Source organism: Kurthia sp. 11kri321 (assembly GCF_001534765.1).
GTDB lineage: Bacteria > Bacillota > Bacilli > Bacillales_A > Planococcaceae > Kurthia > Kurthia gibsonii.
The window spans coordinates 1,517,576-1,632,918 of record NZ_CP013217.1 but is presented as its reverse complement, the minus strand read 5'-3'; the positions used below and the strand labels follow the sequence as shown (position 1 = coordinate 1,632,918).

118 protein-coding genes, 1 riboswitch and 1 other annotated feature (2 of these 120 running past the window's edge) are annotated in these 115,343 nt (G+C 37.6%); of the genes, 93 read left to right on the top strand and 25 right to left on the bottom strand.

Going from position 1 to position 115,343, the window contains the following annotated elements:
* The 5 genes from ASO14_RS08405 to msrA form a co-directional block, all read right to left on the bottom strand.
* A protein-coding gene (locus ASO14_RS08405; RefSeq protein ID WP_068453820.1) for a succinyl-CoA:acetate CoA-transferase ScpC crosses the window boundary here: on the bottom strand, positions 1-802 show its 5' portion. It extends 722 nt beyond the left edge of the window; 802 of the gene's 1,524 nt are visible here — the first part of the coding sequence; its start codon is at positions 800-802; the stop codon falls past the left edge of the window.
* A gap of 446 nt (positions 803-1,248) precedes the next feature.
* Complete coding sequence (locus ASO14_RS08400) at positions 1,249-2,310, bottom strand: DHH family phosphoesterase (RefSeq protein WP_068453818.1); 1,062 nt, start codon at positions 2,308-2,310, stop codon at positions 1,249-1,251.
* 510 nt (positions 2,311-2,820) lie between these two features.
* Complete coding sequence (locus ASO14_RS08395) at positions 2,821-3,597, bottom strand: SH3 domain-containing protein (protein ID WP_068453817.1); 777 nt, start codon at positions 3,595-3,597, stop codon at positions 2,821-2,823.
* 151 nt (positions 3,598-3,748) lie between these two features.
* On the bottom strand, positions 3,749-4,654 hold the full coding sequence (locus ASO14_RS08390) for an AEC family transporter (RefSeq protein ID WP_068453814.1): 906 nt from the start codon (positions 4,652-4,654) through the stop codon (positions 3,749-3,751).
* Between the two features lie 64 nt (positions 4,655-4,718).
* Positions 4,719-5,264, bottom strand: coding sequence for a peptide-methionine (S)-S-oxide reductase MsrA (gene msrA / locus ASO14_RS08385; RefSeq protein ID WP_068453812.1), 546 nt, complete (start codon positions 5,262-5,264; stop codon positions 4,719-4,721).
* Between the two features lie 124 nt (positions 5,265-5,388).
* Between msrA and ASO14_RS08380 the strand changes: the two genes are divergently transcribed.
* The 14 genes from ASO14_RS08380 (at position 5,389) to ASO14_RS08315 (ending at position 21,320) form a co-directional block, all read left to right on the top strand.
* On the top strand, positions 5,389-6,333 hold the full coding sequence (locus ASO14_RS08380) for an LCP family protein (RefSeq protein ID WP_068453808.1): 945 nt from the start codon (positions 5,389-5,391) through the stop codon (positions 6,331-6,333).
* Between the two features lie 50 nt (positions 6,334-6,383).
* Entirely contained in the window at positions 6,384-7,607 is a 1,224-nt protein-coding gene (locus tag ASO14_RS08375; RefSeq protein WP_068453806.1) for an AI-2E family transporter, read from the top strand.
* 271 nt (positions 7,608-7,878) lie between these two features.
* The gene (gene argC / locus ASO14_RS08370) at positions 7,879-8,913 is read left to right on the top strand and encodes an N-acetyl-gamma-glutamyl-phosphate reductase (protein ID WP_068453801.1); all 1,035 of its coding nucleotides are present in this window, start codon (positions 7,879-7,881) and stop codon (positions 8,911-8,913) included.
* 14 nt (positions 8,914-8,927) lie between these two features.
* Positions 8,928-10,154, top strand: coding sequence for a bifunctional ornithine acetyltransferase/N-acetylglutamate synthase (argJ, locus tag ASO14_RS08365; RefSeq protein WP_068453799.1), 1,227 nt, complete (start codon positions 8,928-8,930; stop codon positions 10,152-10,154).
* Entirely contained in the window at positions 10,117-10,896 is a 780-nt protein-coding gene (gene argB / locus ASO14_RS08360; RefSeq protein WP_068453797.1) for an acetylglutamate kinase, read from the top strand. Before argJ ends, argB begins: the two co-directional genes overlap by 38 nt.
* Positions 10,893-12,026, top strand: a complete 1,134-nt coding sequence (locus tag ASO14_RS08355) for an acetylornithine transaminase (protein ID WP_068453796.1) — start codon at positions 10,893-10,895, stop codon at positions 12,024-12,026. Before argB ends, ASO14_RS08355 begins: the two co-directional genes overlap by 4 nt.
* 210 nt (positions 12,027-12,236) lie before the next feature.
* Positions 12,237-12,668, top strand: a complete 432-nt coding sequence (locus ASO14_RS08350; RefSeq protein ID WP_156422362.1) for a hypothetical protein — start codon at positions 12,237-12,239, stop codon at positions 12,666-12,668.
* A gap of 13 nt (positions 12,669-12,681) precedes the next feature.
* Positions 12,682-12,993: a hypothetical protein gene (locus ASO14_RS08345; RefSeq protein WP_068453792.1), complete on the top strand. Its 312-nt coding sequence runs from the start codon at positions 12,682-12,684 to the stop codon at positions 12,991-12,993.
* A gap of 171 nt (positions 12,994-13,164) precedes the next feature.
* Positions 13,165-13,422, top strand: coding sequence for a hypothetical protein (locus ASO14_RS08340; protein WP_068453789.1), 258 nt, complete (start codon positions 13,165-13,167; stop codon positions 13,420-13,422).
* Positions 13,423-13,545: 123 nt separating this feature from the next.
* Positions 13,546-15,069 carry a CoA-acylating methylmalonate-semialdehyde dehydrogenase gene (locus tag ASO14_RS08335; protein ID WP_068453787.1) on the top strand — a complete coding sequence of 508 codons (1,524 nt, stop codon included), beginning with the start codon at positions 13,546-13,548 and terminating at the stop codon, positions 15,067-15,069.
* A gap of 123 nt (positions 15,070-15,192) precedes the next feature.
* Positions 15,193-16,752 carry an amidohydrolase gene (locus ASO14_RS08330; RefSeq protein ID WP_068453786.1) on the top strand — a complete coding sequence of 520 codons (1,560 nt, stop codon included), beginning with the start codon at positions 15,193-15,195 and terminating at the stop codon, positions 16,750-16,752.
* Positions 16,753-16,887: 135 nt separating this feature from the next.
* A complete protein-coding gene (locus ASO14_RS08325; RefSeq protein WP_068453785.1) occupies positions 16,888-18,432 on the top strand; it encodes a PucR family transcriptional regulator in 1,545 nt (514 codons plus the stop codon).
* Positions 18,433-18,570: 138 nt separating this feature from the next.
* The gene (locus tag ASO14_RS08320; protein WP_068457410.1) at positions 18,571-19,899 is read left to right on the top strand and encodes an aspartate aminotransferase family protein; all 1,329 of its coding nucleotides are present in this window, start codon (positions 18,571-18,573) and stop codon (positions 19,897-19,899) included.
* 23 nt (positions 19,900-19,922) lie between these two features.
* The gene (locus tag ASO14_RS08315) at positions 19,923-21,320 is read left to right on the top strand and encodes an amino acid permease (protein ID WP_068453783.1); all 1,398 of its coding nucleotides are present in this window, start codon (positions 19,923-19,925) and stop codon (positions 21,318-21,320) included.
* Between the two features lie 47 nt (positions 21,321-21,367).
* On the opposite strand, the gene ASO14_RS08310 is transcribed toward ASO14_RS08315, so the two are convergent.
* Positions 21,368-22,528, bottom strand: coding sequence for an aminotransferase class I/II-fold pyridoxal phosphate-dependent enzyme (locus ASO14_RS08310; RefSeq protein WP_068457406.1), 1,161 nt, complete (start codon positions 22,526-22,528; stop codon positions 21,368-21,370).
* A gap of 163 nt (positions 22,529-22,691) precedes the next feature.
* Positions 22,692-22,804: riboswitch (SAM riboswitch) on the top strand.
* 71 nt (positions 22,805-22,875) lie between these two features.
* Here ASO14_RS08310 and metA point away from each other — a divergent pair.
* From metA to ASO14_RS15280, 3 genes are all read left to right on the top strand, one after another.
* Complete coding sequence (metA, locus tag ASO14_RS08305; RefSeq protein ID WP_068453781.1) at positions 22,876-23,784, top strand: homoserine O-acetyltransferase MetA; 909 nt, start codon at positions 22,876-22,878, stop codon at positions 23,782-23,784.
* A gap of 105 nt (positions 23,785-23,889) precedes the next feature.
* A complete protein-coding gene (locus ASO14_RS08300) occupies positions 23,890-25,815 on the top strand; it encodes an elongation factor G (protein ID WP_068453776.1) in 1,926 nt (641 codons plus the stop codon).
* Positions 25,816-26,077: 262 nt separating this feature from the next.
* The gene (locus ASO14_RS15280; RefSeq protein WP_068453771.1) at positions 26,078-28,960 is read left to right on the top strand and encodes a Cna B-type domain-containing protein; all 2,883 of its coding nucleotides are present in this window, start codon (positions 26,078-26,080) and stop codon (positions 28,958-28,960) included.
* Here ASO14_RS15280 and ASO14_RS08290 read toward each other — a convergent pair.
* The gene (locus tag ASO14_RS08290) at positions 28,957-29,226 is read right to left on the bottom strand and encodes a hypothetical protein (RefSeq protein WP_156422361.1); all 270 of its coding nucleotides are present in this window, start codon (positions 29,224-29,226) and stop codon (positions 28,957-28,959) included. The genes ASO14_RS15280 and ASO14_RS08290 overlap by 4 nt on opposite strands.
* 224 nt (positions 29,227-29,450) lie before the next feature.
* On the bottom strand, positions 29,451-29,582 hold the full coding sequence (locus ASO14_RS15255; protein WP_257720775.1) for a hypothetical protein: 132 nt from the start codon (positions 29,580-29,582) through the stop codon (positions 29,451-29,453).
* 124 nt (positions 29,583-29,706) lie between these two features.
* Between ASO14_RS15255 and ASO14_RS08285 the strand changes: the two genes are divergently transcribed.
* From ASO14_RS08285 to ASO14_RS08265, 5 genes are all read left to right on the top strand, one after another.
* A complete protein-coding gene (locus ASO14_RS08285) occupies positions 29,707-30,105 on the top strand; it encodes a hypothetical protein (RefSeq protein WP_068453767.1) in 399 nt (132 codons plus the stop codon).
* A gap of 235 nt (positions 30,106-30,340) precedes the next feature.
* Positions 30,341-30,895, top strand: a complete 555-nt coding sequence (locus tag ASO14_RS08280; protein ID WP_068453764.1) for a chromate transporter — start codon at positions 30,341-30,343, stop codon at positions 30,893-30,895.
* Positions 30,892-31,419: a chromate transporter gene (locus ASO14_RS08275; protein WP_068453762.1), complete on the top strand. Its 528-nt coding sequence runs from the start codon at positions 30,892-30,894 to the stop codon at positions 31,417-31,419. The genes ASO14_RS08280 and ASO14_RS08275 overlap by 4 nt, the downstream gene beginning before the upstream one ends.
* A gap of 74 nt (positions 31,420-31,493) precedes the next feature.
* Positions 31,494-31,904 (top strand): GNAT family N-acetyltransferase, encoded by a 411-nt coding sequence (locus tag ASO14_RS08270; RefSeq protein ID WP_068453760.1) that lies wholly within the window; start codon positions 31,494-31,496, stop codon positions 31,902-31,904.
* A 115-nt stretch (positions 31,905-32,019) separates the two neighbouring features.
* Complete coding sequence (locus ASO14_RS08265) at positions 32,020-32,463, top strand: DUF5680 domain-containing protein (RefSeq protein ID WP_068453759.1); 444 nt, start codon at positions 32,020-32,022, stop codon at positions 32,461-32,463.
* Here the strand turns inward: ASO14_RS08265 and yeiL are convergent.
* A complete protein-coding gene (gene yeiL, locus ASO14_RS08260) occupies positions 32,452-33,150 on the bottom strand; it encodes a transcriptional regulator YeiL (protein ID WP_068453758.1) in 699 nt (232 codons plus the stop codon). The two genes, ASO14_RS08265 and yeiL, sit on opposite strands and share 12 nt — an antisense overlap.
* 82 nt (positions 33,151-33,232) lie before the next feature.
* Between yeiL and ASO14_RS08255 the strand changes: the two genes are divergently transcribed.
* From ASO14_RS08255 to ASO14_RS08235, 5 genes are all read left to right on the top strand, one after another.
* Positions 33,233-34,390, top strand: coding sequence for an MFS transporter (locus ASO14_RS08255; RefSeq protein ID WP_068453754.1), 1,158 nt, complete (start codon positions 33,233-33,235; stop codon positions 34,388-34,390).
* Positions 34,391-34,402: 12 nt separating this feature from the next.
* Entirely contained in the window at positions 34,403-34,855 is a 453-nt protein-coding gene (locus ASO14_RS08250; RefSeq protein WP_068453753.1) for a membrane lipoprotein lipid attachment site-containing protein, read from the top strand.
* Positions 34,856-34,982: 127 nt separating this feature from the next.
* Positions 34,983-36,050, top strand: coding sequence for a YeeE/YedE family protein (locus ASO14_RS08245; protein WP_068453751.1), 1,068 nt, complete (start codon positions 34,983-34,985; stop codon positions 36,048-36,050).
* Positions 36,051-36,062: 12 nt separating this feature from the next.
* Positions 36,063-36,287, top strand: a complete 225-nt coding sequence (locus ASO14_RS08240) for a sulfurtransferase TusA family protein (RefSeq protein ID WP_068453749.1) — start codon at positions 36,063-36,065, stop codon at positions 36,285-36,287.
* Positions 36,288-36,357: 70 nt separating this feature from the next.
* Positions 36,358-36,651 (top strand): hypothetical protein, encoded by a 294-nt coding sequence (locus tag ASO14_RS08235; RefSeq protein WP_068453745.1) that lies wholly within the window; start codon positions 36,358-36,360, stop codon positions 36,649-36,651.
* A 153-nt stretch (positions 36,652-36,804) separates the two neighbouring features.
* Here ASO14_RS08235 and ASO14_RS08230 read toward each other — a convergent pair whose 3' ends face one another.
* A complete protein-coding gene (locus ASO14_RS08230) occupies positions 36,805-37,278 on the bottom strand; it encodes a YbaK/EbsC family protein (RefSeq protein ID WP_068453743.1) in 474 nt (157 codons plus the stop codon).
* Between the two features lie 103 nt (positions 37,279-37,381).
* On the opposite strand from ASO14_RS08230, the gene ASO14_RS08225 reads away from it, so the two are divergent.
* From ASO14_RS08225 to ASO14_RS08205, 5 genes are all read left to right on the top strand, one after another.
* Positions 37,382-37,582, top strand: coding sequence for a YwbE family protein (locus ASO14_RS08225; protein ID WP_068453740.1), 201 nt, complete (start codon positions 37,382-37,384; stop codon positions 37,580-37,582).
* 106 nt (positions 37,583-37,688) lie between these two features.
* Positions 37,689-38,345 (top strand): hypothetical protein, encoded by a 657-nt coding sequence (locus tag ASO14_RS08220; RefSeq protein WP_068453738.1) that lies wholly within the window; start codon positions 37,689-37,691, stop codon positions 38,343-38,345.
* A gap of 231 nt (positions 38,346-38,576) precedes the next feature.
* On the top strand, positions 38,577-39,026 hold the full coding sequence (locus tag ASO14_RS08215) for a GNAT family N-acetyltransferase (protein WP_068453733.1): 450 nt from the start codon (positions 38,577-38,579) through the stop codon (positions 39,024-39,026).
* 378 nt (positions 39,027-39,404) lie between these two features.
* Positions 39,405-40,058 carry an acetate uptake transporter gene (locus tag ASO14_RS08210; RefSeq protein ID WP_068453731.1) on the top strand — a complete coding sequence of 218 codons (654 nt, stop codon included), beginning with the start codon at positions 39,405-39,407 and terminating at the stop codon, positions 40,056-40,058.
* A gap of 117 nt (positions 40,059-40,175) precedes the next feature.
* On the top strand, positions 40,176-40,790 hold the full coding sequence (locus ASO14_RS08205; protein WP_068453730.1) for an RraA family protein: 615 nt from the start codon (positions 40,176-40,178) through the stop codon (positions 40,788-40,790).
* 106 nt (positions 40,791-40,896) lie between these two features.
* Here ASO14_RS08205 and ASO14_RS08200 read toward each other — a convergent pair whose 3' ends face one another.
* Positions 40,897-41,412, bottom strand: coding sequence for a hypothetical protein (locus ASO14_RS08200; RefSeq protein ID WP_068453726.1), 516 nt, complete (start codon positions 41,410-41,412; stop codon positions 40,897-40,899).
* 130 nt (positions 41,413-41,542) lie between these two features.
* Between ASO14_RS08200 and ASO14_RS08195 the strand changes: the two genes are divergently transcribed.
* The gene (locus ASO14_RS08195; RefSeq protein WP_068453725.1) at positions 41,543-42,097 is read left to right on the top strand and encodes a DJ-1/PfpI family protein; all 555 of its coding nucleotides are present in this window, start codon (positions 41,543-41,545) and stop codon (positions 42,095-42,097) included.
* A 249-nt stretch (positions 42,098-42,346) separates the two neighbouring features.
* On the opposite strand, the gene ASO14_RS08190 is transcribed toward ASO14_RS08195, so the two are convergent.
* From ASO14_RS08190 to ASO14_RS08175, 4 genes are read right to left on the bottom strand one after another with little or no spacing between them, the layout of a single operon-like run.
* A complete protein-coding gene (locus ASO14_RS08190; RefSeq protein WP_068453724.1) occupies positions 42,347-43,111 on the bottom strand; it encodes an ABC transporter permease in 765 nt (254 codons plus the stop codon).
* A complete protein-coding gene (locus ASO14_RS08185) occupies positions 43,108-44,004 on the bottom strand; it encodes an ABC transporter ATP-binding protein (RefSeq protein ID WP_068453722.1) in 897 nt (298 codons plus the stop codon). Before ASO14_RS08185 ends, ASO14_RS08190 begins: the two co-directional genes overlap by 4 nt.
* Complete coding sequence (locus ASO14_RS08180) at positions 43,991-44,203, bottom strand: PLD nuclease N-terminal domain-containing protein (RefSeq protein ID WP_068453720.1); 213 nt, start codon at positions 44,201-44,203, stop codon at positions 43,991-43,993. The genes ASO14_RS08185 and ASO14_RS08180 overlap by 14 nt, the downstream gene beginning before the upstream one ends.
* Entirely contained in the window at positions 44,203-45,312 is a 1,110-nt protein-coding gene (locus tag ASO14_RS08175) for a helix-turn-helix domain-containing protein (protein ID WP_068453717.1), read from the bottom strand. Before ASO14_RS08175 ends, ASO14_RS08180 begins: the two co-directional genes overlap by 1 nt.
* A 121-nt stretch (positions 45,313-45,433) precedes the next feature.
* Here ASO14_RS08175 and ASO14_RS08170 point away from each other — a divergent pair, with 121 nt between their 5' ends.
* The 4 genes from ASO14_RS08170 (at position 45,434) to ASO14_RS08155 (ending at position 48,426) form a co-directional block, all read left to right on the top strand.
* The gene (locus ASO14_RS08170) at positions 45,434-46,405 is read left to right on the top strand and encodes a tetratricopeptide repeat protein (protein WP_068453715.1); all 972 of its coding nucleotides are present in this window, start codon (positions 45,434-45,436) and stop codon (positions 46,403-46,405) included.
* A gap of 5 nt (positions 46,406-46,410) precedes the next feature.
* Positions 46,411-47,100, top strand: coding sequence for a copper homeostasis protein CutC (locus ASO14_RS08165; protein WP_068453714.1), 690 nt, complete (start codon positions 46,411-46,413; stop codon positions 47,098-47,100).
* Positions 47,097-47,849, top strand: coding sequence for an HAD-IIB family hydrolase (locus ASO14_RS08160; protein ID WP_068453713.1), 753 nt, complete (start codon positions 47,097-47,099; stop codon positions 47,847-47,849). Before ASO14_RS08165 ends, ASO14_RS08160 begins: the two co-directional genes overlap by 4 nt.
* A gap of 331 nt (positions 47,850-48,180) precedes the next feature.
* On the top strand, positions 48,181-48,426 hold the full coding sequence (locus ASO14_RS08155) for a hypothetical protein (protein WP_068453711.1): 246 nt from the start codon (positions 48,181-48,183) through the stop codon (positions 48,424-48,426).
* Between the two features lie 99 nt (positions 48,427-48,525).
* Here the strand turns inward: ASO14_RS08155 and ASO14_RS08150 are convergent, their stop codons facing one another.
* Positions 48,526-49,032, bottom strand: coding sequence for a GNAT family N-acetyltransferase (locus ASO14_RS08150; RefSeq protein WP_068453709.1), 507 nt, complete (start codon positions 49,030-49,032; stop codon positions 48,526-48,528).
* A gap of 138 nt (positions 49,033-49,170) precedes the next feature.
* On the opposite strand from ASO14_RS08150, the gene ASO14_RS08145 reads away from it, so the two are divergent.
* The 14 genes from ASO14_RS08145 (at position 49,171) to ASO14_RS08080 (ending at position 64,339) form a co-directional block, all read left to right on the top strand.
* Entirely contained in the window at positions 49,171-50,346 is a 1,176-nt protein-coding gene (locus ASO14_RS08145; protein ID WP_068453707.1) for a pyridoxal-phosphate-dependent aminotransferase family protein, read from the top strand.
* Between the two features lie 131 nt (positions 50,347-50,477).
* Positions 50,478-51,713 (top strand): right-handed parallel beta-helix repeat-containing protein, encoded by a 1,236-nt coding sequence (locus ASO14_RS08140; RefSeq protein ID WP_082701427.1) that lies wholly within the window; start codon positions 50,478-50,480, stop codon positions 51,711-51,713.
* Positions 51,714-51,834: 121 nt separating this feature from the next.
* Positions 51,835-52,443, top strand: coding sequence for a LysE/ArgO family amino acid transporter (locus ASO14_RS08135; protein ID WP_068453706.1), 609 nt, complete (start codon positions 51,835-51,837; stop codon positions 52,441-52,443).
* An 82-nt stretch (positions 52,444-52,525) separates the two neighbouring features.
* Complete coding sequence (locus tag ASO14_RS08130) at positions 52,526-53,998, top strand: class I adenylate-forming enzyme family protein (protein WP_068453705.1); 1,473 nt, start codon at positions 52,526-52,528, stop codon at positions 53,996-53,998.
* 12 nt (positions 53,999-54,010) lie between these two features.
* Entirely contained in the window at positions 54,011-55,192 is a 1,182-nt protein-coding gene (locus tag ASO14_RS08125) for a thiolase family protein (RefSeq protein ID WP_068453704.1), read from the top strand.
* A gap of 115 nt (positions 55,193-55,307) precedes the next feature.
* Positions 55,308-55,610: a hypothetical protein gene (locus ASO14_RS08120; protein WP_068453703.1), complete on the top strand. Its 303-nt coding sequence runs from the start codon at positions 55,308-55,310 to the stop codon at positions 55,608-55,610.
* 107 nt (positions 55,611-55,717) lie between these two features.
* A complete protein-coding gene (locus ASO14_RS08115) occupies positions 55,718-57,013 on the top strand; it encodes an SPFH domain-containing protein (protein ID WP_068453701.1) in 1,296 nt (431 codons plus the stop codon).
* Between the two features lie 12 nt (positions 57,014-57,025).
* Positions 57,026-58,114, top strand: a complete 1,089-nt coding sequence (locus ASO14_RS08110; protein ID WP_068453699.1) for a TFIIB-type zinc ribbon-containing protein — start codon at positions 57,026-57,028, stop codon at positions 58,112-58,114.
* 90 nt (positions 58,115-58,204) lie between these two features.
* Positions 58,205-59,368, top strand: coding sequence for a hypothetical protein (locus ASO14_RS08105; RefSeq protein WP_068453697.1), 1,164 nt, complete (start codon positions 58,205-58,207; stop codon positions 59,366-59,368).
* Between the two features lies 1 nt (position 59,369).
* Entirely contained in the window at positions 59,370-60,494 is a 1,125-nt protein-coding gene (locus ASO14_RS08100) for an AAA family ATPase (RefSeq protein WP_068453695.1), read from the top strand.
* The gene (locus tag ASO14_RS08095; protein WP_068453693.1) at positions 60,495-61,718 is read left to right on the top strand and encodes a VWA domain-containing protein; all 1,224 of its coding nucleotides are present in this window, start codon (positions 60,495-60,497) and stop codon (positions 61,716-61,718) included.
* A gap of 75 nt (positions 61,719-61,793) precedes the next feature.
* A complete protein-coding gene (locus tag ASO14_RS08090) occupies positions 61,794-62,306 on the top strand; it encodes a YusW family protein (protein ID WP_156422360.1) in 513 nt (170 codons plus the stop codon).
* Between the two features lie 156 nt (positions 62,307-62,462).
* A complete protein-coding gene (locus ASO14_RS08085; protein ID WP_068453689.1) occupies positions 62,463-63,287 on the top strand; it encodes a helix-turn-helix transcriptional regulator in 825 nt (274 codons plus the stop codon).
* Between the two features lie 8 nt (positions 63,288-63,295).
* Positions 63,296-64,339, top strand: coding sequence for an NAD(P)/FAD-dependent oxidoreductase (locus ASO14_RS08080; RefSeq protein WP_068453687.1), 1,044 nt, complete (start codon positions 63,296-63,298; stop codon positions 64,337-64,339).
* A 14-nt stretch (positions 64,340-64,353) separates the two neighbouring features.
* On the opposite strand, the gene ASO14_RS08075 is transcribed toward ASO14_RS08080, so the two are convergent.
* Positions 64,354-65,712 (bottom strand): MATE family efflux transporter, encoded by a 1,359-nt coding sequence (locus tag ASO14_RS08075; RefSeq protein ID WP_231726942.1) that lies wholly within the window; start codon positions 65,710-65,712, stop codon positions 64,354-64,356.
* 69 nt (positions 65,713-65,781) lie between these two features.
* Here ASO14_RS08075 and ASO14_RS08070 point away from each other — a divergent pair, with 69 nt between their 5' ends.
* The gene (locus ASO14_RS08070; RefSeq protein ID WP_068453685.1) at positions 65,782-66,606 is read left to right on the top strand and encodes a MerR family transcriptional regulator; all 825 of its coding nucleotides are present in this window, start codon (positions 65,782-65,784) and stop codon (positions 66,604-66,606) included.
* Positions 66,607-66,663: 57 nt separating this feature from the next.
* Positions 66,664-67,389 (top strand): FadR/GntR family transcriptional regulator, encoded by a 726-nt coding sequence (locus ASO14_RS08065; protein WP_068453684.1) that lies wholly within the window; start codon positions 66,664-66,666, stop codon positions 67,387-67,389.
* A 489-nt stretch (positions 67,390-67,878) separates the two neighbouring features.
* On the opposite strand, the gene proC is transcribed toward ASO14_RS08065, so the two are convergent.
* Positions 67,879-68,685 carry a pyrroline-5-carboxylate reductase gene (proC, locus tag ASO14_RS08060; protein ID WP_068453682.1) on the bottom strand — a complete coding sequence of 269 codons (807 nt, stop codon included), beginning with the start codon at positions 68,683-68,685 and terminating at the stop codon, positions 67,879-67,881.
* Positions 68,686-68,742: 57 nt separating this feature from the next.
* Positions 68,743-68,956 (bottom strand) — a binding site (T-box leader).
* Between the two features lie 125 nt (positions 68,957-69,081).
* Between proC and ASO14_RS08055 the strand changes: the two genes are divergently transcribed.
* Genes ASO14_RS08055 through ASO14_RS08045 form a run of 3 tightly spaced genes read left to right on the top strand, consistent with a single transcriptional unit; the run spans position 69,082 to position 71,272 of the window.
* Entirely contained in the window at positions 69,082-70,029 is a 948-nt protein-coding gene (locus tag ASO14_RS08055; protein ID WP_068453680.1) for an MBL fold metallo-hydrolase, read from the top strand.
* Positions 70,016-70,750, top strand: coding sequence for an SDR family NAD(P)-dependent oxidoreductase (locus tag ASO14_RS08050; RefSeq protein WP_068453678.1), 735 nt, complete (start codon positions 70,016-70,018; stop codon positions 70,748-70,750). Before ASO14_RS08055 ends, ASO14_RS08050 begins: the two co-directional genes overlap by 14 nt.
* 54 nt (positions 70,751-70,804) lie before the next feature.
* The gene (locus ASO14_RS08045; RefSeq protein ID WP_068453676.1) at positions 70,805-71,272 is read left to right on the top strand and encodes a putative periplasmic lipoprotein; all 468 of its coding nucleotides are present in this window, start codon (positions 70,805-70,807) and stop codon (positions 71,270-71,272) included.
* Positions 71,273-71,364: 92 nt separating this feature from the next.
* On the opposite strand, the gene ASO14_RS08040 is transcribed toward ASO14_RS08045, so the two are convergent.
* Positions 71,365-72,381: a DUF2332 domain-containing protein gene (locus ASO14_RS08040; protein ID WP_068453674.1), complete on the bottom strand. Its 1,017-nt coding sequence runs from the start codon at positions 72,379-72,381 to the stop codon at positions 71,365-71,367.
* A gap of 109 nt (positions 72,382-72,490) precedes the next feature.
* Here ASO14_RS08040 and ASO14_RS08035 point away from each other — a divergent pair, with 109 nt between their 5' ends.
* The 16 genes from ASO14_RS08035 to ASO14_RS07960 all read left to right on the top strand — a co-directional run bounded on the left by ASO14_RS08035 (position 72,491) and on the right by ASO14_RS07960 (position 89,633).
* Entirely contained in the window at positions 72,491-73,372 is an 882-nt protein-coding gene (locus tag ASO14_RS08035) for a LysR family transcriptional regulator (protein WP_068453673.1), read from the top strand.
* 223 nt (positions 73,373-73,595) lie between these two features.
* Entirely contained in the window at positions 73,596-74,798 is a 1,203-nt protein-coding gene (locus ASO14_RS08030; protein WP_068453671.1) for an argininosuccinate synthase, read from the top strand.
* On the top strand, positions 74,798-76,171 hold the full coding sequence (gene argH / locus ASO14_RS08025; protein ID WP_068453669.1) for an argininosuccinate lyase: 1,374 nt from the start codon (positions 74,798-74,800) through the stop codon (positions 76,169-76,171). The genes ASO14_RS08030 and argH overlap by 1 nt, the downstream gene beginning before the upstream one ends.
* A gap of 255 nt (positions 76,172-76,426) precedes the next feature.
* Complete coding sequence (locus ASO14_RS08020; RefSeq protein WP_068453668.1) at positions 76,427-77,068, top strand: HAD hydrolase-like protein; 642 nt, start codon at positions 76,427-76,429, stop codon at positions 77,066-77,068.
* 69 nt (positions 77,069-77,137) lie between these two features.
* Positions 77,138-77,818 (top strand): nuclease-related domain-containing protein, encoded by a 681-nt coding sequence (locus ASO14_RS08015; RefSeq protein WP_068453667.1) that lies wholly within the window; start codon positions 77,138-77,140, stop codon positions 77,816-77,818.
* Between the two features lie 113 nt (positions 77,819-77,931).
* Positions 77,932-78,642, top strand: coding sequence for a cytochrome c biogenesis CcdA family protein (locus tag ASO14_RS08010; RefSeq protein ID WP_068453666.1), 711 nt, complete (start codon positions 77,932-77,934; stop codon positions 78,640-78,642).
* Between the two features lie 56 nt (positions 78,643-78,698).
* Positions 78,699-79,061: a response regulator gene (locus tag ASO14_RS08005; RefSeq protein WP_087680471.1), complete on the top strand. Its 363-nt coding sequence runs from the start codon at positions 78,699-78,701 to the stop codon at positions 79,059-79,061.
* Positions 79,062-79,084: 23 nt separating this feature from the next.
* Complete coding sequence (locus ASO14_RS08000) at positions 79,085-79,597, top strand: CcdC family protein (protein ID WP_068453664.1); 513 nt, start codon at positions 79,085-79,087, stop codon at positions 79,595-79,597.
* 801 nt (positions 79,598-80,398) lie between these two features.
* Complete coding sequence (locus tag ASO14_RS07995) at positions 80,399-82,273, top strand: helix-turn-helix domain-containing protein (RefSeq protein WP_068453662.1); 1,875 nt, start codon at positions 80,399-80,401, stop codon at positions 82,271-82,273.
* A 352-nt stretch (positions 82,274-82,625) separates the two neighbouring features.
* A complete protein-coding gene (locus tag ASO14_RS07990; RefSeq protein ID WP_068453660.1) occupies positions 82,626-84,800 on the top strand; it encodes an acetate--CoA ligase family protein in 2,175 nt (724 codons plus the stop codon).
* Complete coding sequence (locus tag ASO14_RS07985) at positions 84,790-85,236, top strand: MaoC family dehydratase N-terminal domain-containing protein (RefSeq protein WP_068453658.1); 447 nt, start codon at positions 84,790-84,792, stop codon at positions 85,234-85,236. Before ASO14_RS07990 ends, ASO14_RS07985 begins: the two co-directional genes overlap by 11 nt.
* 12 nt (positions 85,237-85,248) lie before the next feature.
* Positions 85,249-85,671, top strand: a complete 423-nt coding sequence (locus tag ASO14_RS07980) for a MaoC/PaaZ C-terminal domain-containing protein (protein WP_068453656.1) — start codon at positions 85,249-85,251, stop codon at positions 85,669-85,671.
* Positions 85,664-86,827: a thiolase C-terminal domain-containing protein gene (locus ASO14_RS07975; RefSeq protein ID WP_068453651.1), complete on the top strand. Its 1,164-nt coding sequence runs from the start codon at positions 85,664-85,666 to the stop codon at positions 86,825-86,827. The genes ASO14_RS07980 and ASO14_RS07975 overlap by 8 nt, the downstream gene beginning before the upstream one ends.
* Before the next feature lie 13 nt (positions 86,828-86,840).
* The gene (locus ASO14_RS07970; protein ID WP_068453649.1) at positions 86,841-87,278 is read left to right on the top strand and encodes a Zn-ribbon domain-containing OB-fold protein; all 438 of its coding nucleotides are present in this window, start codon (positions 86,841-86,843) and stop codon (positions 87,276-87,278) included.
* Between the two features lie 12 nt (positions 87,279-87,290).
* Positions 87,291-88,487, top strand: a complete 1,197-nt coding sequence (locus tag ASO14_RS07965) for an acyl-CoA dehydrogenase family protein (RefSeq protein WP_068453647.1) — start codon at positions 87,291-87,293, stop codon at positions 88,485-88,487.
* A gap of 12 nt (positions 88,488-88,499) precedes the next feature.
* On the top strand, positions 88,500-89,633 hold the full coding sequence (locus tag ASO14_RS07960; protein WP_068453645.1) for an acyl-CoA dehydrogenase family protein: 1,134 nt from the start codon (positions 88,500-88,502) through the stop codon (positions 89,631-89,633).
* A gap of 211 nt (positions 89,634-89,844) precedes the next feature.
* On the opposite strand, the gene ASO14_RS07955 is transcribed toward ASO14_RS07960, so the two are convergent.
* The gene (locus ASO14_RS07955) at positions 89,845-90,297 is read right to left on the bottom strand and encodes a PH domain-containing protein (protein ID WP_156422359.1); all 453 of its coding nucleotides are present in this window, start codon (positions 90,295-90,297) and stop codon (positions 89,845-89,847) included.
* A 90-nt stretch (positions 90,298-90,387) separates the two neighbouring features.
* On the opposite strand from ASO14_RS07955, the gene ASO14_RS07950 reads away from it, so the two are divergent.
* From ASO14_RS07950 to ASO14_RS07935, 5 genes are all read left to right on the top strand, one after another.
* Positions 90,388-90,594 (top strand): DUF1659 domain-containing protein, encoded by a 207-nt coding sequence (locus tag ASO14_RS07950; RefSeq protein WP_068453643.1) that lies wholly within the window; start codon positions 90,388-90,390, stop codon positions 90,592-90,594.
* Between the two features lie 20 nt (positions 90,595-90,614).
* The gene (locus ASO14_RS07945; RefSeq protein ID WP_068453641.1) at positions 90,615-90,830 is read left to right on the top strand and encodes a DUF2922 domain-containing protein; all 216 of its coding nucleotides are present in this window, start codon (positions 90,615-90,617) and stop codon (positions 90,828-90,830) included.
* 60 nt (positions 90,831-90,890) lie between these two features.
* Positions 90,891-91,025 (top strand): YvrJ family protein, encoded by a 135-nt coding sequence (locus ASO14_RS14865; RefSeq protein ID WP_082701423.1) that lies wholly within the window; start codon positions 90,891-90,893, stop codon positions 91,023-91,025.
* 58 nt (positions 91,026-91,083) lie between these two features.
* Positions 91,084-91,680, top strand: coding sequence for an SCO family protein (locus ASO14_RS07940; protein WP_335339050.1), 597 nt, complete (start codon positions 91,084-91,086; stop codon positions 91,678-91,680).
* 150 nt (positions 91,681-91,830) lie between these two features.
* Entirely contained in the window at positions 91,831-92,370 is a 540-nt protein-coding gene (locus tag ASO14_RS07935; protein WP_068453634.1) for a GNAT family N-acetyltransferase, read from the top strand.
* A 134-nt stretch (positions 92,371-92,504) separates the two neighbouring features.
* Here the strand turns inward: ASO14_RS07935 and ASO14_RS07930 are convergent, their stop codons facing one another.
* From ASO14_RS07930 to ASO14_RS07920, 3 genes are all read right to left on the bottom strand, one after another.
* Entirely contained in the window at positions 92,505-93,041 is a 537-nt protein-coding gene (locus tag ASO14_RS07930; protein ID WP_068453632.1) for an HdeD family acid-resistance protein, read from the bottom strand.
* Positions 93,042-93,055: 14 nt separating this feature from the next.
* Complete coding sequence (locus ASO14_RS07925; protein ID WP_068453631.1) at positions 93,056-94,087, bottom strand: YdcF family protein; 1,032 nt, start codon at positions 94,085-94,087, stop codon at positions 93,056-93,058.
* Positions 94,088-94,505: 418 nt separating this feature from the next.
* The gene (locus ASO14_RS07920; RefSeq protein WP_068453630.1) at positions 94,506-94,835 is read right to left on the bottom strand and encodes a hypothetical protein; all 330 of its coding nucleotides are present in this window, start codon (positions 94,833-94,835) and stop codon (positions 94,506-94,508) included.
* 197 nt (positions 94,836-95,032) lie between these two features.
* On the opposite strand from ASO14_RS07920, the gene ASO14_RS07915 reads away from it, so the two are divergent.
* From ASO14_RS07915 to speB, 6 genes are all read left to right on the top strand, one after another.
* The gene (locus ASO14_RS07915) at positions 95,033-97,168 is read left to right on the top strand and encodes a type IA DNA topoisomerase (RefSeq protein ID WP_068453628.1); all 2,136 of its coding nucleotides are present in this window, start codon (positions 95,033-95,035) and stop codon (positions 97,166-97,168) included.
* Positions 97,169-97,777: 609 nt separating this feature from the next.
* Positions 97,778-98,950 (top strand): methionine adenosyltransferase, encoded by a 1,173-nt coding sequence (gene metK, locus ASO14_RS07910; RefSeq protein WP_231726941.1) that lies wholly within the window; start codon positions 97,778-97,780, stop codon positions 98,948-98,950.
* Positions 98,950-100,437 carry an aminotransferase class I/II-fold pyridoxal phosphate-dependent enzyme gene (locus ASO14_RS07905; protein WP_068453626.1) on the top strand — a complete coding sequence of 496 codons (1,488 nt, stop codon included), beginning with the start codon at positions 98,950-98,952 and terminating at the stop codon, positions 100,435-100,437. Before metK ends, ASO14_RS07905 begins: the two co-directional genes overlap by 1 nt.
* Positions 100,434-100,871 carry an adenosylmethionine decarboxylase gene (gene speD / locus ASO14_RS07900; protein ID WP_087680631.1) on the top strand — a complete coding sequence of 146 codons (438 nt, stop codon included), beginning with the start codon at positions 100,434-100,436 and terminating at the stop codon, positions 100,869-100,871. Before ASO14_RS07905 ends, speD begins: the two co-directional genes overlap by 4 nt.
* Positions 100,871-101,728: a polyamine aminopropyltransferase gene (speE, locus tag ASO14_RS07895; protein ID WP_068453624.1), complete on the top strand. Its 858-nt coding sequence runs from the start codon at positions 100,871-100,873 to the stop codon at positions 101,726-101,728. The genes speD and speE overlap by 1 nt, the downstream gene beginning before the upstream one ends.
* On the top strand, positions 101,718-102,572 hold the full coding sequence (gene speB / locus ASO14_RS07890; protein ID WP_068453622.1) for an agmatinase: 855 nt from the start codon (positions 101,718-101,720) through the stop codon (positions 102,570-102,572). Before speE ends, speB begins: the two co-directional genes overlap by 11 nt.
* Positions 102,573-102,646: 74 nt before the next feature.
* Here the strand turns inward: speB and mscL are convergent, their stop codons facing one another.
* On the bottom strand, positions 102,647-103,036 hold the full coding sequence (gene mscL, locus ASO14_RS07885; protein WP_068453620.1) for a large conductance mechanosensitive channel protein MscL: 390 nt from the start codon (positions 103,034-103,036) through the stop codon (positions 102,647-102,649).
* Positions 103,037-103,232: 196 nt separating this feature from the next.
* Between mscL and ASO14_RS07880 the strand changes: the two genes are divergently transcribed.
* The 3 genes from ASO14_RS07880 to ASO14_RS07870 all read left to right on the top strand — a co-directional run bounded on the left by ASO14_RS07880 (position 103,233) and on the right by ASO14_RS07870 (position 105,736).
* Positions 103,233-104,672 carry a DHA2 family efflux MFS transporter permease subunit gene (locus ASO14_RS07880; protein WP_068453619.1) on the top strand — a complete coding sequence of 480 codons (1,440 nt, stop codon included), beginning with the start codon at positions 103,233-103,235 and terminating at the stop codon, positions 104,670-104,672.
* 70 nt (positions 104,673-104,742) lie between these two features.
* A complete protein-coding gene (locus ASO14_RS07875) occupies positions 104,743-105,147 on the top strand; it encodes a hypothetical protein (RefSeq protein ID WP_068453618.1) in 405 nt (134 codons plus the stop codon).
* Between the two features lie 91 nt (positions 105,148-105,238).
* Positions 105,239-105,736, top strand: a complete 498-nt coding sequence (locus tag ASO14_RS07870) for a hypothetical protein (protein ID WP_087680637.1) — start codon at positions 105,239-105,241, stop codon at positions 105,734-105,736.
* A 54-nt stretch (positions 105,737-105,790) separates the two neighbouring features.
* On the opposite strand, the gene ASO14_RS07865 is transcribed toward ASO14_RS07870, so the two are convergent.
* Positions 105,791-106,345 carry a cysteine hydrolase family protein gene (locus ASO14_RS07865; RefSeq protein ID WP_068453615.1) on the bottom strand — a complete coding sequence of 185 codons (555 nt, stop codon included), beginning with the start codon at positions 106,343-106,345 and terminating at the stop codon, positions 105,791-105,793.
* Positions 106,346-106,735: 390 nt separating this feature from the next.
* Here ASO14_RS07865 and ASO14_RS07860 point away from each other — a divergent pair, with 390 nt between their 5' ends.
* The 7 genes from ASO14_RS07860 to ilvC form a co-directional block, all read left to right on the top strand.
* Positions 106,736-107,905 (top strand): alanine racemase, encoded by a 1,170-nt coding sequence (locus tag ASO14_RS07860; RefSeq protein WP_231726940.1) that lies wholly within the window; start codon positions 106,736-106,738, stop codon positions 107,903-107,905.
* Positions 107,893-109,209 (top strand): D-arabinono-1,4-lactone oxidase, encoded by a 1,317-nt coding sequence (locus ASO14_RS07855; RefSeq protein ID WP_068453611.1) that lies wholly within the window; start codon positions 107,893-107,895, stop codon positions 109,207-109,209. Before ASO14_RS07860 ends, ASO14_RS07855 begins: the two co-directional genes overlap by 13 nt.
* Positions 109,210-109,464: 255 nt before the next feature.
* On the top strand, positions 109,465-110,340 hold the full coding sequence (ilvE, locus tag ASO14_RS07850) for a branched-chain-amino-acid transaminase (protein ID WP_068457391.1): 876 nt from the start codon (positions 109,465-109,467) through the stop codon (positions 110,338-110,340).
* 33 nt (positions 110,341-110,373) lie between these two features.
* On the top strand, positions 110,374-112,041 hold the full coding sequence (gene ilvD, locus ASO14_RS07845) for a dihydroxy-acid dehydratase (RefSeq protein ID WP_068453609.1): 1,668 nt from the start codon (positions 110,374-110,376) through the stop codon (positions 112,039-112,041).
* Between the two features lie 445 nt (positions 112,042-112,486).
* Complete coding sequence (gene ilvB, locus ASO14_RS07840) at positions 112,487-114,175, top strand: biosynthetic-type acetolactate synthase large subunit (RefSeq protein WP_231727001.1); 1,689 nt, start codon at positions 112,487-112,489, stop codon at positions 114,173-114,175.
* Complete coding sequence (gene ilvN, locus ASO14_RS07835; protein ID WP_068453605.1) at positions 114,172-114,687, top strand: acetolactate synthase small subunit; 516 nt, start codon at positions 114,172-114,174, stop codon at positions 114,685-114,687. Before ilvB ends, ilvN begins: the two co-directional genes overlap by 4 nt.
* Before the next feature lie 27 nt (positions 114,688-114,714).
* Positions 114,715-115,343, top strand: partial view of a ketol-acid reductoisomerase gene (gene ilvC, locus ASO14_RS07830; protein WP_068453603.1) — the 5' portion only. Its footprint extends 388 nt past the window's final position; only the first 629 of its 1,017 coding nucleotides appear in the window; it begins with the start codon at positions 114,715-114,717; its stop codon lies off the right edge, out of view.

The following is a 115,343-nucleotide window of genomic DNA, read 5'->3' as shown; positions in this document are numbered from 1 at the left end:
CAACACCTGATTGTAGAGGCATTAATTCATTTGTTAAGCGACCTTCTTTAATTTCGTTACGGAAGAAATCAAGTAGGTAGTTCGCCATTGTTTGTGTTTCTTCATCAGGAGGCACGATTAATGAAGGTGCATCAGGTTCTTCAGAAACAACGATTGCTTTAATTTTTGCTGGATCAACTTTAATTCCTTTTTCACCGATGCGTTGTGTTGCATCTGTCATAGGGATTGCTTCACGCTTACCTTGCTCACCAGGAATATAAATATCATGAATACCGATTAAAGTTTCAGGATGTGTAATATTTAATTCAATGATAATGTTTTCAGCTACTTCACAAATGATTGGTGAGTTACCAACTGAAGTTGTTGGAATGATATAACCATCTTCTGTAACTGCTACGGCTTCAATAATCGCATAGTTTACTTTACCGAAGATATTTTGACGGTATTGTTCAGCGTTGTGCGATAAGTGCATATCTGCATATAATACATCGCCCGAGTTGATTAGTGTACGGATTCCGCGGTCACCAATGAATGGTCCACGTTTACGAATACCACCAGCAGTTGCTAAGTAGTTATCAACTTCAGGACCTAATGAAGCACCTGTGTAAACATCAATTTTGAATGTTTCGTTTTTCGCGCGTTCTACAAGAGCCATTGGTACAACTTTTGCATCTCCAGCACGTGTAAAGCCTGACATACCCACTACGTCGCCATTTGAAATTAATTTTGCAGCCTCTTCAGCAGATACAACTTTACTTGCTAGTTCTTTTAACCCTAAACGTTTTTCGATTGTTGATTCCATTCATAATTCCCCCTAAAAATAATAATCATGTAAATAATTGTTTTGTAAGCGTTTAACAAAATAGGCACATGACGAGTGAAAAAATCGGTCGGTCATATAATTATACTAAATCACATTTCGCTGTACTATTACAGGGAAATGACAGCGCTTTATTATATTCCCATTTGAAATAGAATTTGGTTTCGATTTCTAACTATATTTTTACACGAAGTAGATAAATTAATCTAGTCTTTTCTCTTAAATTTTTTATTTTTTTTATTCTATGGAAATTTAAGGCTTGGAAAATGATAATTTTTTGATTGCAACTTATGCATAGTTTAAACTGAAAAATGAATGAAATCAAATGTTATGTGTTAATGAGGGTAAAAATACACATCAAAAAAGTATTTAATAAAAAAATAAAGACATAACTCGCTTATTCGCGAATTATGTCCAATATGTTCAAGTTATGCTTTTTTTTGTGCCTCGAAAATAGCCGAGATGAAGTCCATACCAAGTGCAGATAAGTCACATCCAGATGCATTTGGATGACCACCACCATTATATTCTTTCGCAATTTTTGATAAATCAAGTTTTTGCCCAATTGAACGTAGTGAGACTTTATCTTTTACTAAAGAGATAATGAAGACACAGTCGATTTCTTCTTCAAACTTCTCAGCTAAATGATTGCCAAGTTCGCTAAAGAATGAATCTGTTTCAACAACACCAATATTAATCGGTTCATCATGTCCTTTTAATGTGTAATTTTCAACGATAATCATTTGTTTTGATTTTTTCTTTAAAATTTTACGTAATTCATCTTTTGAAAAATCAAGATACTGTTGGTCAGCCTCTGTAAATAATGACCCATTTAAAATATAATTCATACGATCTTTTGCGAATTCGTGGCGACGACGTGCGTAGAAAATCGTATTCAAATCGGCAGCTTCCTGAATCGAAAGGGCGTGCCAATCCCATGTATCATATAGACGAACATTTTCAACAAAATGCGTAACACGTGTTAACATCGTGTCTTTTTCTTTTTGTGTATATTCAGGGATGGCGATCGATTCTTCACCATCTTCTTGTTCGATTCGTTGAAGAGGTGTCACTTCAAAACCAGCATCGAATAAATTTTTGAACATTAAAGTAGTCGCACTCATTTTAATGCCATTTTTTTCTGGAATAACTTCTGCCCAGTCATAATCATTTAAATAAAGTGCAGATGCATGGTGGTCAATTAAAATAATATGACGACCATTCGGTTCTTTATTGACAGCAGAAATCGCTTCAGCTGTTTCTTCGTTCACAGATAAATCTGTAATGATTAATAATTCTTGATCTTGCAGCTCAGCAATTTTTTCAATCACAGCTTCATCAATTTTACGCGTCTCTACATAATAAGGAATATGCGGAATACCAAAAGCATCTAATACAATTGAAGGACCGATTCCGTCCAAGTCTGTATGTGTAATTAAATGAATTTGAGCATATTGCGTTAGTTTTTTCGGTAATTTTTTAAAATTCATATCGTCAACGCCTTTCTAAAACATCGAACCTCATTATAGCACTGAGTGGTTTCATAAAAGAAGGGGAAAGCACGAATTTCTACATTTTACTTGGCTGAAAGGGAATCATATTGCGTTGAAAGGGACAAACCCACGCGCGAAAGGGAATCATCGCCATTGAAAGGGACAAACCCACGCGCGAAAGGGAATCATCGCCATTGAAAGGGACAAACTCACGCGCAAAAGGGAATCATCGCCATTGAAAGGGACAAACCCACGCGCGAAAGGGAATTGGTGTCGTTGAAAGGGACAAACTCGCGCGCGAAAGAGAAACGTCGCCATTGAAAGGGACAAACCCATGCGCGAAAGGGAATCATCGCCGTTGAAAGGGACAAACTCACGCGCGAAAGGGAATCATCGCCATTGAAAGGGACAAACCCACGCGCGAAAGGGAATCATCGCTATTGAAAGGGACAAATCCACGTGTTGTAAAAAAACAAGGAAGCCTTAAAGGGCTTCCTTGTTTTGCTTTTATTTTGTTAGTTGGATAAACGTTTTACCTTGATCTTTTGTTTGGATTAGTCCTTTATTCGGTGCGTAGTAGTACGTCATTTTGCCATTTTGTGTCACAACGACATTTTTAAATGTGCCAGCTTTTGTTTTAACAGTTGCTTTTGTTTGCGTAATTTTTGTTTTTTGACCAAGTTCGCCAGACCAGATTAAATTCTTTTTAATTGGGTATTTGATAGAAAGGGATAAATATCCATCTTCTATATCACCTGTATAAAGTCCTTTGCTTGTATCGTATTCTGTAATACCGAATTGTGTTGGTGAAGATTTATAGAACCAGAAGTTTGTAACTGCTGGACTCGGTTTGTACGTTTTTAAGAAAGAAGCGGTAAATGTACGCGCATAAATCGAACCTGCATTCATTGGTACGTCGTAGCGATATTTTTTAGAAATATCTCGCGCGTAATGTGTGCCTGTTTTAGCAGAAACTTTTTTCAACGCAGATGTTTTTACATAGGCATATTGGAATTGATAACGAATTTTTGAGAATCCGTTCTTCGTTTGTCCTGTAACAACGACACCACTATTCTTCGGTAGTTTCACATATTTTTTTGAATTAGCAGAAGGTTTACTGAAAATATGAACGGTTTTATTCGGTTGAACTTCTCTGAATTGTTCAACGGAAGCCGTTTTATAGGTGCTTTTGGCTTGAGAAAAGGTAGGTGTTAACGTCAAAATACTAAATGCGACAGCAGTAATTGTGATGAATGTACCTGTTTTTTTGAATGAATAAGACATGATGAAGACCTCCTCTTTTCCACCTACAAGGATGAAACGTTATGTATAGGTTGGATATTAAGCTACGTATTCCCTAAAAAATCAGAAATAAACGGTTTTTTAATAAAAAAACCTCACGTATCTATTAGACGAAGCGTGAGGGTAAAAAGTTTTAAACTCCTAAGAAAAATAACACAATCGGAATACTGATGATACTCAGTAATGTTGTCACTAATGTTGTGAACGAAACGAGATCAGGCTTTGTATTAAATTGTAGTGCAAGCATTGTCGTATTTGCGGCAGCTGGCATCGCAGCTTGTAAAATTAAAACCGATTTTACAAGTGGAGGTAAAGGCATAAAATAAAGAATAGCTGCTGCAATAAGTGGTGAAGCGATAATACGAATGATTGTTGTTGCACCCATTGCTACATAATTGACACGTTTTCTTGAAATCACAGCTAACTGCATCCCTAAAATAAGCATGACCACAGGAATGGAAGCATCTGCGATTAAGTCAACAGCATTCATGACAGATTGATGTACTGGTACATGAATTAGTTGTAAAACTAAACCGATGACAGCACCCCATAAAACGGGCATTTTCAACGCTTTTTTAAAGGATGCGCTTAAGCTTGGGGAGTCGTCACTACCCACAGAAGCAATAAAGATACCAAGTGTATTCATAAAAAGGGAGTGAATAACCATAATAATGACAGCAATATGAAAGCCTTCGTCACCAAATGCAAATAATGCAACAGGCGCTCCGTAGTTACCACTATTCATGAAGACAGCTCCAAGCATGACAGCAGATGTTTCTGAACGGTCACTATGTAAGAGGCGCGTAACAAGGAATGTTACGATAAACAGTAGAACACACAATAAAATCGCAAACGAAAAAATATACATGTAATCGATATTAATCGGTGTCATATAAAATGTTCGGAACGCTAATACGGGTGACATGACGTAAAGTGTTAAAGTGGAGATGTTTTTAATATTAAAATGGAGAATACGTTGACCAATAAAACCTGTTAAAAATACGAGTAGCACAGGTAATATAACAAGAAATAAATCCATAAAGTCACTTCTTTCTACCAAAAAAACAATGAAATAAAATGAGAACCTTTTTTATACAATAACGTCACATAGACGTATCTTCATCCCAATGTGATGAAATGAATTCATCGCGCCCAGATTGCGCACGGTCTTCTTTATATTCTTTTGGATTCTTTTTATAAAAGTCTTGGTGATAATCCTCTGCGATGTAAAATGTCTCAGCTGGTACAATTGGTGTAACAATCGGCTTTTTAAATTTACCAGACTTAGCCAATGCTTCTTTTGATTGTTCTGCAAGTACACGCTGTTCTTCATTATGATAAAAAATCATTGCACGATAATTTGAACCGCGGTCTTGGAATTGACCTTCGTCGTCAGTTGGATCAATTTGTTGCCAAAACAATTCCAAAAGTTGTTCATAGCGGAATTGTGTAGGGTCATAAATGATTTCAACCACTTCTGTATGACTTGTTTCACCTGTTTTAACTTGTTCATATGTTGGATTTTCAATAGTTCCACCCATATAACCAGATATAACAGATTCGATTCCATCCCACTCGATGAATGGTTTAACCATACACCAGAAACAGCCACCGGCGAATGTTGCTTTTTGTAATGATTGATTGGACATAAAAGACCTCCTAAAAGAAAGATGTAAAATATTTTTTTAATATAATAACTACTCAAAAAACTGTAGAGAGCATGTTACTATTATAAAGAAGAAAACGATGAGACGAAAGGAGAATTTAAACGATATGGCACAAACACGAAAAAGAAGAAAAAAAGGTAAGTTACGCAAAGGAAGAATCTTTTTCACAGCATTATTTTTACTTGCAATCATCGGTGGCGTTTATTTTTATCTACAATATAAATCTGGAGAACAATTAGCTGTTGGAGAAGAAGCGCCTGAAAAAGCAACGTTGGAATTTAATGGTGACCCACAAAGTAATAAGGATATTGAAAATATTTTATTAGTTGGTGTTGATTCGCGTGGTGAAAAACAATCACGTTCCGATACAATGATGTTAGCTTCATGGAATAAAGCAACAAATGACGTCAAATTAGTTTCATTCATGCGCGATATTTATGCGGATATTCCAGGTTATAAAAGTTATAAATTAAATACAGCTTATTATTTAGATGGAGCTGATTTATTGAAAGCGACATTGAAACAAATGTTTGATGTAGAAATTAATCACGTAGCGGTGGTCGATTTTAAAAACTTTGAAAAAGTAGTAGATGTTGCTGCTCCGAATGGGGTAGAAGTAACTGTACCACATGACATGTCAAAAAATATTGGTGTCAAATTGAAAAAAGGAACACAACGTCTAAATGGTAAAGAACTACTTGGATTCGCACGTTTCCGTTATGATGCACAAGGCGACTTTGGACGTGTTGAACGTCAACAACAAGCAATTGAAGCATTGAAAAAAGAAGTTCTTCAAGTTGAAAATGTGAAAAACTATCCAAAATTACTTGGTGTTGTGCAAGGATCTATCCAGTCAGATTTAACGAAGGGTGATCAGTTGAAGATGCTATTAGGTGCTGTAAAAGGCGGCGATGTAAAAATCGAGAAATTAACAATTCCTGTTGAAAATAGTTATACATTTGCGAATGTACCCGGTTCAGGATCAGTCATCCAAATCAATTTAGAACAAAATATCCAAGCACTGGATAAATTCTTACGCTTTAACCAATAAAAGGTGTATACTGAGAACAATAGAGAAATAGAAAGAGTTGGAGGTGTGCTATGGAACCGAATAAAAGAGATTTTTTTAACACACGGTTTATTCAGTTTTTAGGCGGTAAAAATTTGCTTTTTGGATTAGTCACATTAATTTTAATGGGAATTGCTTTGTATCTTTACACAAAGGTCTCATTCATTTTTGAACCAATCATCGTATTCGTCCATACAGTACTGCTACCTGTTGTATTAGCAGTGATTGCCTTCTATTTATTACGACCAGTCTTAAAATTATTAATGAAGTGGCGTATTCATCGCGTATGGGCAATTCTCATCATTTATGTTGCACTCGCAGGGTTGATTACATTGCTTGTGACGCTTGTTGTACCATTTTTACGCGAGCAATTTATGAATCTAATTACAGAATTCCCGCAATATTTTGTTCAGTTCTTAGATACCATTCAAAAATTTGTTGAAAGTTCGAAAGTTGCAGCAATACTTGATAAGTATGACTTGCGACTTGACCAAGCGATTAATAATACAACAAAAGAAATTAGTGATTATGTAAAAGATGGGGCTGGTCAGTTAGGTAAAGGACTTGCGACAAGTATCACAGGTTTTCTAACAACATTAACAGGCATTGTATTAGCGCTTGTAACGGTTCCATTCATTTTATTCTACTTATTAAAAGACGGTGAAAAATTACCACGTGCTTTTATGAAATTATTACCACCATCTTTACGTGGCGGTACAGAGCATGTATTAAAAAATGCGGATCACCAAATTAGTAGCTACATTCAAGGACAAATTATCGTGTCCTTCTGTATAGGTACGATGGTGACAATTGGTTTTTTAATTATCGGACTTGATTATGCTGTACCACTTGGTTTTTTAGCTATGATTACATCTGTTGTACCTTATCTAGGACCAATCATTGCGATTACGCCAGCAGCAATTATTGCAATTGTAACCGCACCTGTCATGCTATTAAAATTAGCAGTAGTTTGGACGATAGTGCAGTTAATTGAAGGGAAGTTCATCTCACCACAAGTAATGGGTAAATCATTACATGTGCATCCGATTACAATCATTTTCGTTCTGTTAACAGCTGGTTCATTATATGGTGTAGCAGGAGTTGTACTCGGTATTCCAGGATATGCAGTCTTAAAAGTAATTGTATCGCATTTATGGAATCTGTTTAAAAAACGCTTTAATAAATTCCATGATGATCACGAACAATATGAAGTGATGGAATGGAAAGAGGAGCAAGACGAACAACCAAAATCATAAATAGAGACATTGAGCGAATAAAGATACATGAAAATGTATATTTTAAATCGCTCAATGTTTTTTTTATACATAGAATAAAAGAAGTATAAGAATAAGGAGGATGTGATATATAAAAGAACATAAGATATGAATTGCGTGAGAATCTCTTTTATAAAAATAAATCGCTTGTTTAAAACGGAATTTTCTAAAATTTTCAAAATAAATAAAAATACATTTGACATTATAAATATACATTTATATAATATGAATATCATATGAAAGAGGTGATTCGATGAAAGTGGGCATCATTGGTGCAACAGGTTATGGAGGGTTAGAACTTGTTCGGCTACTAAGCAGCCATCCAGCAGTCCAAGAGATTCAATTATTTACTTCTTCAGAAGAAGGAATATCATTCTCAGCAAAATACCCGCACTTAACAACATTATATGATCAACCGCTTGAAGCGATTACGAAAGAAGCCATTGCACAATTAGATGTAGTCTTTCTCGGAACACCTTCTGGCATATCGGGTCAATTAATTCCTGAAATCTATAATGAACAAACAGTCTTTATTGATCTATCAGGAGATTTGCGATTAAAGAATATTGAAAATTATGAAAATTGGTATAATAAAAAAGCTGCCCCACAAGATTTAGTCAATCAAAGTGTTTATGGTTTATGTGGTTGGAATGATGCAGCAATTAAAGAAGCTCAAGTGATTGCGAATCCAGGTTGTTACCCAACAGCGACATTACTTTCTATTCTACCTTTATTACAAAAGGGGTTAGTTCAGCATCACAATATCATTATTGATGCGAAAAGTGGTGTATCTGGTTCAGGTAATAAACCATCACAAATGACGCACTTTACAGAAACAACCGAAGCTACAACCATTTATAAAATTAATCAACATCAACACATTCCAGAAATTGAACAAGCAATCGAATTATTTACAGGAAAAGTAGAGCCGATTACATTTTCAACGCATCTTGTTCCAATGATTCGAGGCATTATTACGACGAGCTATTTACAGGTTGAATCAGGTGTAACGGAAGAAATTTTATATGCAGCGTACGAAGAAGCATATGCAAACGATCCGTTTATCCGAATTGTTCGAGACGTACAAAAACTTAGTACAAATCAAGTGCGTGGAACGAATTACTGTGATATTACGATTAATTTAGATGCGCGAACAAATCGCTTAACCGTTGTTGCGGTGATTGATAATTTAGTGAGGGGCGCAGCAGGACAAGCGATTCAAAATATGAATAAAATAATGGGATATGAAGAACAGGCAGGACTAAAACAAGTACCGCTGTTCATCTAAAAGGAGAGCAAAGTATGGCACAAATCGTTGAATCAGTAAAAAAGTTAACAAGTGAAAGTATTATTGCGCCAAAGGGATTTAGTGCAGCAGGTATTCATTGTGGACTAAAGCATAAAAAGAAAGATTTAGGCATGATTGTAAGTGAAGTACCAGCGAGTGTAGCAGGTGTATTCACAACGAATGCGATTAAAGCAGCACCTCTTGTATTAACGAAAGAGACAGTCTATACGAATGAAAAGATGCAGGCAATCATCATTAATTCAGGTAATGCCAATGCATGTACAGGTACACAGGGGATGGCAGATGCATTACAGATGCAGCAACTGACAGCAGAGAAGTTGGGGATTTCACCGCAACTTGTAGGTGTAGCTTCAACAGGTGTTATCGGTGAAATTATGAAGATGGACAAAGTAGTAACAGGCATTGATATGATTCAGCCAGGACATACACTTGAAAATGCGATTGACTTTGCACAATCGATTTTAACAACAGATACGGTGATGAAAAATACAGCGTATGCAGTTGAGATTGACGGACAAGAAGTTATTATTGCCGGTGTTGCAAAAGGTTCAGGTATGATTGAGCCGAATATGGCGACAATGCTTGGTTTTATTACGACAGATGCCAATATCGAACAAAAAGAGTTGCAAGCATTATTAAAGAAAACAACGGATACAACCTTTAATGCGATTACAGTCGACGGTGACACATCAACGAATGATACGGTTCTTGTATTAGCTAACGGTTTAGCTCAAAATAACCCATTAACACCAGAACATCCACAATGGTCGGTTTTTGAAGATGTTTTTGTCAAAGTAGCAGAAGATTTATCAAAAATGATTGCACAGGATGGAGAAGGTGCGACGAAGCTAATCGAGGTAACGGTTGAAGGCGCGATTACGGACGAAGAAGCACGTAAAATTGCGAAAACAGTTGTTGGATCACCACTTGTAAAAACAGCCGTATTCGGTTGTGATGCGAACTGGGGACGTGTCATTTGTGCTATTGGCTATAGCGGCTGCACAATTGATCCGACAAATATTCTAATCAAAATTGGTGATACAACGGTTGTTGAAAAGGGAGAACCGATTCCTTTCTCTGAAACAGAATTAACAGCGTACTTAAAAAATCATGAAGTGAAAATTTATGCGAACTTACATCAAGGAGATGGTGTAGGAAAAGCGTGGGGATGTGACTTAACCTATGACTATGTCCAAATCAATGCCACATACAGATCGTAAAAAAAGAATGGTTATCAAATTAGGTGGAAGTATGTTAGAAGGTTTGAATGAAACATTCTTTCACCACTTAAAAGAAGTGCAACAAACATATGATGTTATTATCGTTCATGGCGGTGGTCCAGCGATTAATGAGGCACTTGCGCAGGCAAATATAGCCACACATAAAATTGACGGTATTCGTGTAACAGATGAACAAGCCATTCATCTCGTAGCAAATACACTCATTGGTGAAGTGAATCCAATGCTAGTTGGTCAACTCAATCAAGCAGGTATCAAAGCGATGGGCTTAAATGGTCAAGATGCGAAGTTATTGCAGTGCCATTATTTAAATAAAGAAGTATTTGGCTATGTAGGGGAGATTGATACAGTCAATATGGCGATATTAGAGCAGTTACAAGCACTGAATATTCTACCTGTCGTTGCATGTATTGGCGCGACAAATACAGGGCAACTTCTTAATATTAATGGAGATACTGTAGCTTGTGATGTAGCACTTGCCAATCAAGCAGATGAACTGTTATTCGTGACAGATGTAGATGGCATTCGTATTGAAGATGTATCGATTCAGCAGACGACTGCACAGCAAATTCAAGGGTGGATTACGACGGGTGCAATCTACGGTGGCATGATTCCAAAAGTCGAAGCGGCGATGACCTGTGTCGATGCAGGAATTCCAGCAGTGAAAATCGTCGGTGCAACGCTGCAAGGAACGACTATTTTAAAAGAGAAGGTGACACAATGAGTGCATTATTTCAAAACTATAATCGAAGACCTGTTCATCTTGTGGAAGGTAAAGGGACGTACGTATGGGATGATCAACAAAAACGTTATTTAGATTTTACTAGCGGTATTGCGGTCTTAACGTTAGGGCATTGTCCTGAGGAATTAGTTCAAGCGATGAAAGCGCAAAGTGAAAAGTTGTGGCATACATCGAATTTATATACAAGTCATGCACAAGAAAAGTTAGCGCATGATCTTGTGAAAGATACACACCTCGCTCACGCTTTCTTCTGTAACTCAGGAACAGAAGCGAATGAAGCCGCAATCAAATTAGTACGTAAACATACGAAAAAACATAAGATGATTACATTTGAACAATCTTTCCATGGTCGTACATTTGCGGCGATGAGCGCAACAGGACAAGCAAAGGTGCATAGTGATTTTGGACCGATTTTAGATACATTTGAATATGTACCATTTAATGATGTGGCAGCACTTGAAGCAGCAGTAGACGATGAAACAGCCGCAATCATGTTAGAAGTCGTACAAGGAGAAGGTGGTGTACACGTTGTCACACCTGAATTTGCCGAAGCGATTCAACATATTTGCGACGAAAAAGGGATCTTGCTCGTAGTCGATGAAGTGCAGACGGGTATTGCGCGTTCAGGAACACGCTATGCTTTTGAACAGACAGCTTTAAAACCACATATTGTCACACTCGCAAAAGGACTTGGTGGTGGGTTCCCAATCGGCGCTATGCTTGGGACAGCGGAATTATTCGATACATTCAATGTGGGGACACATGGTTCGACATTCGGTGGAAATCCGATGGCGATGGCAATTGCACAGACCATTGTAGATGTAACATTCAATGATTCATTCTTAGAAAAAGTGAAAGCATCTTCTAACTATTTTAAAGAACAACTCGCGATTCACTTACCAGAAGTAGAAGTACGTGGTATGGGATTACTACTTGGAATTGAATTAACACAACCGATTCCAGAAGTTGTTGCGGCATGCGAAGAAAAAGGTTTACTCGTTGTTGGAGCAGGTGCGAATACACTAAGGCTCTTACCACCACTAAATGTAAGCCAACAAGAAATTGATGAAGCAGTGCAAATTTTAAAACAAGTAATGCTTGTAAATGTCTAATTAATATACGTGAATTAATGTGTTCAGAGAATCACCATTCACGCTGTATACCTCTTAAATATCTGTGGTTTGTCATAGACGGTGCGGAACAGGGACCAAACCGTCTGTGAAAATCACACCTAATTCACTTCCTAATAAAACTAGGAAGATTTTTTTATGTATATATTTACCTTTTTATATGTTAAAATGGAAGAAAGTGGGGGTGTTAGAGTGACGGTACATACAATCGAGGGGAAAATAGAACAACTTCAGATGGAAAAAACATATATTTACCTACAAACGAAGGATTTTATTATGCATCTACCAATCACAACAGAAGTCATAGACTGGGAAACAGGTGACACTATTTCGCTACATAAAATACCTGCTCAAAGTTATTTTCGCCTCTATCGTTTATATGGACAATATGTATTATTCATTTCTGAAAAATCGACTTTTTATGGACTATATGAAGGAATCTATGATGAGGGGACATCGTGTATTAGCGACGTTTGTATGATTCGTCATAGCGCACAGACGAAAAAATACGGCGCACGTCTAACGGACGGAGCGTATGTCATTGCACTTTGTAAAATCACAACACGCAGTATCCCGCCGCAGTCGGCACCAACTGCCTTATTCGTATTCCGAAAAAACACATAGGAGCGTGAACAACATGAAAGCAAATCGTACGGTTTTAACGATTGTCGGTATCATTGTATTAGCTGTAATAGGTTGGGGCGTTTATATGATGAATGAAGTCGTTGTTGCTGAAGAACGTATTGAACTATCAGACAAGAACATCATTAAAAAAGATAACCATCAATACATTCAAATCGAGAGAAAAGACTATGAACTTACAGACTCACTCGCGAAAAATATCGATTCTACAACAGAACGCGAATACGTAGTAAGCTACCGCTACAACAAGCTATTCAAAAATAGCGGCGAAATGACATCAATTCGTAAATATGGTCTACAGAATTAGAAGGTTAATTTTAGATAGTAGTAAAACATTTTATCTCAATGTAAAAGACGATGATTATACAGTCGTCTTTTTTTAATTGGCAAGATATCTATAGGAAGCATTCATCTTTGATATGTTACACTATCTAAATGAAGTGAACTTCTAAAAACAAATGAAAAGAGTAAGATACTGATGAAACTAAAAGGTTTAATAAATGTCATTATTGTGATGTGGGTTGTCCTCAATTTAAAAGATATGCAGTGGGATAATCCACATATTTTTACAAAGATTGTTGTGATGGTAGCCGTTTTATGGCTATTAGGTCGTGATTTTTTACAATTTGAACAACAGCAAAAACATGAGAAAATCGGGCGTACGGTCTTCCTAGGTGTTCTGATTGGTTACCTTCTCTATGAGCTAGAAGGTTATATATTTACATACTTCCTTTGAACACTTTACACTTTGTCTAATTCTCGCTTTTGAATCATTACGCATCGTGCAATTTTCCTGTATCTGTTATATGGTAAATTATGTGTAAGTAAAAGATTACTAGCAGATGAAGGGGTGTTTTAGATGACAGTAGAACAAAAAGTACAGCAGTTACATCATTATGTGAACGGTGAAAAAGTTGCAGGAAAGAGTGGGAATTATGCATCGGTTTACAATCCGTCTAAAGGCGAAGAAATTGCACGTGTACCGCTGGCGACACGTGAAGAAGTAAGTGAGGCTATTGCGACAGCGAAAGCAGCGTTCAAAGGATGGCGTAATACGTCAGTTGGTAAGCGTGTTGAAATTCTCCATCGTTTCCGTCAATTACTTGTAGAAAATGAACAGGAATTAACAGAATTGATTTGTACGGAGAGCGGGAAAACACGTGAAGATGCAAAGGGTGAAATTACGCGTGGTTTAGAGTCAGTAGATATGGCAATTGCTGCACCGCAAATGTTAAAAGGAGAGTATTCTGTTAATGTGGGCGGACATATTAATGCCTTCTCTCGTAAAGATGCACTCGGTGTTGTTGGAACGATTGCACCCTTCAACTTTCCAGTTATGGTGCCGCTTGCGATTACAAGTATGGCTGTCGCGGTAGGAAATGCGGTCATTTTAAAGCCATCTGAAAAAGTGCCAATGTCGGCATTATTCCTATGTGAACTATGGGGAAAAGCTGGTCTACCAAAAGGTGTATGGACGGTAATTAATGGTGGTAAAGAAGCAGTAGATGAACTACTTGAGAATAAAGACGTACAGGCAATCTCATTCGTTGGCTCAACACCAATCGCAGAGTATATTTATGCGACAGGTACAAAACATGGTAAACGTGTGGCAGCATTCGGTGGCGGTAAAAACTTTATGGTCATCATGCCAGATGCGGATTTAGAACAAACAGCGAATGCGTTCTTAGGTGCTGCATATGGTGCTGCTTCACAGCGTTGTATGGCGATTTCAGGTGCTATTCCAGTCGGAGAAGACACTGCCAATCGCTTCGTCGCAATTTTAAAAGAAAAAATCTCACAACTCAAAGTCGGTGATTACCAAGAAGCAGGCGTTGATTTCGGTCCTGTCATCACACAGCAATCAAAAGATGTTGTCATCGAATCAATCGAGCGTGCCATTTCAGAAGGCGCAGAAGTTGTGGTTGATGGACGCGATTGGGATATTGTAAAAGAATCAAAAGGGTTTTTCGTAGGTCCAACATTACTTGATCATGTACAGCCGGGTATGCATGCATACGAACAAGAAGTCTTCGGTCCTGTTCGAATCGTGACACGCGTCTCAACATTACAAGAGGCAATCGACTTAATTAATGCGCATGAACTAGGAAATGGTGTAACGATTTTCACGAATAATGGCGGCGCAGCTCGTCACTTTGAAGACGAGATTGATGTAGGTATGGTCGGTGTCAACGTGCCGATTCCAATTCCTGTTGGCTATCATAACTTTGGTGGCTTTAAACGCTCGAAATTCGGTGAAGGGCATATGTTTGGTCCAGATCAAGCGCGCTTCTTTACGAAAACAAAAACCATTTCTGAAAAATGGCTAACAGCGGATGAGCATGCGACAACAGCGTTCTCATTCCCAAGTAACCAAGATGCGTAAATAAATGATTGAGAGAAGTAGGTGTTCGTACCTGCTTCTCTTTTTTTCGAACAGAATTACTTTCTTTTTAATCGTTAAAAAGAGATAATAGAGAGAATAAATGGAAAAAGGGGTGGCGTGTACGTGAAAAAAGTTTGGATCAACGGCACAATTTACACAATGGAATCAGAAGGCGATACGGTAGAGGCGGTTTTAACGGAAGATGGGCGCATTATAGCATGCGGTTCTACCGAAGATTTAAAAAAAGAAGCGGATGAAATCATTGATTTACAAGGGGCAGTGATGTATCCAGGCTTCGTTGATAGTCATTTACATATGATTGGCGTAGGATTACAGTTAATGCGACTCGACTTATCGTCCGTCCAATCAAAAGAAGAAATGTTATATTTACTCACGATTGCAAGCCAAAATATACCTGAAGATAGTTGGCTCATTGCGGAAGGTTTCAACGAAAATCAATTTTTAGACCCGACGATTCCGACATTACAAGAACTCGATGCAATTCGTCAGGGACCGATTGCGATTAGTCGTGTATGTCGTCATGTCTATTTAGGAAATACAGCTGCATTACGCGCCGCTAACCTAGAAAATTATATAGATTCAGATAAGGGGTCTGTCGGACGCGATGAACAAGGGAGTTTAACAGGACTTGTCTATGAAGCAGCAGCAGAACAATTGCGTGATGCTCAAATTCAAGAGGGCGAGCAATATGTGAACGAATTGAAAAAAGCTTTGAATGTCGCGATGGATACAATGTTATCAAAAGGATTAACGGCAGGTCATACCGAAGATTTCGCTTATTATGGACCTTACCAAGAACCGTATCGTGCATACCGCGAAGTTTTAGCTGAACGACAAGATTTTCGCTGTCATCTACTCATGCACTACTATGTATTTGAAGAAATGATGGAGGCGAATCTTACGTTTGATGAACCATTTATGGAACGCGGTGCAATGAAAATTTTTGCGGACGGTTCATTTGGCGGTTCAACAGCGGCATTAATTGAAGATTACGCAGATCAATCTGGTTGGAAAGGAACACTCATTCAAACAGATGAGGAGATGGCGAAATTATTCCAACTCGCACGAAAATATGATGCGCCGATTGCGGTTCATGTCATTGGTGACGCTGCAGCAGAGCAAGTTGTGACGATGATGGAGCGCTATCCAGCAGCTGAAGGTGTATGCGATCGACTGATTCATACGTGTTTAGTAAATGAAGGTTTATTAAAACGTATCGCAAAACTCCCTGTTGCAGTCGACGTTCAACCGACGTTTGTGACATCAGATTTTCCTTGGGTAGCCGAGCGACTTGGTGAAGCACGTCTACCATATGCCTATGCATGGAAGTCATTACTTGAACATGGAATCCCATGTGCAGGAAGCAGTGATGGACCGGTAGAGAGAATCGACCCACTACTTGGAATTGAAGCGGCTGTCACACGTAAAAAAGACGGTGTTGTATATGGTGTAGAACAATGTATCAGTCGTTTTGAAGCGATTCAAATGTATACACGTGGCGGCGCAGAGATTATTGGGAAGTCACATGAACGTGGAATGATTAAAGAAGGATTTGTAGCTGATTTTAGTGTGTTTGACCGAGATTTATTTAAAGGAACGATTTCAGAAGCGCAAGCAGTCATGACGGTTGTCGATGGACGCATTGCTTATCAACAAGATTGATTATACAAAAAGTTTAGGTGCATGCGTGCCTAAACTTTTTTATTTGAAAAATCTAAATTTTAAGAAATAAATCAAAAAAGTTATAGAATTCCGATAAAACTACATTATAATAGATAGCATAAAAGAGGTGAAAATGTGCAAAATTTACAATTACAATTAGCAGATATTTTACAATATGATCAATTTCAATCGGCAGAATGTATGGCAGGAAATACCAATCGACTTGTGAAGTGGGTACATATTATTGAAAATTCAGCTGTAGGTCATCTTATGAAAGAACATGAACTCATTTTAACAACAGGAATGGGGATTCATAAAGATGTCGATACATTTGAACGTTTTTTAGATGAACTCATCGCCAAAAACTGTGCAGGGTTATGTATTGAATATGGTCGTTACATTCAGTCAATTCCAACAACCATTCTACAAAAAGCGAAAAAACATCAATTTCCGATTGTTGTTTTTCATGAAGAAGTGTCTTTTAGTGATATTACACAAGAAGTACATCGCCAAATTATCAGTCATCAGTACCAATTAATTGAGAGACTGGAAGCCTATACACATACACTGAGTAAGGCATCGCTCACATCGAATCGACCAGAAGCATTACTTGAAGTATTAGTCGAGGCAATTGGTGGACAGTGTATTTTACAACTAACAGATGAAAAAGCGGTCTATTATCCAAAATGTGACGCAACGAAAAAAGCGCTTCTTGAAAAAGAAGCGCCTTTAATAAAAGAGATTTTGTTATTATCTCAACAATACGGTCAATTGAAATGGTATGGATTACATAGTGGAATTGAGTCTTTGTTTTTAGAGAGAACCGCACTATTTATCGCACAAATTATTTTAAGGAAGCTGTATTCAATTGAGAAAGAAGCGGTAGCACAGCAACTTTGGAAACAGGATTGGCTTGAAGGACGACTATCGAAGTCGGAAATTTTGCAGCATCTTGAAAAAGAACATGATCGTATTCGTATAAAGCAGATGACGGTTTTATATGTGAATGTAGCGAATGGTCAGTTGGAAGGACAAGAAGGCTTTGATGATGTGTACTTTACATTATATGCTCGCAATGTTTTTGAAAAACGCGGCTTTACAATCTGTACAACGAATCATCAAGATCATTATTATATGATTATTTTCAATCAGCGCGATGAAGCTTCGATGATGTCGCGTTTGCGAGAAGCGGTTTTAAAAATCAAAAAGGTTTTTAAAACGGATACTGTTACACGTATTGCGACAGGTAAAACAGTTGAATCAGTGGAAGATGTACCGACTGCATATGAAACTGCCAGAACGACGATGTATATTCGAAAAGTACTGCAAACGACAGATTGTTTTTATGAAGATGTGTTATTGGGGCATATGATATTAAATTTACAACAAACAATGGATGTAAAGCAGGTGATGACGCAATATCTCGGACCATTAATTGCCTATGATGAAAAACATTCATCAGAATTAATCCCAACATTGCGCACTTATTTAGCAACGAATTGCTCCAAACAGGAAACAGCTCAAAAATTATATATTGTGCGTCAAACATTATATCATCGTTTGAAAAAAATAGAAGAATTAATTGGAATGGATTCGAGTGAACCGCATCATCGTATGATGCTTGAGATGATGCTATACGCAAAAGAATTCATAGAAAAATCTTCGAAAATTCATGAATAAGCTAACTTATGTAAAAATATTCTGTTAATTGTTTTACATTATGTAACATACATTTCTTCCTTTCATGTCAGATAATACAAGTAAGAAAGACAACATGAATGAGAAGGAGTGGTTGATGTGTCTAAAACACAAACAGAAATGAACGCAAAAGCAGTAGATGAGCAATATCTTTGGCATGGGATGAAACCGTATAATCCGCAAGCAACAATGATTGTAGAAAAAGCACATGGTGCACGTATTCAAGACTCAGATGGTCATGAATACATCGATGCGATGGCGGGATTATGGTGTGTAAATGTTGGTTATGGTCGTGAAGAAATCGCAAAAGCTGCTTACGATCAAATGATGAAAAATGCTTATGCGCCATTATCGCAATCACATCCACCAGCGATTCAACTCGCAGAGAAAGTAAATGAATTATTAGGTGGTGGCTATGTAGTATTCTTCTCAAATAGTGGTTCGGAAGCAAATGAAGTGGCTTTCAAAATTGCACGCCAATATTATGCGCAACAAGGAAAAGCATCTAAGTATAAAATTGTGTCGCGCTATCGTGCATATCATGGAAATTCGATGGGCTCTTTAGCAGCAACAGGTCAAGCAGAACGCAAATACAAATACGAACCGCTTGCGCCGGGCTTTTTACATGTTGCACCGCCTGATGAGTACCGTCAACCAGAAAAAGCATCTGAACCGACTGCACTTCCTTCTGTTCAAGCAGTCGATCATGTCATGACATGGGAGATGGGTCAGACGATTGCAGCTATGATTATGGAGCCAATTATTACAGGTGGCGGAGTCATTGTACCGAATGAACAGTACATGCGCGGTATAAAAGAAGTATGTGAAAAACATGATGCACTACTCATTGTTGATGAAGTAATTTGTGGTTTTGGACGTACAGGAAAGCCATTCGGTCATCAGCATTACGGTGTAAAACCAGATATTGTAACAATGGCAAAAGGGATTACAAGTGGTTACTTACCGCTATCTGCAACTGCTGTGAAGCGAGAAATCTATGAAGCATTCAATGGTAGTGAGATGTATGACTATTTACGACATGTCAATACATTTGGCGGTGCAACAGCGAGTTGTGCAGCAGCGCTTAAAAACATTGAGCTAATGGAGCAAGAACAACTATTTGAACGCTCAGCTATTAAGGGAGCAGAAATCTTACAAATACTTCAAGAACAGCTTGAAAATCATGCACTTGTTGGCAGTGTACGTGGAAAAGGTTTATTAATTGGTATTGAGTTAGTAGAAAATAAAGAGACAAAACAACCTGTAGCCGTTCAGGTTGTGAATGACATCATCGCAGCGTGTAAACAACAAGGCGTCATCATTGGAAAGAACGGTGCAACTGTTGCAGGATATAATAATGTCCTGACATTATCACCACCACTTAATACAAGTGATGAAGATTTACAAACGATTGTCGATACCGTTGTGAAAGCCATTTGGGATAAATAGCAAAGCATAAAGGGGTGTTGTAGATGAATGAAGGTCAATCGTTACAAAAGGGGTTAAAAAAGAGGCATATGACGATGATTGCCATCGCTGGTGTTATTGGTGCGGGACTCTTTATGGGGAGTGGTTCAGTTATTCACTTAGCTGGACCCGGCGCCATCTTATCGTATGTGATTGCTGGTACCATTGTTGTCCTCGTGATGCGTATGTTAGGGGAGATGGCAGCTAAAAACCCATCGAGTGGCTCATTTGCGATTTATGCAAGTCAGGCGCTTGGAAAATGGGCAGGATTTTTAGTTGGTTGGCTTTATTGGTTCTTCTGGGTAATTGCAATCGCGCTAGAAGCAACTGCAGCAGCCGCCATCATTCAATATTGGTATGATGGGATTCCGCTTTGGTTATTAAGTTTAATCTTAACTTTAACATTAACTGTTACAAATTTAGTATCGGTTAAGGCTTTTGGTGAATTCGAGTACTGGTTCTCATTAATTAAAGTAGTTAGTATTATTGCATTCTTAGCAATCGGTGCATTTATTATTTTTGGCATCGTACCAGGCTTTTCATCAGTTGGCTTTACGAACTTAGTAGGGCAGGGTGGGTTCTTACCGAATGGTTTTGGCGCAGTCATGATGGGTGTTGTCATTGTCATCTTCTCATTCATGGGTACTGAAATTGTGGCGATTGCAGCAGGAGAATCTGCTGAACCGGTGAATGCCGTACAAAAAGCGACGAATTCAATCATCTGGCGTGTTCTTGTCTTCTTCGTCGGTTCGATTACCGTCGTTGTGACGTTGCTTCCATGGGATTCATCGAGTATTTTAACAAGTCCTTACGTTGCAGTACTCGACTATGTCGGTATTCCAGCAGCAGCGCAAATTATGAACTTTGTCGTTTTAACTGCTGTATTATCTTGTCTGAATTCAGCACTGTATGCAACATCTCGTATGTCTTTTGCTTTAGCAGAAGAAGGACAAGCACCGAAAATTTTCTTAAAGTTGAATAAGCGCGGCGCACCTGTTTATGCGATTTTAGCAAGTACATTCTTCTCGTATATTGCCGTAATTATGAATTATGTATCGCCAGAAGCGGTATTCATGTTCTTAGTCAATTCATGTTCAGCGATTACATTAATTATGTATTTCATCATTGCAGCTTCTCAGCTTGTTATGCGCCGTCGTGCGATTAAAGAGGGGACAGAACATGAACTTGTATTACGCATGTGGTTATTCCCGTATTTAACAATTGGTACGATGATTATGGTAGGAGGACTTGCTGTAGCGATGTTCTTCATTCCAAGTATGCGCTCTCAAATTCTCTTTACAGCAGTCATTGTAGCGGCAGTCATGCTTATGTATTACTTTACACAACGTAAAAAAGCACCTGTTGACCTGTTACAACCAGAACCTGAAACACCGCTTGAATAATAAAAAGTCTGAATCCTTATTGATGATGGGATTCAGACTTTTTCTGTTTATAAAGTTGCGAGTCTTGAAACAGCTTCTTGTAATAGTTTTTCATCTTGAACGAGTGCGATGCGTACATGGTTTCTACCCGATGCACCGAAGATCGAACCGGGTACAAGTACAACGCCTGTTTGTTCAATAACATGATAGACAAATTCTTTGTCATCCATCTGTTGTTGCGGATACTTCGCATAAACGAACATACCACCAGCAGATGGTGCGAGTTCCCAACCAATTGCTTCAAGACCTTCTGATAGTACACGATGACGTGTTGAAAAAATGATGCGCAGTTCATCTGTAATTGCTTCCGCATTGTCGAGTGCAACACATGCCGCATCTTGAATTGGGCGGAATGTACCATAATCAAGGTGTGATTTGAGTTCGCCCAATGTTTCAATGGTGGAAGCGTTTCCAACGATATACGCAATACGGGCACCTGCAAGGCTAAAACTCTTAGAAAGTGAATTAATCTCGACACCCACTTCTTTTGCACCGGGTACTTCTAAAAAGCTAAGCGGCTTTGTACCTTCAAAATAGAATTCTGAGTAGGCGGCATCGTGAATGACGATTAAGTTATGTTTTTTCGCAAAAGCAATCGCCTTTTCAAAGAATGCGATAGAAGGCATTGCTGGAACGGGATTCCCTGGAAGATTTAAAATGAGCATTTTCGCGCGTGCACAAATATCTTCTGGAATGGCATCAAAATCAGGTAAAAACTGATGTTCAGCTGTTAATGGCATCGCATACGCTTCACATTTTGCGAGGTGAATCCCTGCAGCATAAGCTACATAGGCAGGGTCCGTTGTGAGTACAATGTCTCCTGGATCACAAAATGCGAGCGGTAAGTGTACAAGTCCTTCCTGAGAACCCATCGTTTGAATGATCTCTGTTTGTGGATTTAGTTCAACACCACTACGACGTTGATAATAGTTGGCAACTGCTTCATGGAATCGCTCCGTTCCACCGAGTGTATAGCCATAACTATCAGCCTTTTCAGCTTGTTTTGCTAATTCTTCTCGCACAATTTGAGCAGGTGGTAAGTCAGGACTTCCCAAACTTAAATCAATAATTTTTGTGCCTGTTGCCGCTTTCTTTTTTGCAGCAGCTTTTAAACTACCGAAAATGGCTTTCGGAAATTGATTCATTAATGTTGAACGATGCATCGTCATCATGTTGTGTCACTCCTTTAATTCGCTTATTTCTTCTTTATTTTACCATATTGCATTTGACTAAAAACACTATTTACGTTTTTTAACGAGAGATTTTATTGAATTATCAGAAATGTTTGCTATTAAAGGATGGTTCTGCTATGATAGTTAATAATTCAATATTGTCTTATCAAGAGAAGCCGAGGGAATGGCCCGATGACGCTTCAGCAACCTCTGTTTAAAACAGAAAGGTGCTAATTCCTACAGAAGCTCCATTATGCTTCTGATAGATAAGAGTCGGATACATATGTGTAGCCTCATTCTTATCAAAGAGTGAGGTTTTTTTATATTAAAGGGGGAGTTTCATCATGCCAATCAATATACCAAGTGGGCTACCAGCAACTGAAATTTTAAAAGAGGAAAAGATTTTCATTATGGACGAAGTGCGTTCGACAAGCCAGAACATTCGTCCGTTAAATATTTTAATTTTTAACTTAATGCCTGAAAAAGAAAAGACCGAGTTACAACTACTACGTCTTTTAGGAAATACACCACTTCAAGTGAATGTTACGTTTTTAAATACGGCGACACATGAATCAAAAAATGTTAGTAAAAATCATTTAGAGTCATTTTATACGACGTTTGAACATGTAAAACACCGTAAATTTGACGGTATGATTATTACAGGAGCGCCAATTGAATTATTTGAATTCCATGAAGTTGATTTTTGGGATGAGATGGTCGAGATTATGGAATGGACGAAAACAAATGTCACGTCTGTTTTGAATATCTGTTGGGGCGCACAAGCGGCACTCTACTATCATTATGGTATTGGAAAATATACATTACCGTCAAAATGTTCGGGTGTGTTCGATCACATCGTGCATGATAGTACCGTTAAGTTAATTCGCGGATTTAATGATGTATATACAGCACCACATTCACGTAATACCTCTGTTTCAAGAGAGGCTATTTTAAACCATCCTGATTTAGAACTCGTGTCTGAATCAGACGAAGCAGGGGCATTTATTATCGTATCGCGTGATGAAAAACAAATTATGATTACAGGTCATTTAGAATATGATGCAGATACATTAAAGCAAGAATATGACCGTGATGTTGCAAAGGGCATCGAACCGCAAGTACCAAAACACTATTTCCCGAACGACGACCCAACGAAAAAACCGTTGAATCGTTGGCGTTCACACACGCATCTATTATTCTCCAATTGGTTGAATTACTATGTGTACCAAGAAACACCGTATGAATGGGAATAAACAGCAAACCATCTTTTTTCGTGTATATTCGAAAGAAGATGGTTTTATTATTGGACATGATATAATTCATAGTAGAGACGCTTTGATAAGAAATGAGGAAAGACAATGAAGAAAACAATTGGCATTTTAGCACATGTAGATGCAGGGAAGACCACCTTTTCAGAGCAATTACTTTTTCATACGAAAAGTATTCGCACCATTGGGCGTGTCGATCATCAAAATGCACATTTAGATTTGCATGAGATTGAACAACAGCGTGGCATTACCGTTTTTGCGGAACAGGCCACTTTTACATATCGAGAAAATGATTATACGGTGATTGATACACCAGGACATGTCGACTTCGCGGCAGAGATGGAGCGTTCGATTATGGCACTGGATGGGGCAATTCTTCTATTAAATGGAACAGACGGTGTACAGGGACATACAGAAACAGTTTATCGTTTACTAAGAAAATATCGTATTCCTACACTGTTTTTCGTTAATAAAATGGATTTAATTAGTGCCAATGCAGCAACAGTGACAGAAGAAATTCAACAAGAATTAATGGAATATGCACTACCATTTCATGACTGGGCAACAGGAATAGAAGAATTTGCAGGACGAGATGAGCAATATTTAGAAGACTATTTAGAAGAAAGTTTATCCGAAAGCGAATGGCAAAAAAGGCTTTCAAAAGCTTTCATGGTACAAGAACTTTCACCGATTTTATATGGCTCAGCATTAAAAGATGAAGGCATCGATTTTGCATTAGAAGTGCTAGATACATTGCTCCAGCCACAGCATAAATCGGGAGAGTTACAAGGAATGATTTATAAAATTCGTCACATTGAACAAAATCAACGTATGGCTTTTATAAAAATTCATCAAGGTTCGTTGAAAGTAAGAGACGATGTACGCTGTGGTGGGAATTGGTTTAAAATCACACAAATTCGTAAATATCACGGTAAAAAATTTGAGGAATTACAGCGAGCGGAAGCAGGTGATACGGTAGCGGTAATTGGTTTGAAAGAAGCAACAGTTGGTATGGGAGTAGGTGAATTTACGCCTTCTTATGAAATAGATTTGCGTCCAACGATGCGCACACAAATTGTTTATGAAGGCGCCTTACATCCAAAAGAGTTACTAGCATATTGTCGTTTGTTAGAAGCAGAAGATCCAGCACTTAGTGTGACATGGCAAGAAGAAATACAGAAAATAACACTTCATATTATGGGTGAGATTCAATTAGAAGTGCTACAGCAAATTTTTGAAGAACGTTTTAGCGAGCAAATTGCATTTACAGAACCGACAATTATCTATAAAGAGACGATTCAACAGACGGTACGAGGATACGGCCATTTTGAACCGTTAAAGCATTATGCAGAGGTGCATTTACAAATCGAACCAAATGAACGTGGAGCTGGAATTGAAGTAACGAGCAAGTGCCACCCGAATGATTTAGCAATCGGACTGCAAAATATGATTCAACAATCACTCATTGAAAAAAAACATCGTGGTATTTTAACAGGCTCTGAAATCACTGATTTACGTGTAACGATTTTAACAGGACGTTCGCATCCGAAACATACAGAAGGTGGTGATTTTAGAGAAGCGACATTACGTGCCTTGCGTCAAGGATTAGAACAAGCTGAAAATCAATTACTTGAACCGTATTATTCATTTTCATTGAAGGTGCATCATGAACTATTTGGACGCATTGTCACAGATGTAACGAATCGTCATGCACAAGTAGATGAACCACAATTTATGGGTGAACAGGTGTATATGACAGGGCGTGCGCCAGTCGCAACGATGCGTGACTATCCAATTCAGTTTGCTGCTTCAACGAATGGTCGAGGTAGTCTGCAACTCCGTGTTGATGGTTATGATGTGTGTCATAATGCAGAGGAAGTAATAGAGCAAATGGCGTATCAAAAAGATGCTGACCCTGAGTACAGTTCAAATTCAGTATTTTGTGCAAAAGGAAAAGGCTATTCCGTTCATTGGACAGAAGCCAAAGAAGCGATGCACTGTCCAATTATTGAATAAAATAAAAAGACTTCATTCAGAATTATTAGGAATGAAGTCTTTTCTTTTTAGATTAAGAAAAATATAGCCATATATATATTAAAACTAAATAACTAGGAAAAATATATTATATCTTAAAAATCGCACAAAATTAACCTTAAATGAAGTATATCACCAAAAAATGTTGGATTATAGTAATTTGAATGTTTTCTGTAAATATGAATAGGGGAATACATTCTTAGACATTGTAAGTTAAAGAAATTTATGAAAGGGAGCGTTATGTATGAAAAAATGGCTCAGTATACTCTGTAGCTTATGTTTAATTTCGACGCTATTAATTAACCCCTATGTATTTGCAGCAGGAGATGATAATGCAACAAAGGCTGTTATATTTAATGGTGATCAATATGTTACAGATGTTGAAATGAGGACGCCCTCAGGAACAGTTATTGAAAATAACGGGACATTAGAAGTTGGAAAAACATACGATTTAGATTATCAGTGGAACTTACCTGATAATACGTTTGAAAAAGGAGATGTTTTAAACTTCTCAATCCCAAAAGAATTTATTATTGTGAATCAATTTGACTTTACTTTAAGTAATGATGGAAAAGAAGTTGCGAAAGCAAAAGTACTAGGTAACAAAGATTCGTATTATTATATACAGATGACTTTTACAACGGATTATATTTCAACACATTCAGATGTAAGTGGTGAGTTCAACTTACAATATAGATTGAATGAAAAATACGTGAAAGAAGGAAGCAATGAAATTCAAATCCCTCCTGGTGAAATCATTACTGTAGTTGTTCCACCTTTTGAAACAGGTGGCGGCGGTGGTGGTGAAGGTGCTGGTCATCCAAATAATAGTTTAAAGAATGGTGCAGTAAGAGATGTTACGATGAAGAACTCTGAAACAGGCGTGTTCGATATCCCAACAAGAATTATGACATGGGAAATCGGGTTAGGACGAAATGTACTATTAGGGAAAGCAAGTTCCTTTGATGAAATCAGTTCGATTACTGTAGAAGATGCACCGATTGATCAAGAGATTATTGCTGTGTATTCTTTTGATAAATCTTGGCCTGATACTTTTGCGTTTTCAAAAGGTTTCTTTGATAAATCATCGTTTAGTATTGATGTAATAAAAGAGAATGATATGGGTTTAAAAAGAAATCCAACAGGCGGATATTATGAAAGTTTCAAAACAGAAATTTTACCCCAAGTAAAAGAATATGAAGAATATGCACAGAATAAAGGCGATGCATTCCGAGAATATGCCTTAGAATATTCGACACTTCCATTAGATGAAGTGGTAGAAGAGCGTGAATTTGAAAATAAAGCAAAAATCACCGTAAAATACAAGGATGATAAATATCCACCTAATTCATGGGTATTAGAAAAAAAGGTAGAATGGAATGTTGGATCAGGTTCAATCACAGGTAAAACAGCTAATGTTGAGATGAAAAAAGTAGATGAGCAATCACGTGGCTTACAAGGTGCTGTATTTGATTTATACAAACAAAGTCAATCAGGTGAATATACAAAGTATAAAGAAAATGTTACTTCTGATAGTAATGGTATTGTGCGTGTAGAAAAATTAACAACGGGTAACTATTATTTCCAAGAAGTAAAGCCACCAACAGGATATGAACTGACAAATGAACGACCCTCATTCATCATCGAAACGAAAGATTTAGGAACGACACAAGTGAAAAATGTAGGTCAGTTAAAAAATGGTTCTGAAAAAACATCCGTTTCAGTTGAAAAGAAATGGGATGATGCCAATAACCAAGATGGTGTTCGACCAGAAGCGATTAAAGTCAACTTGATTGCGGATGGTGAATTAATGGCTGAAAAAATTGTCACAAGTGAAACGGATTGGAAGTACACGTTTACCGACTTACCAAAGTATAAAAATCAAGGTCAACTTATTGAATATAAAGTAACAGAAGAAGTAATTGCGGAATATTCAACGGAGATTGAAGGTACAACAATTAATAACAAACACACGCCATATAAAACTTCAAGAACTGCCATGAAATTCTTTGACGACGCACAAAATCAAGATGGTACACGTCCAACGGAGATTACAGTTCAATTATATGGCGATGATGAAAAAGTTGGCGAATCGGTTCTTTTAAATGAAGAAAATGAATGGAAACACACATGGGAAGACTTAGATGAGCGAAAAGCAGGAAAGAAAATTCGCTATACAGTAAAGGAAGTCAATACACCTGTCGGCTATGAAGTAATCGTCGACCACGAAACGACTCCTGGGATGATATTAGTTACTAATAAACATGTACCAGAAGAAGTTGAACTAAAAGGTGAAAAGAAGTGGGATGACGATGGTAACCGCGATCAAAAACGTCCAAGTAAGATTAAAGTCCATCTATTCGCAGATGGTAAAGAGATTCAAGAAAAAACTGTAACGGAAAAAGAAGATTGGGCATATGAATTTACAGGATTACCGAAGTATCGTGATGGTGGAGAAGAAATCGTTTATACGATTACCGAAGACTCCGTACCAAACTATACAACGGAGATTGAAGGAATGGATATTACAAATAGCTACACACCCGGCAAGACAAGTGTAACCGTTACGAAAACATGGGATGATCAAAATGATTTAGAAGGAAAACGTCCAGACGATATTCGTGTTCAATTATATGCGAATGATAAAAAAGAAGGTACAACAGTTATATTAAATGAGAAGAATAAGTGGACACACACATGGCAAGATCTCAATCAAAATGCAGATGGAAAGCCGATTAAATATACAGTAAAAGAAGTTACAGAGCTGAAAGATTATGAAGTATCCATCGACGTAGAGAATAAAGGAAATATTGTCATTACAAATCGCTTGATTGAAACACCTCCAGAAGAAGAACCACCATTTGACGGTGGGGAAGAGTTTGAACCACCAAGTTCAGGTAACGAAGAATTTGAAGTAGATGGTCCTTCTAATTTAGGTGCATTGTTACCAAATGGGAACTCATTCCAAAATGTACCGTACGAAATAGATAGACCAGTACAAAAAGAAAATCTTCCAAAAACAGGTGAAAAGACAAACCCGTGGTATATTGTAGTAGGTGTAATACTTTGCTTACTTGCGATTTTCTTCATCTTTAGAAATCGCCGTCATAAAAAACAGAGTCGTTAAAATAAGAAAAGGCTTCGGTATGTATAAATGATGTCGAAGCCTTTTGCTTTTACAATTTCCACTTTTTCTACTTTTTCAGACGTGTGTATTTTTTTTACAAGTGGTTTACATAAAAACTTTTGGAAAATTTCATCGGCTTCTTCACCCTTTAATAAGCCAGTTTCTATTTGTTCAGAGAATGTCATATGAATGGATAAGAATAAGTCTACCGCAATATGTACATCTATTTCTAAATGATAGCCTACTTCAACTAACCGTTTTAACATACGTCCCATTTCTTCTCTTTGTAGTTTGTAAATGAGAGCATGTAATGAATCACCATAATTAAAATGAAAAAAATGAAGATGGATTTGTTCATTTAACATTTTATAAATTGTGAATGGATAGAAAAATTGTTTTTCAATCGCAATATTATTTTTTGCAGTAAATAATAGCGATAACCGAATGTGAATAAATCATATTTATCTTGGAAGTGATTATAAAAGGTAGATCAATGAACAGCTGCACGTTTGCAAATATCATTAATTGTAATGCGTTCAAAATCCTTATTCTCTAAAAAAACTAAATCACGTAAAGAATTCCAAAGTAAAAGGTTGGTATGTGTCACTTTAAGTGGTTTCATAAACTAGACATTTCCTCCTTGTTGTCTAAATATTAGACAGTTTGCATCATTTGATTATTGTTAATGCTGGTAAAAAAAGTGAAAATTGAATGGTAGCGTGATTATATCATCTGGAGGTTTTAAAATGAGTCATCAACAATCTGTTATTGAACGTATTGAAATCCCCACTCATATCAGTAATTTACAACAGATTATAGAGCGAGAAATTGTCCCAAAAGAAAGAATGCTTAAAATGTATAAAACAGAAACAGTGGGAGAAATAAAGACAATTGTTACAACCTATTCGACGAAAATAGATGCAATGAAAGATATTCTTTACTTTCCAAATGGACACGAATTAACAGAATCATATCACCTAGAACAGCTTTTTTATACAAAAAAACATCAAATTGTATTCTTTGACCAAGCGCTTGTGAAATTTCCAAGCTATTACATTGTACACCTAGAACGTCGTGTAATTTACCATGTCTGTTTAGCAGAATTCAGTCGTTTAATCCAAATGGATGCGTGGATATCCATTTAACTATAAATAAAACGTATATTATCTAGGCTATATACATATTTATAAATGAAATGTAGAGAAATCTATGAATAAATGATTAAATTTGTATAAAAAACAAGTTATTTTTTAAAACATTCAGTAAGAAGAACTTCATTTTTATCATAAACAACTAAAAGGAATTTTCTTTATTTTCAAAAAGAAGTATGTGTATTTCAAAAAAAAGGTATAATGGAAAGAAGTACATGGAGGTGTTTTTTTGCGACAACAAAAAGCCATTTTCATTTCTTTTTTTCGTTCAGGTGTACTAGGTTTTGGTGGAGGCCCTTCGGTTATACCTTTAATTGAAAGAGAAGTAGTGAAAAATTTTAAATTGATGGATTCAGATGAGTTTGCGAACACATTAGCGATTGCGAATACGTTACCAGGTCCGATTGCAACAAAAATGGCAGGGTATGTCGGTTACCGTGTAGCAGGTATTACAGGCATGCTCAATGCACTTGTAGCAGCGGTTATACCGACTGTAGTAGCTGTTATTCTGTTATTAGGTAGTTTACAAAAGTTTCAAGAAGTACCATTTGTTCAAGGTATGACAAAAGGTGTTATACTTGTCGTATCTGCGATGATGTTTAGCTTGATGGTTGATTTTTTGAAAAAATCTTACTATAAGCTAGGAATTCTAACGGGTTTAGTTTTATTAGCGATCAGTATCATTTTAATGGTTATTCTCAATCTACATCCAGGGATTGTTATTGTATCATTCCTTGTATTAGCGTTTGTTCTTCCAGTTCGTAAGGGAGGCAAAAGTACATGATTTATTGGCAATTATTCGTTGTATTCCTCTATACGAATTTGATTGGTTATGGAGGAGGTCCTGCAACGATTCCATTAATGGAAGAAGAAGTGGTGCAGCAACATCATTGGATGACGACAGAGGAGTTTAGTAATACAGTTGGTCTGGCGAATGCTCTACCAGGACCGATTGCAACAAAGATGGCAGGGTACATTGGATATGAGCAGGCAGGTATTATTGGAGCCATTATTTGCCTTTTTGCAACAATTATGCCATCATTAATTTTAATGATAGCTCTTTTAGGGCTACTAAATAAATTTAAAAAGTCACAACGTGTACAGCGACTTTCCACATATGTCTTACCAGCAATCGCTATTTTGATGGGGCAACTCGCATATAGTTTCTTAAAAACATCGATGGATTCCTCGGGTATTTGGTTATCCATCATATTAGTCGCAATTTGTTATATTTTGATTGATATCGTAAAAGTGAATGTTATTTTTTTAATCGTTTTGAGTCTTATATTAGGTGGTTTTTTCTTATAAAAGGAGGTATAAGACAGTGGATAAATTACGTAAGCATTCTTCACACTAAATTACATTTAGGAGGAGAATAAAATATGAAAGTAACTTTTTCAAAACAAAAACAATTTTCAAAAGAACAATTAGCAGAACTATATAACGATGTCGGTTGGTTTGCTTATACGCAAGATTTACCACAACTACAACAAGCCATTGAACAATCCCTTTATGTTGTAGGCGCTTATAAAGGGGAAGAATTGGTTGGTTTAGTTCGTGTTGTCGGTGATGGTTTAACAATCATCTATGTCCAAGATATTTTGGTAAAGGAAGCTGAACAAAATCAAGGAATTGCCTCGCACTTATTAGAGGATGTATTACACACATTTGCTTCTGTACGACAAAAAGTATTGTTAACGGAAGAAGCACCAGACGTTCGTCACTTCTATGAAAAGCACGGTTTTACATCTTGTAATCAAGGCGAAACAGTCGCTTTTGCAAAATTCACATAAACGAAAAAACACTTTGGAATCATTTCCAAGGTGTTTTTTTAGTTCAAATAGAAGGAATTCGATTATGAAACAGTGAAAAGGGAATAAGAAGAAAAAGTGTAAAGTAGGTGAAGAGATGGGAGATTTAAAAGCATTTATTTGGAAAGTGAAAAAATCGATTTATGCAGAGAATGCAGATCACTATGTACAAGGTGGATTACGCCATACAACATTCAAAGATGGTTTCTATCACTTTGAAAATCAAGAAATTGGCCATCGCTACTATTCTGGGCATGAGGTCATTTATAAAAAAGATGAACCTATTTGGACAATGGTTTATTCGGGTGGCATTTTAAATGATGATATAGGTGAGAAGCGACTATTATCTTTTTTACGCCGTGCCCTTGTAGAAGAGGAAAGGACCAATATATTACGTGGTCCGAGCTTCTACCAAGAGGAACATCTACTTTATTTGAATGAATTTTACGGTGGTATTGATCGATTTTCCGGACGTGAATATATCCGTTTTGGCACACATATTATTTATGAACTTCACTATAGCGGTGGTTTACTCGACTAAGTCAAGTAAACTCACATCAAGATGGTGCGTGACAGTCGCCATCTTTTGTAATGCAGTCACATCTTCAATGATATAAGTGCGACCTTGTTTCGATAACTTTTTCTGTTTAATGAAATGTGCAAAAACATGGAGTAAATGGCGATAAGAGACACCGAGATATTCACATACTTCGGTGTGCTTTTCTTTGTAAATACCTTCATGAGAAGAGATTAAAATAAATTCCGCAAGTCGATTTTCAAGTGGGAAGGAGAGCCCCTGTGCAAAGCGAGATGAGTGCATCGTAGCTTTTCGACTTAAATAGGCGCAAAGAAGGCGCAAGAAATGTGCATCTTGTAGTAAGAGAGATTTCACTTGTTGAATGGAAATCGCAAAACACTGTAAATCCGTTAATGCTTGTACTCCTTTTGAATAAGTGGCATCTTGTAACAATTCGAGTTCACCGATAAAAGCACCTGTTGTAATAAAGTTGAGTAATGCGACTTTACCATTCGGCTGCGTTGTGAAAATTTTTGCGCGCCCTTCTAATACATAATAAAGATAATCAGGGGTATCGCCTTCATGAATAATCATGTCACCACGCTGAAATGTTTGAACAGATAAAAAAGGTTCGATTGGAAAAGAAAATAGTGTATGGATAGGATGTATCTGTAATACCTGTTTTATGTCGTCTGTTTGTAAATTTTGCATCATTTACCACCTTAAATATGAGATATCTCACATTATTGTAGAGAAATACGTGCTAAACTGCAATAAGAAATGGAGTGAAAACATGAGAGAACAAAAGTGGATGGCACAACATTATTTTATCTTCTTCTTATCATGGGGGATTTTTCTACCGTATTGGACAGGGTATCTCGTACATGAAAAAGATGTAGCGATTGAATTAGCAAGTATGATGATGAGTGCAGGGTTAATATTGCGCGGGATTTCGACGATGTTCATCTTTCCGGCGATGGCAAACCGCTTTAGTCAAAGTACAGTACTGACAATTTTTATTTACGGCTCATTTTTAACGAGCGTATTATTTATTTTTACAAGTGATACAACGCTATTATTTATTTTAACGTGTTTACTAAGCTTCTTCTTACCAGCGATTATGCCAGGTTTGGATAGTACGGCAGGTATTTTAGTGCAAAAATATAATATTCATTATGGACGTAGTCGTTCATATGGTTCACTCGGTTTTATTGTATCGGTTATTATCGTGAGCCTTGTGTCTGCTCTTTACGGCGATCAATCGATGTTATGGCTTATGATAGCCTATACACTACTACTCGTGGCAGTCAATCTACAACGTGTACCAGAAGCATTAAAAGAAAAGCCAAATAAAAAAGTGAATAATGTTAGTTTTAAAACGATTTTTAAAACACGCCATTTCGTTTTTATTTTAATTTTAGTTACATTAATCCAAGGTTCACATGCAGCCTATTATAATTATGGCTATCTCTATTTAGAACATTTAGAAGTTCCAAAATATTTGATTGGGATTGTCATTAACGTGGGGGTTGGATTTGAAATCCTACTATTTGCGATTGCTGACCGCGTATTTTCAAAGTGGAGTCCAGCTAAATTATTCGTCTTAGCATCAATCGGTGCATCACTGCGCTGGTTACTTGCCTTTGCTGTACCAAATGCATGGATATTTACTGCGTCACAAAGTTTACACGCTTTATCGTTTGCAGTCTCACATTTTGCCTTTATAATGTATTTAGCAAAAGAACTGGAATATACACAGATTACAAAAGCACAAGGAATCTATTCCGCTTTTGCATTAAGTTGGGGAACAGCGATTCTAACGGTTATTAGCGGTTATTTCTATAATACCCAACCGAATTTTGCATTCGCTGCTATGTTTGTTTTCACATTACCAGCACTCGTTGGTTCACTTTATTTATATAAGAAGACGAAAGCAACCGAAAACATTTAAAGGAGTAAGAATTTGAAGAAATATATCACATTATTTTTTGCTGTGTTATTGCTTGCAGGATGTAATATACAAGGGCAAACTGCGAAAGAACCACCGACTGTTAAAATAGAAGCAGACGGTAAAAGTTATGATACTGTTCTTGGGACGTTTTGTTGGAATGGTAAGTGTGAGGATCATGCAGGGCCTGTTGAATTAATGAAAGACAAAGTGACATTACAAGTGAAGGCAGGCGAAAAGCTTCAATTGAAGCAGAGTACGACGAATCTTCCTACAACTTCTTTTTTAACAGAACTTAATTCCATTGAACAAGGAAAAGATTTACCGTTAACAGAAGATGGGACGTTTACAGCGCCGACACAACCAGGAACATATTACTATGGTTATACGGCTTCTTGGCGTGATGAAAAGAAAGATGTATCAATTGGCGATGCACAGTATGCCTTCGCTTTAAAAGTATTACCATAAGAAAAAATCTCGAAATCAATTTGATTTCGGGATTTTTTTACTTTATTTAAAAATAAAGGTTGAAATATTCAGAAAAATAGATTATATTAATCCTACAGGAATACTAGGTTAAAGAAGGAGTGAGAAAATGATTCAAATGGTAGGAACAGGGTTACTATGTGGCGCACTACTTGGTTTCGTCTTACAAAGAGGGCGCTTTTGTTTAACAGGTGGTTTTCGAGATTTATATTTAACGAAAAATACACGTATGTTTAATGCTTTATTACTTGCGATTGCGATTCAAGCAGTCGGTGTCTATGCACTCATTCATTTTGATTTATTAGTATATGAAGCAGGAACGTATTCATTCGTAGCTGTAGCACTTGGCTCATTTATTTTTGGGGTTGGTATTATTCTAGCAGGAGGTTGTGCAACAGGTACATGGTATCGCGCAGCGGAAGGATTAGTCGGTAGTTGGATTGCACTAATTTTTTATATGTTAACGAGTGCCATGATGAAGACAGGGGCATTCAAACCAATTCATGACGCTCTTCAAAGTATGCAAGTACGTGATAATTCGATTGCACGTACATTCGGTGTCAATGTGTGGGTACTTATTATCTTTTTCATCGGTGTTGTGGCACTCATTCTTGTAAAAGAAGCACGAAAACCAAAAATCTTCATTCCACAACTAAAGCCGAAAAAAACAGGTATCGCGCATCTGTTATTTGAGAAGCGCTGGTCAACTTATGTGACAGCTTCCTTAATCGGTGTGATTGCGATTTTAGCATGGGTATTCAGTGAAGCAAGTGGTCGCATGTCGGGTTTAGGTATTACAACCCCATCTGCCAATATCGTGCAATATGCTGTAACAGGTGATGTACAGTATATTAACTGGGGTGTTTTCTTAGTACTCGGTTTATTGATTGGTTCATATATCGCCGCAAAAGGAAGTGGCGAGTTCCGTCTACGTGTACCCGATCCTAAAACCATCGTTTCTAGCCTATGTGGTGGTGTGCTAATGGGGTTCGGTGCAAGCTTAGCAGGTGGTTGTACAATCGGAAACGGTCTTGTACAAACAGCGATGTTCTCATGGCAAGGTTGGATTTCACTTGGTTTCATTATTCTAGGAGTTTGGACAGCGACTTATTTCGTATTCGTTCGTCCAACAATTAAAAAAACAGCGCAACAACCAACTGTTGCACAAACAAATTAGGAGGAATTTTATATGGTAAAAGTATTAGAAACAGCAGGGCAAGTTTGTCCATTTCCATTAGTAGAAGCGAAGGCGGCACTTGAAACACTTACATCAGGCGAGGAATTAGAAATTCGCTTTGATTGTACACAAGGAACGGATTCGATTCCACGCTGGGCAGCAGAAGAAGGGCATACTGTAACGAATTTTGAACAAGTGGGTGATGCGGCTTGGACGATTACCGTACAAAAGAAATAGCCACTTGTTTACAGAATACATTTCCTATGGCATCATACTAATGACTCTATAAATAAAAAGGTTGATGACAATGGAACAAAAATTCAAAGTGAATCAAATGCTGACGAATCGTCAAACAGGTCACGTCGAAAAAATTTATGCGACAACACCAGACGGTCAACCATTTGACTTACTCGAAATTAGTATTTTAACGCATTATGAAGTGATTACATTAGAAGCGTTAGAAGAAAAGTTACAACAAGCAGGGATCACATATGAATTAGTGCCTGTTGGTCGCACATATCTTCTAACTGTCGCAACAAAAGAAGATGCAGAACGCTTCATTGAACAGATCGCACCGCTTTATAATGAAGTACTACAATAATAAAAGAGGAATTTCGTCAAATACATGATGAAATTCCTCTTTTTTACTTTTTAAAATACTATGTGTGTGCATGCAATATGAGAATTTCATATGCTGTTACTTTAACATTTTAAAGCATTGTCAATCATTTAAAAATCTTCATTTAGACATATCCTATGTACGCCAATTTTTACATACGTCCACCCATTCAATACTTTGTGCATAGCGTTCTAATTCTGGAATCGTTAATTCGATGGCGGAATTACTACTACCACAAGCTGGGAATACCGTCGTGAATCGCTTAAGTGATTCATCTAAATAAACGCGTATCCCTTCATTAATACCGAATGGACAAACCCCACCAATCGCATGACCAATGGTTTCTTCTACTTCTTCTGGTTTTAGCATGCGAGGCTTTAGTTGAAAAGTCGCTTTGAATTTCGCGTTATCAATTTTCGTATCACCAGCCGCTACAATTAGAATCGGCTGTTCTACCCCGTTAAATGATAAAGTTTTCGCAATGCGTTCAGGTTCACAACCAAGTGCTTGCGCTGCTTCCTGTACAGTAGCCGTACTTGCATCAAATGTTTGAATCTGTTCTACTAAATCAAATTGTTCAAAGTATTGTTGTGCTCGTTCGAGTGACATCTCTTGCTCCTCCTTTGTTATTTGCATGATATAATGATAACGTAATCAATTGAGAAAACCAACGCAATTGTTTGAATATTTCATTTATTAAGGAGAGATTAGAATGGACGGACGTAAGAGAAGTACGATTCATAAAGGACTGGCAGTGGCGATTGTCTTAAAACAAGATCAGCGCACAGGAAAAGAAACAGTCGGTGTTGTTAAAGATATTTTGACGAATAGCCCATCACATCCGCACGGTATTAAAGTACGCTTAGAAGATGGTCAAGTAGGCAGAGTGTGTAGAATTCTTGACAATGCATAGATTTTTAGACATCATTCTCCATTTATGAATTGCCCAAACAAATCTTGGTTGGTACTATAGAATAGTATGAATATTTGTATAGAGATGAATAGGTAGGGAAATGCACATGAGAATTTTAAATTTCATCATTATTTATGTCGTTGTATTAGCACTTGGTATGGGTGCAATTGCACTAGGTGTACCACAAACAGCAGCACTTTGGTTCTTCACCATTGCCGCAATCGTGTTAGTAATCGGCTATATGTATGCGATGACATCAACGAAGAACACAAAGTTAACATTATTTGCGATTAAGTTTCAAAAACGTTCGCCGATGTTTGCGTATGTCTTTGCGGTTAAAGACGGTACATTAGAAGACGAACTAGAAGCGATTGAGTTAGTGAAAAAGAAAGTGAAAAATCCTGAAACGGTTTATGACTATGAATTTTTAGGTTATATTCGCCAAAAGGATCTAGTCAATGCGTACGAAATCATTAAAAAGATGAAATCGAGTCCACGTAAACGTTTAAATATCGCAATTTACGAAGCAGAAGCTGGTAAATACGGTGTGGCACGTAGCCATGATTTAGACTTCATCTGGATGGAAGATTATATCGAAGCATATGTCGCAAACCTTCAAGGTAATAAAGAACGTTATGAAGAATATATGCAAAAAACAATCGAAGGCACAAAAGGTTTACAACGCCTAACGAATGAAGCCATCTACGCACGTGATCTACGTGAATGGGATGCGGCACATCAAAAGAAGAAAAAGAAAAAATAATGAAGGAGCTGTGTATACAGCTTCTTTTTATATAGAATGAAAAATCCCTTATTTATGGATAAAATTTCAATTTTTTCTAGAATTATTACCTTAGCGAACTAATTTATGCAAAACTGATTGTATGCAGATGTGTCTAAAAAGACTACAATATAGTTAAGAATTTAAATATTTAGGGGATGGAAGGAAAAAACTTAAGTATTTAAATGCTATTTATGATAGGAGTGAGATAATATGCAACTATTCGAAGTACCTGTAGGAGCGAGAGAAAAGTTTTTGAATTTATTAATCCTTGCAGATGAGGATGAAGCAGTCGTTAGAGAATATATGAATGAAGGTAGACTATTCGAAATCACAGAAAAGATGGAGAGAGTCGGGGTTATTCAAACAATTGAATGCGACGGTTATTCCGAAGTGAAGAATATTGCCATAACTCCAGAGCGTCAAGGTCAGGGGATTGGGAAAAAAGCTTTACGCTTCGTTGAAAAGATTTTATACGACGATGGAGCTCAGATCATGAAAGTTGGGACAGCAAATTCATCTATTAGCAATATCGCTTTTTATCAAAAGGCAGGTTATCGCCTAGATTCAATTCAGCATGATTTTTTTTCAAATTATAAAGAACCGATTTTTGAAAATGGAATTCAAGCGATTGATTTATTATACTTCTCAAAAGAATTATAAGAATTTACAAAATAGTATGATGTAGCTTGATGAAAGAAAACACCTTCTTGTGAAGACACAAGGGTGTTTTTTTTATATGGTCAAAAGAACTACGATTATATTGTAAGCCGATAGAAAAGCGTGTATGTGTCTGGAAATATCAAAAAAATAGCATAAAAAATATACAATTCCTTTCTTGTACTATAACAAAAATGATTGTATCAATACAATAAAACGCGAATTTTCTCTTTTAAATTATTATTTTCTGTTTTGAGTACCTTTTTTGCTTATTAAATCAATTCTTTTACTTATTTATGAAAATATTGGTTCTTTTTTGATGTAAACGGTTATATTTTACTTGTAACAGAAAATAACGTACATAAAGTAGGGGGAATGAACATGAAACAGGTTCAAGATATTCGAGTAACAGCAGCAGATCCATCTGGTATCGGTCTATTTGGTTTAGCTATTGTCACATTGGTGGCATCAACGCAGAAGCTGGAATGGACAGAGGGATTAGGCTTTGTTCTCCCATGGGCAATCTTTTTAGGGGGTTTTGCACAATTATATGCTTCAATGATTGATGCAAAATTAGGAAATACATTTGGCGCAACAGCATTCGGTGCATATGGCTTCTTCTGGTTAGCTGTAGGCGGTGGCTGGTTAATTCAAGCAGGCGTGTTAGGCGAAACACTTGCTTCACAATTAGATGTACACCAACTCGGTGTTGTATATTTAGGCTATTTAGCATTTACAATTTTCATGACAATTGGTGCATTAGAAACAAACAAGGTATTGTTCTTAATCTTCTTCTTAATCAATTTCTTATTCTTAGGTTTAGGATTAAGTTCACTAGGTATCTTAGAAACTTCAATGCACAATATGGCTGCAATTTCTGAATTATTAATCGGATTATTAAGTGTCTACGGTGCAGGCGTAAATGTTCTAAACCGTCACTTCGGTTTTGAATTCTTACCACTAGGCAAACCATTCAACATCATTGGTCGCCGTCGTGAAAAAGCAAAAGCTTCAGACATGGCAACACACTCATAATAGTAAAAGGGAGTCGATTCGTGAATCGGCTTCTTTTTTTATCTTTCAAATCTAGCATAAGTATTCTTTTATGGTATATACTAACAATAGGGTCAGCTTCAAAAGGAGCAAATTAACATGACAACACAAACACAAAAAGTATACTATCCAACAACAGCGATTAGTGACGGACAACATGGTGAAGGGTTCGTTGCGGGGGGGATTCGTCCAATTCGTGAAGATTTCACGTTATTCGGTAAAGCGATTACAGTGAAGTTGCCTGTTGGAGAAAACGGGGCAGTACTAGAAGCGATTGCACAGGCAGAGCGCGGCGATGTACTCGTTGTCGATGCGAGAGGCGATGTGAATCGTGCGATTGCAGGTGATTTCGTGATGAGTATGATGAAAGCGGTAGGCATTGCGGGACTGGTTGTTGATGGTGTGATTCGTGATATCGAAGCAGCACGCGCATTAGACTTCCCTGTGTTTTGTAAAGGAACGACAGCTGTTGCGGGTGTGAAAAATGGTGGCGGACGTGTTCAAGTACCTGTCGCAATTGGAGAGGTAGCGGTACAGCCAGGCGATTATATTTTTGGAGATGCGGACGGTGTGATTGTCGTGCCGCAGTCAAACATTGATGAAGTGTTAGAGCGTACGCAAGCGAAAATCCAAAGTGATGCAGAACGAGAAGCAGCAGTGTTACAAACAGAAGAAACGGTGCGTGCGTACTTAGCGAAAGTGACAAGTAAATAAAAGTTGAGGAGAAGAATCGTGTAAACGATTCTTTTCTTTTATATAGATCTAGAGATAGGATTAACTTGATTAGAAATATATTGTAAACCTATGCTTTGAACGTCATTTAGTTATGTTCGTAATATGTATTGTACAGTGGTTTAAATGCTTTTTTTAACATTTGTATATTTTCTGTATTATTTGAAATAATATCGATTACATCAGAGTTTATATACAACAAAAAATCATCAGAATAGAATACTATATATGATTCAGGGTTTCCTTTTTTAATAGAGAAACAGTAGTTATATACATCTGTACAATTTAGTTTTTTTAGTTTCGTTAAAATAACTCGAACATCTGGAGTATGGTATAGATTTTCGGTGATTTCTTGCCAATTTTTTAATTGAATGACTTTTCCAATTCCTGTTTTAACATATATATTTTTATTTTGAAAAATATAACCAGAAATAAAAATTGTTTGTATAGATTTAGTTTTGAATATTTTTTCTAAAATAGATTTCAAGTTTTTTAATGTGAGTTTATCTAAAATGAATCTTATTCTTTTATGATGATTCGTTTGAAAATAAGGCGTTTCTTTATTGGGTGTAAAGTCAATGTTCAAGTTTTTTAGTTCAACCATTAATAGAGTCTCCAATCTTTTTATAATCTTAATTATGAAATTCTTTTGTAAAATAATCAATAAAATAAAGGATTTTCCTTTTGTAGCTCGAATATGAAAAGTGTACGACTAATCAAAGGAGTGGATTTAGATGTCGAAAAAAGTGTTAATCATTGCAGGAGATGCAGTAGAGGCTTTAGAAGTGTACTATCCATATTATCGTTGTTTAGAGCAAGGGTATGATGTGACGATTGCAGCGCCAAGCGTGAAAAAGATTCAAACTGTGATTCATGATTTTATTGATGGCATGGACACATATGTTGAGAAAACAGGCTATGGTTTAGAAGCAAATGCAGCTTTCGAAGATGTAAATCCAGATGAATTTGATGGTTTAATCATTCCTGGCGGGAGAGCGCCTGAATATTTACGTTTGAATGACCATGTAGCGAAGATTGTCCGTCATTTCTTTGAAGCAGACAAACCAGTTGCGGCTGTCTGTCACGCGGCACAAATTTTTGCGGTGATTCCAGATGTTATTAAGGGACGTGAGCTAACAGCTTATATCGCTTGTAAACCAGAAGTACAGGCAGCAGGTGCAACATATGTTGAAGAACATCTGCATACAGAAGGAAATCTTGTATCAGGACATGCATGGCCTGATTTACCAGGATTAATGAAAGGCTTTATTCAATTACTTGAAAAATAAATAATTCTAATGAGAAACGGCAACAAATGCTGTTTCTCATTTTTTGTAGAGCTAGTGTGATAACGCTACACTTCAGAACTATGTGGAGAGATACACTTCGCTGTATATAAAAACAGGTTGGGACATAAATGCAAAAAAACACATCCCACATGAGCATAAGAAAAACTGGACTCGCGCTATAGCGCGAGTCCAGTTTTTCGTTGCGAACGCTAAAAATGGGAAGTGACTTGTTTTGTCCCAGCCTGTCTTTTAAATTCCTTTTCGATTAAAGAGAACAATAGCAAGCAGGTGGCAGGCGATTATACAAATACTTGTTGTAATCAGAACACCTGTATAGTCGGACCAGACGTATTCACCTTGGAGTACTAAATTATTTTCAGAGATGAGACGAATGAATGATAGATCTTTTAATTTCTCGAATAGTGAAATAATAAAAAGAACGATGAGAATGCCAACCGCAAATAATAATGTGCCAAAGAATGAGCGGAATAAGACATTACCTAAAATTAAGACGGAAGCGACGAAAATACCGAACAGCCAGAGTAAAAAGACAGATAAGAATAAATGCTGAACGTCTTCTTTCGGCCAGTAGTAGATTGTATAAGCATAAACGACAAGTACGGATAACACGTAAACAATCGTCCACATGATCATAGAGAATAATGATTTGACGAGTATGACAGATGTACGTGACAATCCTTTCGTTAATGGAATCACGAGTGTACCATGTTGGCGCTCATTTGCTAAGCTCGCACCGAAGATTAGGACGAAAACGAATAAGCCGATTTGTGAAAAGTTTTTAAAGAATTGTTGCCACGAATCGAGTGCTGTCGGTATCGGGAACGAGTCTGCTACATCTTTTGATAAGAAGTTCCCTAAAATTTCAGGCATGAATTTTGCAGTGAGAGGACTAGAAAATGCAAGAATGAAAAAGACGGTTGCTAGAATGAGCAGTCTATAGTTGCGGAGGAAGTCTATCCATTCTTTCTTAAAAAGTGCCGATACTTGATTCATGATTGAATCACCTCCAAAAAGACATCTTCGAGTGTCGATTGTTCAATCTCAATGGATTGAATGGCAATCTGTTGCTGAATACATTGTTCGAAAATCTGTTGTTGTGTTGCAAGTAAATTCGTCGATGGAATCGTGAATGTTGTACCGCTCTGTGTCGCATTCGTTAGGAGCGGCTTTAGTTTTTCAGCGTCAGCCATTTGCTGTACGACAACGCGTAAAATCGGTTTTTGATGTTGTTTTAAAATATCCGATACTTTACCGCTCAATTGGAACGTACCATTGTGTAAAAAGGCGACGCGGTCACAAATTTTCTCGGCATCACTTAAAATATGCGTTGAGAAAATAACGGTGGTTTCATGTTTAATTTTTTGCAAAATCTCAATCATTTCGCGGCGACCTACAGGATCGAGTGCGGAAGTCGGTTCATCACAGATCAATACTTTCGGTTGGTGAATGAGTGCCTGTGCAATGCCAAGACGTTGCTTCATACCGCGTGAAAATCCACCAATACGCTTACGGTTGAAGGGAAGACCCACTAAAGCTAAATATCTTTTTGCTCGTTCTACGCGTACTTTTTTATCTAATCCTGTAACTTCACCACAAAATAGTAAATATTCATAGGCTGTCATATACGGATAGAATGAAGGAACGTCGGGTAAGTAACCGACATGTTGATTCGTCGATGTCTTACCAAAGCGTACAGATTCGCCTAGAATTCGCACATCTCCCTGATCGGCCTTTAATAACCCCAGCATAATCTTCATTAAGGTTGTTTTACCTGCACCATTTTGTCCAAGTAATCCAAAAATTTGACCTTCTTCTATTTTAATTGAGATATCATTTAAAACAGTATGTGTACCAAACTTTTTATGAATATGATCAATATGAATCATCACGTTCACCTCGTCCGAATAAGAAATAAACAATTGGTCCAATAATCTGGATGAATAATACGATGAGAATCCACATGATGCGGTTACCAAAGCGATAGTGTGGGTGGCGAATAACATGAACGAGTGCAACAATCGCGAGCGTCCATTCTAAAATAATAAGTGGAATTAGAATCGGTAATAGCTCTCTGACTTGATCCATTATGCATTCACTCCTAACATATGTGTTAAATTACTTACTAGCACTTGATAACGTGCATCTTGTTTTAATGGCTCAAACATCGGGTTTTTTTCAACAATATCTAGCAGACTTTGACGTAGAGAGGCTTCATCGCGTGGCATTGTCTGACCTAAATCAAGTTCGCGTAATAGCCATTCATCTACTTTATTAAAGTAATCGTCTCCATGTAATGTAATCGGGAACGGTGTTTGTTCAATTACATGTAAGTAGCGCTGTAAAGCTTCAAAAGCAGCATCTAACTTTCCTTGAATGGTATAACCTTGAGCTGCACCAATATACATAGAAATACATGAATTGATATGAAGCGTATTAAGCTGGAATAAACGAATTAAGCCAAAGCCGCGTTCAACCGTCTCTTGAAAACGTTCTTCATCTTGTAATTGCATTTGTAAATAATTTGCGAGAATAAAGACATTACTCACGATTTTTTGAAATAATGAAATTTGATACGTTTCTTCTGCCTTGTCACTTTGTTGTAATTGTAAATAGGCACTTGCAAGCACTAAATCATTCCCCGCATAGGCTTCTACCTCCTCGCCAAAGAGTGCAATGACTTGTTGTGGTTCGTTTTTAATGAGTGCAATTTGCGCTTGTAATGAACGACAAAGTTGTAACAGACGTAGGTCGCTTGATTGTTGTTGAATGCGAATACAGAGCGATTCAGCTAATGATAAAATTTCTTTCGTGCGTTCCCCTGCTAATTGGGTATAATTAAGTAGTAAGACAGAAATTTGCATTAATAAAGGGAAACAAGCATAGTATTCTTTAATAATGTTTTGAATTTCAGCATATACCTCATCAAATGGTTTTTGTTGAAAATCATTGGCTAGGCGCATATATAATTGTTGGATGTGTTCTTTTGACATTTGCGGTTCATAACCGAGTAAGTCATCAATCGAACAATTAAAATACGTAGCGAGTTTTGGGAGTACCGACAAATCAGGATAACTCTGATTCGTTTCCCACTTTGAAACAGCTGCAGTTGATACACCCACATAATGTGCGACATCTTGTTGGGTTTTGCGTTCTTTTTTTCGTAGCGTTACTAAGCGATTTGATAAATCAAACATATGATCAGCTCCTTTACATAAAGTATAAAACTAAAAAAGGGGAAAATCGAACGACTTATATTTATATTTGATTAAAAAAATCAACTATTGGTTGAATAATAGAGAAGGAGTGACGAATTACGTGTCACTGACGAAACAACTAAGAGAAGCTGGGCATCCAGAATTAGCTCAGTATTATGAAGAAAAAAATAAACAAGCGATGATTGCATATATGCGTCAATTTGATGTGGTCGCATATCATACATTGTCACTATTACTTGCGCAATTAGAAGCTGTAACAGAGACAACGAATGAGACAGAAAAGATTTTTTGGCAAGACCTAGACATTGCCATTGAAGAATTTTTAATGGCGGAAAAGGAGACAGATTTCCCATATGTCATAGAAGAATCGCTCGTTACTATCTATGCGCAGGCGATTGCTGGAAATTCAGAAGCGATGATGCAGTTGGCTAAGTACTATCAAAATCAGGAATTATATGAAGCTGCGTATGATTGGTATGAGATTGGTATGCAATTAGAAGTAGGGGAAGCTTACTATTGGCATGGGAATTATGCCTTTTTAGGTCGTGTTATTGAACACGACCTAAAAGTAACGTATGAAGCTTATTTACGCGCTTCACAGCTTGGTTATCCAGATGCTGTAAACAATTTAGCAGACATGTATTTGCGTGGTGAATATGTTGAGCAGAATGACGCAAAAGCAGCAGAGATTTTTAAGGAAGCTGCAAAACTAGGTGTGAAGGAGTCCATGTACACACTTGGCTATTTATATCATCATGGGAGAGGTGTTCTAAAAGATGAAGAACATTCGGCTTATTGGTATCATCAATCGGCGCTACATGGCGATGTTTTTGCGATTAATAAACTAGGACACGAGGCATTCGCAGAAGATGATGGTGAACGTGCGCTTAGTTGGTATCAAAAAGCAGCAGATTTGCAAGATCCTTATGGCGAGTATAATGTCGGTTTTTGCTATGAATCGGGTATAGGTACACCAATTGATTTAAAAAAAGCGAAAATATGGTATCAAAGAGCCGCATTGCATGGTGATGAAGAAGCAAAAAAACGTTTAAAAGAACTCGCGAAAGGATGAAGAATGTGCTAGAAGTGATTGTGACAACCGTAGAAGATGCAATTATTGCAGAAGCAGGAGGGGCTGACCGTCTCGAGTTATGTATTTCCATGGAAGAAGGAGGTATCACACCCAGTCTAGGCAAGATTAAAAATGTCATTAGTGCAGTGAGTATTCCTGTACATGTAATGTTGCGCCCACATAGTAATAGTTATCACTATACAGTCGAAGATTTTTCAGTTATGTTAGATGATTTACGTGTCATTCAATTATTTGGTGCGCGCGGTGTCGTACTAGGTGGATTAACGAAAGAAAACTTCATCGATAACATTCTATTACAAGATTTACTGCCCCACTGTGAAGGACTCAATGTGACGTTTCACCGTGCATTTGATGAAGTGGAAGATCAAATTGAAGCGTTACACCAACTAAAGAAATATCCGCAAATTAAGCAAGTCTTAACTTCAGGTGGTCCAGGGACAGCGCTTGATAATCTAATACAAATAGAGGCGTTACTTTATGAAACATCGCATGAACGAATGCATATTTTAGCAGCTTCAGGAATTGACCCAACGAATGTAGCACAATTACTTGAAATTGGTGTAACGAATATTCATGTAGGCTCGGGCGTACGTTTTGGGAAAAGTTTTCATCAGCCAATTAATATCGAAATGATTCGTAAAATAAAACAATTAATGGAGAGCTATTTAACATGACTGCATTTGTATTTGATTTAGATGGTACGATTTGTTTTAAAGGAAAACCTCTACAAACGGATATTTTAGCTGCATTTGAACAGTTGGAAGAAGATGGTCATGAGGTTATTTTTGCTTCTGCACGCCCGATTCGTGATATGTACCCAGTCTTACCAAAGTATTATTGGCATCATCGGATGATTGGTGGGAATGGGGCATTTATTTTTAATGGTGAAAAAGTAGAAGTGCATGCTTTTTCGAAAGAAGTGCGTGAAAAAATAGACGAACTTATTGAAGAGCATCGTCTCACGTATTTAATGGATAGTGCATGGGATTATAGTTTTACAGGTTCAAACACACATCCAATCTATACACAGCTTGATTCACTCAAGCTTGCTGAGAATAAAGAGAGACAGCAATTGAGTGATTGGGTAAAGTGTGTGCTATTTACAGAAGATGAGATGATTTTTCAATCATTAGAAGCAATGGATTGTGTCATCCATCGACATCAAAAAGAAGGTATTTTAGATATTAGTCCTTGTGGTATCACAAAAGAAGCAGGACTAAAACAGCTCGGTATTCTGCCAGGTACATATATTGCATTTGGTAATGATCAAAATGATTGTCGTATGTTAGAAGAGGCAAAAATATCTGTTTGTGTAGGTGGAAATGAAGAAGTAAGGAAGTATGCGACGTATGGATGTGACGAACAACAAGTAGCGCATATGATGAGACAATTATCGAATGAATGGAAAGAAATTAACATATAGATTATATAATAAAGCATAAATTTCTTTAAGTTTATGCTTTTTTTATGAAAAAATGTCAAAAAAGTGAATTTATTTTATATATACTATTATGGGATTAAATGCATAAAAATAGCATGAAATACTAATGAAAATAAGTATTTATACTCATTGCGAAAGGTATAAAAAACTAAAAATTTTGAAAATTAAACAATTTACTATAAAGATTTGAATTTTCAATAATCAATTCAAATGACCATAAAATGCTAAGTATTGTACAAAAATAGCTCGTTCATGTTAGTATACAATTACTAGTGATAGAACAACTAGAATTTTTCTAATGGGAAGTGATTATATGTTAACTGTTAAAATTTCAAGAGAAGATGTAAGTTACGTAGTTGAAGTTATGACACAAGCAACATTAGATGTAAAAAGTATGACTGTAAAATCTCTGCATGATATGGTATATACATTAGGCCGTCTTGCACATATTAATGACGTTCATTTTTTTATTCCAAGTGATTTAGAAACCTCTCTAGTCAAGTCATTACAAGTCGAGTATCCAGGAGAAGTGTATGAACATCGAATTACAGTCCAATAATGCAATGAGTATTTACATGAAAAAGGAGGCGACATCCAATTAGTCGCTCCTTTATTTTTAACTGAAGACGCATTGAAAAGCAGGGCTATCTTCCTCTTTTTAATGTGTTAAAATTTTTTCATAAGCATAACATGGAATATTTTCCCCATAAGAAACATTACCGACATACTGGTAATGATTTTTTTTTGCCACGCGTTGCATCGGTATATTCTCTGTATGTGTATCAAGCCGGATTTGTTTAAACCCTTTGGCGTGAACAACTTCCTCAATCGCTTGTAAAAACTGTGTACCAATTCCTTTTGCCGCTGTTTCTTTTGCCACAGCCATACGATGAATCGCAATATAAGGATCATTTGAAGACCATTTGCCATTTAATGCATCGTAAGCAGGCTCACCGTCTTCGTCCAAGCAAACTGTTCCAATGATTTGCTGTCCATCCATCAATACATAACTTTTCTGTTGTTCCACATCTTTTTTCATCTGTTCTAGGTCAGGGTAGCTATTTTGCCACTGAGGTAGACCAAGCTGTTTTAAATTCGCGCGTCCATCTTCAATAATCTCCATAATGCGTGTAATTTGTTCTTTTTTTGCTTGTACTAATCGCATCGTATCACCTCTTTTGTAGTATAACGTAAAAATGTTATTCTACAAATATTTAGAATATTTAGGAAAACACTTGACTATAACAGATAAATTATTTATATTGTGTTATATAACAAATTAAATTGAACAGGGGTTGACGATATGAGAAATAAAGAATTACTATTAATTCCAGGCCCGACACCAGTGAGAGACGACATTTATGATGCACTTAGCCAAGAGACAATGGGACATACAGATCCACGATTTGCACGCATTTATAAAAATTCAATCGAAATGACAAAGGAATTATTTAATCATCCTGCAGAAGCATATGTTATTTCAGGTTCAGGAACACTGGCGATGGAGATGGCAATCGTCAACACTGTTTCAAAAGGTGAACGTTTATTAGTAATTAGTCATGGCTTCTTTGGGGACCGTTTTGTACCACTTGCAAAAGCTTTCGGCATTGAAGTCGATGTGATTCAAGCAGAATGGGGCAAACAGATTTCAAAAAAAGCTGTTATAGAACAATTAAAACAACGTGAATATAAAGCGGTTACAGTAACGCATGTCGATACATCTACAGGCGTTGTTGCAAATATTCAAGAATTAATTCCTGTTGTTAAAAGAGCAGGTGCATTATTCATTTTGGACGGTGTATGTGCAACGACAGCACTAGAAGAAGATATGTCAAAAGAGTATGGGCAAGAAGGCGCAAAAATTGATGTAGTCTTAACTGGCTCACAAAAAGCGATTGGTGCACCTCCAGGGCTTGCGATTATTGCATTTTCAGAAGAGGCGGTTGCCGCACGTGAAGCATTAGAGAATGTGCCAGCTTATTACGCAGATATTCATAACTGGCGTAAAGTAATGGACGACCCAACAGCTTATTTTGCAACACCACCTGTTAATTTGATTTATGCATATGAATGTGCGATGAAAATTGTACTTGAAGAAGGGATGGAGGCGCGCGTGGAAAGACATGAAAATTACGGTGCAGCGATTCGTCGTGCACTAATTGCATACGGTATGAAGCCATTGGCAAAAGAAGAAGCAGCTGCTCCAACATTAAGCTGTATTTTATATCCTGAAGGTGTAGAAGATCATGTATTCAGAGCGAAACTAGCTGATCGTGGTATTATCGTAGCAGGTGCGTTAGCTCATTTATCTGGCAAAGCATTCCGAATCGGTCATATGGGTAACACAACACCGCAAATGCTTGAACAGGCGATTTGCCAAATCGGTGAAGTATTAGAAGAGATGGGACATAGCGTAACAATTGGTGCCGCTCTAAAAGCATTTAGAGAAGTATTAGGTAGTAAAGCAACGATTTCATAATCATAGAATAATCCGACTTGTTTTCGAACAAGTCTTTTTTTATATGAAAATAGTCATACATATTGCTTAAGTATATTAAAAAGATGTATTCTGTTAAGTAGGTTTATGAAAACATAAAAAGGAGCGTTCACATGAAAAAACAGCATCATCTGTCTCTATTTATTGTATTTAGTATGATTATGGTCTTTTTAGTACTAAATACACAGATGGAGGCAAAAGCTAAAACACCTACTTACATAATTACACCGAGCAGTAAGCCATACAATGTAACGTATAGTAAATATAGTACATATAACCAACATACAAAACATTATTATGTATTACGTTCCTATTTAGAACGTTTTGAAAAAACAAAAGGTGGAAAACTCATCTTAAAAAAGGGAACATACACAATTTCTAATACACTCTATGTTCCTTCTAATGTGACCATTCAACTTGAAAATGGAGCAAAGTTAGTAAAAGGAACAAAGACAGGTACAAGCCAGTTTAAGGCGGCTAGTTCCATGTTCCAATTAATTGCACCTTCAAAATCAGGTAAAAAAGGTGTTTACGGTAAGTATAATGGAGAGAAAAATATTCAATTCATAGGTAAAGGTACCGCAACAATTGATCTAAATTATGTTGAAAAAGGTATTGGTATTATTATGGGGCATAATCAGAATGTTTTAGTAGACCGCATTCAATTTCGTCATATGAATTATGCGCATTTTATTGAAATGGATGCTTCCAAAAATGTAACAGTAAAAAATTCAACATTTAAATATGCAAAAGACCCCCTTTATTCTGTAAAAGAAGCAATTAATCTAGATACACCAGATCGCTCAACAAAAGGATGGAGTCAGGAGTGGAGTAAATTTGATGCACAACCAAATAGTCATGTATTGATTGAAAATAATACATTTGAGGATATTCCACGTGCTGTAGGTACACATAAATATTCGTATAAAAAATTACATGACCGTATAACAATTCGTCAAAATAAAATGGTGAATTTGCGTAGTGACTATATTCGTGCGCTCAACTGGTCGAATGCTGTCATTGAGAAAAATACATTTACAATGAGTTCGAAAAATAAGCGTAATGAAGTAGTAAAAGGTATTGCGGCGAGTGGAACAAAAAACCCGATAATCCGCAACAATACATTTAACTATATGGCCATCTCGATGATGTTCTTCACATTCTCAAATACTGGTGGAGGCACAACGAAAAAAGTGTTTGCAGATTTATCGAAAGCCAATAAAGAAGCATTGATGACGAATACGTTTAAAAACTTAAAAACACCATATATCCAGATTCGTGACAATATTCAATCAAATGGTTCACGTAAAACAGAAACCATTCGATTAGACGATTCAGTTTTACGTTAATAAAAGATTTCTAAAAGGAGCTTCCGCATAGATTGTGCTAAAGCTCTTTTTTAGATAATGAAAAACTAGCTGTTTATAAAAATTCAAAAAATGTATAATATATACAAAAGGAGGATGGAATATGTTAGAAGTAATGATTCATGGGATGTTACTGGCATTCGGGTTAATTTTACCACTGGGTGCGCAGAACATTTTTTTATTTAATCAAGGGGCTATGCAACCGAAATTTATTTATGCATTTCCTGCTTGGATTACCGCCGCACTATGCGATACACTCTTAATTTTACTCGCAGTTTTCGGAGTATCCGCAATCGTTCTTCAATTTGAATGGCTACGTATTACGATGATGAGCGTCGGTGTTTTATTTTTAAGTTATATGGCATGGAGCATTTGGCGCAGTGAGCCGCCACAAGATGTACAAGGTTACTCGATGCCAATGAAAAAGCAAATGCTATTTGCAGCATCTGTATCCTTATTAAACCCACATGCCATTTTAGATACAATCGGGGTGATTGGTAGTAGTGCATTAGCTTATACAGGCGCAGCGCAGTGGTATTTTGCGATCTCTTGTATTGTTGTTTCATGGGGTTTCTTCTTAGCGTTAGTCATTCTTGGTGCGATTTTTAAAAAGCTTCAATTACCGCGTTATGTGTTTGTCATTATGAATAAACTATCTGCTATTTTTATCGCTTTCACCGCAATTTACTTAGTTATTACATTATTTGCTTAGTCATTCGTTGTCATTTTCTTTTTGAATTGTTAGAATATACATATATTGAATGAGTATTCAGTTGAAGGAAGGGGATGGAATGATGTTAATGAAAGATGTATTAAAGCAACATGCTGAGGAGTTAGGCGATTATCAAGCAATTGTATATCACGATGTTGAATGGACGTATCGCACTTTTTATAATGAAGTCACTTGTTTAGCAGGCTATTTACAAAGCTTACCACTTCAAAAAGGCGACTTCGTCGGTTTATTAATGGAGAACACGGATCAATTTCCAATCGCTTATTTTGCGATTCAATTTGCAGGGTATGTCGTCATGCCAATCAATACAAAATTAGCACCACCTGAAATTGCCTATATTTTAAATCATTCAGAAGTGAAAGTATTGATTATGGATGAAGTTTTTCAAGAAACATATGAGAAAACGGAATACATCTGCCAACAAGTTATTATGACAAGTGATTTACACAATTTAGCATTGATGGCTCCGCAGTATCGTGATGTGACGATGAACCCATCTGATGTGGCGGTGATCCTTTATACATCTGGCACAACAGGGCATCCAAAAGGTGTCATGTTAACGCATCAAAACATCTATATGACAGCGGAACTCTGGTCTGAACCGATGGAATTGACGTCAGAAGATCGTTTATTTATTTGTACACCACTATTCCACTCGGCTGGCGCGCATGTCTTTATGGTTCCATGTTTTTATGTGGGTGCTACATTAATCATTGAAAAAGCATTCTCACCAAAACAAATTATGCAACAATTAAGTGATACAAAAGCGACATTCTTCTTTGGTGTTCCAGCAATGTACACACTTATTTTAAATCATGATTTAGACGAATCACACGATGTTTCATCCCTTCGTCTATTCGGTTATGGTGCAGCGCCGATGCCTTACGAACTCATTCGACGTTTAAAAGAAGCTTTCCCAAATGTTAAAGTACAAAATTTCTATGGACAGACGGAGAATTCACCAGCTGCCACAACATTATTAGATGATGATGCACTAACAAAAGTGGGTTCTGTTGGTCGTCCACTCGCACACACAGAAATTCGGATTGATGACGGTGCTGGTGGCGCGCTGCCAAATGGCTATGTCGGTGAAATTGTGGTCAAAGGTCCTCAGTTAATGAAAGGCTATTTAAAAAATCCTGATGAAACGATGATGGCACTTCGCGATGGCTGGTTATATACGGGCGATTTAGGGCGATTAGATGAAGATGGCTATTTATATATTGTTGATCGTAAAAAGGACATGATTATTCGAAGCGGCGAAAATATTTATCCAATTGAGATTGAAGAAGTATTATATCAAATGCCAGCTTTATTTGAAGCAGCCGTTGTCGGTGTCCCGCATCCTGTTTACGGAGAAGTTCCGAAGGCATATGTTCGCGTAAAAGAGGGGAATACTGTATCGGAAGAAGAAATTCTAGCCTACTGTGCGACACAGCTCGCAACGTATAAATTACCGTATGAAATTGAATTCATTGAGGAATTGCCGCGTAACGCTTCAGGAAAAGTATTGAAGCATGTATTGCGTCACTAAGGGGGAACAAGTATGGAAGATGTGTATCTAATTGAAGGTGCGCGAACAGCCTTTACTGCGTTTACAGGCTCTTTTGCGACCGTATCAGCCATTCAACTCGGAACGGTAACAGCTGTTGAAGCATTGAATCGCTCGAAAGTTGCACCAGAAGATGTTGATGCTGTATTTTACGGGAATGTCATTGCGACAGGTAAAGATGCAGCTTATACAGCGCGTCATATTGCGTTACTTGCAGGATTACCAGAAGAAATACCTGCTCTCACATTGAATCGATTATGTGGTTCAGGATTACAATCTGTTATTTCAGGCGCACAGGAGATTCAACTTGGTGAATCACAAATCGTTTTAGCAGGTGGCACAGAAAATATGTCACAAGCTCCATTTTCAAATTTTGAACAGCGCAGTCAATCATCAAAAATGGGGAATATTCAATTTGAAGATATGCTACAAGCTACTTTAACCGATCAATACACAGGCATGGGTATGGGCATGACAGCTGAAAATTTAGCTGAAAAATATGCGATTACGCGAGAACAACAAGATGCCTATGCGGTATTATCACATGAACGTGCAGCAGCCTCACAACAAGCAGATGTATTCGCACGTGAGATTGTGCCTGTTCAAGTGCCAACACGTAAAGGAACACGCGTAATTGAGCAAGATGAACAAATTCGTCCAGATACAACCGTTGAACAGATGGCACAGCTCCAACCTGTTTTCAAACGCCAAGGTACTGTTACAGCAGCAAACGCCTCAAGTATTAATGACGGTGCAGCTTCAATCGTACTTGCAAGTGGGCAAGCTGTAGAAGAAAAAGGATTACAACCACTCGCAAAAATCATTTCGTATGCTGCTGTTGGCGTGGATCCGAACTACATGGGAATTGGTCCTGTACCCGCGATTAAACGCGCTTTAGTACGTGCAAATTTAACAATAGATGATATTGACTTATTTGAGATTAATGAAGCTTTTGCAGCACAATATTTAGCAGTTGAACAAGAGCTACAACTAGACCGTAATCGTGTGAATGTACATGGAGGAGCAATTGCACTTGGGCATCCTGTTGGTGCAAGTGGTACACGTGTATTATTGAGTGCAGCACATACATTGCATGAAAGACAGGAACGCTATGCAGTTGTAAGCCTTTGCATTGGCGGAGGTCAAGGAATTGCGATGATTATTGAGCGCGTATAGGTATAAAGAATCAAATATCTTAAAAGTATGGTTAGAGGTAAAACACCTCTTCCATGCTTTTTTAATTTAGGATATGATAGTACTTGCTGATTTAAAAAAGAATGGAGAATTGATTTTGTTTATACGCGTCTACATGCAAGCTTCTACTGAAGTGGAAGCGACAACTTATTTGCAGAAACTATTGAATTTAGGTGAGCGAGTAAAATTATCGCTAAAAAAAGAGAAGTGTGAGCCATTCTTAGATACGTTTGCAGTTGAATTAGAGGCAAAAACAGCTTCTGAAAAGCAAGTGAACGAATTACTAGAGAGTATCGCACCAAAATGGAATCAACTACCAAACAGCTTTATCGCTACAGAAAAAGAGACAGAATTACATATTCATCACATAGAAATGATTGAAGTGTATCCTGAATTTTAATCTTTGAAGTTCGCTTACGAGAGCGAGCTTATTTTTTTTTCTTAAAATGGAACTTTTCTCCCGAAAAATCGTATAAAAAAGTATATATAAAGACGGAGGTTGGTTAGATGGGTTTATTAAAAGCTGGAATCGGTGCCATGAAAGGCGTTTTAGAAGATCAATGGCGTGAATATATTTATTGCGAAGGACTTTCAAAAGATGTGTTAGTCGTAAAGGGGCGTAAACGCTCAACGAAGCGTGGTTCGAATAAAGGGAATGACAATATCATTTCAAACGGTTCGATTATTGCAGTAAATGAAGGACAATGTATGATGATTGTCGAGCAAGGAAAAGTAGTCGAAGTCTGTGCAGAACAGGGTGAATACGTCTATGACATGTCGACAGAACCAAGTGTCTTCTATGACGGTGATTTCATGGAAAACTTAAAAGAAACATTTAAAGAAGTCGGCAAACGCTTTACATTTGGCGGTGAACCTGCAAAAGACCAACGCGTATATTTCTTTAACACAAAAGAAATCGTCGGGAATAAATACGGAACACCATCACCTGTACCGTTCCGCGTAGTAGACCGTAATATCGGATTAGATGTCGACATCTCGATTCGTTGTCACGGGGAATATTCATATCGCATTGTCGATCCATTATTGTTCTATGTCAATGTTGTAGGAAATGTAGAGAATGAATATACACGTGATGAAATTGATAGCCAATTAAAAACAGAATTGATGACTGCGTTACAACCTGCCTTTGCAAAAATTTCAGCGCTGGGCGTTCGTTACAGTGAAGTACCCGCACATACGATGGAATTAGCAGATGCGCTCAATCAAGTATTATCTGAAAAGTGGACAGCTTCTCGTGGTCTCGCGATTGGTACGATTGGTATTAGCTCGATGAAAGCCTCTGAAGAAGATGAACAAATGATTAAGACGCTTCAAAAGAATGCGGTTATGCGTGATGCTCCAATGGCAGCGGCACAGTTAACAGGTGCGCAAGCAGAAGCGATGGTCAAAGCAGCTGAAAATGAAAATGGTGCGATGAACGGCTTCATGGGTATGAATATGGCACAAAATACAGGCGGTATGAATGCAAATCAACTGTATCAAATGGCACATGAACAGCGTATGCAACAACCAGCAGCACCCGAATCAAATGAAGCAACATGGACATGTTCGAATGGTCATACAAATACAGGGAAGTTTTGTTCGGAATGTGGCGAAAAAAAGCCAGAAGTTGAGACGTGGACATGTTCTTGTGGGGCTGAAAATACGGGTAAATTCTGTTCCGAATGTGGTCAGAAAAAGCCTGTCGCTACAACATTCCATTGTTCCGAATGTGGACATGAAATGTCAGCTACACCTGCTCCAAAATTCTGTCCAGAGTGTGGTACACCTACGGAGCGCTAAGGAGGAAGTAGCATGACGAGTGATGTGAAAGAAGTAAAGCTCGATTTTGATGCGGAATGTCCTTCCTGTGGTGCTTCTGTTGAATTTAATCCGAAAACTGGAAAGCTCTCTTGTCCATATTGCGGCTATGAAGTAGATATTGCGAAACCCGAACAAGAGGAACAACGAAGCGCGCAAGAACTTGATTTTTACGACGCAAAAAATCGTGGAAGATTTGACTGGGGTGTCGAAAAAAAGACTGTTATTTGCTCGGAATGTGCGGCAGAAACGATTTATGATGCGCTCCAAGTAGCAGATACCTGTCCGTATTGTGGTTCACATCAAGTGATGGAAGCAAGTACAGAAGAAACACTTGCGCCGAACGGGGTTTGTACGTTTGAAGTGACGGATAAGGAAGCAGGCGAATCTTTTCATAAATGGATTCGTAGTCGTATTTTTACACCGAGACAGGCGAAGTTAAGTGCGAAACCAGATGCTTTTACAGGTGTCTACTTACCGTATTGGACATTTGATTCACGAACGATTTCGTATTACTCTGCGCAGTATGGGATTAATCGAACGGTACGTGATGCAGAAGGAGAAACACGAATCGTAACAGATTGGTACTCAACATCCGGTGTTTATCAAGAGTTTTTTGATGATGAATTGGTGAGTGCAACGAGAAGATATGATCGCGATATGATGCGCAAAATTGAACCGTTTCGTTTAACAGATAATAAAGGGTACCGACCTGAATATGTCAGTGGTTTTTTAGCAGAACGCTATAGTATCGGCTTAGATGAAGGTTTTGAAGAAGCGAAATCGAGTATTCATAACAAAATCGAACAAGCGATTAAATCAAAAGTTCGCTTTGAACATGGCGCAGATATTGTTGGTCATGTATCGTTTTCGACAACACATGATGACATTACGTATAAATATTTGATGCTACCGATTTGGTTATCTTCTTTTAAATATAAAGATAAGCTCTATCGTTTTATGGTGAATGGTCAAACAGGTCGTGTGGGTGGCAGTGCGCCAATCTCAACTGTTCGAGTGGGAATCGCGGTATTATTATCAATTGCCGTGATTTATATGATTTATCTATTCTCACAATCTTAAATTGAATTGGAGGAATTGCCTAAACGGTGATTCCTCTTTTTGTTATAATAAAGTGACTTTAAAAGAAACAAATGAGAGAGGAAGAGCTCGTTGAATGAATTTTATATGGTTGCAGATACCGCGCGGTTAAAAAATATAAAACCAGAGGAATTAATCCAGCAACCTTTCTATATCGTACCTAAACAAATACCTTGTATACAGCTACAGTTAGATGCACAAACTATTCAGCACATGTTGACGCATTTACCACGTCAATTAGAGGAGATGAAGCAGTCACTAGAGCAAAAAGTGACACGTTTTCAATCAGCTAGTAGCGTCAGACAGCAATATCAAGCGATTGAAAAAGAGCTAGTAAAACTAGTGCAAAATGAAGCAGTGATTGGACAACCCATTTCAGCAGAAAGCGCACGTGTTTTATATGACCAAGTAGCCTATTACTTAGAATGGCTAATGAAAGAAGTCGTATATGTTCAACAAGAAACACTCCTCTCATTCACTGAAAAAAATTGGAATGAAAAAAAGAATATAGACGATTTTTTAACAGCATGTCATACATGGTTTGAGACAATTTTCCATGTAACGCCCACATTGAAAAAAGTAGATTTACAACAAGACTGGCTTGGGGTTTCAGATGATGGTATCACGTATAACTACCACCTATTTGCGGGATATGACGTACTATACGATTTTAAAACGATGTTTAAAACAGCTGACGTACCAGGATTCATATTAAATCTTTCGAAATTTTTAGTGCGTGATACAACGCGAGGCAAGACGAAAACCGCTCTAACAGAATTTGCTTACAGTCGCGTGATTAAAGGGCTTGGGATTTACCCAGATGAAGACCATCTATTTTGTTATCGCTATAATCCTTTATTTCAGTTAAGCTGTTCTGATTTTGCACTGCCTTATTTAACAGAGCGTAAACGATATATGATTTATGCGATATACGATTTACGTCAAAATCCTACATCTCCATTTGTACAATATGATGAGCGTAAATACGGTGCAACGATTCATGTCGAGAATAACGAGTTAAAAGAAGCCTATGCAAATATCACACCGCGTTTTTTAGCCTGTAGTTATACAGAAAAGGAACAAGGACAACTTGATTTTGACCGTATTCCTATTCAAGCGATGTGGTTAGAGGATGAAGCGGCACTTCGAGCTTTTATACAACAAGATCCGCAGTACCCTGCTTTTACACATGTCCTAATCGAACAATTTTTAAAACGAATAGAAGGTGGCAAATAGAATGAAGCCTGAAGTACAAAAATTACAGCAAATTGAACAACAACTAAATGCACACTTTATCGAACGACAACATGAAATTCATGCCATCTTACTCGGTATCTGTGCGCAAAAAAATGTCCTATTGATTGGTGCGCCCGGTGTTGCGAAATCAAATATTGTCGACCAATTCATGTATGTATTACCAATAACTTATGGTACATTCAAGCGACTAATTTCACCGACCACACAACCAGAAGAATTATTCGGTTCCGTCCGCTTTGACCGTTTAAAAGAAGGGATTATGGAACGAAATATTGAAGGACAGCTCCCAACAGCACATGTGGCTTTTTTAGATGAAGTGTTTAAAGCAACATCTGATTTACTTAATAGTTTATTAAAAATTATGAATGAACATCGCTTTGAAAATGGTACCGAAGAATTGACGACACCACTGTTCACATTAATCGGTGCAAGTAATGAATTTCCAGAAGAAGACCGTTTGAATGCATTGTATGATCGCTTTTTAATTCGCCGTGAAGTAGAAGCGATTCAAACGCCTGCGCACTTCATGCAGATGTTACAGGGGAATACAGAGGAGATTACACTACCGCGTCTAACGGCAGAGGAGATACAGGTTATCCACGCTGAAACAAAAGCAGTTCACATTCCAGAGACGATGATCGAAATGTTAACAGAAATTCATTTTAAATTGAAGGATGCAGGGATTGTTGTGTCTGATCGCCGCACGAAGCAATGTTTATCGATCTTACAAGCTGAAGCATATTTACAAGGACGCAATGAAGTGAAGCAGTCGGATTTTCGTGTGTTAGTAGATTGTTTATGGATTGAGTCGGAAGATCGTGAGACGGTACAAGATTTACTTGTACCTTATACAAAAACAGTCATCGACCAATTGTTTGTTCAATTGAATCGTTTGCGTATGGAAGTTGATGCGAAACATGCCGTACTCAAACAAGCAGAGATGATTCAATATGAGGAATATGCACAGTTTGCTTCAGCAATTTTAATGAAATGGCAGCAAATCGAACAAGAAATGATGACAGAGTCACCAACAGAAGAAGAACTGCAAAAGTTAAATGAATGGAAAGCACAACTACATGAAAAAATAGCGGAGGAAGTGATGTAGTTGCATAACGAGTTAAATAGTCAGCTCATGGACATCGACCGATTTACGATACAAGCATATAACGACTTACTCACGCATCATGAAGGACTGCAACAATTAGTTGAAAAGCATGAACAACTACCGCAGTTAGTGCGTGATGTATGGTGCATGCTCTACACTGGAAAGACCGAATTTAAAACGACTTCTCCTTTACAAATACTAAGCGAACTACAAGAGTTTCCGCTTTTTTTACAACAAGCGATGGGTGATAAACTGATTACGACGCTTGCGACACTACGATTTGGCTATTTATTTTTACGTCAACTGGAACAACCGGAAGATGAGTCATTAGAAGATGCATTTAAAAAAGAGATACAGCATGTTTTAGAACAAGTAGAATATGTAGAAGATCTACTCAGTAGTTTGCAACAACGAAAACAAGAGAGACAGCAAACACCGATTTATGATCAGTTGGCTTTAGCAGATGCACTAGAAAAGCAATCAGAACTACAAAAAATGGCTGAATGGGCGAAAAAGTTTAAAATTTCAGCGAAACAAAAGCGCGTTCAAATGAAAACTGCTTCCATACTAAAAGGGACTGTAACAACAGGACAAAAAGCAGAGCGTTTATTACCTATTGAGTATTTAAAATCTGAAACACCTGAAGCAGAACTTGATTTTCTTGTGCGTTTTTCAGACGGAAGAACCCGCATGTATGATTATAAAGAGCGCACGAAAAAAGAAAAGGGCGCACTCATTATTTGTTATGACGAGAGTAGTAGTATGCAAGATTTAGACGTACAAGGAAAAGGTTTTTTAATGGCTTTACTTAGTATGGCGAAACAAGATCGTCGAGATTTTGTTTTTATTCCATTTAGTGGTGATGTGGATTATCAGCAAATTCAGCATTTTAAAAAAGGGAAATATAAAATCCCTCAATTTCTTCAATTTGCACAGTCGTATATTGGCGGCGGAACCAATTTTGAAAAGCCGCTTCAACAAGCCATTCAATTTATGAAGCATTCGACAAAAGGGGAAGTATTATTTATTACGGATGGTGTCTGTCATATTCCGGAAATAGTAATCGAACAGGTGAATGCAGAAAAGAAAAAAAAACAGTTTTATTTGATGTCATTATTGATTGGACATAACAAACATCCTGGACAATTAACGGAAATTTCAGATGAAGTGCTTCATTTAATTCATTTTCAAGATATTCATCATACAAGGGTTTTTGAATTATAAAGTAAAATACATGCCCTAAAATGTTTTAAAAAAAGAAAATGTGGAAAAGTGCTATTGAAAGGACGTGTACTATTAATGAATAAAAAATTAGCTCTTTATGCAGTTCCATTATTAGCATTATCGTTGACAGCATGTAGCACAGATAAGGATGAGAAGAAAGAAGAAACAAAAGTAGAGGAGCCTGCATCAGATACTACAAATGATTCGTCGTCATCTGATTCATCTTCAACTGATTCTTCAAAAGACGATAGCTCAACGAATGAAAAAGTAACAGAGCAACCGTACAAAAAAATGGACCTTGATGTTGAGTATGACAAAGGTGATTACACATTTGAATACGAGAAAAAAAGCGATGGTGACATTGCAGAGATAGAAGATGAGCGTGACAATACGAAAAAGACTGGTGATGAAGCTCTAGGTGAAATGCAACCAATTGTTGAGAAGTTCACATTTGACCAAAACTCATCAGATGAAGAAGTGAAGAAACAAATTATGGACAATATCAAAATCGATGATAACTACAAGTCTATCAAACTAGAAGTGGAGTTTGATGATGGCAAGGAAAAAGAATATAAATTCGTTAAATAATTGAATGTGAAAAACTAGTATCGCCTCATCAGGTGATGCTAGTTTTTTCTTTTCTAAAAGGATTTTTCACATTAATTGAGAATTTTTATCAATTAAACTTGAAATTGATAATCATTATCATTTATAATGAATGTATTAGTTATGGAGGTTATGTCGATGGATTTAACAATGATGCATGTAACAGCATACTTTGCAAAAGCAGCTGTTTCTTTAACGAATGTCTTTCAAGAACATATTTTAGCTGAACATAAATTAACACATATTCATACACAATCGAGTGCATTTATCTTCCCAGTAAGCGGAAAAGCCTGGGTGCACAGTGGTCGTGAGAAATTCTTTATTACACCAGGTCGTATTTTACATATTCACGAACGTGAAACACTTCATATTGAAAATTGTGGTGAACAAGATGTACAATTTATCGTTGCACAGTATCAAGTAGCAATTCGATCCGATGATGATTTATATGATGATGCTTTCGTGCTGCGCGTATCAGATACCACAATTTATTTAGAAGATGCCGTTCGATTATTGGATATGCAGGCGCTACCAGGAGCGATGGCAGCACTTCAACGTCGCACGCTCTTTTTCCAACTCATCGAACGCTGTATGGAAGGTGTACGTGATCAACAGCTTCAATCGACGGTAGATGTGATGGAGTCCATCGTTGCTTATATTCAACAATACTATCGCGAGAAAATCAATGTCACAAAAATTGCAGAGAAATTTCAAATTGAGCGTCGTCGCCTCGCTTATTTATTTGAAAAACATACAGGGTTATCACCGAACGCGTATATTACAGCGTATCGCATTTCAAAAGCGAAAGAATTACTAGAACGTGTGGATTTATCCATTGCAGAAGTAGCAGAGCGTGTAGGATATGATGATTGTTTCTATTTTAGTCGTGTATTTAAAAAACAAACAGGTTATGCACCTTCAACTTACAGAAGAAAACAAATCGTCGCATGGACAACAATGTAAAGGAGCAGATGAACATGACAGAGATATATGATGTAACGATTATTGGCGGAGGACCAGCAGGTTTATATGCCGCATTTTATGCCGGACTACGTAATATGAAAACAAAAATAATTGAGTTCCAATCTGAATTAGGTGGTAAAGTGCGTCTATTCCCTGAAAAGAAGATTTGGGATATCGGTGGTCAGCCCCCAATAACAGGTGATGCTTTCATTAAGCAACTCATTGAACAAGGTCTAACGTTTCATCCAACAGTCCATGTGGAAACGAAGGTAGAACGTATTGTAGATCAACTAGATGGAACATTCCATATTGAAACAAATAAAGGAACACATATGAGTCGCTCGGTCATTGTCGCAGTAGGTGGTGGAATTATTCAACCACAGAAGTTACAAGTAGCAGGTGTTCCAAAAGAAGATGTGCAAAATATGCATTATGTTGTACGTGAGTTTGAACAGTTCCGCGATCAAGTAGTACTCATTTCAGGTGGCGGTAACACAGCTGTTGACTGGGCAAATGAATTACATGGTATTGCCAAAGAAATTCATGTTGTCTACCGCGGTGAAAACTTATCTGCTCATGAAGCACAAGTGGAGCAAGTGATGAAGCATGCTACAGTTCATACGCAAACACAGATTACACAAGTCCATGCTAATGAAAATACGAATTGTATAGAAAATGTAACGATTGAACAAGCAGCAGGTGAAAAAATTATCTCCGTTGATCATATGATTGTCAGTCATGGCTTTGATTTAGATCAAACATTACAATATGACGTATCGATTCCGCTTGAACGAATCGACCATGCCATTGCTTCGACTGCTACAGGTAAAACGGATATGCCAGGTATTTTTGTAGCAGGGGATATTGCTAAGTATGAAGGGAAAGTAAATCTATTAGTCGGCTGTTTCCAAGATGCTGTTAATGCAGTGAATGGTGCGAAACTACACATCGAACCAACTGCTAGCCATGTAGCAATGGTTAGCTCACATAATGAGCGCGTACAAAAACGCATACCCGTAGAAACAAGAAAAAATGAGAAGTCGCTAGCTTAGGCGACCTCTCATTTTTATTTTGGTATTGGATTTGCTTTTGGTACCCATTTCATACAGATTAATAAAATGATACAAGTTAATCCTTCAGCAATCGGGAAAGCAAGCCAGATTGTAATGCTCGGCAATGCCATTGGTAGTAAAATAAGTAATGGCATAAAGAGTAGAATACTTCTACTCAGTACAATTAATACAGAAAGGCGAATACGCTTAATCGCTTGGAAATATTCTGCGATCACTAAGTTGAAGCCTAAGAAAATATAACCTGTGAAGTAAAGAAGAATCCCTTTCTCTGTAAAGGCGACAACAGTTGGATCATCAACACCAAATAGTTCAATGAGTAAGGACTTTCCGAAAATCCCGATGATGAGTAAGAGTACACCAATAATGGTCGCAGTTAAAATCCCAAGTAATAAAAACGATTTTAAACGACCATAAAGGCGCGCACCGTAATGATAACTCACGAGTGGTTGAATCGAAGCACCCACTGCAATGAAAATCATTAAAAAGACCGCATGTAAATAATTGATGATCGCAAATGCTGTGACACCCACTTCTCCTGTATAATGAAGGAAAGTAAGATTATACATCACAACGATGATAGCAAAACTCATCTCGACGACATAACTTGGTAAACCGATTTTTAAAATATCAAGCATACCACGTAGTGAACGAGTAGGTTTTATAAAGTGTAGATGGTTTGCGGGTGTACGGAAGTGAAGTAATAGAATACATAGACCAATCAGTGTGGCAATACCAGTCGCATATGCGGCACCAGATACACCCCATTGCCAAACGAAAATAAAGAAATAATTAAGTACGACATTTAAAACGGCTGTGACACCTAAACCTGTCATAGCTAATTTCGGATTCCCGTCATTTCGAATGAAAATACTTAAAATATTTTCAAGTACAAAGACAAAACCGAAAATGAGAATGACCCATAGATAATCACGTACATACGGATAGGTTACTTCACTTGCACCAAAAAGATAAGCGACTGCTTTAAGTTTCCATAAGCCAATACCGATTAGAATACCTACAATTAGAATCGTTAATAAAAATGAGCGTGTAAAGATGGCATGTGCTTTTTGAATTTTATTTTCGCCAAGCGCGATGGAGAATAAGGTTGCACCACCCATACCAATCCAGAGCGATACAGCTAATAAAATAGAGAAAATCGGTGTGGCAATATTCACACCGGCAAGTGCCTGTTCACCAACGCCATGACTGACGAAGATGCCATCGACGAGAATATTACTTGCCATGAGTAACATGCCGAGAAGCGATGGGAATAAATAAGATAAAAAGAGTTTTTTAGGTGGGCTTGTTTGAAGTTTAAGCGCCATTGGATCTTGCTGTGTTGCGGTTGTCACGATATCAATTCCTTTCGTAGTTATAATGCTAAAGTATATGGTTACCGTATAGTCAAGGGGGAAATGTAGATGGAAAGAGAAAAATTAAAAGGTTTTTTTACAACAGGCGAATTTGCCCGTTTATGTAATGTGCGAAAACAAACATTATTTCACTATGATGAAATTGGGTTATTAAAACCAGAAGTGAAGCTCGATAATGGTTATCGTTACTATTCATATCAACAATTCGATGTTTTTAGTGTCATCGAATTATTAAAAGAATTGAATATGCCATTGAAGGAGATTAAACAGTTTTTAGCAACGAAATCACCAGAGCAGTTTGTGACATTATTTGAAGAAAAAAAGCGTGAGCTACAACAAAAAATGAAGCATTTGAAGCAGTTGGAGCGCATTGTTGATACAAAATTGGCGATTACAAAAGAAGGAATGGCGACAGATTTTACAACAATTCGTATTCAACCCGAGGAAGAAGAGCGCTTTTTCATTAGTGCAGATGTTAAGAATACGGATGATAAAGCCTTCTTACATGCGATTTCTGACTTGATTGAGTTTGTTTATAATGAAGAATTAGATATTGGCTATCCAATTGGAGCGATTTTGCAAAGAGAAGAAATTGAAAACGAGGATTACGAGAACTATGTCAATTTATACACGAAAATCGCGCCGACCAAACGTCAAGTGCCAATTCATGTGAAGGAAAAGGGGTTCTACGTAGTTGCCTATCATATTGGGGAAGAATCGAAAAAACATACAACCTATGAGCGTATCCAGCAATATGTACGAGATCAACAAATGCGATTAGCGAGCGATGCGTATGAGGAGTATGTGTTTGAAGAAACAGCTGTTTCAGAATTAGAAAATTACGTAACAGAAATTAAAATACGTGTTGAGTAGAAAAAGCAGGAAGAAGCGAGATGAAATATGCTAAAATGAGGACAAGAGGTGGGGTTAATGGGAATTAAGATCGTACAACGTAAAAAAATCTACGAAGAAGTTGCGGAACAATTAATGGCATTAATTAAATCTGGGGAACTATTGCCAGGAGACCGTCTAGATTCGGTAGAAGAATTAAGTCGTCAGTTTGATGTAGGGCGTTCAACGATTCGCGAGGCATTAACGGCATTGCGTGCGATGGGCTTAATCGAGATGAAACAAGGTGAGGGGACCTTCGTTAAAAATTTTGATGGACGTACACTAGGAATACCGCTTGCATCTGCATTACTCATGACGAAAAAAGATATTGCAGAACTGCTAGAAGTCCGTCGTGTATTAGAAGTAGGTATGGTGAAAAGTGCCGCAGAAAATCGGACGATGGAAGATTTAGCTGCATTAAAAGGGCATTTACAAGAGATGTATGATCATACAGATCAACCGAAAATTGCAGAACAAGCTGATTTAGCGTTCCACTATGCGATTGCGAAAGCAACACATAATGAGATGTTACAATCTCTTTTTAAAACAGTGAATGATGTCATGAGCGAAGTCATTCATGATACACGTCTCATCTGTTTATATGATGAACAAGCGACATTTGAAACATTGAATGCGCAACATTTACATATCTTTAATGCGATTGAATCACAAAATATCGACCAAGCAAACGAAGCGATGACGACACATCTTCAGTTTGTGGAAGACGTATTGAATAGCTATGTGGCAGAGCAAAAAGAAGGATGAATAAAAATAAGAAAGCTTCAGTATTTTATATGCTGAGGCTTTTTAAGTTGTATTAGGATATTCGTTTTGGGCGATGCTTTTCGCGGGCACGGCTTCATCTCATGTTGGCGATGAATCGCCAACATGGATATTCCGCTCGTGCTGTTCCCGCAGAAGTCACGCCCACACGTCCATCTAATGTGAAAAATAACTATGTGAACTTAAGTTGCTATTATCGTTTCTTTTTGCTATAGAATGTTTTCGCTAGATAGAAAGGTTGGATTGTTTAAAGTTATTTTCTTAACAGAGGGTAAAGGTATAGGAGATAAAACACTTTCAAAAAGCTTGCTGAACTAGATTAAAAAGTATAGAAGTTACTTGTTATAGTATTTATAAATAAAATGTACGATGTTTAAAAATACGAGGATTTCTAGCTCTTTACCAACGTTATTTATTGTAGAGCCTAATAAAGAGGACTTTAGCACAAATTAATCTGCTAAAGTCCTTTTCTTATTCCGCTGCTAATTCAATCGAGCGTTTTGTAGCTTCATCAATACAAGCTTCAATAGCTTGTTTGAAGTGGTGATTTTCAAGTGCTTGAATACCAGCTGCTGTTGTACCACCTGGGCTTGTTACTTTACGTCGTAGTTCAGTTGGTTCTTCATCGGACTGTTTTAACATTTCCGCAGCACCTGCAATCGTTTGAACAGCGAGTGAGCGAATTGTGCCTTGCTCTAAACCGTATTTCATTCCTGCTTGTTCGAATGCTTCGACCAAGTAATATAAATAAGCAGGGCCGCTACCTGAAAGTGCTGTAATCGCATGAAGTTCTTCCTCTTTCACCTCAATCACAAGTCCAATCGCTTCTAACATCTTTTTAAACGTAGCTTTCAACTCATCCGATACTTCTTCACTAAAAGCCATACCGCTCGCACTCATACCGATTGTTGCCGATGTATTTGGCATGACGCGTACAACAGGGCGGTTACCTAAAACACTTTGAATCGTCTCAATACTCGTACCTGCGACAACGGATAATACGGCTGTATCTTCTCGTAAATACGGGGCTAAATCGTTCATCCCTGCCATCACATCTTTTGGTTTCATCGCTAAAATAACACAATCTGCTTTGGTTAAAATCGCGCGACGGTCTGAAACAACTTGTACACCATAGCTGTTCGCGAGCTTCGCGAGTTTTTCTTCATTCGACTTGTTCATTACATGAATGGCTGGCGGGACTACAACCCCCTCTTTAACCCATCCTTGAATAATTGCTTCTGCCATTGAACCTGCACCTGCGAATACAATTGTTTGCATACATGTCGCCTCCTCTAAAATAATAAAAATAAAAAAGCATTCTCCATCCTTCTATGAAAAAAGGACGAAAATGCTTGGATTCCGCGGTACCACCTTGTTTTACTCTAAAAATAGAGTACGCTCAGACTCTTTATCGCAGAGTATACGGTTCTGTTTTCAGAACTGCTCAGAAGTAGGTTCTAGCTCATTTTGCCATGTGACTCTCAGCCGGTGATCACACTCTCTTTTCGCAAGGGATGACTGCTATACTATTCTTCATCAATGCATTAGTATATAAAAGTGATTATAGTTTCTTTACAAGAGGTTGTCAACTGTCATTGGTAGATGACAACCATTCAAGATTTCAGTATAATCATATGAATAACCATTCAGTATGAAGTGAGAGGGGATTGTCACATGATAAAAAGAATTGAAACACCAACACCCTTCGCCGTTGGAAGTGTGAATTGCCATTTATTAAAGGGTGATGCATTATCCATTGTAGACGTAGGTACAAAAACAGACGAAGCACTTGAGGCGATTCGAGTAGGACTAAAGCAAGAGGGCTATCGTTTAGAAGATATTGAACAAGTAATTTTAACGCATCATCATCCCGACCATATCGGATGGACGGATGCTTTTCCAAATGCTGAAATTATGGGGCATATTTATAATGATGCCTGGTTGCGTCGTGATCCTGTCTTTATCGATTCGCACTATGATTTTTATATGCATCAACTACAAATTGAAGGTGTGCCTGAAAAATTTTTTGAGTGGCCAAAGCGTATGACGAGACGACCGCATATGATGGGGACAAGACCGCTAACACGTATTTTAAAAGAAGGCGACGAAGTACCTGGTCATAAAGGGTTGTATGCGATTGAAACATTGGGACATGCGCAGTCACATCTAGCTTATTGGCATGAAGATACAAAACAATTGTTAGGTGGCGACTTGTTGATTTCGCATACGGTATCGAATCCACTCATTGAACCACCATTAATGCCGAATAATCCACGTGCGAAATCGCTTCTTCAATATAATGCATCACTGAAAAAAGTATTGGATTTACCTGTAGAAATTGTACACAGTGGGCATGGTGCGCCGATTTTAGATGCACATGCACTGATTGAAGAACGATTGGAACGTCAACATCGACGTGCATTAAAAGTATTACAAATCATTGAGGAATTAGGTCCGATTACAGTTTATGAATTGTCTGCGAAAATTTTCCCAACAAAATATGAAACGGAACTCGGTCTAACATTGTCGCATACAGTTGGACAGGTCGATTATTTACAATCACTCGGTCATATTGTTGAAACGAGTGACGAACGAGGAGTATTACATTATGTACGCGCCTAAACGAATTTTTATTACAGGTGCAACGTCTGGTGTAGGTTATGAAATCGCAAAACAATTAATTCATACATCGCATGAATTATGGCTGACAGGGCGAAATGAAGCGATTTTAAATGAATGGCAACAACAAGGAGCGCATATTATTCCGGCAGATTTAACAGATGACCACCAACGTAAGCACCTCATTCAAAATGTACCAGAAGTGGATGTAGCGATTTTAAATGCAGGTGTTGGTACATTCTCATATGCACAGGAAATGGCCGATGAAGACATAGATGCGATGATTGCACTCAATGTCACAGCACCGATGAAGTTAACAAAAGAGTTACTACCGATTGTAAAAGAGCAGTTCATCTTTATCGGTTCGCAAGCAGGGAAGGTTGCCACACCGAAAGCTTCTGTCTATGCAGCGACAAAATTTGCACTCATTGGTTATACGAATGCATTACGACTGGAACAACCGAATAAAGTGATTACGGTTATTCACCCAGGTCCGATTGATAGTCCGTTTTTAGACCATGCAGATGCGACGAATACATACCGACAAAAGATGGGGAGCGTGCTATTATCAGCTGAAGAAGTCGCAAAAAAGACGATTCAAACGATTGGTACGAAAAAAAGAGAATGTAATATCCCGTGGTATATGGGGATCTCGAGTAAACTCTATGCACTTGCACCGTCTATTGTCGAAACGATTGGCAAACCTTTTTTTAATAAAAAATAAGCTACATTGCTTTTTATACTCTTTTTGGTAAAATTAAACAAAAGAGGTGTGTACATGAAAAAGTATATGATGCTATGTGTGGCCATTTTATTACTTACTGGTTGTTCGAACAATACAGAGCTCGGCAGTAATCCACCGAAAGTGACAGTAGAAGTAGACGGAGAAAACTATGATACAGAGCTTGGTTCATATTGCTGGCAAGGCGGTGCAACAGGTAGTGGCGAATGTGCAGATAAAGCGGGCCCTGAAGAACTATTGAACGGAAAACAGCCGATTGTTGTGCAACCAGAAGCCGAACTAGCGATTCAAATCGACTTAAAACGCCAGCCAGATGAAGTAGCACTTGAACAAGTGAAAAAAGATCAACCAATAAACATCACGAACTTTAAAAACATGCGCGTTACTGCCCCAAAAGAAAAAGGTACGTACTTCTATATTCTTCAAGCAGATTGGGCGAATCAAAAAGAAAAAAACATATCAGATGGCGACGCTTGGTATGCGTTTCATATACGTGTGGAATGATTGTTTTTTTCGAAGCAGAACCTAACCAACATAAACAACCCCCGTATGATGTCAAAATCATACGGGGGTTTCTATGTTTTAAATGACTATATTTAATTCTTCCACTTGAACCAGCGTGCGTGGCTCTCCGCTTGGTCGATACGACGAATTTCTTCGATTTGGTGTTCGTGTAAGAAATCTTGGTGTAGTTGTTCATCATATAAATTATTGTAAATATGATAAACAGGGCGTGTTTTACTAATCGCAATAAGTGACTGCATCAAATTCATCTTCGCTTCAGGTGAGAATTGATTCGCTACATATGTATGGAATATGACAAGCATTTCTTCTTCAGGTACTTGCGTTGCAATGCGTTGTAATTTCTTCGTTGCATCACCATCCACTAATTGAATCGGTAATTCACGTGTAATATGCACAGCTTGATTGAGTAATTGTAGACGGTCAGTATGTTCAGGCCAAATGAGTGCTTTCAACCAATCTAAATCTTCTTCCTCGTTTACATTCATTGTACGTAAGTCGATACCAATTCGTGTCGCCACTTCAAAAGGTTTGGCAATACTTTTTGGTAAAGATTCTCCGCGGTTATCACTTTGTAATGTCAGTGAACTCGTTTGATCGCCAACTGTTGTATCGCCATAACGGAATTGATAATGGTCGATACCAAGCTGTAAACCAGCGCTTGTGCCAACTTCGATGAGTGCGAGCGGTTTTTTATGTTGTTCGAAAATATCACAAAGCATTGGATACAAGTAAGCACAACGTCTTACTTCATTTGTTTGAACTCGCTTTGTTGCAAAAAGATAAGCAAGTTCTTGTGTATGTGTTAAGACAAAATCTTTAAAATGTGGGAACGCTTCCATCGGTGATTGTACAAAATCCGTAAAACGTGGATAGAATGCACGCAGTGGATGTTCTTGTGTCATCAATAAATATTGAACAGAGGCAAAGAGCAAATTCGGAATGGGTTGTTCTTTTGGAATTTGGGCAGCAATGCGCAAAATCGCTTCATCTTGTGCAATCGCATAAGACAATTGTTCATATAATGGACTCGAATTGTGACACTCTTGCTGGGCAAATTGTTCAAAAATCCCTTTCAAATTTCTTGTCATAAGCTTCCCTCCGATTATTTTTACTACTTTTATAGTAAAATAAAAGAATGATTAATAAAATTAAATATATTTAAATGTTTTAATTAAAAATAGTAAAGAGGTGTGTGAAGTGGAATATCGTTGGATTGAAACATTTCTCGTTGCAGCCAAGTATAAAAATTTCCGAATGGCATCGGAGCAATTAAACTTATCGCAACCGAGTATTACGGTGCATATTAAACAGTTAGAAGATGCTTTGAATACGACATTATTCAAGCGTGAAAATAATCGCGTAACATTAACAGAGTCGGGGAAATTATTTTTAGTACAGGCGAAAAAGATGAAGCAGCAGTGGGATGAGAGTTTGCAAACATTTGCTCTGCAACAAAAGGGTGTCATTGAGAAGTGTCAGATTGCCATTACACCGATGATGGTGGAAACGATTTTGCCAAATATTTTATATGAATTTATTAGTACACATCCTGAGTATGAAATTTCGATTACGATTGAAGAGTCGGAGAAGATGGAACAGTTAATAGAAGCAGGAGATATTCAACTAGCGATTGGTTTAGTACAGCCTGGATCAAAACGTGTGCGTAGTCATCTATTTGTGGAGAGCCCATTACAACTCGCTTATCCACTCGATCAATATGACGATGAGACGGGCGTATTTATTGAAGAACATGAATTGTTTCAACAATATCCTCTTTTCACAGGACATGATCCAACGAACTTTGCTTACATTCAAAAAGAAGTGGCGCGCCATTATCCATCGTGTAAACAAATTCAGTTATCGCATTCATATGCGGTGAAGAAGTTTATTCGTGATGGGTTAGGAATCTCTTTTTTACCAAAACTCATTTTACGAAAAGATATGATGGAGGGAAGGTTGAATATTTACGATTTTCAAAGCTTTCCACTACCGAATGTATCGCTATACTTTCTATATAAAGAATTACGCTCGCTTGAAAAAAGTTTAATAGAAGTGATTGAATCACGTCATTTTGCATAGAAAAATGCAAATATGCATGAATAAACACAAAATATGCATAAAAAGAATAGAGATAAAAAAGGTTTGAAAGTCAATGTTTAAAAGGCTTTTAAACCTTTTTTAAAAACAAATACAAAATACATGAAAATACACTTGCATTCATAAAAATACCATGCTATGATAAGTGCATAAATATAAAATAAAAACGTATAAACATACACAACACGAATCGGAGGAAATAAAAATGAAAAAAGTCGTACTCGCTTATTCAGGCGGTTTAGATACATCTGTTGCAATTACATGGTTACAAGAACAAGGTTATGAAGTAGTCGCTTGTTGCTTAGACGTAGGTGAAGGAAAAGATTTAAAACATATTCAAGAAAAAGCATTAAAAGTTGGTGCAGTTGAATCATACGTAATCGATGCAAAAGACGAATTTGCAGAAGATTTCGCATTAATGTCTTTACAAGCACATACATGGTATGAGCAAAAATATCCATTAGTATCAGCATTATCGCGTCCGTTAATCGCGAAAAAATTAGTTGAAATCGCAGAACAAACAGGCGCAACAGCAGTGGCACATGGTTGTACTGGTAAAGGGAATGACCAAGTTCGTTTTGAAGTTGCATTCAACGCTTTAAACCCAGATTTAGAAGTATTAGCACCTGTTCGTGAATGGGGCTGGAGTCGTGAAGAGGAAATCGAATATGCAAAAGACCGCAATATTCCAATTCCAATCAACTTAGACTCACCATTCTCAATCGACCAAAACTTATGGGGTCGCGCAAATGAATGTGGTATTTTAGAAGATCCATGGGCAAAACCACCAAAAGATGCATATGATTTAACAGTTGAAATTGAAGATGCACCAGACGTAGCAGACGTAATCGAAATCGAGTTTGAACAAGGTGTACCAACAAAATTAGACGGCGTATCATACAAATTAGCAGATATGATTTTAAAATTAAATGAATTAGCTGGTAAACATGGTGTTGGACGTATCGACCACATTGAAAACCGTCTTGTAGGGATTAAATCACGTGAAGTTTATGAAATTCCTGGTGCGCACACACTACTTGTTGCACATAAAGAATTAGAAGATTTAACACTTGTAAAAGAATTAGCGCATTTCAAACCAGTTGTTGAAAAACAATTAACAGAGCTAATCTATAACGGTTTATGGTTCTCACCATTACGTAACTCAATCCAAGCGTTCATTAAAGATACACAACAATATGTAAACGGTACAGTTCGTGTACGTTTATTCAAAGGTCATGCAGTAGTTGAAGGACGTAAATCACCGAACTCACTATATGATGAAAAACTTGCAACGTATACAAAAGACGATGAGTTCAACCACAATTCAGCAGTTGGTTTCATCGAATTATGGGGCCTTCCAACAAAAGTTAATGCAATCGTTAACGGTAAAAAAGTAGGTAAAGCATAATGAGTAGCAAAGCATGGGGCGGTCGTTTTCAAAAATCGGCTGAAGCATGGGTAGACGAATTTGGTGCATCGATTGGTTTCGACCAACAACTAGTTACAGAGGATCTTGAAGGCAGTATCGCTCACGTAACGATGCTTGGTAAATGCGGTATTTTACAAGCAGATGAAGTAGATGCCATCTTAAAAGGTCTACACACATTACAAGAAAAAGCAGAAAATCAAGACCTTGAATTCAAAGTGGAACACGAAGATATTCATTTAAATCTTGAAAAAATGCTCATCGACTTAATCGGTCCTGTTGGAGGTAAACTCCATACAGGTCGTAGTCGAAATGACCAAGTTGCAACAGATATGCATCTATTCTTAAAGAAGCGTGTCACAGAAGTGATTGCACTGATTAAGAAATTGCAACAAGCGATTGTAGAACAAGCAGAAACGCATATTGATACAATTGCGCCAGGTTACACGCATTTACAACGTGCACAACCAATCTCATTCGCACATCACTTGATGACGTATTTCTGGATGCTAGAGCGCGACCAACAACGTTTTACGGAATCAATGAAACGTATTGACGTATCGCCACTTGGTGCGGGTGCATTAGCAGGTACAACTTTCCCGATTGATCGTGAATTAAGTGCCGAATTAATGGGCTTCTCAGCTGTATATCAAAATTCAATTGATGCAGTAAGTGATCGTGATTTCATCGTAGAATTCTTATCAAATAGTTCACTGCTAATGGCGCACTTATCACGTTTTGCAGAAGAAATCATCATCTGGTCGACAGATGAGTTCAAGTTTATTGAATTAGATGATGCATTCTCAACTGGTTCAAGTATTATGCCACAAAAGAAGAATCCAGATATGGCAGAATTGATTCGTGGTAAAGCAGGACGTACATACGGTAATCTAATGGGGTTATTAACCGTATTAAAAGGTATTCCACTTGCATATAACAAAGATATGCAAGAAGATAAAGAAGGTATGTTTGATACACTTCATACAGTCGTTGGCTCGTTAAAAATCTTTGAAGGCATGGTTCGCACGATGGTTGTCAATGAAGAAGTGCTACACAAAGCAGTTCATAATGACTTCTCAAATGCGACAGAATTAGCAGATTATCTAGCAACGAAGGGGATGCCATTCCGTGAAGCACATGAAGTAACAGGAAAGTTAGTGTTTACATGTATTCAAAAAGGCATTTATCTACTGGATCTGCCATTAGAGGAGATGCAAAAAGAAAGTACATTGCTTGAAGCAGATGTCTATGATGTATTAGCACCTGTTGCCGCAGTAAAACGTCGTCATTCATTAGGCGGCACAGGCTTTGAACAAGTAACAAAACAAATTCAACATGCCAAAACATTGTTATAAGTAAGACATGGAGCGTCTGTTCACAGAGGGGAACGCGATTCATGGGAAATGTCGCACCATTTCACCAAAAGGGATGCCAGAGGGAGAAACTTTTGCTAGCTCCATCGTGTACAATGTTTTGAAATAGATTGGAAGGTAATTCACAGAGGGGAATGAATTCCAAACGGGACATACATATGTTCCAGAAAAGGCAACTTCCAGAGGGGAGTTGTTTTTTATTATGGTAAAATATGTGTAATGAAAAGGAGTGGTTATATGAGAGGGTATATTTTCGATATGGATGGTACATTGTTTCAAACGAACTTAATTTTAGCACCCGCACTAGAAGAAACTTTTCAAATGTTACGTGACAAAGGGTTATGGGAAGGAGAGACGCCATTAGAACGTTATGAAGCGATTATGGGTGTACCTTTACCAGAAGTATGGAGAACGCTCTGTCCATTACATACGGAATCTCAACACCAAGTAAGTAATGATTTTTTTCAGCATGCATTAATTCGTTGTATTCAGAATCGACAAGGAGCTTTATATGACGGTGTAGAAGATGTGTTGAGTAAATTATCAAAAGTAGATCCGCTATTTATTGCAAGTAACGGTCAAACAGCTTATTTACAAGCCATTGTTGATACGTATCAGTTACAAAGATATTTTCAAGCCGTATACAGTATTGATGTCGAGTCATCAGGGAATAAAGCAGATTTAGTAGCGCGTATTATTCGAGAACAGCAATTGGAAGAAGGAGCTGTTATTGGGGATCGACTTTCAGATTTTGAAGCAGCACACAAAAATCACTTTAAAGCAATTGGTGTAGCATTTGACTTTGCACAGCAGCAGGAATTACATATGGCAGACGAAGTTGTGACAAACTTTAAAGCGTTACCACTTTTATTAAAGTAATATTATTTCAAAAGATTGATTCTGTACATATGTTCGGGGTATGATGAATTTATATAGGAGGACACAGCTATGTTTATCATCTTACTTACCCTCTGCATTTTTAGTAGTCTTATCATACTGTACCATCGACAAAAGCCTTTAGAATCCATCTTTCAAGAAGATGAAGCAGAGGTTGTAACAGCGGAGCAAAGAGGCGAAGAGCTGGAGAATGAAATCGTCGACTTTCTTTCACAGTTACCTGGACAATTTGTTTTATACAAAAACTTTTACATTCCACTTCCACAAAATAAATGGACAGAAATTGATGTATTAATGGTTCATGAAAAAGGTATTTTTGTATTTGAATCAAAAAATTATACAGGGGACATATATGGAACAATTCACGATTCCCATTGGACAAAATCTTTTAGTGAAACGTTCGATCAGCGCTTTTATAGTCCTGTACGTCAAAACGCGACGCATATTCGAGCGTTAACTGCATTAATCGGTTCGGTTAAACCCATTTATTCTGTCATTGTCTTTGGACGTGATGCGGCTGTGCATGTTGATCCGATGCCAGCAGATAACACATATATTTGTAAAATAACGCAATTAGTATTTTTATATGATGTTTTACAAGCACTTCCAAGTCAGATTTCAGTACATGCACTTCAAACTCAACTTGATCCATGGCAACTGACAACAGAGGAAACTAAGCTAGAACATGTGGAAAATATAAAAAGAACCTATGGGAATAAAGCGATTTCCTAGCCAAACTGTGTATAACTCTTTATTATTGAGGTATATGCAGTTTTTAATTGTAAAGTATCAAGAAAATACAATAATTTTTTTAGAATTTGTTTTATAATTGAAGGGAGAGGAATATGAATACAGATTTGAATTTGCTCATTGCGTTTGGAGCAGGGTTTTTAAGTTTCATTTCACCTTGCACATTACCATTGTATCCTGCGTTTCTTTCGTACATAACAGGGGTATCGTTTGGTGATATTAAAAAAGGAAAAGGCTTAATGCAAAAAAAAGCCATTTTACATACGTTATTCTTTTTATTTGGTTTTTCATTGATTTTTATTGCGTTAGGCTTTAGTACAACATTTGTTTCCTCTTTATTTAGAGAGTATGACGAAATTATTCGTCAATTCGGTGGTATTTTACTTGTCATTGTTGGTTTAGTCACAGCAGGCATTTTCACACCACAATTTTTAATGAAGGAACGAAAGTTTGAATTAAAGAGTCGACCAGCAGGTTATATTGGTTCAGCGCTTATTGGACTTGTGTTCGCAGCGGGTTGGACACCATGTACAGGACCGATTTTAGCAGGAATCTTTGCGCTTGGCGTATCGAATCCAGATGCAGCCATTTGGTATATGCTGGCATATGTAATTGGTTTCGCACTACCATTTTTCTTCTTATCATTCTTTGTCACACGACTAGGTTGGATTCAGCGAAATGGTCAAAAATTAGTCAAAGTTGGCGGGTACATAATGATTGTACTTGGAATCATTATTTTCTTTAATGCGATGACGATTTTTAATCGCTTATTGTCACCGATTTTTGGCGATTTTATTGGTTTTTAACTAGCTAAAAATAGTGAAAAGTAGTATATTATAAAACGATAAAAGGGGTGGACAGATTGACAACTTTATTAGTAGTAGACGATACCGTTTTTATGCGTGAAACTGTTAAATCACTAGCGGTTGAATGTGGTTTACAAGTTGTCGGAGAGGCTGAGAATGGTCAACAAGCAATTGAACTGTATCGTACATTACAGCCAGATCTTGTTACGATGGACGTAACGATGCCCGTATTATCAGGATTGGATGCTACAAAAGAAATCGTAAATGAATTTCCAAGTGCTAAAATTATTGTCGTAACAGCTCTAGGGCAACAAAAAGTCGTCATTAAAGCACTTGAAAACGGTGCAAAAGATTTTTTGACGAAGCCATTTGATCATGAACAATTTAAACGTATTATTCGTCAAATGATTGTAATTTAGTGTAAAGATAAGGAGAGGGTTATATGTTTAATTCGATTCCTTCTCAATATGTACTAATTGGTTCAACAGTTTTAGTCGTATTCATGGGAACGATGATGATGCTCATTCGAGTAAAATCAGCCAAAAAACCTGCAACAGTCAAAAAAATAATTATTCCGCCGCTTGGTATGGCAACAGGAGCTTTGATGTTTATCTTCCCGTATTTCCGTGTTTCATGGGATCATACTATCACATCTGTTATAGTCGGTATGCTTTGTTCCATTCTATTAATTAAGACGTCTCGTTTTCATATTTTAGATGAGCAAATCTTTTTAAAACCGTCAAAAGCATTTTTCTTTGTATTAATGGGTTTACTTGCTTTCCGTACAATTGCGAAAATCTATTTAGGTGGCGAATTTCACTTAGGTGAATTAGGTGGTCTGTTCTGGATTCTAGCCTTTTCAATGATTCTACCATGGCGCTTAGCGATGCTATGGCAATACAAGCGTTTAGAAAAGAAAATACCGCTACATACATTTGAAAAAGTAGAACAATAAAATAATCGAGTTTTTTCGAGCGAGTTATGTTTCCTTATAGGAAATGTAGCTCGTTTTTTTAAATTAAAGGGAATCTGTGCCGTTGAAAGGGACAAATAGCCGCGCGAAAGGGAATCTATCGGTTTGAAAGGGACAAATGGCCGCGCGAAAGGGAATCTATCGGTTTGAAAGGGACAAATAGCCGCGCGAAAGGGAATCTATCGGTTTGAAAGGGACAAATAGCCGCGCGAAAGGGAAACGTCGCTGTTGAAAGGGACAAAATGCCGCGCGAAAGGGAATCCATCGGTTTGAAAGGGACAAATGCACGCGCGAAAGGGAAACGTCGCTGTTGAAAGGGACAAAATGCCGCGCGAAAGGGAATCCATCGGTTTGAAAGGGACAAATGCACGCGCGAAAGGGAATCCATCGGTTTGAAAGGGACAAATGCACGCGCGAAAGGGAAACGTCGCTGTTGAAAGGGACAAAATGCCGCGCGAAAGGGAATCCATCGGTTTGAAAGGGACAAATAGCCGCGCGAAAGGGAATCTATCGGTTTGAAAGGGACAAATAGTCGCGCGAAAGGGAATCTATCGGTTTGAAAGGGACAAATAGCCGCGCGAAAGGGAAACGTCGCTGTTGAAAGGGACAAAATGCCGCGCGAAAGGGAATCAGCACCATTGAAAGGGACAAAACTAACCATATAATACATAAAAAATATATTTTATGTATTACATTAGCTATTTATGGTATTTTTATTCTCTTTTATGTAAAATAAAAGAAATGAATGATGAATCACTATGTTAATAAGTTAGGAGGAGCGGTATGGCAGTAAGCGTAACGGAACAAATGGAAGTGGCTGAACGTATTGAAGATTTTTATATTTTATGTGTGTATGAACAATATTCAATGAAGAAACATGTTCAATTTTTACAAAAAGAATTCAATCAATCGAAAATTATTGAATTGCCAGAGGTGCATCATACATTTCATGCAAAATCATTTGTCGTATGGGCAAAAACATATGAACAGAATGAAGCGCTTTTTTATAATATTCGAATGCAGGCTAGAAAAGAGACGGTCATGGAAATTGCAAAGGCGCTTGTGGCATACCATTTCGAAGAACATCCTACACTTGAAAAGAAATTAAAAAATCCAGCTATATTGGATGAAACGATGCATGAATTACAACAATTAATTCAGCAAACGACATTTTTATCAGATGAGCGTTGGTTAACTTTTTATTATGATTTTAAAAATCAGGTGAAAAATTGGGTCATCGTTAAATTACTCGACCATGTTTCGATTGAGGAATTACGTCAAATGAATGACACTGACCTTAACTATCTATTTTTCGACTTCTTTTCGCAACAACTCGCTGAAAAGGGTGAGTTCATGCAAGTGATGACGGATGCGACGAATGCCTACTTAGAAAAGTGGCTCGAAGAAATTTTATGTGAATTGAAAAAAACAAATCAATTACCTAAAATTCTGCATCATCTACAAGATGAAAAGACAAAAATGGGTGAATTTACAGCACAGTTTACAGTTGAAAATCATTTGTTTGTAATGAACAATCTACCGTATCAATTAGTACGAGAGGCGATTTATAAAAAGAATTTTGAACATCATATTGGTTCACCTTACCCAACGGCTATTGTTTTGAAGGGCAATACAGAAGGACGTTTTGAAATTAATCCATTCGTACGAGATCATGCCTTGCAATATGCGTGGGAGCAGGTGGGGAAAATTTCAGATATTGATGTTGATGTATTTGATGCGCTATGTAATGTCTTTTTATCGCGTAAACGTCAACCGAATGAGTTAATCAAAGTGACGATTACGGACTTACTTCATTATAGAGGACTAAAACCGAAACGAAGTGGTGACGGTAGACGAGGTGGCTACGACCATAAACAAAAAATCCAAATTATGCAGTCATTATGTAATATTCAAAGCATTCATATGTCATTGACAAAATTACTTAGTTTTGAAAAGGGGACACCACAATATACAACACTAAAGGGGCGCACCTTCTTATTCAAAGATGCATTAGGACAAGATTTTGCATTATCGCCACATGAACCTGTAAAAGAAATTTATTTTTCATTGGATGAAGCGTTTGCGCATTATTTAACGGGGGCGGGGCGACAAGTAGCTTTACAACATATGAAGGCGCTACATTACCATCCAACACAACAGTTGCATGAAAAGCGACTCAGTCGTTATTTGAGTTGGCGCTGGCGCACACAGGCACGAAAAGCAGATTATTTAGCGCCGAATGCGATTCGTACATTATTAGATTCGATTGGCATTCCGATGAACGAGCGTTTACCATCGCGTACACGAGAGCGATTAGAAAAAGCACTCGATCAATTGGAAGCAGATGGTGTGATTCAATCTTGGCAATATGAAAAATGGGATGAATCCATTGCAGAATTTAAAGGATGGGCGAAAATATGGTTGGAAACAGGTATTATTATTGAACCACCAGTAGCTATTTTAAAACAGTATGCAACAATTGAACGAAAGACTACTAAAAAAGTAGAAAAGAAAAAAACATTAAAAGAAGTACGTCAACAACGTAATTACTCGTTACTACAGTTAGCAGAAGAGCTTCAATTATCCATTAGTGAACTAGGTGAGATGGAACGTGGTTTACGTCCATTAACAAAAAAAGTACAAAGTTGGTTAGAGTAAAAGGATTAGCGTTCAATCGCTAATCCTTTTTATTTCTACTTTATGTTATTTTAATTCTCGAAAAGACTTAAATTTTTAGTTCAAGCTAATCCTCTATTCATTTGTTTTCGATGTTTACACATCACGTACGTCGTGATTCACATGTACGAAAAGCGTGGTTGGCTTGTACAACAAAAAAATGATAAAAAATGTAAAACGAGATGGTTCAAGGGTTTGAAGGCTCAATTATAATAAGCCATTTGTATATAAGTATATGAACTTAGTGTGTACGGTACAATCGCGTCAACTTAAGCCTTCGCTACAATAGGTGTAACAGAAATGTCTGTTAATACACATATAGAGGTGATGGAACATGCTCGAAAATCGTCATTACGAAACATTGGCTCCACTGTTTAACCCGAAAGGCATTGCAGTTGTAGGTGCTTCAGAAAGTAAGTACAAAATTGGTTATTTACAAGTACAGGCATTAATTGATGGGAAATTCACAGGTGAGATTTATCCAATTCATCGAACAGCCACTGAAATTGCAGGTTTACGTTGTTATCCATCTGTATCAGAAGTCGAAGGAGAAGTCGATTTAGCGATTCTTTGTACGAGTGCGAATCAAATCGAAGAAGGTATCATCGATTGTGCGAAAAAAGGGGTAAAAGCAGTCATTATTTTCGCAGCTGGATTCTCTGAAACAGGAGAAGAAGGAATTGCACAACAACAACGCTTAGCGATGCTTGCAAGACAGCATGGTATTCGAATTGTTGGACCAAACTGTGTAGGGCTTGTGAACACATCGAATGGTTTAATTGGCACATTCTCACCTGCCATCTTAATGGTTCCAACAGACGGTAAAAAAGGTGTTGGCTATGTATCGCAAAGTGGTGCCTTCGGTGTATTAACGTATATGGCAGCAGCACAGAACGGTATTTTATTTAATTACTTTGTTAGTACAGGAAATGAGATGGAATCGGAATTTGCAGATTTCATTGAATATATGATTCACGATGAACAAACAAAGATTATTACGGGCTATATGGAAGGTGCACGTGATCCAAAACGTCTACTTGCTTTAGCAAAAGAAGCGTTAAAACGTAAAAAGCCGATTGTTTTGATGAAAACAGGACGTAGTGAGGCGGGCAGCCAAGCAGCAGCTTCTCATACAGGTTCACTTGCAGGTGCAGATAATATTTATGATGCATTCTTCAGGCAGGCGGCAATCGTTCGTGCAGATGATTATGATGATATCATTTCATTCTCTAAATTATTCTTAGCGAATAAATTACCAAAAGGGCGTAATACAGTTATCGTCACAAGTTCGGGTGGTCGTGGAATTAACGAAGCGGATCGTTGTGAAAGTTTAGGGTTACATGTTGTGCCGCTTTCTGAAGAAACAAAAGCGAAAATTCGAGAAGATATTCCGAGTTATGCTAGTGCAACGAACCCGATTGATTTAACAGCAGCAGCTTCCGTAACGAATCCAGAATTATTTTTAGCTCCAATGAAAGCGCTAACAGAGGACCCAGATGTACACAATATTATTTTTACAGAATTTCCACATAATTGGACGAAAGAGATGCCGATTTTACAAGAGTTCATCTCGCTTTGTGAGAAGTCCGATAAATTTGTCTGTGTCACAACATTTGAGATTGAAGGGATGACATATCCACCAGCTACAAAAACATTAGTAGAACATGGTATTCCTGTTATTTCAGGTAGCTTAAATCCGATTCGTGCGCTTTCTAAATTAGTAACATATGCAGAACAATACCGAGGGCAGTTTGATGAAGTAGCAGAGCAAGAAATCTTCTTAAAGCAAGAGATTGATGCACTGATTGCAGGTCAAGAGATGTTGAGCGAGGCGCAAGCGGCAACGGTTCTTCAAGCATACGGTATTCCAACAACGAATCGTGTCATTGCGATGGATGTTGAAGCAGCAAAAGCCGTTTCAGAGCAAATGGGTTATCCGGTAGTAATGAAAGTGGATTCTGCACAAATTCCACATAAGACGGAAGCAGATGCGATTCGCTTAAATCTACAAAATGAAGCAGAAGTACAGCAAGCATTCCATGAAATTATGCAAAATGCGAAAAATTACTGTCCAGAAGCCATCATCAACGGTATTTCAGTTCAAGAGATGCTCGGTGAAGGTGTCGAAATGATTATTGGAGCACAGCGCGACCCGTTATTCGGACCAGTCATCATGGTAGGGCTAGGCGGTATCTTCGTTGAAATCTTCAAAGATGTATCATTCCGCGTAGCACCATTATCACGAAAAGATGCAGTGGATATGTTAGAAGAACTCAAAGGAAAAGCACTATTACATGGCGCTAGAGGTAAGGTGAAAGTAGATACAGAAGCGATTATTGATGTGCTATTACGCGTATCTTCACTTATGATGGATCACGATCAAATTGAAGAATTAGATATTAACCCACTGATTGTTTATGAAAAAGGCGTCAAAGCAGCAGATGCCATGATGGCACTGAAAAAAGTAGAAGAAAATGTAGTGGTAGGAGGGTTAACAGATGTCCAATAAACATTTAATTGGTTTAAAGGGAGAGTCATTTACATTCCATGTCACGCTTGAACATATACAAGCATTTGCACGTGCAATTGGTGATGCGTCACCACTTTATTTCGATGAAGAATATGCTAAAACGACAGCGTATGGTCGCATTACTGCTCCGCCAACCTACCCGATTGCGATTGGGGCAGCAGGTGGCGCCATCGACTTACAACTCGACCAACGACGTATGCTACATGGTGAGCAGGCTTTTATCTATGAACGTCCAATCGTTCCAGGAGATGTTTTAACATGTGATGCAGTCGTTTCAGACGTTTATGAAAAACAAGGGAAAAACGGGACGATGGAATTCATTGTACTTGATACCTATATGTACGATACGACAGACAGATTAGTTGTGACAAGCAGAACGAATATCGTATATCGTGCTGCACAGCAACATGTATAGGAGGAGAAGAAGATGTTGGTATTAGAACAATTACAAGTTGAACAGACAATCGAACCAATCACGAATAAACCGATTACCAATGATCAGTTAGTTGCATATGCACAAGCATCAGGTGACTTAAATCCAATTCATACAGATGAACAAGTGGCTAAAAGTGTCGGATTACCAACGAACATTGCGCATGGTATGTTCGTGATGGGACAGCTCGGTCAATATGTGAATCAATTAGCAGGTAAAAAGGCGCGCGTGGAAGAATTTCGTATGCGATTTGGTGCGATGATATTCCCACAAGAACAAGTAACTTGTTCAGCCATCGTTGAAAAAATAGAAGGCAAACGCGTCCACTTGAATGTTTATGCTTCAAAAGGACCGCAAGAAGTTGTTGGAAATGGTACAGCTATTCTCGTATTTGAAGGAGTGCATACACATGAATGAAATGAGAAGTAAGTACGCAATTGTCGGTGTTGGAGAAAGTGAGCGTTCAAAAAATTCAGGTACAACGCCGTTACATTTAGCATTGGATGCAGCAAGAGCAGCAATTCAAGATGCAGGAATCGATCCACAAGAAATTGATGGTTTCATGAGTTATTCAGAAGGCGACTCATGTACAGCACACCAAGTAGCAACGTATTTAGGTGTTCGTCCACGCTATGTAAAAGATATTTCAGGCGGTGGTTCGAGTACAGAGCTACTCATCGCAGATGCAGTCAGTCTAATTGAGACAGGACAAGCGAATACCGTTCTTATTTACCGCGCGATGAATGGACGTTCTGGCGTACGTATGGGCGGTGGCGGTTGGAGTACGGATTTATTACAAACAGCTATTGATGGTGGTTCATTCATCATTCCATACGGTGCAGGCAGTCCATCGCAATGGTTCGGGCTTTTCGCACAACGTCATATGCATTTAAACGGAATTCAAAAAGAACATTTAGGACATGTTTGCTTATCGGCTTACGAATATGCACAGCAAAATCCAAAAGCCTTTTTCTATGGTAAACCACTAACAATGGAAGAATATTTAGCAACACCTGACTTAAGTGATCCATTCAATAAACATGATTTTTGCTTAGAATCAGATGAGGCAAATGCCATCATTGTGACATCAGCAAAACGTGCAAAACAGCTGCAACAAAAACCAGCCTATATTTTGGGGATTGCTGCTAGACAATGTGTATCACACGCACATTACTGGCAAAACGTTGAAGAAGTAGCGGCCGATTATGTCGCAAAAGATTTATACGAAAAAGCAGGCATTACACCAGCTGAAATTCAAGTGGCGAGTATTTATGACTGCTACAGTTGGGTTGTATTACGTCAATTAGAAGCATATGGACTTGCGCCGAAAGGACAAATTGGTGAGTTTGTAGCAGCAGGGAATTTAAAAATTGATGGTGCCTTACCAACAAATCTTGCAGGTGGCATGTTAGCAGAAGGTTATACACATGGCATGAACAATGTCCTTGAAATCGTGCGACAAGTTCGCGGTGAATATACAGGAACGAATCGCCAAGCGAAAAATCATGATGTCGGTATTTGTACAGGATGGGCAGGACCAGATATTGCAGGAGCGATGATTTTACACAATTAAGGAGGCGCTTTAGATGACAGAACAAATCAAAGAAACAACCTATACAAAACCAATTCCATTTAAAACAATCGACAATGCACCGTACTGGGATGCAGCAGATGCACATCATCTTGTACTTCAAAAATGTACGGATTGTGGTCAATATGCACATCCACCAGGCCCAGCATGTAGCCATTGTGGTAGTCAAAACGTCATTTGGGAAGATCAAGGGACGGAAATCTTCGGTGAAATTTACTCATATGTTATTTCATATCGTCCATTCTTACCGGGTTACACAATGGAAGATTGTCCACTTGTTATTGCCGTTGTGAAGTTAAAAGAACAAGACATTACCATTATCGGTAATGTACTAAATTGTGAACCAACGGATATCGCAATTGGTAAGCCAGTACAAATGATTTGGGAAACCATTAACGAAGAACGTGCCATTCCACAATGGCAGCTCGTATAAGGAGGGAATTACATGGATTTTTCATTCACACCACAAGAAGAAGCTTTTCGCCAAGAGTTGAGAAGTTGGTTAGAAGCGAATTTACCAGAAGGGTGGCTTGACGGTACATTTGCGATTAATAAAGAAACAAAAGAATATGAACTATTTTTACGCGATTGGCAGCGCAAATTATATGAAGGTGGTTGGGCTGCCATTGCATGGCCTGAAAAGTACGGTGGTCGTAATGCGACGTTAATGGAAGAAATCGTCTACCATCAAGAGATGGTACGCGTCGATGCACCACCACTTGTCAACTATGTAGGAATTCATATGGTTGGACCGACATTAATGCATATTGGTACAGAGGAACAGCGTGAGCGCTATATGAAGAAGATGCTAACAGGTGAGGAAGTATGGTGTCAAGGCTACTCAGAACCGAATGCAGGATCGGACGTTGCCGCAATTCAAACAACGGCTGTCAAAGAAGGCGACAAATGGATTATTAACGGTCAAAAAGTATGGACGAGTTTCGGACATATGGCAGACCAATGTTTCCTTGTAGCACGTACCAATAAATTCGATAAAAAGCATAAAGGGATTACATGTTTCTTACTTGATATGCATCAACCAGGTGTCGAAACTGTGCCGATTATTCAAATGGACGGTCAACATGACTTTAATGAAGTGTATTTAAACAATGCAGTCGCAACAGACGCTCAAATTATCGGTGAAGTAGATGAAGGATGGCGCGTGATTATCGCCCTTCTGATGCACGAACGTACAGGTATTGGCGCACAAGTTTTCACTGTAGAAAAACAATACAATGAATTAGTAGAAGTTGCGAAATCATTACGAGAAGATGGAGAATTCGTCATCGAACAACCACTTGTACAAAAGAACCTTGTCGATTTATATATGAAAACAAAAGGCTCTCTTTTAAACTATTACCGCAATTTAACAAAATCATTAAAAACAGGGCAACCAGGTGCAGAAGGCTCAATGGATAAACTACAAGTGAGTGAATTAACAAAAGAACTACTTGCACAAGCTGTATCACTGCAAGGTCATCCAGGCGTGTTATGGAAAGAAGATGCAGTAGTGGGCAATTCATATTGGCAAGATAATTACTTGTATTCATTCGGTCAAACAATTGGCGGTGGAACGAGTGAAATTCAGAAAAATACCATTGCTGAACGTATTTTAGGCTTACCAAAAGATATGGGACGATAGGAGGGCGACAACATGGACTTTTCATTAAGTGAAGAACAAGAAATGTTTCGAAATTACGCAAAAAAATCATTAGCTGATTTAGAAGGTACACAAATTGCAAGACGCTATGCAGCAGGTGATTGTATCGCCATCCAACAAAGTCATGATTCTTTAGTAGAACTGGGCTGTACAGGATTAAATATCGAAGAAGCGTATGATGGAATGGGACTAGGCGCGCTTGATTTAGTACCCATTTTTGAAGAAGCTGGTGCAGTCTTATTACCTGGACTATTACTTGAAACACAGTCATTCGTTGTGCCGCTCTTACAAAAATTCGGTTCGCAACATCAAAAAGAAACATACTTGCCACGTATTGCTTCAGGTGAAGTGAAGGTATCGATTGCTTGGTTAGAGCCTGAAAGCTCGTACCGTCCAGCAGGTATTCAACTGAGCGCACAACATGGTCAATTAAACGGTACAAAAATAATGGTACCAGATGCAGAATTAGCAGATTATCTAGTTGTCATTGCACGCGTTCAAGAAGGGCGCGATGAAGCAGGCGTTCGCGCAATGATCGTTCCAACAGCGGATGTTGCGATTCAACCACAAGCAAGTATGGATGAAACGCGTCACGTGGCAAATGTTTTCTTCCAAAATGTTGCTTACACAGAAGAACAAGTAATAGGCGATTGGCATGCGATTCAAGAGAGCTTATTATCATTCAATGCCGCACTTTCAGCAATGATTGTAGGAAGTCTTGACAGAATCGTTCATACCGTAACAGAGTATGCAAATATTCGCGAACAATTCGGTCAACCGATTGGACGATTCCAAGCGATTAAACACCGTATTGTCGATATGAAGATGGATTTAGAAACAGCTCGTTCACTTGCACATTATGCAAACTGGGCATACGAAACGAATGCTGAAGATCGTGTACAAGCAGTAGCAGCAGCACGTATTTTCGCGACAGAGGCATTCAATCGTGTAGCTGGGCATAGCGTACAGATTCATGGTGGTATTGGTTTTACAGAAGAATTAGATTGCCATTTATATGTGAAGCGCGCTCGCTTTTATGAACATTATTTAGGTAGTACAGCAGACTATTACGCACAAGCTGCTAAAGCACTTGGTTTAACAGCAGTAGAACAACAAGTAATTGTTTAAGTAAAGGCTTATTCATTGTTTGGATAGAAGCAATGAACGGACGACATATTCGTTTACAAATTTGACAGGTTTGTATTCCTTTCCGAATATGTAAATACACATGGAAACAGGCTGTAACATGAGCATAAGAAAAACTGGAATCACGCTGTGGCGCGGTTCCAGTTTTTCGTTGCGAACGCTAAAAAAGGGGAGTGACATGTTTTGTCCCAATCTATATTTTTAGTTTGTTTTGAATTTGTACTTGTGGCGCACGTTTTTCAAGTTCTTGTAAAAAGATAGTTTGCTGTTCAGGTGAAATTTTAATACTGCCAAGAATCGTTTGACTATTTAAAATTTCAATCGCTTCTTTCGATGAGAGAATACGATAGCCCGTCCAGATATTTTTAGTTGCATAAACAGACGTAATCGCGTGATAAGGAATTTTACTGCGAAATGGGCCACCTTTTATGTAGAGTAGATCTTCTAAAAATGTATATTGAATTGAAAAAGTAGACCACCATAATAAACCGATTACACTAAATAAAACAATAGCTAAAATCATTAAATCCTGAAGTTGTAATGTAGGATCAAAGAGAATTGGTAAAAGGAATGAAAGCAATAAAATAATGGATGTAATACTAATAAAACCGATAAAAAATCGATCTCTTTTTGCGCGGAAAACCAAGTGATACACCTCCTTTTTAAAATATTATACCAAATATTGTCTCCTTTATGAAACCGAGTTCTATGTAGTGGTTGAAAGGAGGTGATTCACATGGCCGCAACATTCAAAAGTGCAAGCTTAAAAATCCAGTATGCAGTAGGAATGGACGGGGATAAGCAATTAAAACAAACCCGTACATTCGGCAACATTCATGAAAATGCGACGACTACAGAAATTGAAGCTGTAAAAAATGCGATTACATCATTATCAGCGTATGCAGTAGTCCAAGCAGAAATCGTCACAACTAAAACAATCTAATTAATAAGGAGGAAAACACAATGAGTAAAGTATTGAAAATGACGTTTAATTTACTACCCAAAGGAACATTCGTTGTTGCGGTAGATGGCGTAAAAGCAGACGTAACAGAGACAGAAGTCCGCACAGTGATGGAGTCGATTAAAGCAAGCGGTGTATTTAAGCCAAAAGCAGGTGAAATTGATTCCATTGCATCTGCAGAGATTGTGGAACAAACAACTACACCAGTGATCGCATAAAACAAAAAGGGGCTGTGTCTTTTGGACATGGCTCTTTTTTTATAGAAAGAGGTGAAAAATATGCAAGAATGGATGACATTTATACAGAGTATCGGTTTTCCAGTAGTTGTTGCTTTTTATCTCTTACACCGAGTAGAAGCACGTCTACAAGCGATTCATGATGCTCTTGTTGAATTAATCAAACATTCCTCTTAAGATGATTGCCAGTTGTTGTATGAAATTGTAAGATAGTGAGGGATAAGGGAGTGACATGATGCAAAAATGGAAGATATTAATCGGAATTAGTTGTTTGTGTATATTGCTTGCAGCTTGTGGTAAAACAACAAACTTTAAAGCAGAAAAAGATATTGAAATACAGAATTTCCAGTACACAAATCATGAAAATAAGACGGTTACATTAGATGATTTACAAGGGAAACCATGGCTGGCACTATTCATTTTTACAAGCTGTACAACAGTTTGTCAGCCGATGATGGCGAATATGGCAGATATTCAAGACTCCTTAAAAGAAAAAGGGATTGAAGATTATCGTATCGTCGGATTTAGTGTTGATCCAGAAGTTGATACACCGAAAAAACTAGCAAATTATTTAAAAAATTATGAAGTAGCAGATGAATCGAAGTGGGATTTACTGACAGGCTATACACAGCAAGATATCGAAAAGTTAGCAGTGAAGTCATTTCAAACACTTGTGAAAAAAACAGAGGGTGAAGATCAAGTGACACATGGTACAAGTTTTGCCCTTGTGAATCAACAAGGGCATGTCGTTAAAACATATAGCGGCTTTACAGACGTACCAAAAGATGAAATTGTAGTGGATGTCGAAAGTATCATTCAAGATAGTAAATAGTATCTAAAAAAAGAATAAATAAAGTCAAAAATACCATTTTGTTTTTATTAAATGGTATTTTTTGTCTTTTAAAACATTATTTTTGATTCTATATAGACAGTAGAACCGTATTTCTATATAATGACAAATTAATTAAAGGAGGGAGTTTTTATGATTAATTTAAAGCCACATCACGTGAATTACGCTGTTAGAATTCATGAACTTGCATCCGATCCACTTGTAGCAGATGCGCTTGGTTTAGTAAATCAAACATTAGAAAATCGTTTAGAATTTATCCAAAAGATGCAACAAGGTGAAAAAGAAGGTACGACCTGTTCACGACTTGTATTTCATAATCATCAAATGATTGGGGTTACAACGTTAATGTACATCGACCAACAGAAAAAATCATGTCATTTAGGAAGTTGGTTAGGTGTACCTTATTGGGGAAGGGGCTATAATGAACGTGCCAAATGTGAGATTTTAAAAATTGCTTTTGATACATATGGTTTAGAACGTGTATTTTTAGGGGCACGTACACAAAATCTTCGTTCACAAGCAGCACAGCAAAAACTCCCGTACCTTCGTCAACACATTATGCATGACTATCCAGAAGAACACCAATTTTTAGAAGAAAAAGAACAACAACCATGTATTCTAAATGTTGTAGAAAAAGATGACTTTTATGCATTTTTAAATATAGCTCGCTAGTCTATAAGAATAAAAACATATATAAAGCATATCTAAATAGAAAAAATCCGAAATCGTTTAACCTTACGATTTCGGATTTTTATTGTGAATGTTAAAAAAAGATAGATTGAATATTTTACAATTTACATCCTCACTTATTTAAATGAGAACCAAGATCGAACATTAATCGAAATAATTGTTAAGACAATTCCCTGAATTAAGAAATAAGCTCCTGTTAAAATTGTAAAGCTCATTGCCGAGTAGAACGGACGGATAAACATTAATACACTTAAAGCAAGCGCAATAATTGTAAAGGCTAAAATGATATAAAAAGCTGGGCTGCTTTTTACGCGGAAATATTTTAATGTAATTAATGTCATAATTGATTCAATTGCAAACCAAAGTGCAAATAAGAAACCAGTAAATAGAATACCAAAATCGGCATTAAAGAATAGCAAGATACCTAAAGCTAAAATAAATAAACCAGAAATTAGACTAGATGTTTCAGGTTTATTTGATTTTTTACGTGAGAATAGATAATTGAAAATATCAAAAATCCCTTTGATAACTGCAAGTGCAGCAGCAATTAGGACCATAGACTTCAATGCGATTTCGGGTTTTACTAAAAAGAAAATCCCAAATGCAATAAAAATAATTCCTGTAATTAAAGTAAATGTTGTGATTTTTTTCATTTCATAAACCTCCCTTAAAATAGATTACTAATAATAGCAAATAATAGAAGAAACGACACAATTAAGATATTCGTTCTTTTCTTCAATACTATATACCCTATAAACTCACGAATAAAAGCAGTAGGAATATAATAAAGTTTTGTTTTACCACCAATACCAAAAGCTCGAATTCCGAGTTGTTGTGCTAATTTTCCAGCACGTAAAAGGTGGTACGTACTTGTGGCAATAGCAACATTTGCCTTTTTTAAATCTCGCTGATCTTGTTCTTGTACGACTTTTTCAGCGAATTGAATATTTTCTTCAGTCGTTGTAGACTGATTTTCTAAATAAATAGGTAGATCTGATTCATAATTCTCCACAATGTATTTTTTCATCGCTTCGGCTTCCGAGATGTTTTCGTCTGCACCTTTTCCCCCACAAACAATAATCGTAGGTTTTACTTTTTGCTTTTTAAAAAATTGCATGCCTGCATCAATACGTCCTGCAAGTAGAGGCGTTACCTGATCTTTAATTAAACCTGAACCTAATATGAGAATATAGTCGATTTTTTTAAAAGTAGGCATCCATTTATAATAAACAGCTGTAAATGTATAAAGAGAAAAAAGCAAAATAATATAACTAATCGTTGAATGAATAAAAACAAGCATCATTTTTACAACTCGAACATCACCGTAATAATGTTGTAACAAGAATAAAATAAGTTCTAATACAACAAAGCCAATGAGTGAAAATAAAGGAAGTAGATTGCCGATTGAAAAACGTTCTCTTTTTAAAACAGAACGTGTATTCACAAATACCATAATAACTAAAATAAAAAGCCAAAATACAGCTAGTATAAGAAAGAAAATAGCGATAGGAACAATCAGCCAAAAAGTAAAACGTTCAAAATGGTTTAATAGAGTAGCGAAAAAAATTAGTCCAACTGATAAAATGAATAGTAAAATAGCTAAACCTGTAAAAAGACTAGTTGGATTTACGTGGTGAAGAACAAAGCTACAAAAAAATAGCACAAGGGATATGGCTATTAAAAACAGATAAACATCCATAAACAAACATCCTTTCCAAAACAACTTATCCTATATTATGTATAGAGATATTATTCACGCAAAATGAATTTACTAAACAATGAAGGGATAGGTTAGAGTAAATTATAGAATAAAAAGGGGAAGTTGTATATTTATGTTTAATGATAAATATTTCTCGGGACGAAGATATACTAAAAAAGCACCTTCAAGAAGAAGTGTGCTTTTGATAACGCGGGTTGTGTAAAGCGAACATGAGCCAAATAAGAAAGAGGACTAAAATGAGTGAATCACTCTTTTCAAACCGATGATGGAATAGCAGTGTTGCTAAGTCATGACCAACTAACGCGAGGAAGTTCATTAGAACAAGTACAAGAAATGAGTGAATCAAAAGTTTGGGGAAACGAATGGTTGTATATAACATCGTGAATCATTCCTTTTTTTATTTTTCTAAAATAACTTTAGAGTGCTTTGTATCTGCCCATGTAAAGACTTTCACTTCATTTGGTGCATCTGTTGTTTCAACATAGACGATATAGTCGTATGGTTCGGGTGCTTTCCCTTTTAGTAAAAAATCATCATGTTCAGTTGTAATGGACTGAATTTCTTTTTCATCGTAACCTAGTCGCTGCAATTCAAAGACTGTGGCAGTGAGGATTTCTTCGCGGGCTGCAAGGTCGCCTAAACGCTTTTGATCATACAGTAATGTCGCATTTAATCCAATTGAGAGGATGAATAGAATGAGTCCAATCCATAAAAATGTTTTTTTCAAAGTGAGAACACCTCCAAGTATGTAGTATACCATTTTATCCATTTACTAGAATAGAAAGGAAAAAGTTCTGTTTCTTTTAAAATGAAGTGTATTTTACGCCCAAAAAGAAGAAATAAAACATTCTATAAACAGACGACAATCGACTTAATGGTATAATGAATGCATACATAGTAGATTAAAGGAGTTGAGCCTCGAACGTGGGACAAGTTGTTATTTTTGCTGAAAAACCATCGCAAGCGAAAGCGTATGCGGAGGCTTTTCCAGTGGCAAGAAAGACGAAACATTTTATTGAATTACAACCATGTGAGACGTTTCCAAATGGTGCGACGATTACATGGGGTGTTGGGCATCTTGTCGAACTGAAGCAGCCTGCTGAATACCATGCAGAATGGAAGCGTTGGAGTTTAAAAGTATTACCGATGATTCCTGAAAACTACGAGTTCAAAGTAGCGAAGGGGAAGTGGGATCAATTCCAAGCAGTGAAGGCGTTATTTAAAGAGGCAAGTATGTTAATTAATGCTTGTGATGTGGACAGAGAAGGATCGAATATTTTCTATTCAATTTTAAAACAAACCAAAGTGAAGTCAAAACCAATTCAAAGACTTTGGATTAATTCACTTGAAGTCGAAGAAATTCGAAAAGGGTTTCAAACATTGCGTGATAATCAACAAGATTATCAAATGTATATCGAAGCACAGACGCGTCAAATTAGTGACTGGCTTGTCGGGATGAATGCAAGTCGTCTATATACAATGCTGTTAAAAGAAAAAGGTTTGAATGAGACGATTTCAGTTGGTCGTGTACAATCCCCAACAGTCTACATGATTTACGAACGTCATGTTGAAATTGAGCAGTTTCAACCAGAAAATTTTTATGAATTAAAAGGTGAATTTCATTCGCGCATGGGTTCTTATACGGGGAAGGCAGATTTTAAGTCGAAGAAATATGAAGAAGCTTTAGCTGCATTAGAAAAAGCGCATATTCAAGAGAAAAAACGTCTCCCTGCGACAATTCAAAGTGTTGAAAAAAAGCCGAAAAAGGTATTACCTCCAAAGCTACATTCACTCTCAACATTGCAGCAAAAAGCGAATCGTATATGGAAGTATAGCCCTGCAAAAGTGTTGGAAGTAGCACAATCTCTATATGAGAAAAAGCTCATTTCATACCCAAGAAGTGATTGTCAGTTTATTACGGACGCTGAGTTTGCTTACTTAAAACAGAAACTACCACAGTACCAAGAAATGATGAAAAAACCATTTGAACCAGCGCGCCTATCTGCTTCAAAAAGATATGTAGACGGCTCAAAAGTGGAAGAACACTATGCGATTATCCCAACAAAATCGATTCCATCTGCCGATAAACTAGCAAGTCTTTCGCTCATGGAAAAAAATATTTATGCGGAAATCGTACGTTCAGCGCTAGCAATGTTCCACCGAGACTATATGTACGAAGAAACAAAAATTGTGACAGATGTTCAAGGACTGTTATTCAAAACAGTTGGAAAAGTGGAATTAGATCGCGGTTTCCAAGAGTTATGGCCTGCACCAAAAGAACAAAAAAAAGAAGCACCTCCACTACCGCTTGTTGAAAAGGGAGAAGATGTAGATGCGATGGTGCAAATTCATCAAGGTACGACGCAACCGCCTAAACCTTTTACAGAAGGGCAACTTGTACAGATGATGAAAACATGTGGAAAGCTCATTGAAGACGATGCAGAGAGCGATATTTTGAAGGAAGTTGAAGGGATTGGTACAGAAGCGACGCGCGCAAGTATTATCGAAACAATTAAGCGCCACGGGTATATTGATGTGCAAAAAAATATCGTTTCCATTACTGAAAAAGGAAAGGTATTGTGCCAAGCGATTGCAGGATCACTATTGGCTAGTCCAATTATGACAGCGAAGTGGGAAAGTTATTTAAGAAAAATATCTGCAGGCACAGGCACACAACAAGCTTTCCTTCAAAATATTGAAAAGTTTTTGCGTCACTTAATTGAGACAGCACCGCAAATCGTTCAAACAACAGATATTACAGCTGCCGCAGAACTAGCAGAACCAGCAGTGAAAGGGCCAATTGCGAAGTGTCCGTCTTGTCATCAAGGAGAGTTATTAGAGAAAAAAAGTTTTTATGGCTGTTCTTGCTATCAAGAAGGTTGTAAATTTACAATTTCAAAACGTATTGCGAGTAAAAAAATTACAGCAAGCCAAGTACGTGATTTGTGTGAAAAAGGATTAACGAAACCAATTAAAGGTTTTAAATCAAAAAAAGGTTCGAGTTTTTCAGCACGACTAAAATTAACACAAGAAAAAATTGAATTTGATTTTTCAATTTAGAGATTGGCATGATTGCCAGTCTCTTTTTTTATTGAATTAAATTACTCTGTTTGTAGTAAAAAAACGACATATAAGACCGAAAAAAGAAGTGAAATTATATTCTGAATTTTAGAACTTTTTAAATGTTCGATGAAAAATGCGCTGTTTTTTAATGTGAAAGACATCAGAAAACGAGTAAAAAAGATACAAAAAAAGTGAAAAAAATACAGTGTTTTTTCTAATATAAATATAAAAAAGATAGAGTTGTATAAAAAATGTTTAAAATGAATATTTATACATATAATGGACGAAAGGAATGCATACATGCGAAAAAGCATATCAAAAAACTTTTTGGATTTTTTATTGACTTGTAAAAATAATTCTTTTAGTATTGAACTCAGCATAAAGAATATAGCTCTTATTAATAACCGTTGAGACGAGGGGTCAAAGATACGGTGGCCAAACAATTTTATTCATGCAGGATAAAATCCTGTGGGCCGAACCTGAGCACAAATGGACATTTGTGAACAATAAGAGGAACAGCAGATGATACTTTTCGAAGCTTTCCTTAACATTGGGTGAGCTTTTTTTGTGCCTAAATTTGCAAAAGTTAGGAGAATTAACAAGAAATTGGAAAAAGTATTATTTACATCAGAGTCCGTTTCAGAGGGACATCCAGACAAGATTGCCGATCAAATTTCAGACGCTGTACTTGATGCAGCACTAAGAGAGGATCCGTTTGCACGTGTAGCATGTGAAGTTTTCACTACGACGAATACGGTCATTGTTGGCGGAGAAATTACGACAACAGCTGTACTTGATTATGAAAAAATTGCGCGTGATACATTGGTGAACATTGGTTACACAGATGATGCATGGGGCATTGATGGACATACATGTGATGTTCAAGTGCTAGTGCACACACAATCACCTGATATTGCGATGGGCGTAGATGCCTCAAGCGATACACAAGATGTTGGCGCAGGAGACCAAGGTATTATGTTTGGTTATGCGACTTCTGAAACAGAGAACTATATGCCACTTGCCATTGAAATGGCACATGAATTAGTAAAACGTGCTTCGATGTTACGTAAAAATGGCGACTTCAAATGGGCTCGTCCTGATATGAAGTCACAAGTAACAATTGATTATTCAAACCGTGAGCATCCTCAAGTGGATACCGTATTAATGTCAATTCAACACGACGAAGAATATGATGAACAAGCGTTTAAAAACTATGTTAAAGAGCAAATCATTGGTTGTGTAGCAGCAAAATTCAATATGAACATGAACTTCCGTATTTTAATTAATCCAACAGGTCGCTTTGTTGTAGGTGGACCACATGGAGATGCTGGACTGACAGGTCGTAAAATTATCGTCGATACATATGGCGGTGCAGCGCGTCACGGTGGCGGTGCTTTTTCAGGAAAAGACTGTACAAAAGTAGACCGCTCAGCAGCATATGCAGCACGTTATGTCGCTAAAAATATCGTAGCAGCTGAATTAGCAGAACGCTGTGAAATTCAGTTATCGTATGCAATTGGTGTAAGTGAACCGATCAGTATTGCAGTCGAGACATTTGGAACAGAACGTGTAGCACAACAAGAGATCATTCACGCGATTCGTCAAACATTCGACTTAACACCGAATGGCATTATCGACATGCTTGATTTACGCAAACCACAATACAATCAAGTTGCAGCTTATGGACATTTTGGTCGTCAAGAACTTGATTTACCATGGGAGCGATTAAATAAAGTTGATGCCTTACAGCAACTTTTAGCAGTTGCTGCGGAGCAATAATGGTCATTGTAGCAAGTGCGGAACAAACACGTTTCGCACAGGCTCAAGCCCAAACACCACTGTATGATGCGCTTGTCAATTATGCGAAAAGTGATGTCACGCCATTTGATGTGCCAGGTCATAAACGAGGTGTATTACACCCGATGACAGCGACATTAGGTGAGATGACACTGAAGATGGATGCAAACTCGATGCAAGAACTCGATTTATTAAGCCATCCTGTCTCAGTGATTAAAGAGGCGCAACAACTAGCAGCTGAAGCTTTTCATGCAGATGCAGCATACTTTTTAGTAAATGGCACAACTGTCGGGATTTTAGCGATGATTTTAGCTACTTGTAAACCGAATGATGCGATACTTGTACCGCGTAATTGCCATAAATCTGTGATGAATGGCATTATGCTAAGCGGGGCAATGCCCGTCTTTATACAGCCAACTGTCGATCAACATTTTGGTATCGCACATAATATTACATTGGAACAAGTAAAAAAAGCGCTGGATGAACATCCAGAAGCAAAAGTCTTACTGATTACGTATCCAACATATTTCGGTGCGATGAATGAACTCGAAGCAATTTGCACATGGGCGCATGAAAGAGGCATGCTCGTTCTTGTTGACAGTGCACACGGGGCGCATCTTTCAGCAATTCAACAAGTTGATGCGATGCAAGCTGGTGCAGATTTAGCCACAATTAGCATGCATAAAACAGGTGGGAGTTTGACACAAAGTTCAATTTTATTACAAAATACAACACGCCTTTCACAGGGAAATGTGCAAAAAGTATTGAATATGCTACAAACAACAAGTGCAAGTTATTTATTAATGAGCTCACTTGATGTAGCAAGACGTGATTTTGCGCTTTACGGAGCGGAGCAGCTTGAAAAATTGAAGCCACTCTTCATGACAGCAATCCAACGAATTGATGCTATGACTCATTATGAAGTTTTAAAGGAGTCTTATATGCACAAGCAGTTTGGACAAGCATATGATTGGACGAAATTAGTTGTTCGTGTAAATGATTTAGGATTAACAGGTTTTGAAGTGTATAGCCTACTGAAAAAAGAATATGGTATTCAAGCGGAATTAGCAGAAGGATATGTCGTGATGTTCGTCATCACGTACGCTGATACGGCGGAGTCGCTTAATCGCCTAGTTTATGCCTTACAAGATTTGGAGATGCGCTATGCAAAAACGCAGTCGCTTCAACTCGAAATGGTTGTGAATGATGAGATTAATCCCATCATTATGACACCGCAACAGGCAAATTATGCAGCACAGGAAATTATACCAATTGAGCAATCAATTGGTCGCACGAGTGCAGAGACGATTATGATTTATCCACCAGGTATCCCTTTAATTATTCCAGGAGAAAAAATTACACAAAAAGTCGTGACATTATATAACTATTATAATCGGAAAATTGGCAATATTCTGTCAGAAAATGAATTTCCGGAAAAAATAACGGTCGTAAAGGATGAGGATCAATGAGTATTGAATTATCAACATTAGGTAGACATGTATTAATCGAATTTTATGGTTGTCCAGCAGAAATTATCGAGCAAAATAAATTAATTGAGCAATTTATGAATGAAGCAGCCGACTACTCAGGCGCTACAATCGTAGAATCTTGTTTCCACCACTTTAATCCATACGGTGTATCAGGTGCTGTAATCATTGCAGAATCGCACTTAACAATCCATACATGGCCAGAATATGGTTTTGCATCAGTAGATGTTTACACATGTGGTGACTCTGTTAGCCCTTGGAAAGCAGCAGAATATTTAGAGCAAAAGCTGCAAGCGAAAAAGACAGAATCATTCGAAGTACCACGTGGTATGGCGGATAAAATTCGTCAGTTCGCACAACAAGAGATTGCAGAAATTACAGTGAAACAAGAGCAGTATGTGGAGGCGACAGTATAATGAAGAAGTACTATACAGAACAATGGAGCGAAGATTGCCAATTTTCAATCGCTTACGAAGAAAAGCTGCATAGTGAAGCCTCTCCATTCCAACAAATTGATTTTTATAAAGGCGAAGAATTTGGTACATTCTTTACGCTTGATGGCTTAATGATGGTCAACGAAAAAGACGAATTTGTCTATCATGATATGATTACACATCCCGCTTTTGCGACAAATCCGAATATCAAAAAAGTATTAATTATTGGTGGAGGCGATGGCGGTACAGCACGTGAAGTACTACGTTATAAATCAGTTGAAAAAGTCGTAATGGTAGAAATTGATGAGCTTGTTTTCCGACTAAGCCAAAAATATTTACCGATTACAGCAGCTGGTGTAGAAGAAGATTCACGTATGGAAATGATTTTTGACGATGGTTTAGCATATGTTCAAAACGCACCTGACGCATCTTTTGATTTAATTTTAGTGGACTCAACAGACCCGATTTCAGTAGGGGAAGGGCTATTCACAACTGCTTTCTACCAAGAATGTCACCGCGTTCTTTCAGCAGAAGGGATTTTAATTAATCAACATGAGTCACCATATTTTGCGGAATACGCAGAAAATATGCGCAAAGCACATACGAAAATCAAGAAGATTTTTGACATTGCGAAAGTATATCAATTCCATATGCCAACGTATCCATCAGGACATTGGTTATTCGGATTCGCTTCAAAAAAATTCGATCCAATTCAAAATGTACAAGCAGAAGCATGGTCAAATTTCGGTTTACACACAAAATATTACAATACAGATTTACATGTAGGAGCATTCATGCTGCCAACATTTGTGAAGGAGAAGTTAGCACGTGAAGAATAAAAATATTAGTACTTTTATTGCATGTGAAGCTGCATACGATGAAGCCGATATCGTGTTATTCGGTATTCCTTTTGATGGTACAACCAGCTTCCGTCCGGGTACACGATTTGCGATGCAAGCGATTCGTCCCGATTCATATGGTTTAGAAACATATTCTCCTTATTTACAGCGTGATTTAGAAGATACGCGTGTATTTGATGGTGGTGAAGTAGAACTTCCATTTGGTAATACAGAAAAAGCGATGCAAGAGATTTTAGACTATACGCGTCAAGTAGTAGCAGATGGTAAAAAGTTTATGATGGTTGGTGGCGAACATTTAGTTAGTTTACCAACGATTCAAGCAGCCTATGAAAAATATCCGAATTTACATGTGATTCATTTGGATGCACATACAGATTTACGCCAAGAATTTTTGGGTGAAGAATTATCACATGCGACAGTGATTCGTCGCTGTCATGATTTTTTAGGTGATGGACGAATCTTCCAATTTGGCATTCGTTCTGGTACAAAAGAGGAGTTTGACTGGGCGAAAGAACATACACATTTAGAACCTTTCACAGCTACAACACTACAAAAAACAATTGAAAAGTTACGTGATGTACCCGTTTATATTACAATTGATTTAGATGTATTAGATCCAAGTATCTTTCCTGGAACAGGTACACCAGAACCGGGTGGCTGGACATATCGTGAATTAATGGAAGCGATTCAATCATTCCAATCACTCAATCACATTGTGGCAGCAGATGTCGTGGAGTTATCACCACAATATGACGTTTCGGGTGGTTCAACAGCAGTCGCATGTAAAACAATTCGAGAAATGCTTTTAACATTAGCGAAATAGTTCCAATATATAATAGAAGAAAAAAACAGGCTAGGGTTTACGTATAAAAAACGTCAAACTCTAGCCTGTTTATTTTATTCAGTCTTATCTTTTTCAGCTTGTGCGCGTAGTAAGTCGCGAATTTCCTTTAATACATCATCTGTTGTTTCTTTTGGAGCTTCTTCGACTTCTTCTTCCTTCTTTTTAGCAAATTGTAGTTTATTTAACGTACGCACAAAGAAGAAGATTGCAGCAGCGATAATAAAGAAGTCAAATACACTTTGTATAAATGCACCGTATTGAATGCCAAAAGCAGTTAAGTCTTCAAATTGTTTTTCTGAACCCAAAATCTTAGCGAGTAAGGGCATAATAATATTGTTTACAAGCGAACTAACAATTTTACCGAAAGCACCCCCAATGACAACCCCGATTGCTAAATCGATTACGTTACCTTTGAAGGCAAACTGTTTAAATTCGTTCCACATAGGATAAAACCACCTTTTATAAAATAATCTTCTTAACGATACCGTAACTGTACGATTGTATTCAAGAAAAAATTAAAAATAAAATAGATAACCTAACAAAAATAGGGATTTTTGAACGGAATTTGTATTAAAAATAGAAAATATCGTGCTATAATATATATTTGTATATAAGCTGGAACATGAAAGGATTTAAAAAATGAATAAAGTATTTTTAGCAGTATTACTCGCTACAGCACTCGCAGCGATTGAAGGAACGATTGTTGCAACTGCAATCCCGAGTATCACAGCAGATTTATCAGGTGTTGAGCTGATTAGTTGGATTTATTCAGCTTACTTATTAGCATCTGCCATTGCCACGATTCTATTCGGTAAATTAGCCGATATTTTTGGACGTAAAAAGATGATTATTATCGGGATTGGTATCTTCGTTACAGGTTCCTTACTAGCAGGAGTATCACAATCGATGGTACAACTCATTATTTTCCGAGCAATTCAAGGGATTGGTGCAGGTTCAATTCTTCCGATTACATTAACAATTGTTGGTGAACTATTCCCAACAGAAAAAGCACGAGCAAAAGGTCAAGGATATATTTCGATGATTTGGGGTGTCGCAGGTGTTATAGGTCCATTATTAGGTGGCTATTTAGTTGATCAACTATCTTGGCACTATATCTTCCTATTAAATGTACCATTCGGTTTAAGTGCATTATTCTTAATTGCACGTTACTATGATGAAAAAGTGCATAAAAAGAAACACCATATTGACTACTTAGGAGCAGTTATCTTTTCAATTACTGTTGTCACCTTCTTACTATCCATTATTAAAGGAAGTAACACAGGTATTTGGGGTTCAAACGAACAAATTGCGTATTATGCTATTTCACTGATTGGACTATTCCTATTCATTCGTGTCGAGTTACGCGCAAAAGAACCGATTATTCCATTAACACTTTTTAAAAACCGTCGTTTAATGACTGTAAATGGGCTAACATTTATGATGATGTCGATTGTCATTAGTGTTTCTGTCTACATTCCAATCTATGGTCAATCCATTTTAGGCAATAGCGCTACACAAGCAGGTTTACTTATTGCGCCGCTTACCGTCATGTGGACAGTTAGCTCTGTATTAGTTGGTACATTAGTCGGACGTTTCCCAAATAAAGTGATTATTCAAGCCGGTACACTGTTACTTGTCATAGGTACAACAATGTTAGCCTTTTTAACAACTGATTCATCGTACGTATATGTGGGTATAAGTACAGCAGTACTCGGTGCAGGAATGGGGTTAATTGCGCCACTCATTATTTTAACGGTTCAAGCAGCAGCAAAACCAGATGAAGTAGGCATTTCAATTGGTTTAAATTCATTTACGAATACCTTTAGTCAATCGCTTGGCGCAGCCTTTTTCGGTGTGTTATTTAACATCATGACAAGCCAACCTTTACGCGATTTAGATAAAGGTGAGATTCAATTGAATGGCTCGTTCGATCATCAATTATTTACAAAAGCTGAAATGAATGACTTACTTCATATTATTACGAGCGGTGTACAAGTGGTTTATATCGGTGCAGCTGTCTTTGCGGTAATCGCTTTTCTACTAGCGACAATGTTACAAAAAAATAAAGTTCGCCATTAATGGTTTTTATTTAGTAGAACGGTGTTTTTTGGTATAATAAGATTAATCACAGGCGGAAGGGTGAAGGTTCTTGAGAATAGTAGAATTTCACGACTTTGATATATTCAATATTAAATTCGATTTATTAGAAGAAAAAGAATTACTTGAGTTATTAGAAGCAAAACAAGTGGATGTTGACGATGATGATGAGTATCATCTTGTAAAAGACGTTAAAGTGGGTTTCTCAGAAGACTTAGAAGGCGCACAAATTATTGGTCAAATTGATTTAATCGATTTACAATTCCGTCGTCATATCGAAGCAACGATTAGTGGTTATTTCACAATTGACATGGAAGGTCAAATTGATATGGAAGCTGCTTCACAAAAGATGTATGAAGACGGTTGGTATGTATTAAAACAACAATTACGCCCAATCGTAAACTTTTTAACAACGATGGATTCGCGTAAAGCGGTTCATCTACCGTTAGACTTCTAAGAATCAACAAGTATAGAATCAAAAAAAGGAGCTACATTTCGTTGTTCCTTTTTTTGTTGCGACAAAGTAGATATGGAGAGAGATGGAAAGTATGAGCTTCAAACATAGCGTGCATCGAATTTCATGGGTACCGATTATAGCCTGTATAGCTGCTGGTTTATTCATGATAGCACTCTTTTTTATTGTTGGATTTCATGTGTTTTTTGAAAAGATGCCCCTTTTCTTAATTGAATGTGGGTTAGCTGGGTTGTTTATTTATTTTGGATTGTTTTTATGGTATCAGCGATTGAAAAAGCAACCAATTCATTATAATGATGAATGGATTACAGTGGATGGTGATGGTCATCGTATTTACTGGAACGAAATTGAATCCGTTCAATTTTCAAATGTCGGCGGTATGAAAACAACAACCATTGTCCCTAAAAAGCAATGTTATAAAATATTGAAACAACGAATGGGACGACATAATCTTCAAAAAGTATATGCATTTTATTGGTTTTATTTAGAGAGACCAAAACAACTGCACGACCAAATTATTCAACAGTGGTATCATGCACACAACAATAATACAAATCATCAATTAAAATAAATACAGGAGACGACATAAGTTTTCATGTCATCTTCTGTATTTTTTATTTTAAAATTAATCGTTTTTAATCGTAAAACCAAGACTCGATTTAAAATGTTGCAATGCCCATTCATGTCCTGTCTTATTAAAACTTGCGACACCATCTGTATAAATAGTGCAATCGTAGCCGAGATTATAAGCATCGACTGCCGTATGCAAAATGCAAATATCCGTGCAAACTCCAACAAGCGTTAGTTCGCGAATACCTCTTTCATTTAATAAAAGAGCAAGTGGAGTACCTGCAAAAGCACTATAACGCGTTTTATCAATCGAAAAAACATTCGGTTGACTTTTTATTTTTTCGTAAATTGTTTGAATGGAGCCATACAAGAGTCGTCCATCTGTTCCTTCTATATTATGTGGTGGGAATAGAGAAGATTCTGGATGATGTGGATCCTGTTTTTGATGTAAATCATTCAAGAAAAAAATACATTCTCCTTGCGTATGGAAAGTTTGAATCAGGCTCGAAATACGTTGTTCAATCAATTGACCAGGAATACCACACGTTAAGGCGCCATCTGTCGCGACAAAGTCACGTGTGTAATCAATAACAAGTAATGCTTTTTTCATAAAATTAATCCACTCCTTTTTAACCATTATAAGGGAGCAGACGAACGAAGACAAAAGATTGAAAAAAAGTTGTCACAAAATAGACAAAATGTTTTACTTTTTATTTTTCAGCATTTATAATAAAAACAATTCAAAAACAAGGGAGGTTTTTACAATGGAATTTTTAGAAACAAAAAAATTAAATCGTCAGGCTTTACTTTTCTTAGCAATCAATACATTAGTGATTCTCAACTTTGCGATTGATTTCTATGAATTTCATTGATGTATAATATGAACATACACATAACTTACTCCTTTATTTGAAATCTGAACGAATTCGTTTGATTCTCAAATAAAGGAGTATTTTTTTGTCTTAAATGGGTATTTAATGAAATGGAGGTGTTTTTTACATTGAAGAAATATAAAAGAGCTTTTGAAACACTTGAGCGCCCATTTGCGTGGCTTGATTTAGACGCACTTGATGCAAATATTGCAACCCTCTCTCTCCAAACAAAAGACAAGCGCGTCCGTATTGCGACTAAAAGTGTACGGTCAGTGGAAGTACTTCGTTATTTAGAAGAACATGTACCGTATATGTGTGGTTATATGACATATTCAGCAGCAGAAACAGACTATTTAGCACAACAGGGACTCAATCATTTTTTAATTGGCTATCCTGTTTATGAAACAGAATCTGTTCGAAATTTATGTAAATGGATTAAAAAAGGGAAGGATATCACCTTTATGATTGACGCACTTGCGCAAGCAGGCTGGCTCCACCAAATTGCAAAAGAGCAAGAAGTCAAAGTGAATGTGTGTATTGATTTAAATCTATCGATTAAAACACCTATTGTTTATTTTGGCACGCGTCGTTCATCGATTACGACAATTGATGATGCTTCGTTATTAATCGATCAACTTCAAGCGATGTCCTCACTTGAAATTGTTGGGGTTATGGGGTACGAAGCGCAATTAGCTGGTGTTCAAAATCAGCCGAAAAATAAAGCGAAAGGCTTAATGATCCAACAATTACAGCAACAAACAAAAGAGAAGGTAACGAAGTTAAGGCAACAAATGGTAGCGCTCGTAAAGCAAAAAGTAGGAGATTTACAATTTGTGAATGGTGGTGGCACAGGCAGTTTGGCGTTCACAGCGAATAGTAAAGAAGTAACGGAAGTAACAATTGGTTCTGGATTCTATGCACCGTCTATTTTTGATTTTCATAAATCAGTAAAGCTGGAATCAGCTGCTGGCTTCGCATTACGTGTTACGCGAAAGCCAACATCAGATACGATTGTTTGTCATGGTGGGGGGTATATCGCTTCAGGTATTTCAGAACAAAGAGAGCCGACAATTTTAAGTGCAGGTCTCACTTATTATCCAACTGAAGGGGCTGGGGAAGTACAAACACCTTTAAAAGTGAGTACGAAAGAGCATTATGAAATTGGAGATACAGTTTATTTTCGACATGTAAAGGCTGGTGAACTATGCGAACATTTTAAAGCACTTCACCTCGTACGCAGTGAAAAATATAAAGGAGCGTTTAACACATACAGGGGGGATGGACAATGCTTTCTATAAAAAAGATGCGACAAGGACGTTTTGAAAACTGGGCAGGGAATGTAAAAAAAGAAGGCTGCACACCACATGAACCACAGACGATTGAAGAAATATGTACATTCGTTTCACAGGTGTATGAAAAAGGGGGGATGATTCGCTCGGTTGGCGCGGCACATTCATTCAGTCCGGTAGCAAAACCAGAGCAGCATCTAGTATCACTTCATCATATGCGTGGTTTATTAGATGTAGATGCGGTAACACAACAAGCGACTTTTTGGGGTGGCACTTACTTACATGAAGTAGGACCGATTTTAGCACGTTATAATTTGGCACTTGAGAATATGGGCGACATTGCAGAGCAAACGATTGCCGGAGCCATCTCAACAGGTACACATGGTACAGGTTTAAAGCTCACCTCGCTTTCTAATCAAGTAGTGAAATGGGGATTTATAGATGGACAGGGGAAGCTACAAGAAGTGACGCGCAGTTCAGATGCACTCTCACAATCCCTCCATCTTTCGCTCGGTCTACTTGGCGTGATTGTCTACGTGACATTCCAAGCTGTTCCACTCTATGAACTGCAATATGTTTCACGTCATGTCGATGTAGCCGACACTTTAAAAAACGCCCATTTAATTACGCGAGCACATCGTCATGCGGAATGGTTCTACTTTCCTGGACAAAAGAAAATGCAGTTGAAGACGATGCGACAAGTCGAGCCATCCAATCAAAGCGAACCCTATATTCAGCACCAAATCGATCAATTTATCGAAAATACATTATTTCAAGCGCTCTCTACGACTTGTAAGTGGTATCCGAAAGCGACAAAATGGGTTAGTGAACTGGCAGCGAATGCTGTTCCAAATGGTCGGAAAAGAGGACTTAGTTATGAAATTTTTCCGTCTAAACGTCAAGTACGATTCGTCGAGATTGAATATGCGGTTGCCATTGAACAAATGACAACTGTTTTAGAAGAAATACATTTTGTACTCAAATCGCATCCGTTTGCTGTTCATTTTCCGATTGAGATTCGTGTTGCCAAAGGAGAAAGTGGCTTTCTTAGTCCAACGCAAGAACAAGATACAGCCTATTTTGCATTTCATATGTATCAAGGTATGGACGAAGAACCTTACTTTAAGTGGGTGCATACACTTATGAAAAAATATAAAGGGCGCCCGCATTTTGGTAAGATGAATGAACTAGATTATGAGCAGTTACAACAAGCCTATCCACAACTTCCACTCTTTTTAGAAGAACGACAAAAAGTAGATCCACAAGGTGTTTTTTTAACGCCATATTTCAAAGAATTATTCCAGCTTACGTAGTAGATACGTCTTATTTGTCTTTTGATTTAGAATTATTAAAGTTTTCTAAAAATATTGTTTTTTAAGGAATAATGACAATTTCGAGCAGATATAAGGATGAAAGCGTATTCAATAAAGATTCATTTTTTAGAATTGTTTAACAATTTAAAAAATAGCATTGACGTAACTGGAAAAACGCACTATGATAATAACAATTTAAAAAACGTATTTGAAACGACCAAATAAAATTTTCAAAGGGAAAGCGATGTGAACGAAATGACAGAACAAAAGATATTTTTAGATGGAGAGTTTGTTGCAAAAGAAGATGCAAAAATTTCAGTCTATGATCATGGTCTTCTATATGGAGATGGTATTTTTGAAGGCATTCGCGTTTACAACGGAAATATCTTTCGTTTAAAACAGCATTTAGTTCGTTTATATGAATCAGCAAAGTCGATTCTGCTCACAATCCCTTACACAATTGAAGAAATGACAGAGATTGTTGTTGAATCTGTTCGCGTAAATGAATTGAAAAGTGCGTATATCCGTTTAGTTGTCACGAGAGGCGTTGGCAACTTAGGGATTGATCCATCAAGTTGTAAAAAAGCGAGTGTCATTGTTATTGTAGAACCACTCGCTCTATTTAAAGAAGAATTATATGAGACGGGCATTAAAATCGTGTCGGCATCAAGTCGTCGCAATCGTTCAGATGTATTGAGTCCAAAAACAAAGTCACTCAACTACTTAAATAATGTACTCGTCAAGATTGAAGCGAATTTAGCAGGCGTTCCAGAAGCGCTCATGATGAATTCAGAAGGATATGTAGCAGAAGGCTCAGCAGATAATATTTTCATTGTGCGAGGCAAAGAGCTGATTACGCCTCCTGGCTATGTTGGTGCCTTAGAGGGAATTACACGTAATGCGATTCTCGAAATTGCACGTGAACAAGGCTATGAGGCGAAGGAAGAAGTCTTTACTCGACATGATGTATACGTGGCTGACGAAGTATTTTTAACAGGAACAGCAGCAGAAGTTATCGCTGTTATTGAAGTGGACGGACGTGTCATTGGTACAGGGAAGCCTGGAAAAGTCACAAACGACCTACTCAAGACGTTCCGAAAAATCGTCGAGCAAGACGGTACAAAAGTATAAACTAACAACTTAAGAAAAATAGGCGGTGTCAGCATGCGTAGTGATATGATTAAATTAGGTGTGGACAGAGCGCCACACCGTAGCTTACTTTATGCTACAGGTATTAAGACAAAAGATTTAGAAAAGCCATTTATCGGTGTATGTAACTCATATATCGACATCATTCCAGGGCACAAGCACTTACAAGAGTTCGGTGCGATGGTGAAAAAGGCGATTATTGAAGCTGGTGGTGTACCATTCGAATTCAATACAATCGGTGTAGATGATGGAATTGCGATGGGACATATCGGAATGCGTTATTCATTACCAAGTCGTGAGTTAATTGCAGATTCAGCAGAAACCGTAATTAATGCACACTGGTTTGACGGTGTATTCTACATTCCAAACTGCGATAAAATCACGCCAGGTATGCTTATGGCAGCTGTTCGTACGAATGTACCGTCGATTTTTGTTACAGGCGGTCCAATGGAAGCGGGCGTATCAGCTGATGGTGAAGCACTGTCACTTACATCTGTATTTGAGGGTGTTGGCGCATACAAATCAGGAAAAATGTCAGCAGAACAATTACTAGATATTGAGGAAAATGCTTGTCCAACATGTGGTTCGTGTTCGGGTATGTTTACTGCAAACTCGATGAACTCATTAATGGAGATGCTAGGAATGACGGTTCCAGGAAATGCAACGATTGTCGCAACTTCTGAAGAACGTTATGAGCTAATTAAGCAAGCCGCAATTCATTTAGTCGAGATGGTTAAAAAAGACATTAAACCACGCGACATTGTGACAAAAGAAGCGATTGATGATGCGTTTGCATTAGATATGGCAATGGGCGGTTCAACGAATACCGTTTTACATACGCTTGCGATTGCGCATGAAGCAGGAATTGACTACAACATTGAAGATATTAATGAAGTAGCGAAGCGAATTCCTTATTTAGCTAAAATTATGCCAGCTTCAGACGTATCCATGCACGATGTCCATTTAGCAGGTGGTATTTCTGCTATTATTAACGAATTAGTATCGATTCCAGGAGCGATTACAGCCGACCGTATAACGGTTACAGGAAAAACATTGCGCGACAATGTAAAAGATGCTAACATTACAAACACTCAAGTGATTCGCACAAAAGACGATCCGTACAGTAAAGTTGGTGGCTTATCGATTTTATTCGGTAACATTGCACCGAATGGAGCTGTAATCAAAGTAGGAGCTGTTGATCCATCGATTACAACATTCCGCGGAGAAGCGATTGTGTTCAACTCACAAGAAGAAGCACAAGAAAAAATTGATGATGGTACAGTTCAAAAAGGACATGTTGTCGTCATTCGATATGAAGGTCCAAAAGGCGGTCCAGGTATGCCGGAAATGCTAGCTCCAACATCTGCGATTCAAGGTCGTGGACTTGGAAAAGACGTCGCACTTATTACAGACGGACGTTTTTCAGGCGCATCACGCGGTATCTCAATCGGACATATTTCGCCAGAAGCTGCTGAAGGTGGTCCACTAGCACTTGTACAAAACGGTGATATCATCTCAATTGATTTACCAAACCGTACGATGAATGTGGAATTATCAGAAGAAGAAATGGAAGAGCGTCGTCAAAACTTACCTACATTTGAACCAAAGATTAAAAAAGGTTGGTTAGCACGTTATTCACATCTTGTCACATCTGCTTCTACAGGTGGAGTTATGAAATTCTAAAAATTCAAAATAATTAAATAATATAAATCGTTGATGAGGTTAAAGGTTTTGACCATCTATATTTTCAGAGAGCCGGGTTGCTGTGAGCCGGTAGTATAGCCAAAACTGACATCCCCTCGGAGTGGGTTATTAAACGCTACATTAGTTATTAGATAACCTCGGGCGCATACTTTTGTGCTTGTTAAATAAAGAAACTACTCTATTCGCTAGGTGAATAGGGAGCATAGTTTCATGAGGTAGTATTTTACTACGAATAAAGGGTGGTACCATGAAAAGCTTTTTTCATCCCTACGTGAAGGTTTTCTTTTGCGTGGATGAAAAAGCTTTTTTCTTTATACATGTGATAATAACAAGGGAGGATCCATAAATGAATGCTCAAACTCAAGTTGAAACAACAAATCAAATCGATGCGGGTGTTTCGAAAGAAGTCACACCTCGAACCAAAATGACAGGTGCAGATGTATTTATTGATGCGCTGCATAAGCAACAAGTTGAAATTATCTTCGGTTATCCAGGTGGTGCAGTATTACCGCTTTACGACGCATTATATCGTAACCCATTAAAACATATTTTAGCACGACATGAACAAGGTGCGATTCACGCGGCTGAAGGTTATGCACGTGTAACAGGTAAACCGGGCGTTGTTATTGCGACATCTGGACCAGGTGCGACGAATCTTGTCACAGGTATTACGGATGCCATGATGGACTCGATTCCACTAGTCGTATTTACCGGGCAAGTTGCTACGACAGTTGTCGGAACTGACGCTTTCCAAGAGGCAGATATTGTAGGGATTACGCAACCGATTACAAAGCATAATTATCAAGTGAAAGATGTTCAAGATTTACCGCGAATTATTAAAGAAGCATTCCATATCGCCAATACAGGTCGTAAAGGTCCAGTATTAGTAGATATTCCAAAAGATATCGCGAATACAGTATTCGATGCAGAACAATTTGATGACGATGCACCGATTCATTTACCAGGCTATCAGCCGACCACACAACCGAACTTCTTACAAATTAAAAAGGCGATTGCTCTATTAGAAGAAGCAGAACAGCCTTTAGTATTAGCAGGTGCAGGTGTTTTAGCAGCAAATGCATCAGCTGAATTGACTGAATTTATTGAAAAATATAATTTACCAATTGTGAATACATTGCTTGGATTAGGTTGTATTGATGGAGAGCATAATCAGTTCTTAGGAATGGCGGGTATGCATGGTACATTCGCAGCGAATATGGCGATTAGTGAATGTGATGTACTTCTAAACATTGGTGCACGTTTTGATGACCGTTTAACAGGTGACTTAACGAAATTCGCACCAAATGCCAAAATCATTCATATCGATATTGATCCAGCTGAGATTGGGAAAAATGTTGAGACATTAGTACCGATTGTGGCGGATGCAAAATTAGCGCTACACGCACTATTATCAAAAGATTTTACAACACCAAACTTATCAAAATGGCATGAATATTTAACTGAGTGCAAGACTGAATATCCATTATGGTATGACGAAGAAGCAGCACAAGGTGAAATTTTACCACAACAAGCGATGGAAATTGTGAACCGCATCACAAAAGGCTCAGCAATTGTGACAACAGACGTTGGTCAACATCAAATGTGGGCTGCACAATACTATAAGTTCAAACAAGAGCATCAATGGGTAACATCCGGTGGACTTGGTACGATGGGATTCGGTTTCCCAGCTGCCATCGGAGCACAATTCGCTTTCCCTAACAAGAAAGTTATTTCAATTGTAGGTGATGCAGGTTTCCAAATGACGCTTCAAGAGCTTGCATTATTAAAAGAATTCAATTTACCTGTCAAGGTCGTTATTTTAAATAACGCATGTCTTGGTATGGTACGTCAGTGGCAAGAAACATTCTATGACGAACGCTATTCATCTTCTATGATTCCAGTTCAACCGGATTTCGTGAAGCTAGCAGAAGCGTATGGTGTAAAAGGTTATCAAATCGATGACTTGAATCGCCTTGAAGAACAATTATCAGAAGCGATTCTTTCAGATGAAGCAGCTGTAATTGATGTACGCGTAAAGCAACTAGAACTTGTAACACCAATGGTTGCACCTGGTAAGGGCTTAGCTGAAATGATTGGAGTGAAAAAAGGATGAGACGAGTAATTACAGTAACTGTTATTAATCAAAGTGGCGTATTGAATCGTGTGACAGGTCTACTGATGAAGCGCCAATTCAACATCGAAAGCATTACAGTAGGTCACACGGAGCAAGAAGGTATTTCAAAAATGACGTTCATCGTACATGTGGAAGATGAACGCAAAATTGAACAACTTGTCAAACAAGTTTCAAAACAAATTGATGTATTAAAAGTGAATGACATTACAGATAAATCCATCGTAATGCGTGAGCTTGCATTAGTTAAAGTTGTTGCTCCACCGAATTTGCGTGCGGAGATTAATTCAATTGTAGATCCATTCAGAGGATCAATCATCGACATTGGTAAAAATGTAGTAACGTATCAAATTGTCGGTGATCCAGAAAAGATTGACGCATTTATTGAACTCATTAAACCATATGGTATTAAAGAGCTAACAAGAACGGGTGTTACAGCATTTGTTCGAGATGCTCAAATCAAACCAGCACCGCAAATTTCGATTTTAAAATAAACTAAACAATATTAGGGGGAATTTACAATGGTAAAAATGTATTATAACCAAGATATCAACGAGGCAATCTTAAAGGACAAAAAAATCGCAGTAATCGGATACGGTTCACAAGGCCATGCACATGCATTAAACCTTAAAGAATCAGGTTTCGACGTACGCGTAGGTATTCGCCCAGGTGGATCAGCAGAGCGCGCTAAAAATGATGGTTTAGTTGTAAAAACAGTTGCAGAAGCAGCGAAAGAAGCAGACGTAATCATGATCTTACTTCCAGATGAGCGTCAAAAAGAAGTATATGAAGCAGAAATCAAAGACGGTTTAGAAGCAGGTAACGCACTTGTATTCGCACATGGTTTCAACGTTCATTATCAACAAATCGTACCACCAGCAGACGTAGATGTATTCTTAATCGCACCAAAAGGTCCAGGACACTTAGTTCGTCGTACGTACCAAAACGGTGCAGGTGTACCAGCATTAATCGGTATTTACCAAGATGCAACAGGTACAGCGAAAGATTTAGCTCTAGCTTGGGCTAAAGGAATTGGTTCAGCTCGCGCAGGTGTTCTTGAAACAACATTCAAAGAAGAAACAGAAACAGACTTATTCGGTGAGCAAGCTGTACTTTGCGGTGGCGCAGTTGAATTAGTAAAAGCTGGTTT

Bases quoted from the DNA above. Each gene is read 5' to 3' on its own strand.
- ASO14_RS08020 (WP_068453668.1), top strand. From the start codon at position 76,427: ATGAGAGGGTATATTTTCGATATGGATGGTACATTGTTTCAAACGAAC.
- ASO14_RS07930 (WP_068453632.1), bottom strand. From the start codon at position 93,041: ATGAAAAAAATCACAACATTTACTTTAATTACAGGAATTATTTTTATT.
- ASO14_RS08090 (WP_156422360.1), top strand. From the start codon at position 61,794: ATGAATAAAAAATTAGCTCTTTATGCAGTTCCATTATTAGCATTATCG.
- ASO14_RS08395 (WP_068453817.1), bottom strand. From the start codon at position 3,597: ATGTCTTATTCATTCAAAAAAACAGGTACATTCATCACAATTACTGCT.
- metA (WP_068453781.1), top strand. From the start codon at position 22,876: ATGCCAATCAATATACCAAGTGGGCTACCAGCAACTGAAATTTTAAAA.
- ASO14_RS15280 (WP_068453771.1), top strand. From the start codon at position 26,078: ATGAAAAAATGGCTCAGTATACTCTGTAGCTTATGTTTAATTTCGACG.
- ASO14_RS08205 (WP_068453730.1), top strand. From the start codon at position 40,176: ATGACAACACAAACACAAAAAGTATACTATCCAACAACAGCGATTAGT.
- yeiL (WP_068453758.1), bottom strand. From the start codon at position 33,150: ATGCAAAATTTACAAACAGACGACATAAAACAGGTATTACAGATACAT.
- ASO14_RS08065 (WP_068453684.1), top strand. From the start codon at position 66,664: ATGGGAATTAAGATCGTACAACGTAAAAAAATCTACGAAGAAGTTGCG.
- argC (WP_068453801.1), top strand. From the start codon at position 7,879: ATGAAAGTGGGCATCATTGGTGCAACAGGTTATGGAGGGTTAGAACTT.
- ASO14_RS08315 (WP_068453783.1), top strand. From the start codon at position 19,923: ATGAATGAAGGTCAATCGTTACAAAAGGGGTTAAAAAAGAGGCATATG.
- ASO14_RS08300 (WP_068453776.1), top strand. From the start codon at position 23,890: ATGAAGAAAACAATTGGCATTTTAGCACATGTAGATGCAGGGAAGACC.
- msrA (WP_068453812.1), bottom strand. From the start codon at position 5,264: ATGTCCAATCAATCATTACAAAAAGCAACATTCGCCGGTGGCTGTTTC.
- ASO14_RS08210 (WP_068453731.1), top strand. From the start codon at position 39,405: ATGAAACAGGTTCAAGATATTCGAGTAACAGCAGCAGATCCATCTGGT.
- ASO14_RS08125 (WP_068453704.1), top strand. From the start codon at position 54,011: ATGGAAGATGTGTATCTAATTGAAGGTGCGCGAACAGCCTTTACTGCG.
- ilvE (WP_068457391.1), top strand. From the start codon at position 109,465: ATGACAGAACAAAAGATATTTTTAGATGGAGAGTTTGTTGCAAAAGAA.
- ASO14_RS08030 (WP_068453671.1), top strand. From the start codon at position 73,596: ATGAAAAAAGTCGTACTCGCTTATTCAGGCGGTTTAGATACATCTGTT.
- ASO14_RS08160 (WP_068453713.1), top strand. From the start codon at position 47,097: ATGACTGCATTTGTATTTGATTTAGATGGTACGATTTGTTTTAAAGGA.
- ASO14_RS08285 (WP_068453767.1), top strand. From the start codon at position 29,707: ATGAGTCATCAACAATCTGTTATTGAACGTATTGAAATCCCCACTCAT.
- ASO14_RS08340 (WP_068453789.1), top strand. From the start codon at position 13,165: ATGAAACTAAAAGGTTTAATAAATGTCATTATTGTGATGTGGGTTGTC.
- ASO14_RS15255 (WP_257720775.1), bottom strand. From the start codon at position 29,582: ATGAAACCACTTAAAGTGACACATACCAACCTTTTACTTTGGAATTCT.
- ASO14_RS08235 (WP_068453745.1), top strand. From the start codon at position 36,358: ATGGAACAAAAATTCAAAGTGAATCAAATGCTGACGAATCGTCAAACA.
- ASO14_RS07865 (WP_068453615.1), bottom strand. From the start codon at position 106,345: ATGAAAAAAGCATTACTTGTTATTGATTACACACGTGACTTTGTCGCG.
- ASO14_RS08070 (WP_068453685.1), top strand. From the start codon at position 65,782: ATGGAAAGAGAAAAATTAAAAGGTTTTTTTACAACAGGCGAATTTGCC.
- ASO14_RS08155 (WP_068453711.1), top strand. From the start codon at position 48,181: ATGTTAACTGTTAAAATTTCAAGAGAAGATGTAAGTTACGTAGTTGAA.
- ASO14_RS08310 (WP_068457406.1), bottom strand. From the start codon at position 22,528: ATGACGATGCATCGTTCAACATTAATGAATCAATTTCCGAAAGCCATT.
- ASO14_RS08230 (WP_068453743.1), bottom strand. From the start codon at position 37,278: ATGTCACTCGAACGAGCACAACAATACTTTGAACAATTTGATTTAGTA.
- ASO14_RS08200 (WP_068453726.1), bottom strand. From the start codon at position 41,412: ATGGTTGAACTAAAAAACTTGAACATTGACTTTACACCCAATAAAGAA.
- ASO14_RS08145 (WP_068453707.1), top strand. From the start codon at position 49,171: ATGAGAAATAAAGAATTACTATTAATTCCAGGCCCGACACCAGTGAGA.
- ASO14_RS08185 (WP_068453722.1), bottom strand. From the start codon at position 44,004: ATGATTCATATTGATCATATTCATAAAAAGTTTGGTACACATACTGTT.
- ASO14_RS07950 (WP_068453643.1), top strand. From the start codon at position 90,388: ATGGCCGCAACATTCAAAAGTGCAAGCTTAAAAATCCAGTATGCAGTA.
- ASO14_RS14865 (WP_082701423.1), top strand. From the start codon at position 90,891: ATGCAAGAATGGATGACATTTATACAGAGTATCGGTTTTCCAGTAGTT.
- ASO14_RS08140 (WP_082701427.1), top strand. From the start codon at position 50,478: ATGAAAAAACAGCATCATCTGTCTCTATTTATTGTATTTAGTATGATT.
- ASO14_RS08045 (WP_068453676.1), top strand. From the start codon at position 70,805: ATGAAAAAGTATATGATGCTATGTGTGGCCATTTTATTACTTACTGGT.
- ASO14_RS07935 (WP_068453634.1), top strand. From the start codon at position 91,831: ATGATTAATTTAAAGCCACATCACGTGAATTACGCTGTTAGAATTCAT.
- ASO14_RS08400 (WP_068453818.1), bottom strand. From the start codon at position 2,310: ATGAATTTTAAAAAATTACCGAAAAAACTAACGCAATATGCTCAAATT.
- ASO14_RS08240 (WP_068453749.1), top strand. From the start codon at position 36,063: ATGGTAAAAGTATTAGAAACAGCAGGGCAAGTTTGTCCATTTCCATTA.
- argH (WP_068453669.1), top strand. From the start codon at position 74,798: ATGAGTAGCAAAGCATGGGGCGGTCGTTTTCAAAAATCGGCTGAAGCA.
- ASO14_RS08190 (WP_068453724.1), bottom strand. From the start codon at position 43,111: ATGAATCAAGTATCGGCACTTTTTAAGAAAGAATGGATAGACTTCCTC.
- argB (WP_068453797.1), top strand. From the start codon at position 10,117: ATGACTATGTCCAAATCAATGCCACATACAGATCGTAAAAAAAGAATG.
- ASO14_RS08215 (WP_068453733.1), top strand. From the start codon at position 38,577: ATGCAACTATTCGAAGTACCTGTAGGAGCGAGAGAAAAGTTTTTGAAT.
- ASO14_RS07975 (WP_068453651.1), top strand. From the start codon at position 85,664: ATGAATGAAATGAGAAGTAAGTACGCAATTGTCGGTGTTGGAGAAAGT.
- ASO14_RS07905 (WP_068453626.1), top strand. From the start codon at position 98,950: ATGGTCATTGTAGCAAGTGCGGAACAAACACGTTTCGCACAGGCTCAA.
- ASO14_RS07970 (WP_068453649.1), top strand. From the start codon at position 86,841: ATGACAGAACAAATCAAAGAAACAACCTATACAAAACCAATTCCATTT.
- ASO14_RS08085 (WP_068453689.1), top strand. From the start codon at position 62,463: ATGGATTTAACAATGATGCATGTAACAGCATACTTTGCAAAAGCAGCT.
- ASO14_RS08345 (WP_068453792.1), top strand. From the start codon at position 12,682: ATGAAAGCAAATCGTACGGTTTTAACGATTGTCGGTATCATTGTATTA.
- ASO14_RS08355 (WP_068453796.1), top strand. From the start codon at position 10,893: ATGAGTGCATTATTTCAAAACTATAATCGAAGACCTGTTCATCTTGTG.
- ilvB (WP_231727001.1), top strand. From the start codon at position 112,487: ATGACAGGTGCAGATGTATTTATTGATGCGCTGCATAAGCAACAAGTT.
- ASO14_RS08375 (WP_068453806.1), top strand. From the start codon at position 6,384: ATGGAACCGAATAAAAGAGATTTTTTTAACACACGGTTTATTCAGTTT.
- ASO14_RS08195 (WP_068453725.1), top strand. From the start codon at position 41,543: ATGTCGAAAAAAGTGTTAATCATTGCAGGAGATGCAGTAGAGGCTTTA.
- ASO14_RS08115 (WP_068453701.1), top strand. From the start codon at position 55,718: ATGGGTTTATTAAAAGCTGGAATCGGTGCCATGAAAGGCGTTTTAGAA.
- ASO14_RS07925 (WP_068453631.1), bottom strand. From the start codon at position 94,087: ATGGATGTTTATCTGTTTTTAATAGCCATATCCCTTGTGCTATTTTTT.
- ASO14_RS07995 (WP_068453662.1), top strand. From the start codon at position 80,399: ATGGCAGTAAGCGTAACGGAACAAATGGAAGTGGCTGAACGTATTGAA.
- ASO14_RS08380 (WP_068453808.1), top strand. From the start codon at position 5,389: ATGGCACAAACACGAAAAAGAAGAAAAAAAGGTAAGTTACGCAAAGGA.
- ASO14_RS08000 (WP_068453664.1), top strand. From the start codon at position 79,085: ATGTTTAATTCGATTCCTTCTCAATATGTACTAATTGGTTCAACAGTT.
- ASO14_RS08050 (WP_068453678.1), top strand. From the start codon at position 70,016: ATGTACGCGCCTAAACGAATTTTTATTACAGGTGCAACGTCTGGTGTA.
- speD (WP_087680631.1), top strand. From the start codon at position 100,434: ATGAGTATTGAATTATCAACATTAGGTAGACATGTATTAATCGAATTT.
- ASO14_RS08390 (WP_068453814.1), bottom strand. From the start codon at position 4,654: ATGGATTTATTTCTTGTTATATTACCTGTGCTACTCGTATTTTTAACA.
- ASO14_RS08055 (WP_068453680.1), top strand. From the start codon at position 69,082: ATGATAAAAAGAATTGAAACACCAACACCCTTCGCCGTTGGAAGTGTG.
- ASO14_RS07985 (WP_068453658.1), top strand. From the start codon at position 84,790: ATGTCCAATAAACATTTAATTGGTTTAAAGGGAGAGTCATTTACATTC.
- ASO14_RS07960 (WP_068453645.1), top strand. From the start codon at position 88,500: ATGGACTTTTCATTAAGTGAAGAACAAGAAATGTTTCGAAATTACGCA.
- mscL (WP_068453620.1), bottom strand. From the start codon at position 103,036: ATGTGGAACGAATTTAAACAGTTTGCCTTCAAAGGTAACGTAATCGAT.
- speE (WP_068453624.1), top strand. From the start codon at position 100,871: ATGAAGAAGTACTATACAGAACAATGGAGCGAAGATTGCCAATTTTCA.
- ASO14_RS08150 (WP_068453709.1), bottom strand. From the start codon at position 49,032: ATGCGATTAGTACAAGCAAAAAAAGAACAAATTACACGCATTATGGAG.
- ASO14_RS08225 (WP_068453740.1), top strand. From the start codon at position 37,382: ATGGACGGACGTAAGAGAAGTACGATTCATAAAGGACTGGCAGTGGCG.
- ilvD (WP_068453609.1), top strand. From the start codon at position 110,374: ATGCGTAGTGATATGATTAAATTAGGTGTGGACAGAGCGCCACACCGT.
- ASO14_RS07945 (WP_068453641.1), top strand. From the start codon at position 90,615: ATGAGTAAAGTATTGAAAATGACGTTTAATTTACTACCCAAAGGAACA.
- ASO14_RS08110 (WP_068453699.1), top strand. From the start codon at position 57,026: ATGACGAGTGATGTGAAAGAAGTAAAGCTCGATTTTGATGCGGAATGT.
- ASO14_RS08255 (WP_068453754.1), top strand. From the start codon at position 33,233: ATGAGAGAACAAAAGTGGATGGCACAACATTATTTTATCTTCTTCTTA.
- ASO14_RS08270 (WP_068453760.1), top strand. From the start codon at position 31,494: ATGAAAGTAACTTTTTCAAAACAAAAACAATTTTCAAAAGAACAATTA.
- ASO14_RS08275 (WP_068453762.1), top strand. From the start codon at position 30,892: ATGATTTATTGGCAATTATTCGTTGTATTCCTCTATACGAATTTGATT.
- ASO14_RS07980 (WP_068453656.1), top strand. From the start codon at position 85,249: ATGTTGGTATTAGAACAATTACAAGTTGAACAGACAATCGAACCAATC.
- ASO14_RS08335 (WP_068453787.1), top strand. From the start codon at position 13,546: ATGACAGTAGAACAAAAAGTACAGCAGTTACATCATTATGTGAACGGT.
- ASO14_RS08010 (WP_068453666.1), top strand. From the start codon at position 77,932: ATGAATACAGATTTGAATTTGCTCATTGCGTTTGGAGCAGGGTTTTTA.
- ASO14_RS08220 (WP_068453738.1), top strand. From the start codon at position 37,689: ATGAGAATTTTAAATTTCATCATTATTTATGTCGTTGTATTAGCACTT.
- ASO14_RS08180 (WP_068453720.1), bottom strand. From the start codon at position 44,203: ATGGATCAAGTCAGAGAGCTATTACCGATTCTAATTCCACTTATTATT.
- ASO14_RS07880 (WP_068453619.1), top strand. From the start codon at position 103,233: ATGAATAAAGTATTTTTAGCAGTATTACTCGCTACAGCACTCGCAGCG.
- proC (WP_068453682.1), bottom strand. From the start codon at position 68,685: ATGCAAACAATTGTATTCGCAGGTGCAGGTTCAATGGCAGAAGCAATT.
- ASO14_RS08320 (WP_068457410.1), top strand. From the start codon at position 18,571: ATGAACGCAAAAGCAGTAGATGAGCAATATCTTTGGCATGGGATGAAA.
- ASO14_RS07870 (WP_087680637.1), top strand. From the start codon at position 105,239: ATGAGCTTCAAACATAGCGTGCATCGAATTTCATGGGTACCGATTATA.
- ASO14_RS07940 (WP_335339050.1), top strand. From the start codon at position 91,084: ATGCAAAAATGGAAGATATTAATCGGAATTAGTTGTTTGTGTATATTG.
- ASO14_RS07965 (WP_068453647.1), top strand. From the start codon at position 87,291: ATGGATTTTTCATTCACACCACAAGAAGAAGCTTTTCGCCAAGAGTTG.
- ASO14_RS08245 (WP_068453751.1), top strand. From the start codon at position 34,983: ATGATTCAAATGGTAGGAACAGGGTTACTATGTGGCGCACTACTTGGT.
- ASO14_RS07855 (WP_068453611.1), top strand. From the start codon at position 107,893: ATGCTTTCTATAAAAAAGATGCGACAAGGACGTTTTGAAAACTGGGCA.
- argJ (WP_068453799.1), top strand. From the start codon at position 8,928: ATGGCACAAATCGTTGAATCAGTAAAAAAGTTAACAAGTGAAAGTATT.
- ASO14_RS08290 (WP_156422361.1), bottom strand. From the start codon at position 29,226: ATGTTAAAACGGTTAGTTGAAGTAGGCTATCATTTAGAAATAGATGTA.
- ilvN (WP_068453605.1), top strand. From the start codon at position 114,172: ATGAGACGAGTAATTACAGTAACTGTTATTAATCAAAGTGGCGTATTG.
- ASO14_RS08265 (WP_068453759.1), top strand. From the start codon at position 32,020: ATGGGAGATTTAAAAGCATTTATTTGGAAAGTGAAAAAATCGATTTAT.
- ASO14_RS08015 (WP_068453667.1), top strand. From the start codon at position 77,138: ATGTTTATCATCTTACTTACCCTCTGCATTTTTAGTAGTCTTATCATA.
- ASO14_RS08080 (WP_068453687.1), top strand. From the start codon at position 63,296: ATGAACATGACAGAGATATATGATGTAACGATTATTGGCGGAGGACCA.
- ASO14_RS08135 (WP_068453706.1), top strand. From the start codon at position 51,835: ATGTTAGAAGTAATGATTCATGGGATGTTACTGGCATTCGGGTTAATT.
- ASO14_RS08100 (WP_068453695.1), top strand. From the start codon at position 59,370: ATGAAGCCTGAAGTACAAAAATTACAGCAAATTGAACAACAACTAAAT.
- ASO14_RS08130 (WP_068453705.1), top strand. From the start codon at position 52,526: ATGTTAATGAAAGATGTATTAAAGCAACATGCTGAGGAGTTAGGCGAT.
- ASO14_RS07990 (WP_068453660.1), top strand. From the start codon at position 82,626: ATGCTCGAAAATCGTCATTACGAAACATTGGCTCCACTGTTTAACCCG.
- ASO14_RS08040 (WP_068453674.1), bottom strand. From the start codon at position 72,381: ATGACAAGAAATTTGAAAGGGATTTTTGAACAATTTGCCCAGCAAGAG.
- ASO14_RS08175 (WP_068453717.1), bottom strand. From the start codon at position 45,312: ATGTTTGATTTATCAAATCGCTTAGTAACGCTACGAAAAAAAGAACGC.